At 67.9% G+C, this 114,480-nt stretch carries 99 protein-coding genes, 1 pseudogene and 1 riboswitch (1 of these 101 only partly in view); of the genes and pseudogenes, 55 read left to right on the top strand and 45 right to left on the bottom strand.

All coding sequences use genetic code 11. From position 1 onward, the window contains the following. From pyrF to plsB, 4 genes are all read left to right on the top strand, one after another. A protein-coding gene (gene pyrF / locus VG556_RS14450; protein ID WP_049442530.1) for an orotidine-5'-phosphate decarboxylase crosses the window boundary here: on the top strand, nt 1-48 show its 3' end. The gene continues 678 nt to the left of window position 1, outside the view; the window shows 48 of its 726 coding nt (coding positions 679-726); the start codon falls outside the window, past its left edge; its stop codon occupies nt 46-48. 218 nt (nt 49-266) lie between these two features. Further along, nucleotides 267-1,088: a S1 family peptidase gene (locus VG556_RS14445; protein WP_032962376.1), complete on the top strand. Its 822-nt coding sequence runs from the start codon at nt 267-269 to the stop codon at nt 1,086-1,088. A 316-nt stretch (nt 1,089-1,404) separates the two neighbouring features. Then, complete coding sequence (locus VG556_RS14440) at nt 1,405-2,358, top strand: hypothetical protein (RefSeq protein ID WP_014645453.1); 954 nt, start codon at nt 1,405-1,407, stop codon at nt 2,356-2,358. After that, entirely contained in the window at nt 2,358-4,994 is a 2,637-nt protein-coding gene (plsB, locus tag VG556_RS14435) for a glycerol-3-phosphate 1-O-acyltransferase PlsB (RefSeq protein ID WP_100450852.1), read from the top strand. The genes VG556_RS14440 and plsB overlap by 1 nt, the downstream gene beginning before the upstream one ends. Nucleotides 4,995-5,081: 87 nt before the next feature. Here plsB and VG556_RS14430 read toward each other — a convergent pair whose 3' ends face one another. After that, nucleotides 5,082-5,285: a YdcH family protein gene (locus VG556_RS14430; protein WP_032962381.1), complete on the bottom strand. Its 204-nt coding sequence runs from the start codon at nt 5,283-5,285 to the stop codon at nt 5,082-5,084. Between the two features lie 91 nt (nt 5,286-5,376). Between VG556_RS14430 and ttcA the strand changes: the two genes are divergently transcribed. From ttcA to VG556_RS14415, 3 genes are read left to right on the top strand one after another with little or no spacing between them, the layout of a single operon-like run. Further along, nucleotides 5,377-6,297 carry a tRNA 2-thiocytidine(32) synthetase TtcA gene (gene ttcA / locus VG556_RS14425; RefSeq protein ID WP_032962383.1) on the top strand — a complete coding sequence of 307 codons (921 nt, stop codon included), beginning with the start codon at nt 5,377-5,379 and terminating at the stop codon, nt 6,295-6,297. Nucleotides 6,298-6,333: 36 nt separating this feature from the next. Beyond that, nucleotides 6,334-7,239 carry a recombination-associated protein RdgC gene (locus VG556_RS14420; protein ID WP_005411825.1) on the top strand — a complete coding sequence of 302 codons (906 nt, stop codon included), beginning with the start codon at nt 6,334-6,336 and terminating at the stop codon, nt 7,237-7,239. Between the two features lie 59 nt (nt 7,240-7,298). Further along, nucleotides 7,299-8,078 carry a M48 family metallopeptidase gene (locus tag VG556_RS14415; protein ID WP_032962385.1) on the top strand — a complete coding sequence of 260 codons (780 nt, stop codon included), beginning with the start codon at nt 7,299-7,301 and terminating at the stop codon, nt 8,076-8,078. Nucleotides 8,079-8,403: 325 nt separating this feature from the next. Here the strand turns inward: VG556_RS14415 and VG556_RS14410 are convergent, their stop codons facing one another. Beyond that, a complete protein-coding gene (locus tag VG556_RS14410; RefSeq protein ID WP_032962387.1) occupies nt 8,404-9,270 on the bottom strand; it encodes a methylglyoxal synthase in 867 nt (288 codons plus the stop codon). Between the two features lie 166 nt (nt 9,271-9,436). Here VG556_RS14410 and VG556_RS14405 point away from each other — a divergent pair, with 166 nt between their 5' ends. Then, nucleotides 9,437-11,845, top strand: coding sequence for an ATP-binding protein (locus VG556_RS14405; protein WP_100450853.1), 2,409 nt, complete (start codon nt 9,437-9,439; stop codon nt 11,843-11,845). Here the strand turns inward: VG556_RS14405 and VG556_RS14400 are convergent. The 3 genes from VG556_RS14400 to VG556_RS14390 all read right to left on the bottom strand — a co-directional run bounded on the left by VG556_RS14400 (nt 11,831) and on the right by VG556_RS14390 (nt 18,356). Beyond that, a complete protein-coding gene (locus tag VG556_RS14400) occupies nt 11,831-13,276 on the bottom strand; it encodes an FAD-dependent oxidoreductase (RefSeq protein ID WP_032962391.1) in 1,446 nt (481 codons plus the stop codon). The two genes, VG556_RS14405 and VG556_RS14400, sit on opposite strands and share 15 nt — an antisense overlap. A 61-nt stretch (nt 13,277-13,337) precedes the next feature. After that, nucleotides 13,338-17,792, bottom strand: a complete 4,455-nt coding sequence (gene gltB / locus VG556_RS14395) for a glutamate synthase large subunit (RefSeq protein WP_100450854.1) — start codon at nt 17,790-17,792, stop codon at nt 13,338-13,340. Between the two features lie 174 nt (nt 17,793-17,966). After that, on the bottom strand, nt 17,967-18,356 hold the full coding sequence (locus tag VG556_RS14390) for an I78 family peptidase inhibitor (protein ID WP_014035471.1): 390 nt from the start codon (nt 18,354-18,356) through the stop codon (nt 17,967-17,969). 111 nt (nt 18,357-18,467) lie between these two features. Here VG556_RS14390 and VG556_RS14385 point away from each other — a divergent pair, with 111 nt between their 5' ends. After that, nucleotides 18,468-19,526 (top strand): DNA topoisomerase IB, encoded by a 1,059-nt coding sequence (locus VG556_RS14385; RefSeq protein ID WP_014645460.1) that lies wholly within the window; start codon nt 18,468-18,470, stop codon nt 19,524-19,526. Here VG556_RS14385 and VG556_RS14380 read toward each other — a convergent pair. Then, entirely contained in the window at nt 19,514-19,822 is a 309-nt protein-coding gene (locus tag VG556_RS14380) for a hypothetical protein (RefSeq protein ID WP_014645461.1), read from the bottom strand. The two genes, VG556_RS14385 and VG556_RS14380, sit on opposite strands and share 13 nt — an antisense overlap. Before the next feature lie 217 nt (nt 19,823-20,039). On the opposite strand from VG556_RS14380, the gene VG556_RS14375 reads away from it, so the two are divergent. From VG556_RS14375 to VG556_RS14365, 3 genes are all read left to right on the top strand, one after another. Next, complete coding sequence (locus VG556_RS14375) at nt 20,040-21,146, top strand: SDR family oxidoreductase (protein WP_100450855.1); 1,107 nt, start codon at nt 20,040-20,042, stop codon at nt 21,144-21,146. A gap of 114 nt (nt 21,147-21,260) precedes the next feature. Beyond that, nucleotides 21,261-22,676, top strand: a complete 1,416-nt coding sequence (locus VG556_RS14370) for an XVIPCD domain-containing protein (RefSeq protein ID WP_100450856.1) — start codon at nt 21,261-21,263, stop codon at nt 22,674-22,676. Between the two features lie 3 nt (nt 22,677-22,679). Beyond that, entirely contained in the window at nt 22,680-23,492 is an 813-nt protein-coding gene (locus VG556_RS14365; RefSeq protein WP_075075917.1) for a hypothetical protein, read from the top strand. Here VG556_RS14365 and VG556_RS14360 read toward each other — a convergent pair. Further along, on the bottom strand, nt 23,427-24,554 hold the full coding sequence (locus tag VG556_RS14360) for a serine hydrolase domain-containing protein (protein WP_100450930.1): 1,128 nt from the start codon (nt 24,552-24,554) through the stop codon (nt 23,427-23,429). The genes VG556_RS14365 and VG556_RS14360 overlap by 66 nt on opposite strands. Before the next feature lie 191 nt (nt 24,555-24,745). Here VG556_RS14360 and VG556_RS14355 point away from each other — a divergent pair, with 191 nt between their 5' ends. Continuing rightward, a complete protein-coding gene (locus tag VG556_RS14355; protein WP_014645465.1) occupies nt 24,746-25,132 on the top strand; it encodes a BlaI/MecI/CopY family transcriptional regulator in 387 nt (128 codons plus the stop codon). Between the two features lie 3 nt (nt 25,133-25,135). Then, nucleotides 25,136-27,136, top strand: coding sequence for a M56 family metallopeptidase (locus VG556_RS14350; RefSeq protein ID WP_100450857.1), 2,001 nt, complete (start codon nt 25,136-25,138; stop codon nt 27,134-27,136). A 66-nt stretch (nt 27,137-27,202) separates the two neighbouring features. On the opposite strand, the gene VG556_RS14345 is transcribed toward VG556_RS14350, so the two are convergent. From VG556_RS14345 to VG556_RS14335, 3 genes are all read right to left on the bottom strand, one after another. Beyond that, on the bottom strand, nt 27,203-27,517 hold the full coding sequence (locus tag VG556_RS14345) for an I78 family peptidase inhibitor (RefSeq protein WP_049404229.1): 315 nt from the start codon (nt 27,515-27,517) through the stop codon (nt 27,203-27,205). Between the two features lie 78 nt (nt 27,518-27,595). Next, the gene (locus VG556_RS14340; protein WP_100450858.1) at nt 27,596-28,618 is read right to left on the bottom strand and encodes a ribonuclease H-like domain-containing protein; all 1,023 of its coding nucleotides are present in this window, start codon (nt 28,616-28,618) and stop codon (nt 27,596-27,598) included. Beyond that, a complete protein-coding gene (locus tag VG556_RS14335; RefSeq protein ID WP_100450859.1) occupies nt 28,615-31,104 on the bottom strand; it encodes a DEAD/DEAH box helicase in 2,490 nt (829 codons plus the stop codon). The genes VG556_RS14340 and VG556_RS14335 overlap by 4 nt, the downstream gene beginning before the upstream one ends. 212 nt (nt 31,105-31,316) lie before the next feature. Here VG556_RS14335 and VG556_RS14330 point away from each other — a divergent pair, with 212 nt between their 5' ends. After that, entirely contained in the window at nt 31,317-31,835 is a 519-nt protein-coding gene (locus VG556_RS14330) for a hypothetical protein (protein ID WP_032957598.1), read from the top strand. A gap of 40 nt (nt 31,836-31,875) precedes the next feature. Beyond that, the gene (locus VG556_RS14325) at nt 31,876-32,550 is read left to right on the top strand and encodes a hypothetical protein (protein ID WP_049404222.1); all 675 of its coding nucleotides are present in this window, start codon (nt 31,876-31,878) and stop codon (nt 32,548-32,550) included. 59 nt (nt 32,551-32,609) lie between these two features. Here the strand turns inward: VG556_RS14325 and VG556_RS14320 are convergent, their stop codons facing one another. The 9 genes from VG556_RS14320 to VG556_RS14280 are packed head-to-tail and all read right to left on the bottom strand — an operon-like array spanning nt 32,610 to nt 44,961. Then, nucleotides 32,610-34,418: a hypothetical protein gene (locus VG556_RS14320; protein ID WP_100450860.1), complete on the bottom strand. Its 1,809-nt coding sequence runs from the start codon at nt 34,416-34,418 to the stop codon at nt 32,610-32,612. After that, the gene (locus VG556_RS14315) at nt 34,415-36,583 is read right to left on the bottom strand and encodes a hypothetical protein (RefSeq protein ID WP_100450861.1); all 2,169 of its coding nucleotides are present in this window, start codon (nt 36,581-36,583) and stop codon (nt 34,415-34,417) included. The genes VG556_RS14320 and VG556_RS14315 overlap by 4 nt, the downstream gene beginning before the upstream one ends. Further along, on the bottom strand, nt 36,580-37,701 hold the full coding sequence (locus VG556_RS14310; RefSeq protein ID WP_100450862.1) for a BatA domain-containing protein: 1,122 nt from the start codon (nt 37,699-37,701) through the stop codon (nt 36,580-36,582). Before VG556_RS14310 ends, VG556_RS14315 begins: the two co-directional genes overlap by 4 nt. Further along, a complete protein-coding gene (locus tag VG556_RS14305; RefSeq protein ID WP_100450863.1) occupies nt 37,698-38,594 on the bottom strand; it encodes a DUF58 domain-containing protein in 897 nt (298 codons plus the stop codon). Before VG556_RS14305 ends, VG556_RS14310 begins: the two co-directional genes overlap by 4 nt. A gap of 7 nt (nt 38,595-38,601) precedes the next feature. Next, on the bottom strand, nt 38,602-39,585 hold the full coding sequence (locus VG556_RS14300; RefSeq protein WP_014645475.1) for an AAA family ATPase: 984 nt from the start codon (nt 39,583-39,585) through the stop codon (nt 38,602-38,604). 16 nt (nt 39,586-39,601) lie between these two features. After that, nucleotides 39,602-40,309, bottom strand: coding sequence for a DUF4159 domain-containing protein (locus VG556_RS14295; protein ID WP_005411842.1), 708 nt, complete (start codon nt 40,307-40,309; stop codon nt 39,602-39,604). Beyond that, entirely contained in the window at nt 40,309-41,643 is a 1,335-nt protein-coding gene (locus VG556_RS14290) for a TldD/PmbA family protein (RefSeq protein ID WP_014035492.1), read from the bottom strand. The genes VG556_RS14295 and VG556_RS14290 overlap by 1 nt, the downstream gene beginning before the upstream one ends. A gap of 21 nt (nt 41,644-41,664) precedes the next feature. Beyond that, on the bottom strand, nt 41,665-43,299 hold the full coding sequence (locus VG556_RS14285; protein ID WP_100450864.1) for a TldD/PmbA family protein: 1,635 nt from the start codon (nt 43,297-43,299) through the stop codon (nt 41,665-41,667). A 30-nt stretch (nt 43,300-43,329) separates the two neighbouring features. Then, the gene (locus VG556_RS14280; protein ID WP_049419130.1) at nt 43,330-44,961 is read right to left on the bottom strand and encodes a TldD/PmbA family protein; all 1,632 of its coding nucleotides are present in this window, start codon (nt 44,959-44,961) and stop codon (nt 43,330-43,332) included. A gap of 781 nt (nt 44,962-45,742) precedes the next feature. On the opposite strand from VG556_RS14280, the gene VG556_RS14275 reads away from it, so the two are divergent. Further along, entirely contained in the window at nt 45,743-46,357 is a 615-nt protein-coding gene (locus VG556_RS14275) for a DUF938 domain-containing protein (RefSeq protein ID WP_053496470.1), read from the top strand. Between the two features lie 73 nt (nt 46,358-46,430). On the opposite strand, the gene VG556_RS14270 is transcribed toward VG556_RS14275, so the two are convergent. After that, nucleotides 46,431-50,117 carry an indolepyruvate ferredoxin oxidoreductase family protein gene (locus VG556_RS14270; RefSeq protein ID WP_100450865.1) on the bottom strand — a complete coding sequence of 1,229 codons (3,687 nt, stop codon included), beginning with the start codon at nt 50,115-50,117 and terminating at the stop codon, nt 46,431-46,433. Nucleotides 50,118-50,286: 169 nt separating this feature from the next. On the opposite strand from VG556_RS14270, the gene VG556_RS14265 reads away from it, so the two are divergent. Then, the gene (locus VG556_RS14265) at nt 50,287-50,922 is read left to right on the top strand and encodes a tetratricopeptide repeat protein (protein ID WP_080281912.1); all 636 of its coding nucleotides are present in this window, start codon (nt 50,287-50,289) and stop codon (nt 50,920-50,922) included. A 473-nt stretch (nt 50,923-51,395) separates the two neighbouring features. Here VG556_RS14265 and VG556_RS14260 read toward each other — a convergent pair whose 3' ends face one another. Beyond that, on the bottom strand, nt 51,396-52,880 hold the full coding sequence (locus VG556_RS14260; RefSeq protein WP_014645482.1) for an AAA family ATPase: 1,485 nt from the start codon (nt 52,878-52,880) through the stop codon (nt 51,396-51,398). Between the two features lie 123 nt (nt 52,881-53,003). Between VG556_RS14260 and VG556_RS14255 the strand changes: the two genes are divergently transcribed. The 9 genes from VG556_RS14255 (at nt 53,004) to VG556_RS14215 (ending at nt 61,980) form a co-directional block, all read left to right on the top strand. Continuing rightward, nucleotides 53,004-53,633: a ParA family protein gene (locus tag VG556_RS14255; protein WP_005420986.1), complete on the top strand. Its 630-nt coding sequence runs from the start codon at nt 53,004-53,006 to the stop codon at nt 53,631-53,633. A gap of 49 nt (nt 53,634-53,682) precedes the next feature. Beyond that, entirely contained in the window at nt 53,683-54,159 is a 477-nt protein-coding gene (locus VG556_RS14250) for a SixA phosphatase family protein (protein ID WP_014035499.1), read from the top strand. Nucleotides 54,160-54,163: 4 nt separating this feature from the next. Continuing rightward, nucleotides 54,164-54,781 (top strand): YceI family protein, encoded by a 618-nt coding sequence (locus VG556_RS14245; protein WP_014645483.1) that lies wholly within the window; start codon nt 54,164-54,166, stop codon nt 54,779-54,781. Further along, nucleotides 54,778-56,835 (top strand): phospholipase D family protein, encoded by a 2,058-nt coding sequence (locus VG556_RS14240; protein WP_049408351.1) that lies wholly within the window; start codon nt 54,778-54,780, stop codon nt 56,833-56,835. The genes VG556_RS14245 and VG556_RS14240 overlap by 4 nt, the downstream gene beginning before the upstream one ends. A gap of 10 nt (nt 56,836-56,845) precedes the next feature. Next, nucleotides 56,846-57,280, top strand: coding sequence for a hotdog fold thioesterase (locus VG556_RS14235; protein WP_014035502.1), 435 nt, complete (start codon nt 56,846-56,848; stop codon nt 57,278-57,280). 118 nt (nt 57,281-57,398) lie between these two features. After that, nucleotides 57,399-58,190, top strand: coding sequence for a lysophospholipid acyltransferase family protein (locus VG556_RS14230; protein ID WP_032961622.1), 792 nt, complete (start codon nt 57,399-57,401; stop codon nt 58,188-58,190). A gap of 52 nt (nt 58,191-58,242) precedes the next feature. Then, nucleotides 58,243-59,232, top strand: a complete 990-nt coding sequence (locus VG556_RS14225) for a YheT family hydrolase (RefSeq protein ID WP_049408361.1) — start codon at nt 58,243-58,245, stop codon at nt 59,230-59,232. 56 nt (nt 59,233-59,288) lie between these two features. Beyond that, nucleotides 59,289-61,358, top strand: coding sequence for a tetratricopeptide repeat protein (locus tag VG556_RS14220; RefSeq protein ID WP_053495707.1), 2,070 nt, complete (start codon nt 59,289-59,291; stop codon nt 61,356-61,358). Nucleotides 61,359-61,368: 10 nt separating this feature from the next. Continuing rightward, on the top strand, nt 61,369-61,980 hold the full coding sequence (locus tag VG556_RS14215) for a YbhB/YbcL family Raf kinase inhibitor-like protein (protein ID WP_100450866.1): 612 nt from the start codon (nt 61,369-61,371) through the stop codon (nt 61,978-61,980). A 126-nt stretch (nt 61,981-62,106) separates the two neighbouring features. On the opposite strand, the gene VG556_RS14210 is transcribed toward VG556_RS14215, so the two are convergent. The 3 genes from VG556_RS14210 to VG556_RS14200 form a co-directional block, all read right to left on the bottom strand. After that, a complete protein-coding gene (locus VG556_RS14210; protein ID WP_100450867.1) occupies nt 62,107-62,565 on the bottom strand; it encodes an META domain-containing protein in 459 nt (152 codons plus the stop codon). 169 nt (nt 62,566-62,734) lie between these two features. Then, complete coding sequence (locus VG556_RS14205; RefSeq protein WP_032961635.1) at nt 62,735-63,559, bottom strand: META and DUF4377 domain-containing protein; 825 nt, start codon at nt 63,557-63,559, stop codon at nt 62,735-62,737. A gap of 73 nt (nt 63,560-63,632) precedes the next feature. Next, the gene (locus VG556_RS14200; RefSeq protein WP_423180020.1) at nt 63,633-64,427 is read right to left on the bottom strand and encodes an undecaprenyl-diphosphate phosphatase; all 795 of its coding nucleotides are present in this window, start codon (nt 64,425-64,427) and stop codon (nt 63,633-63,635) included. A 222-nt stretch (nt 64,428-64,649) separates the two neighbouring features. On the opposite strand from VG556_RS14200, the gene glnA reads away from it, so the two are divergent. From glnA to VG556_RS14130, 14 genes are all read left to right on the top strand, one after another. After that, nucleotides 64,650-66,059: a type I glutamate--ammonia ligase gene (glnA, locus tag VG556_RS14195; protein ID WP_014645491.1), complete on the top strand. Its 1,410-nt coding sequence runs from the start codon at nt 64,650-64,652 to the stop codon at nt 66,057-66,059. Nucleotides 66,060-66,380: 321 nt separating this feature from the next. Then, nucleotides 66,381-66,719: a P-II family nitrogen regulator gene (locus VG556_RS14190; protein WP_004134334.1), complete on the top strand. Its 339-nt coding sequence runs from the start codon at nt 66,381-66,383 to the stop codon at nt 66,717-66,719. A 22-nt stretch (nt 66,720-66,741) separates the two neighbouring features. Next, on the top strand, nt 66,742-68,172 hold the full coding sequence (gene amt / locus VG556_RS14185; RefSeq protein ID WP_053495709.1) for an ammonium transporter: 1,431 nt from the start codon (nt 66,742-66,744) through the stop codon (nt 68,170-68,172). 274 nt (nt 68,173-68,446) lie between these two features. Further along, complete coding sequence (locus tag VG556_RS14180; protein WP_146257712.1) at nt 68,447-68,953, top strand: hypothetical protein; 507 nt, start codon at nt 68,447-68,449, stop codon at nt 68,951-68,953. A gap of 563 nt (nt 68,954-69,516) precedes the next feature. Then, nucleotides 69,517-69,894, top strand: coding sequence for a VENN motif pre-toxin domain-containing protein (locus VG556_RS14175; protein WP_032959340.1), 378 nt, complete (start codon nt 69,517-69,519; stop codon nt 69,892-69,894). After that, nucleotides 69,891-70,358, top strand: a complete 468-nt coding sequence (locus VG556_RS14170; RefSeq protein WP_134966507.1) for a hypothetical protein — start codon at nt 69,891-69,893, stop codon at nt 70,356-70,358. The genes VG556_RS14175 and VG556_RS14170 overlap by 4 nt, the downstream gene beginning before the upstream one ends. Nucleotides 70,359-70,820: 462 nt before the next feature. Beyond that, nucleotides 70,821-71,567 carry an N-acetylmuramoyl-L-alanine amidase gene (locus VG556_RS14165; protein WP_100450931.1) on the top strand — a complete coding sequence of 249 codons (747 nt, stop codon included), beginning with the start codon at nt 70,821-70,823 and terminating at the stop codon, nt 71,565-71,567. A 67-nt stretch (nt 71,568-71,634) separates the two neighbouring features. Then, nucleotides 71,635-72,801, top strand: a complete 1,167-nt coding sequence (locus tag VG556_RS14160) for a murein transglycosylase A (protein WP_100450868.1) — start codon at nt 71,635-71,637, stop codon at nt 72,799-72,801. A 108-nt stretch (nt 72,802-72,909) separates the two neighbouring features. Beyond that, nucleotides 72,910-73,224, top strand: coding sequence for a hypothetical protein (locus VG556_RS14155; RefSeq protein WP_005411860.1), 315 nt, complete (start codon nt 72,910-72,912; stop codon nt 73,222-73,224). A gap of 104 nt (nt 73,225-73,328) precedes the next feature. After that, the gene (locus tag VG556_RS14150) at nt 73,329-75,374 is read left to right on the top strand and encodes a TonB-dependent receptor (RefSeq protein ID WP_100450869.1); all 2,046 of its coding nucleotides are present in this window, start codon (nt 73,329-73,331) and stop codon (nt 75,372-75,374) included. A gap of 115 nt (nt 75,375-75,489) precedes the next feature. Then, nucleotides 75,490-76,551 (top strand): two-component system sensor histidine kinase NtrB, encoded by a 1,062-nt coding sequence (locus VG556_RS14145; RefSeq protein WP_100450932.1) that lies wholly within the window; start codon nt 75,490-75,492, stop codon nt 76,549-76,551. Next, entirely contained in the window at nt 76,544-77,992 is a 1,449-nt protein-coding gene (ntrC, locus tag VG556_RS14140) for a nitrogen regulation protein NR(I) (RefSeq protein ID WP_100450870.1), read from the top strand. The genes VG556_RS14145 and ntrC overlap by 8 nt, the downstream gene beginning before the upstream one ends. Before the next feature lie 93 nt (nt 77,993-78,085). Next, nucleotides 78,086-78,655, top strand: coding sequence for a superoxide dismutase family protein (locus VG556_RS14135; protein WP_032959349.1), 570 nt, complete (start codon nt 78,086-78,088; stop codon nt 78,653-78,655). A 32-nt stretch (nt 78,656-78,687) separates the two neighbouring features. Then, a complete protein-coding gene (locus tag VG556_RS14130) occupies nt 78,688-79,314 on the top strand; it encodes a superoxide dismutase family protein (protein ID WP_100450871.1) in 627 nt (208 codons plus the stop codon). Between the two features lie 47 nt (nt 79,315-79,361). Here the strand turns inward: VG556_RS14130 and VG556_RS14125 are convergent. Continuing rightward, nucleotides 79,362-80,219, bottom strand: a pseudogene (locus tag VG556_RS14125) (hypothetical protein); the annotation flags it as partial. A gap of 93 nt (nt 80,220-80,312) precedes the next feature. Between VG556_RS14125 and VG556_RS14120 the strand changes: the two are divergent. Beyond that, a complete protein-coding gene (locus VG556_RS14120; protein WP_087786464.1) occupies nt 80,313-81,608 on the top strand; it encodes an acetyl-CoA C-acetyltransferase in 1,296 nt (431 codons plus the stop codon). A gap of 225 nt (nt 81,609-81,833) precedes the next feature. Here VG556_RS14120 and VG556_RS14115 read toward each other — a convergent pair whose 3' ends face one another. The 3 genes from VG556_RS14115 to VG556_RS14105 form a co-directional block, all read right to left on the bottom strand. Beyond that, complete coding sequence (locus VG556_RS14115; protein WP_046427835.1) at nt 81,834-83,129, bottom strand: heme biosynthesis HemY N-terminal domain-containing protein; 1,296 nt, start codon at nt 83,127-83,129, stop codon at nt 81,834-81,836. Between the two features lie 6 nt (nt 83,130-83,135). Further along, on the bottom strand, nt 83,136-84,113 hold the full coding sequence (locus tag VG556_RS14110) for a uroporphyrinogen-III C-methyltransferase (protein ID WP_032959352.1): 978 nt from the start codon (nt 84,111-84,113) through the stop codon (nt 83,136-83,138). A gap of 104 nt (nt 84,114-84,217) precedes the next feature. Continuing rightward, entirely contained in the window at nt 84,218-85,030 is an 813-nt protein-coding gene (locus tag VG556_RS14105; RefSeq protein ID WP_100450872.1) for a uroporphyrinogen-III synthase, read from the bottom strand. A gap of 35 nt (nt 85,031-85,065) precedes the next feature. Here VG556_RS14105 and VG556_RS14100 point away from each other — a divergent pair, with 35 nt between their 5' ends. The 5 genes from VG556_RS14100 (at nt 85,066) to VG556_RS14080 (ending at nt 88,150) form a co-directional block, all read left to right on the top strand. Then, nucleotides 85,066-85,533, top strand: coding sequence for a YiiD C-terminal domain-containing protein (locus VG556_RS14100; protein ID WP_005407593.1), 468 nt, complete (start codon nt 85,066-85,068; stop codon nt 85,531-85,533). A gap of 32 nt (nt 85,534-85,565) precedes the next feature. Next, on the top strand, nt 85,566-85,991 hold the full coding sequence (locus VG556_RS14095; RefSeq protein ID WP_014035526.1) for a hypothetical protein: 426 nt from the start codon (nt 85,566-85,568) through the stop codon (nt 85,989-85,991). A gap of 57 nt (nt 85,992-86,048) precedes the next feature. Next, nucleotides 86,049-86,486, top strand: coding sequence for a rhodanese-like domain-containing protein (locus VG556_RS14090; protein WP_014645505.1), 438 nt, complete (start codon nt 86,049-86,051; stop codon nt 86,484-86,486). A 99-nt stretch (nt 86,487-86,585) separates the two neighbouring features. Further along, entirely contained in the window at nt 86,586-87,104 is a 519-nt protein-coding gene (secB, locus tag VG556_RS14085) for a protein-export chaperone SecB (RefSeq protein ID WP_005407596.1), read from the top strand. A 20-nt stretch (nt 87,105-87,124) separates the two neighbouring features. Continuing rightward, nucleotides 87,125-88,150, top strand: a complete 1,026-nt coding sequence (locus tag VG556_RS14080) for an NAD(P)H-dependent glycerol-3-phosphate dehydrogenase (RefSeq protein ID WP_005420929.1) — start codon at nt 87,125-87,127, stop codon at nt 88,148-88,150. A 124-nt stretch (nt 88,151-88,274) separates the two neighbouring features. On the opposite strand, the gene VG556_RS14075 is transcribed toward VG556_RS14080, so the two are convergent. After that, a complete protein-coding gene (locus VG556_RS14075; protein WP_069118171.1) occupies nt 88,275-88,730 on the bottom strand; it encodes a YybH family protein in 456 nt (151 codons plus the stop codon). A 135-nt stretch (nt 88,731-88,865) separates the two neighbouring features. On the opposite strand from VG556_RS14075, the gene VG556_RS14070 reads away from it, so the two are divergent. Beyond that, entirely contained in the window at nt 88,866-89,531 is a 666-nt protein-coding gene (locus VG556_RS14070; protein WP_100450873.1) for a hypothetical protein, read from the top strand. 60 nt (nt 89,532-89,591) lie between these two features. On the opposite strand, the gene VG556_RS14065 is transcribed toward VG556_RS14070, so the two are convergent. From VG556_RS14065 to VG556_RS14045, 5 genes are all read right to left on the bottom strand, one after another. Further along, the gene (locus tag VG556_RS14065; RefSeq protein WP_032959357.1) at nt 89,592-89,966 is read right to left on the bottom strand and encodes a hypothetical protein; all 375 of its coding nucleotides are present in this window, start codon (nt 89,964-89,966) and stop codon (nt 89,592-89,594) included. A gap of 480 nt (nt 89,967-90,446) precedes the next feature. Beyond that, nucleotides 90,447-90,737, bottom strand: coding sequence for a hypothetical protein (locus VG556_RS14060; RefSeq protein ID WP_100450874.1), 291 nt, complete (start codon nt 90,735-90,737; stop codon nt 90,447-90,449). A 210-nt stretch (nt 90,738-90,947) separates the two neighbouring features. Then, nucleotides 90,948-91,634: a L,D-transpeptidase gene (locus tag VG556_RS14055; RefSeq protein WP_032959359.1), complete on the bottom strand. Its 687-nt coding sequence runs from the start codon at nt 91,632-91,634 to the stop codon at nt 90,948-90,950. A gap of 167 nt (nt 91,635-91,801) precedes the next feature. Then, nucleotides 91,802-92,074 (bottom strand): hypothetical protein, encoded by a 273-nt coding sequence (locus tag VG556_RS14050; protein WP_010487149.1) that lies wholly within the window; start codon nt 92,072-92,074, stop codon nt 91,802-91,804. Between the two features lie 211 nt (nt 92,075-92,285). Then, on the bottom strand, nt 92,286-93,290 hold the full coding sequence (locus VG556_RS14045; protein WP_238381499.1) for a DUF2268 domain-containing putative Zn-dependent protease: 1,005 nt from the start codon (nt 93,288-93,290) through the stop codon (nt 92,286-92,288). 161 nt (nt 93,291-93,451) lie between these two features. Between VG556_RS14045 and VG556_RS14040 the strand changes: the two genes are divergently transcribed. The 5 genes from VG556_RS14040 to VG556_RS14020 all read left to right on the top strand — a co-directional run bounded on the left by VG556_RS14040 (nt 93,452) and on the right by VG556_RS14020 (nt 96,959). Continuing rightward, nucleotides 93,452-94,027, top strand: a complete 576-nt coding sequence (locus tag VG556_RS14040; RefSeq protein WP_005411880.1) for an Ax21 family protein — start codon at nt 93,452-93,454, stop codon at nt 94,025-94,027. Nucleotides 94,028-94,150: 123 nt separating this feature from the next. Beyond that, entirely contained in the window at nt 94,151-94,918 is a 768-nt protein-coding gene (locus tag VG556_RS14035; protein ID WP_100450875.1) for a helix-turn-helix transcriptional regulator, read from the top strand. A 68-nt stretch (nt 94,919-94,986) separates the two neighbouring features. Then, nucleotides 94,987-95,355, top strand: a complete 369-nt coding sequence (locus VG556_RS14030) for a VOC family protein (protein ID WP_100450876.1) — start codon at nt 94,987-94,989, stop codon at nt 95,353-95,355. 123 nt (nt 95,356-95,478) lie between these two features. Further along, nucleotides 95,479-96,453, top strand: coding sequence for a Dyp-type peroxidase (locus VG556_RS14025; RefSeq protein ID WP_049405218.1), 975 nt, complete (start codon nt 95,479-95,481; stop codon nt 96,451-96,453). An 86-nt stretch (nt 96,454-96,539) separates the two neighbouring features. Then, nucleotides 96,540-96,959, top strand: a complete 420-nt coding sequence (locus VG556_RS14020) for a hypothetical protein (protein ID WP_100450877.1) — start codon at nt 96,540-96,542, stop codon at nt 96,957-96,959. Nucleotides 96,960-97,065: 106 nt separating this feature from the next. On the opposite strand, the gene pnuC is transcribed toward VG556_RS14020, so the two are convergent. The 7 genes from pnuC to VG556_RS13985 form a co-directional block, all read right to left on the bottom strand. Continuing rightward, nucleotides 97,066-97,635: a nicotinamide riboside transporter PnuC gene (gene pnuC, locus VG556_RS14015; RefSeq protein WP_100450934.1), complete on the bottom strand. Its 570-nt coding sequence runs from the start codon at nt 97,633-97,635 to the stop codon at nt 97,066-97,068. Nucleotides 97,636-97,643: 8 nt separating this feature from the next. Beyond that, a complete protein-coding gene (locus VG556_RS14010) occupies nt 97,644-99,833 on the bottom strand; it encodes a TonB-dependent receptor (protein ID WP_100450878.1) in 2,190 nt (729 codons plus the stop codon). Between the two features lie 70 nt (nt 99,834-99,903). Further along, nucleotides 99,904-99,999: riboswitch (TPP riboswitch) on the bottom strand. Nucleotides 100,000-100,097: 98 nt separating this feature from the next. Continuing rightward, nucleotides 100,098-101,222 carry a phosphotransferase enzyme family protein gene (locus tag VG556_RS14005; RefSeq protein ID WP_100450879.1) on the bottom strand — a complete coding sequence of 375 codons (1,125 nt, stop codon included), beginning with the start codon at nt 101,220-101,222 and terminating at the stop codon, nt 100,098-100,100. Between the two features lie 121 nt (nt 101,223-101,343). Then, a complete protein-coding gene (locus tag VG556_RS14000) occupies nt 101,344-101,751 on the bottom strand; it encodes a glycine zipper 2TM domain-containing protein (protein ID WP_014645533.1) in 408 nt (135 codons plus the stop codon). A 246-nt stretch (nt 101,752-101,997) separates the two neighbouring features. Next, complete coding sequence (locus VG556_RS13995; RefSeq protein ID WP_100450935.1) at nt 101,998-103,986, bottom strand: peptidoglycan-binding domain-containing protein; 1,989 nt, start codon at nt 103,984-103,986, stop codon at nt 101,998-102,000. Nucleotides 103,987-104,098: 112 nt separating this feature from the next. Continuing rightward, nucleotides 104,099-104,869 (bottom strand): hypothetical protein, encoded by a 771-nt coding sequence (locus tag VG556_RS13990; protein WP_014645535.1) that lies wholly within the window; start codon nt 104,867-104,869, stop codon nt 104,099-104,101. A 376-nt stretch (nt 104,870-105,245) separates the two neighbouring features. Next, on the bottom strand, nt 105,246-105,884 hold the full coding sequence (locus VG556_RS13985) for a response regulator transcription factor (protein ID WP_014035550.1): 639 nt from the start codon (nt 105,882-105,884) through the stop codon (nt 105,246-105,248). A 75-nt stretch (nt 105,885-105,959) separates the two neighbouring features. Here VG556_RS13985 and VG556_RS13980 point away from each other — a divergent pair, with 75 nt between their 5' ends. Continuing rightward, nucleotides 105,960-109,559 (top strand): ATP-binding protein, encoded by a 3,600-nt coding sequence (locus tag VG556_RS13980; protein ID WP_100450880.1) that lies wholly within the window; start codon nt 105,960-105,962, stop codon nt 109,557-109,559. Here VG556_RS13980 and VG556_RS13975 read toward each other — a convergent pair. Both VG556_RS13975 and VG556_RS13970 read right to left on the bottom strand, forming a co-directional pair. Next, the gene (locus VG556_RS13975; protein ID WP_014645538.1) at nt 109,553-109,954 is read right to left on the bottom strand and encodes a c-type cytochrome; all 402 of its coding nucleotides are present in this window, start codon (nt 109,952-109,954) and stop codon (nt 109,553-109,555) included. The two genes, VG556_RS13980 and VG556_RS13975, sit on opposite strands and share 7 nt — an antisense overlap. A 65-nt stretch (nt 109,955-110,019) precedes the next feature. Next, nucleotides 110,020-111,696, bottom strand: coding sequence for an electron transfer flavoprotein-ubiquinone oxidoreductase (locus VG556_RS13970; RefSeq protein WP_041862952.1), 1,677 nt, complete (start codon nt 111,694-111,696; stop codon nt 110,020-110,022). 257 nt (nt 111,697-111,953) lie between these two features. Here VG556_RS13970 and VG556_RS13965 point away from each other — a divergent pair, with 257 nt between their 5' ends. Beyond that, nucleotides 111,954-113,117: an acyl-CoA dehydrogenase family protein gene (locus VG556_RS13965; RefSeq protein WP_100450881.1), complete on the top strand. Its 1,164-nt coding sequence runs from the start codon at nt 111,954-111,956 to the stop codon at nt 113,115-113,117. A 202-nt stretch (nt 113,118-113,319) separates the two neighbouring features. Here the strand turns inward: VG556_RS13965 and VG556_RS13960 are convergent, their stop codons facing one another. Both VG556_RS13960 and VG556_RS13955 read right to left on the bottom strand, forming a co-directional pair. Beyond that, nucleotides 113,320-113,799: a tRNA (cytidine(34)-2'-O)-methyltransferase gene (locus VG556_RS13960; protein ID WP_100450882.1), complete on the bottom strand. Its 480-nt coding sequence runs from the start codon at nt 113,797-113,799 to the stop codon at nt 113,320-113,322. A 69-nt stretch (nt 113,800-113,868) separates the two neighbouring features. After that, nucleotides 113,869-114,249, bottom strand: a complete 381-nt coding sequence (locus VG556_RS13955) for a hypothetical protein (RefSeq protein WP_100450883.1) — start codon at nt 114,247-114,249, stop codon at nt 113,869-113,871. Nucleotides 114,250-114,480: the final 231 nt, after the last annotated feature.

Below are 114,480 nucleotides of genomic sequence, written 5' to 3'. Positions count from 1 at the left end.
GCGCGGGCAATCCAGCAGGAAATCGCGTCGGCTCTGGCTGCACGCTGAGCCCACCGCTGACGCCGGTCACGCCGGCACCACGAACGCCATTCCGATCCATGCGGGATGGCGTTCGCAATTGTTGGCCTGCGACTGTCGCAGGCAGCGCATTGCACCGAAACTGTGCGCGCGTTCGCGCTGCAGGCTTCATTCCTGCTTCCCAATCGATGCACCGGCACGGACCGCGGCCGCGCCGGTTCCAACCATTGATAGAGGAGTACAGGGATATGTATCGCAGCACCTCTTTGTTCATCGGCCTGTTGTTGGCCGCGTCCGCCGTACCCGCCTTCGCTGCGCCACAGGTGCGCGAAGCACCGCGCATCATCGGCGGTGAAGCAGCGCCGGCTGGCGAGTACCCGTTCATGGTCAGCATCCAGGGCATCTTCGACGGCGATTCGGATCATGACCGCCACTTCTGCGGGGGCACCCTCATCTCGCCTTCGTGGGTGCTGACCGCCGCGCACTGCATGCAGGGGGAAGCGCCGGGCGGCATCGCCGTCGTCGGCAACGCCGCGGCCCTGTCCACCGAAGCCTCGCCCCGCGCCTCCAACGTCAAGGCGATCCACGTCCATCCGGCATTCAACAGCGGCAACTCGCTGGAGCACGACGTGGCCCTGATCCAGCTCAACGCCCCCCTGGACGGTGCACAGCCGGTGGCGCTGCGGCTGCGGCCCGACGCCAGTTATCTCAAGCCGGGCCGCGAATTCACCGTGATCGGCTGGGGCGACACCGACATCGGCGATGGCCGGGTCTACCCGACCCAGCTGCAGACCGTGCAGGTGCCGTTCGTGGCATTCGATGAATGCCAGCAGGCCTACGGCGGGGAACTGTCGCGCGGCAAGGTGATCTGCGCCGGCCGCGAGGGCATCGACAGCTGCCAGGGGGACTCCGGCGGGCCGCTGCTGCTGCGCCTGCGTGAGGGCTGGACCCAGTTCGGCATCGTCAGCTGGGGCGAGGGCTGCGCGCTGGCCGGCTATCCGGGGATTTATGCCCGAATCGCCGAAAAACACGCCGTAGATTTCATTGAATCCGTCTGGCAGCACGATTGATTCAATAAAATCAAATACATACATGGCATTACGTGAAGTGTTGCCTTAACTTGAAGGGCAGCGTAGGATCGCCGCCATCCGGTCCTCGGACCGGACATGTGCCACAACACTGTCCTCCGGCCCCGTGCCGGTTTGAAGAGCCTGTGATCCCCGTGATCCGGGCTCTTTTTTTATCCCGCTGGTGGTTCTGGGGTCAGATCCCTTCTGCCTGCCGGCAGAAGGGATCTGACCCCCTTGGTTGGAAACGTGACCGCACGGCTTGCCGCTGTCACGTCGCAGGCCGCAAGATGCGGGCCGGTCCGGGGAGTCCGAGTGCATGAGCGTGGCGGTGCGAGGAAGGTCTGCGCGTGGATGGGGGCTGGCGGCGATGCTGCTGCTGGCCGTTGCGGCATGCCGCGAGTCTGTGAACGATCCGGCCAGGCCGGCGGCCGAGCCGGTGGCTGCGGTGCAGGCGATGGCGTTGCGCCTGGCCGAAGATGATCTGGTCGGCTACGCAAAGCTGTCGGTACCGCCAGGCCAGTATCAGCGGCTGCAGCAGGCCTGGGCGGAGGGACACAGCCAGTGGCCGCTGACCGAGCTGCCGCTGGGGGACCAGCTGCTGCCGATGCTGGCCGCGCTGCGCAAGCCCGATGCCAGCACCGAACTGCAGCGCAGCTTCGACCGCCAGCTGGCCGGCCAGGCCAGCGCCGTGCGCCAGGCCGCGCAGTCGATGGGCAATTTCGGGGTGCAGTACCTGCGCCATCAGAAGGGCTACACGCCCGGCCAGCAGGCCCATTACATCGCCCTGGTCGAAACCCTTGCTGTCTGGGCGCAGGGCGCGCCGATCAGTGACCGCGCCCGTGCACGCAGCACCATCGCCGCGCTGGTCGGCGCGGCCGGCAAGGTCGGCTTCGATGACGAGGCTGGCCTGCAGGCGGCTGGCATGGAGGGCAGCCTGCAGCAGCTGGCGCCGTTCATCCACACCCTCAAGGCGGTGCTTGGCAGCTACGGGCTGGGCGTGGATGACGCGCTTCGCAGCGTACGGGGCGAGCTGCTCTCGGTGGAAGGCGACAATGCGCTGGTACGCCTGCACTACGACCTGGCCGGCCGCGAGATGAGCCTGCAGCTGCCACTGAGCCGGCGCGAGGGCCACTGGTACCTGACCCGTACCCTGGCCGACACCGACGCGCTGCTGCGCAAGGCCGACGCGGCCCGCGCGGCTGCGTCGCCGGCAGCCGCTGAAGCCCCCGCCGAAGGTGGGGAAGCGGCAACGCCGCCGCCTAAGCCATAATGGCGCCGATGTCGAAACAGAACCCGCTGCCGTTCCCCGGCGAAGAATCCCAGTCGACGCCCGCCGATACGGTGCCGGCGTCCCCCTCGACCGGTACCGGCCCGAACCCGGTACCGCCGCCCGCGCACGCGCGTTCGGCCGGCCGCCGCCCGCTGTGGGCTCGCCTGCTCGGCCGTCTGGTCGAGCCGTGGCTGTCGCTGAAGATCGAACCGGAAGACCCGGGCCAGTACAACGATGGCCGCCCGGTCATGTACGTGCTGGAAGACTACGGCCTGTCCAACGCGCTGATCCTGGACAAGGCCTGCCGCCAGGCCGGCCTGCCGTCGCCGCTGGTGCCGCTGGCCGGTGACCCGACCGGCCGCAAGCGCGCCTACCTGGCGCTGTCGCGGCGCAGCTCCAGCAACTCGCTGATTCCCGAGCAGCGCGGCGCCAAGACCCACTCCGACTCGCTGGCCAAGGTCCTGCAGGCGCACCGCGTGCGCGATGACCTGGACGTGCACCTGGTGCCGGTGTCGATCTTCGTCGGCCGCGCCCCGGACAAGCAGAGCGGTTGGTTCGCGGTGCTGTTCTCGGAAAACTGGGCACTGGTCGGCCGCTTCCGTCGCCTGCTGGCGGTGCTGCTCAACGGCCGCAGCACCATCGTCCGCTTCGCCCCGCCGATCTCCCTGCGCAACACCGTGGATGAAGGCCTGGAGCCGGAGCGCACGGTGCGCAAGCTGCAGCGCGTGCTGCGTACGCACTTCCGACGCATCCGTGAATCGGTGATCGGCCCCGACCTGTCGACCCGGCGCCTGCTGGTGGACCAGGTGCTGGCCGCCGAGCCGGTACGCGAAGCGATCGCCGCACAGGCCAAGCGCGACAACTCGAAGCCGGCCGATGCCTGGAAGAAGGCACACGCCTACGCCTGGGAAATCGCTGCGGACTATTCCAGCCCGGTAGTGCGCTCGGCCAGCTTCATGCTCAGCCACGTGTGGAACCGCATCTATGCGGGCGTGCTGGTGCACCACCTGGACAAGTTCAAGGCCGCCGCGCCGGGGCACGAAGTGGTCTACGTGCCCAGCCACCGCAGCCACATGGACTACCTGCTGCTGTCCTACCTGCTGTACGACCGTGGCATCGTGCCGCCGCACATCGTGGCCGGCATCAACCTGAACCTGCCGGTGGTCGGCACCCTGCTGCGCAAGGGCGGTGCATTCTTCATCCGCCGCTCGATCCGTGGCAACGCGCTGTACTCGGCGGTGCTCAGCGAATACGTCGCGCAGCTGGTGGCCGGCGGCTACTCGCTGGAGTACTTCGTCGAAGGCGGCCGCTCGCGTACCGGCCGGCTGCTGCAGCCCAAGGGCGGCATGATCTCGATGACGCTGCGCGCGTTCCTGCGCCAGCCGCGCAAGCCGGTGCTGTTCCAGCCCATCTACATCGGCTACGAGAAGCTGATGGAAGGCGGCAGCTACCTGGACGAACTGTCCGGCCGGCCGAAGGAGAAGGAATCGATCTGGTCGCTGCTGTGGGGCATCCCCAAGGTGCTCAAGCAGAACTATGGCCAGGTGGTGGTGAACTTCGGCGAGCCGATCGCGCTGAACGACGTGCTGGCCGAGAAGGCGCCGGAGTGGAAGGGCGAGGCGGTGTCCGAGGACGAAAAGCCGGCCTGGCTGTCGACCACGGTGGACACGCTGGCCGAACGCATCCAGGTGCGCATCAATGGCGCCGCCGACGTCAACCCGATCAACCTGCTGGCGCTGGCCCTGCTGTCCACGCCGAAGCACGCGATGGGCGAGGCCGACCTGATCGCGCAGATCGAACTGTGCAAGACCCTGCTGGTCGAGATGCCTTACTCGGACCGGGTGACGGTGACGCCGCACTCGCCGGAGCGGATCATCGCCCACGCCGAGGAAATCAACGTCCTCACCCGCATCAAGCACCCGCTGGGCGATGTGCTCAGCGTCAGCGGCGACACCGCAGTGCTGCTGAGCTACTTCCGCAACAACGTGGTGCACCTGTTCACCGCCTCGTCGTGGGTGGCCTGCTGCTTCCAGAACAACCGCCGCATGAGCCGCACCGGCCTGGTCCAGCTGGGCCGTACGGTGTACCCGTTCCTCCAGGCCGAGCTGTTCCTGCCGTGGAGCGAGGACGAGTTCGCCCAGCGCATCGACCGGACCATCGATGTGTTCGTGCGCGAGGGCCTGCTGCAGAACGTCAACGATGACGACGGCGGCATCCTGGCGCGCAACACCGGGCAGACCGACGAGGTGTTCCGCCTGCGCGCGATCGGCCATTCGCTGCAGCAGGCGTTCGAGCGCTATTACATTGCCATCTCGGTGCTGGTGAAGAACGGCCCCGGCGTGCTCGGCGCTGCCGAGCTGGAAAGCCTGTGCCAGCAGGCCGCGCAGCGGCTGAGCCTGCTCTATGCGCCGGCCGCGCCGGAGTTCTTCGACAAGTCCCTGTTCCGTGGCTTCATCCAGAAGCTGCGCGAACTGCGCCTGGTGTGGCCGGACGAGAACAGCAAGCTGCTGTTCGACGAGCGCCTGGATGCCTGGGCCAAGGATGCCAAGTTCATCCTGGGCCGTGAGCTGCGCCACACCATCGAACGGGTCAGCCCGGAAGCGGCCCGCCCGGACGAGCCTGCGCCGCAGGATTGAAGGCAGCGCCGGCCATGCGGTGGGTGTGGACCTTGGTCCACACCTCCCAGCCGTGCCAACCAAGGTTGGCACCCACCAGGACGGTCTTTAGGCCGGCTCGTCGGGAATCTGCAGGCTTTCCAGCCTGGCGATGCAGTCCTTCAGCTGCAGCTTGCGCCGCTTCAGGCGCTTGGACTCCAGCTCGTCCTCGCCGTTGGCGGCCATGCGGGTGATCTGTTCATCCAGCAGGCGGTGCTCGGCGCGCAGGGCGACGAGGCGCTCGACGATCTCGGCGGGGCTGTAGGTGTCCACAGCCTCCGAGCATACACAGCGATGATGACCGCCGGGAGAGGGGAATCCCGATCCCCGGCCGGGGCGGCTCCGAGCCGTTAGAATGGAACCCATGAGTGCCGTGATTTCCCTTCCCGATCCCCCACCGCGCGCCGCCCGCGATCCGCGCGTGGCCGAGCGCGAGCAGCACAAGCTGGCCAAGCGCCTGCGCCGCCAGGTCGGCGAGGCGATTGCCGACTTCGGCATGATCGAGGCCGGCGACAAGGTCATGGTGTGCCTGTCCGGCGGCAAGGACAGCTACACCCTGCTGGACGTGCTGCTGCAGCTGCAGAAGAAGGCGCCAGTGCCGTTCGAGCTGGTGGCGGTGAACCTGGACCAGAAGCAGCCGGACTTCCCCGAGCACGTGCTGCCGGAATACCTGGCAGGCCTGGGCGTGCCGTACCACATCATCGAGCAGGACACCTATTCGGTGGTCAGCCGGGTCATCCCGGAGGGCAAGACCATGTGTTCGCTGTGCTCGCGCCTGCGTCGTGGCGCGCTGTACAACTACGCCGAGACCCACGGCTTCACCAAGATCGCGCTGGGCCACCACCGCGACGACATGGTGGCCACGTTCTTCATGAACCTGTTCCACCACGCCAAGCTGTCGGGCATGCCGCCGAAGCTGCGCAGCGACGACGGCAGGCACGTGGTGATCCGGCCGCTGGCCTACGTGCGCGAGAGTGACATCGTCGAGTACGCGCAGGCACGCCGGTTCCCGATCATTCCCTGCAACCTGTGCGGCAGCCAGGAGAACCTGCAGCGCCGCCAGGTCGGCCTGATGCTGAAGCAATGGGAAAAGGACCACCCGGGCCGCATCGAGCAGATCGCGCGCGCCATGGGTGAAGTCCGGCCCTCGCAGCTGGCCGACACCACCCTGTTCGACTTCATGGCGCTGGGCCGTCGCGACGACGCGCCGCTGCCCGACGCCCATGCCTGGCTGGCCGGCTCCCCGGCCGACGCCGACGCAGATCCCGAGACGCCCACCGTTTAAGGTCGGGCGCCCTTCCTCTTCGCCATCCGGAATTCCATGTTCTTTCGCAACCTGACGTTCTTCCGTTTCCCGACCACCACCGATTTTTCCGAAGTCGACACCCTGCTGCCGCACGCCCTGCTGAAGCCGGTCGGCGCGCTGGAAATGAATTCGCGCGGCTTCATCTCGCCGTTCGGCCGCGAGGAAAAGGAACTGCTCTCCCACCGCATCGCCGAACACCTGTGGCTGACCGTGGGCGGCGAGGACAAGATCCTGCCGGCGGCGGTGGTCAACGACCTGCTCGAGCGCAAGCTGGAGGAGATCGAGGAGAAGGAAGGCCGCCGCCCGGGTGGCCGCGAGCGCAAGCGGATGAAGGACGACCTGCTGCATGAACTGCTGCCGCGCGCCTTCGTGAAGTCCTCGCGCAATGATGCCTTCATCGACCTGCAGCACGGCTACGTGGCGGTGGATACCTCCAGCCGCAAGACCGGCGAGTACTTCATGTCCGACATCCGCGGCCTGCTCGGCAGCTTCCCGGCGATGCCGCTGAACGCCGAAGTCGCACCGCGTTCGATCCTGACCGGCTGGATCGCCGGCGAGCCGCTGCCGACCGGGCTGAGCCTGGGCGAAGAGTGCGAGATGAAGGATCCGGTGGAAGGCGGCGCCGTGGTCAAGTGCCAGCACCAGGAACTGCGCTGCGACGAGATCGACAAGCATCTGGACGCCGGCAAGCAGGTGACCAAGCTGGCGCTGATCTTCGAGGACAACCTGTCCTTCGTGATCGGCGACGACCTGATCGTGCGCAAGCTGAAGTTCCTCGACGGCGCACTGGACCAGCTGGAGCATGCCGACGAAGACGGCCGCCGCGCCGAGTTCGACGCCCGCTTCGCCCTGCAGAGCGCCGAGATCCGCCGTCTGTTCCTGTTGCTGGAAGAAGCGTTCAAGCTCAGCAAGGCTGACTGAACAGGCACCCTGTGGGCCGCCGGTCATCCGGCGGCCCGAAGCAGCGCTATGCTGGGCGCATGAGCCGTCTGCTGCGCCGCCTGATCAGCCCGACCCCGCCCGCTACCGTGCAGCGCGACACCGTTCGCCTGCGCCTGGAGGATGCCGAGATCGAGGTGCTGCGCGTGCGCGATCCGCGCGCGCGCCGGATCAAGCTGAGCGTGGACGAGCGCGGCGCACGGTTGACGCTGCCGCCGCGGGCCAGCCTGGTGATGGGCGAGCGATTCCTGGAACAGCACCGCGACTGGTTGGCGCTGCAGCTGCGCCAGTACCAGAGCCAGGGCCTGCCCGCCCCGTTGCAGCCGGGCGAGGACGGCGTGCTGCCACTGCGCGGCGACCTGTTGCCGCTGCGCTGGCAGGAAGGCCGCTATGCGCGGCTGGAGATCGACGAACACGGCGCCTGCGTGCAGTGGCCGACCCGTGCCGGCGATGCCACCCTGCGCCGCCTGCTGCGCGAGTTCTACGAAGCACAGACCCGCGCCGATGTCGGCCGCTGGCTGCCGAAGTACCTGCCCACCCTGCCACGTGCACCCAGCCGCCTGCGGCTGAAGGTGATGTCTTCGCAGTGGGGCTCGCTGGCGCCGGACGGCAGCATGGCACTGGACCTGGCCCTGGTGCTCGGTCGTCCGGAAGCGTTCGAGTACGTGCTGGTGCATGAACTCTGCCACCTGATCCAGCCGAATCATTCGCCCGCGTTCTGGCACGAAGTGGAACAACGTTTCCCCGCGTGGCGCGAGCAGCGCGACTACTTCCAGCTGGAAGGGCGCAGGCTGAAGGCGATGCTTCGCCAGCTGCTGTAGAGCTGAGCCGATGCTCGGCTGACGCGCGTGGCGCGGATATCCAGCCCTCGCGATCGACAGCAGCCGAGCATGGCTCGGCTCTACAAAAGCGCGCGCAGCGCGCGACCCGCTCCTGCTCTTCCTTCTTTCTTCCGTGATGGGCACACAGGAAACTGTCCGTGGCCGGGCGGGGTGGGTTGCGCAGGGGCGTGAGCCGCATGGATGCGGCGACCGAGCTTACAAGGACGTACTTGCAGCGACCCCTGCGCAATCCACCCCGCCCGGCAGAGCACGGCTTCTGATTTGAACGACCCACCACGAGGGGCTCAGCCGTTGGCCGAAACCCTCACCCCGCCCGCAACGCCGCCGCTGCCGCCCAGCGTGCCGCCACCCGCGGCGCCGTGATGCACACCGCCTGGTCGGTCACCGTCGTCACCGCGCGCTCCAGCAGCTGGATATCGGCCTCGTGCTGGCGTGCCACATGCGGGTCCTCGAAGAAGATCGCGCGCTGGCAGCGCCCCTCCAGCACGCGGTCGGCAATCTGTGCATCGCCGCCCATCGGGCCACTCTGGTAACGCGTCACCCACGGCGTATCGCTGGGCCAACCCCGGCTCCAGGCCAGCTCGTTCAAGCGCTGCCCGGTGGTGCCCGTCGCAACGCGTTGGCCAAACCGGGCCAGCACATCGAAGTACTCGTCAGCGAAGGCCAGCATCGCCGGCTTCATCGCATCATGCGCGATCAGCGCCAGCGTCTGCCCCTGGAAAGCATGCAGGTCGTCGGCACCGGTGTCGGCAGCCAGCCCGGCGTGGATGCGCTCCACCTCGATCCAGTCGCGTGCAGTGGCCACGGTTGAAATGAACGGCTTGCCGTGGATCACGCACTGCCGCTTGAGCGCGGTTGCTTCCGGAAACACCGAGGACGGATCGACCGGGTCGATCAGGTAGATCGCACCGTCCAGTGTCCGCTCCGGCCCCATGCCGACCACCTCGGCCACCAGCTTCATCAGGCCTCCCTCGCGCCCGTAGGGATACCGGTGCAGGCCGCCGTAGCCGGCCAGGAATCCCTGCCGTTCGATCGCATCGTGGGTGCGCCCGACCGCATGCAGTGACACCCCCAGTTCGCGCAAGCCTGCCTCGCTGGCACGCAGCCAGCGGAACAGCGCCGCGCGCGCATCGTGGTGATGGAGACGGTTGGCGGCCAGGCCGATACGCATCGAGCGCTCCGTAGGACGGGTAGAAGCGGCAGTGTATGTCGGCATTCGCCGATGCGGATGCTTTTCCAATTTTTCTCATTGTGGCGGAAGCCTGCCTCGCTAGCGTGGCTGGCAGCGGTACCGCTGCGCGGCCGTGGTTCCTGCCCGCGAAATGAGGACGTCTACCGTGAATGTCGCCGGCCGCCGCGCCGTCGCCGCCGTCATGGCATCGCTGTTGCTGCCCGGTATCGCCGCTGCATCCGGTTGTACGGGCCCCCTGCAGGTGGCATGGCGCTCCGACCGGCCGCCCCTGTCATACAGCCAGCAGGGCGAGGTTGCGGGACTGGCCGCGGATTACCTGCCGCTGCTGGGCATGCAGGCGGCGCAGCATGCGAAGCCGTTGCCTGCGACGGTACTTACCGAGGGAGCACTGCCGGCCGGCACCCAGGTGCTGCTGGGCTGGCCGCGCGCACAGCTGCCGGCAGGCTGGGTGGCCAGCAGGGCCTACCTGGAGGTGCCGCAGGTGATCGTGCGGCGCGAGGGCGCCGCTGCGGTGCTGGGGCTGGAGGGCCTGCGTGGCCGCAGCGTGGCCAGCCCGGACCGGCTGCCGCTGGAGCCATTGCTGGCCGAGCAGGCCCCGGGGGCGCAGCTGCTGGCCCCTGCGCCGCTGGACCACGCGCTGTCACTGCTGCGTGCCGGGCTGGTCGACGCCGTGGTCGCCAATCTCGCTGAACTGGAGGCCGCGCTCCGCGCGGAGCCAGGTGATGCTGTGGTGATCGCGGCACCCGCAGGCTTCGGCGATGCACTGGTACTCGCGGCCGTGCCGGCCTGTGCCGAGGTGGTCGCTGCTTTCGACCAGCGGCTCCTGCAGGAGAGCGATGCACGTCGCGCGTCGAGCCGCAGCGCCTGGCTGCCGGACCGGCCACGCGCGCGGCTCACCGGTTCGGCGCTGCGCTGGCTGGTGCCGGCGTCGCTGATCCTGCTCGCGCTCGTGCTGCTGCATGCCTTCGGCTACTGGCGCGTGCATCGCGAGAGCGTGCGTCGCCGCGTGCTGGAGCAGCGGTTGCACGACGTCACCGCGAACCTGCCGGCGGTGGTCTACCAGGCCCGCCGTTCGGCAACCGGCCACTACAGCCTGGCGCAGATCGCCGGTGACGTGCAGGCGTTGTTCGGCGTAAGCGTGGAGACTGCGCGGATCGACCATCTGCAACTGCTGGCCGCGGTGCATGCCGACGACCGCAGCCGGGTGATGGCGTGCATCGAAGCGGCCGCGCTGGTGCGCGGTCCCATCGACGTTACGTTCCGCACCCGGTCGGCGCAGGGTTGGCGCTGGGTCCGCTCACAGGGACGACCGCTGCAGTGCGATGACAGCAGCGTGGAGTGGAGCGGCTACTGGTTGGATGTCAGTGAAGCACAGGCGCGTGCAGTAGCGCTGGCCGAGGCGCGCCGCGCGGCCGAGCAGGCGGCGCTGGCCAAGAGCCATTTCCTGGCGACCATGAGCCACCAGATCCGCACGCCGATGAGTACCCTGCTGGGCATGCTGGAGCGATTGGCTGCCAGTGACCTGGATGCGGGCCAGCGGCAGGTGCTGACCACCGTGGGTGATGCCGCGCAGATGCTGCGGCAGATCCTGGACGATGTGCTGCACAGCCAGCGCCTGCAGCCAGCGCCACTGCAGCTGCGGCCGACCGACCTTGCGGCGCTGGTGCGCGCGGTGCAGCAGCTGTTGATGCCCGTCGCGGCCAGCCGCGGCCTGCACCTGCACAGCGAGATCGACCCCATGCTGCAGCAGTGGTCGCTGGCCGATGGGCTGCGCCTGCGCCAGGTCCTGTTCAACCTGGCCGGTAATGCACTCAAGTTCACTCTGCAGGGAAGCGTGGTGCTGCAGGTCCATGTGCTGCAGCAGCGCGATGGCGGGCAGCGGTTGCGCCTGCAGGTGACCGATACGGGCGTGGGCATCAGCATGGAGCGGCAACAGGCGGTATTCGCTGCCTACGAGCAGGCCGAGACCTCGACCACGCGCCGCTTTGGTGGCAGTGGGCTGGGCCTGTCGATCTGCCGCGAGCTGGCGGCATCGATGGGGGGCCAGCTGCACCTGCGCAGCGCGCCGGGCAAGGGAACCACCGTATGGCTGGAACTGGTGCTGGCGGCCTGTGCGGCACCGACGGTGGTACCGGTGCTCACGACGGCCGTGCAACGGCCGCTGCCGCCGGCGCGGGCACTGGTTGTTGAAGACCATCCGACCAACCTGCAGTTGCTGGTACAGCGCCTGCGCGAGCTGGGGCTGCAGGTACACGCCTGCGACGACGGCCAGCAGGCATGGGAGGCCTGGCAGGCGCAGCCCTTTGATCTGGTCATCACCGACTGCCATATGCCGCACATGGACGGCTTCGCGCTGGCACGGGCGATCCGTGGCGATACCTGCACCATCCGTGCGCAGGTGCCGATCGTCGCGCTGACTGCCAGTGTGCTGGAACGCACGCGCGAGGCCTGCCGTGATGCGGGCATCGACCATTTCCTGGCCAAGCCGGTGGCGCCGTGCGAACTGCGCGCGCTGCTGGAGGAGCTGCTGTTGCCGGACTCAGTGCGCCAGTAGGCGGACGATGCTGGCAGCGGCGTCGCGGCCTTCGGCCACGGCGGTCACCACCAGGTCTGCACCGCGTACCGCGTCGCCACCGGCGAACAGGCGTGGATGCGCGGTCTGGAACGGCAGGCGGTCCTTGCCCCCGGCGACGATGCGGCCGTTGGGCTGGCCTTCCACCCCCAGGTCCGCCAGCCACGCCGGCACGCTCGGCGAGAAGCCGAAGGCGATGATCACCACGTCCGCTTCCAGCAGGGATTCACTGCCTTCGATCGGCACGGCGTTCTGGCGGCCATTGGCATCGGGTTCGCCCAGCCGGGTTTCGACCACGGTCACGCCGATCACTTCATCGTCGGCGCCGGCTTCGATCGACAGCGGCTGGCGGTTGAACAGGAAGCGCACGCCCTCTTCGCGCGCATTGGCCACTTCGCGAGCGCTGCCGGGCATGTTGGCTTCGTCGCGCCGGTAGGCGCAGGTGACCTTGGCCGCGCCGAGGCGCACCGCGCTGCGCACGCAGTCCATGCCGGTATCGCCACCACCGAGCACCACCACCCGCTTGCCGTTGAGGTCGGGCAGGGCGATGGTGTCTTCCCAGCCGGCAATCGGCCGGCCCTTCGGGTCATCGCCGCCGACGATGCGGCTGTTCTGCACCAGGAACGGCAGCGCCGGCAGCACGCCCTTCAGGTCCTGGCCGTCGAGGCCACCATCGGTGTAGCGGTAGGCGCCGGTACCGATGAACACCGCATCGTGGGTGTCCAGCAGCTGCTGCACGCTGAGGTCGCGGCCGATCTCCACGCCGAGGCGGAACTGCACGCCCATGCCCTCCAGCACGTCGCGGCGCCGGTGGATCACGTCCTTGTCCAGCTTGAAGCTGGGAATGCCGAACTGCAGCAGGCCGCCGATCTGCTCGTAGCGGTCGTAGACCACCGCGGCAATGCCGGCGCGGGCCAGGCGGTCGGCGCACGCCAGGCCGGCGGGACCGGCCCCGATCACCGCAACGCTGCGGCCGGTCGGCTGCACCGCGCCCAGGTCAGGGCGCCAGCCGCTGGCCAGCGCGGTATCGACGATGTACTTCTCCACCGCACCGATGGTGACCGCACCGAACTCTTCCAGCGTGCAGCTGCCCTCGCACAGGCGATCCTGCGGGCAGACCCGGCCGCACACCTCCGGCAGCGGGTTGGTGCTGTGGCACAGCGTGGCGGCTTCGTGGATGCGGTTCTCCTGCACCAGCTGCAGCCACTGCGGAATGGCGTTGTGCACCGGGCACTTCCAGCTGCAGTACGGGTTGCCGCAGTCCAGGCAGCGGCCCGCCTGGTACTGGGCGTCCTCCTTGCCGAATTTTCCGTACAGCTCGCCCCAGTCGCCGGACGTGCGCAGTTCCACCGGGATGCGCTGCGGCATGGTGCGGGGCAGGTCGAGGAACTGGAAGGCGTGCTTGCGGCTCATGGCGGGCTCTGGAATGCGAGGGGGAACGTTGCCGGCCAGCGGCCAGCACTACCGGAAAACATCACGCGGCGCGTCGCAGGGTTTCGGTCAGCGACTCGATGCTGGCGGCCTTGGGTTTGACCAGCCAGAACTTGCCGATGTAATCGCGGAACTCGTCCAGGATCTGCTGTGCCCAGATGCTGCCGGTCAGCTCGCGATGGCGGCCGATCAGGCGGTGCAGGTGCTGGCGGTAGTTCTCGAAGCCTTCGGCGGACACGCGATGGATGTCGATCAGCTCGTGGTTGTAGCGGTCGACGAAATCACGGTCCACGTCCAGTACGTAGGCCAGGCCGCCGGTGAAGCCGGCGCCGAAGTTCAGCCCGACCTTGCCCAGCACCAGCACCACGCCATCGGTCATGTACTCGCAGCAGTGGTCACCGGCACCTTCGACCACGGCCAGTGCGCCGGAATTGCGCACCGCGAAGCGCTCGCCGGCGCGGCCGGCAGCGAACAGCTCACCGCCGGTGGCACCGTACAGGCAGGTGTTGCCGATGATGGCGGTGCTGCGTGCCTCGAAGCGCGCGCCACGCGGCGGCCGCACCACCAGCCGGCCGCCAGCCATGCCCTTGCCGACGTAATCGTTGGCTTCGCCTTCCACTTCCAGGTGCAGGCCACCGACATTGAAGGCGCCGAAGCTCTGCCCGGCGCTGCCACGGAAGCGCAGTTCCAGCGGTGCCTCGGCCATGCCCTGGTTGCCGTGCGCGCGTGCCACCGCACCCGCCAGGCGGGCACCGATGCTGCGGTCGGTGTTGTGGATCAGGAAGCGATGCTCGCCGCCGCGCTTGTGCTCGATGGCCGGGGCCAGCAGGCCATCCATCTGCGTGGCCAGGCTGTCCGGCGATTCGTACAGGCGCTGCGCGGCGCAGTGGCTGCCCTCGTAGCGGCTGTCGGCCAGCAGGCGCGACAGGTCCACGCGCACGCCGTCGCGCGGCGCGGATTCGATCTGGCGCAGCAGGTCGGTACGGCCGACGATCTCTTCCAGCGAACGCGCGCCCAGGTAGGACAGCCAGCCACGCACTTCTTCGGCCAGCAGCCGGAAGAAGTTCTCCACGCGCTCGGGCTGCCCGGTGAAGTGGTTCTCGCGCAGGCGCTCGTCCTGGGTGGCCACGCCGGTGGCACAGTTGTTGAGGTGACAGATGCGCAGGTACTTGCAGCCCAGCACGATCATCGGCGCGGTGCCGAAGCCGAAGCTGTCGGCGCCCAGCAATGCGGCCTTGACCACGTCCAGCCCGGTCTTCAGGCCGCCATCGGTCTGCAGCAGGGTACGGCCGCGCAGGTCGTTGGCGAGCAGCGCTTGGTGCGCCTCGGCCACGCCCAGCTCCCACGGCACGCCGGCATAGCGGATCGAGCTGACCGGCGAGGCACCGGTGCCGCCATCATGGCCGGAGATGGTGATCAGGTCCGCACCGGCCTTGACCACGCCCGCCGCAATCGTTCCGACGCCGGCATGGCTGACCAGCTTCACCGACACCAGCGCGGTCGGGTTGACCTGCTTGAGGTCGTAGATCAGCTGCGCCAGGTCCTCGATCGAATAGATGTCGTGATGCGGCGGCGGCGAAATCAGACCGATGCCCGGGCGCGCATAGCGCAGCCGCGCGATCAGTTCGTTGACCTTGTGCCCGGGCAGCTGGCCACCCTCGCCGGGCTTGGCACCCTGCGCGACCTTGATCTGCAGCACCTCGGCATTGACCAGGTACTCGGCGGTCACGCCGAAGCGCCCGGAGGCCACCTGCTTGATCTTGCTGCGCCTGGCGGTGCCATAGCGTGCGGGGTCTTCACCGCCTTCGCCGGAATTGCTGCGGCCCCCCAGGCGATTCATCGCAATCGCCAGCGCTTCATGCGCTTCCGGTGACAGGGCGCCGAGGCTGATCGCCGCGGTATCGAAGCGCGGGAACAGTTCGCTGGCCGGGGCCACTTCATCGAGCGGTGCGGGCGTGGCGGCAGGGACCAGTTCCAGCAGGTCACGCAGTGCCGAGGGCGGGCGCGCATGCACCGCATCGCAGTACTGCTGCCAGGCACGCGGATCGCCGCTGCGCGCCGCGCGCTGCAGGGTGGTGACCACGTCCGGGTTGTACATGTGGTACTCGCCGCCGTGCACGTACTTCAGCAGGCCGCCGACATCCACGTCCTGCTGCGCGTCCCACGCCTGCGCGCACAGCTCGCGCGCGTCGGCATCCAGGCGCGCGAAACCCGCGCCACCGATGCGCGAGGCGGTATCCGGGAAGCACAGATCGACGACCTCCGGTTCCAGGCCGATGATCTCGAACAGCTGCGCGCCGCGGTAGCTGGCCACGGTACAGATGCCCATCTTCGAGATGATCTTCGACAGCCCCTTGTAGACGCCCTTGCGGTAGCGGCGGCCGATCTGCGACTGCTCACCGCCCTTGCTGAGCTTGAGGATGCCGCGGCGGCCCAGGTCGAACAGGGTCTGGTAGGCCAGGTACGGATACACCGCCGTGGCGCCGAAGCCGAGCAGGCAGGCCATGTGGTGCGGGTCGCGCGCGGTGCCGGTCTCGACGATGAGATTCACGTCGCAGCGCAGGCCCAGCCGCGAGAGGTGGTGGTGGATGGCGCTGGTGGCGAGCAGGGCATGCACCATCGGCCGCCCGGCCACCGGGTAGCGGTCGGACAGCAGCAGCATCACCATGCCTTCGCGCGCGGCCTGTTCGGCCTCGGCGCAGATGCGCTCGATGCCGGCACGCAGGCCCTCGTCTTCGCTGTAGGACAGGTCGAGCAGACGGTTGGCCTGCGCGTACTGGTCCATCTTCAGCAGCTGGCGCAGCTTGCGCTGGCTGAGCACCGGCGAATTGAGGATGACGTGGTTCACCGTCTCCGGACCGGCATGGAAGATGTTGGTCTCCTTGCCGAGCTGGGTGGACAGGGACATCGCGCAGTCTTCGCGCAGCGGATCGATCGGCGGGTTGGTGACCTGCGCGAAGGCCTGGCGGAAATAGTCGTACAGCGGGCGGCTGCGCTGGCTCAGCACCGCCATCGGCGTGTCGTCGCCCATCGAGCCGGTGGCTTCCTGCTCGGTCTCGGCCAGCGGCCGCAGCACCTGCTCCACTTCCTCGCTGCTGAGCTGGTACAGCTTGTGGTAGCTGCGCAGGGTGGCTTCGTCGAACGGCTCTTCCACCAGCGACGGGTCGATCAGTTCGGTCTGCAGGTAGGTCACGCCCTGCTGCAGCCACTGCTTGTAGGGCGCGCGGCCGCGGTTGATACGGTCGACCGCATCGGAGTCGAGCAGGTCGCCGCGCTTGAGGTCGATCGCGATCATTTCGCCGGGGCCGAGCTTGCCCTTGCGCACCACCCGCTCGGTGGGCACTTCCCACACGCCCGCTTCAGAGGCAACCAGGAAGTGGCGGTCGGCGGTCAGCATCCAGCGTGCCGGGCGCAGGCCGTTGCGGTCGAGGGTGCAGACGGCGTAGCGGCTGTCGCAGGCAACGATGCCGGCCGGGCCATCCCACGGCTCGCTGTTCAGGCCGTGGAACTCGTAGAACGCGGCCAGGTCCGGGTCCTTGAACTCCAGCGACTGGGTGGCCGGCGGCACCAGGATGCGCAGCGCCTGGATCAGCTCCATGCCACCGGCGACCATCAGTTCCAGCATGTTGTCCAGGCTCTGCGAGTCCGAGCCGTGCATGGAGATCACCGGGTCGAATTCGGCGATGTCGAAGCGCGGCGTCTTCCACACCTTGCTGCGCGCCTGGGCCCAGCGGCGGTTGCCTTCGATGGTGTTGATCTCGCCATTGTGGGCGAGCATCCGGAACGGGTGGGCAAGCGGCCAGCGCGGCAGCGTGTTGGTCGAGAAGCGCTGGTGGAACACGATCGCGCTGGAGGCCAGTTCGCGCCGCTGCAGGTCGGGATAGAAGCGGCTGAGCTTGTCCGGCAGCACCATGCCCTTGTAGCTGATCGCATCGGGGGCGAGGGTGGTGACGTAGAAATCAGCGTGATCGCGCAGCTGCTGCTCGCTGCGGCGACGGGCCAGGAACAGCGCCAGCGCGAAGCCGGCATCGTCCTGGCCGACACCGGCATCGACGAACACCTGTTCGATGCGCGGCAGGGTATCGCGCGCCAGCTGGCCGCAGACGCTGTCATCGGTGGGTACCTCGCGCCAGCCGGCGACCTTGCAGCCGACCGCTTCCACCTGCGCCTGCAGCTGGGAACGGCAGGCGTCGGCGGCCTCGGTGTCGTGCGGCAGGAACACCAGGCCGGCAGCGAAGCGCGCGGCGGTGGTGATGCCGGCTTCGCTGGCCAGCAGTTTCAGGAATGCATCGGGGCGGCGCAGCAGCAGGCCACAGCCATCGCCGGTCAGGCCATCGGCGGCGACGCCGCCACGGTGGGTCATGCGCGAAAGCGCGGCGATGGCGGTATCAACCAACAGGCGCGAAGGTTGATCGTCGAGCTGGGCGACCATGCCAAATCCACAGGCATCGCGCTCGGAGCGCGGGTCGTAAAGCCCTTGGCGGTTGCGGGGGGCCATCTCTACCTCGATGCGTATAGGGTTGGCGGCGACACTCGTCCCCGCTCATTCCCTGGAGCGCATCGTGAGGCCACCGGATGCCTCGACTAGATCACAGGTTGCTGCAGCGCCGCAATACACGGTTGCAGGTGCAACAGAACGCGCCGGCAACCCCGTGCCGGCGCGGGGTCGCCCTCAGCCGCAGCGCACGCCGCTGACCAGGCCCTTGTCGTCCACTTCGATGTTCAGGCGGTCGCCGAGGAATTCCATCGTGGCCACGTCGTTGGGCTTCATGACGCGCAGCTGGTGGGCACCGGCATCTTCCTGCGCCTGCTTGCCCAGCGCGTCGGCGTAGGCCTGGCCGACCAGGCTCTGCACCTGGCTGGCATCGCAGGTGCCGACCGGCGGTGCCTCGGTGGCCTTGCCGGCTTCGTCGGCCGGTGCCTTGGCGGCTTCGGCAGCCTGCTGGGCATGGGCCGTGGCCGAATCCTGTTCATCCAGCGCCGGTGCCTGGCAGGCGGTCAGGGCCAGCACGGCCGGCAGCAGCAGGGCGGAGAGCGAACGGGCGCGAATCGGGAACGACATCATGACTCCGGAAGGGATTGTGAAAGCCCGAGCATAGCGGCGAACCGATCCTCACGTGTTTGTCTTGTGTTATCGACAGGATCGCGGCAGCGCGGCAGCGACACTGCGCGCATGCCGACCCCCTCTACCCCCGAACGACAGGCCGCGCGCGCTGCGGGCCTGCGCTATGTCGATGACACCCAGCCGGGCATCAGCCGGCGCCGCGCCGGCAAGGGCTTCAGCTACCGCGATGCCGATGGCCATGCGGTGCGCGATGCCGCCACCCTGCAGCGCATCCGCGCGCTGGCGATTCCACCGGCCTATACCGCCGTATGGATCTGCGCCCACGCCAATGGCCATCTGCAGGCCACCGGCCGCGATGCCCGCGGGCGCAAGCAGTATCGCTACCACGCCGATTGGGCCGCAGTGCGCGACGCCGGCAAGTTCGACCGGGTGATCGCCTTTGGTGAAGCACTGCCCGCGCTGCGGCGCCGGCTCAGCCGCGATCTCAAGCACAGCGGCTTCCCCCGCGAAAAGGTGCTGGCGGTCGTGGTCGCGCTGCTGGCCGACACCCTGGTGCGGGTAGGCAATGAGTCCTATGCCAAGGAAAACAGATCCTTTGGCCTGACCACGCTGCGCAACCGGCACCTCGACCTGCTGCGCGGCGGGCGCGTACGGATGCGCTTCCGCGGCAAATCCGGGCAGCTGCACGAAGTGACGGTAGGTGACCGCCGGCTGGGCACGCTGGTGCGCGGCGTGCAGCAGTTGCCGGGCCAGGCGTTGTTCCAGTATCGCGACGACGACGGTGCCATCCAGCCGGTCGACTCCGGTGCGGTCAACGATTACCTGCGCGAGGTGATGGGCGAGGAATTCACCGCCAAGGATTTCCGCACCTGGGGCGGCACCCTGGCCGCGGTGCAAGCGTTCGCGGCCACCGAGTTGCCCGAACCGGCCAGCCAGCGTGCGCTGGCCAAGGTACAGCGTGAGGTGGTGTGCAAGGTGGCGACCCAGTTGGGTAATACCCCTGCGGTGTGCCGCAAGGCCTACATCGACCCCTGCGTGTTCGCCGGCTGGGAGCGCGGCGAACTGGCGGAACTGGCCGGCCTGCGTGGGCCGCGCCAGTGGGAACAGGCCACCCTGCGCGTGCTGCGCAGGGCGCGCCGGCTCAGCCGCAGACGTCAGCCGCAATAGATCGCGGTGATGTTGTTGGTGCGGCCCTTCTCGATGGTCAGGCGGTCACCGCCTTCGTGTGCCGGCGGCACGCGCGGGCCGTCATGGCGCAGCACCTGCACGTGCAGGCTGTCGCTGTCCACGCGCGCGCGCTCGACGGTTGCGGCGGAGGCGGCCAGGCCGAGCGCACCACGCACCCTGTCGCTGTGGCACTGGCCGGAAATCACGCCGTCGATCGGCTGCACCTGGGCTACCGGCGTGCTGCTGCAGGCGGCGAGGGCGAGACAGACGGCGGCGGTGGCGATGGCATGCTTCATGGAAGGGTTCCTTGGTGTGGTTGCGTGCAGCGTGCGACGGCGCACGTGGTGGCGGAATGAACACCGTGCACATCGTGGACACGGTGCGCTCACCCCCGCCAACAGCCTGGGTGGAGACACTGCAGTCGCGGCGGATGCCGCCCCCGGTACTGCGGCGCATGCGCCCGGTAGTGCCGGCCGCTGGCCGCCGATCCCATTCCCCCCCGAGGAGACCTGCATGGCCACCACCCGAAAGACCCCCGCCCGCCGCAAAGCCTCACCCAAGGTGCGCAAGGGCAGCACCGCGACCCAGACCGCTGCCGACCCCGCTCGCCCGCGGGTGGTGAAGACCGCAACCCGCAAGGCGGCGGCTGGTGATCCCCGCGCCGCCCGCGTTGCCGCCCGGCAGCGGCGCCTGCAGGATCAGGAAAAGGCCAAGGACGCCCGCGCGGCCAAGAAGGCCACGAAAAAGACCGCGACCCAGGCCGGCGCACGCCGCCAGCCGGAGGCCATGCCGGCCCAGCAGCTGGCAAAGCCGGGGCACGAACACGAACTGGAGCTGGCGCCGCGCTTCCTCGCGCCGGACTACACCGGCAGCGGCAAGCTGCAGGGCATGCGGGCGATCGTCACTGGCGGTGATTCCGGCATCGGCCGTGCTGTGGCCGTGCTGTTCGCACGCGAAGGCGCCGATGTGGCGGTCCTGCACCTGGACGAGGCCGAAGATGCCGACATCACCCGCCAGCACGTGGAGCGCGAAGGTGGCCGCTGTGTGGTGATCGCCGGTGACGTGCGCGACCCGCGCTTCTGCAACAAGGCGGTCAAGCAGGTGGCCAAGGCCTTCGGTGGCATCGACATCCTGGTCAACAACGCCGCGTTCCAGCTGCACTGCGAGCGGCTGGAGGATCTGGAAGACGCGCACCTGCAGGAGACGCTGCAGACCAACATCGGCGGCTACATCCAGATGGCGCGTGCGGTACTGCCGCATCTGGGCGAGGGCGCCAGCATCATCAACACCGGCTCGGAAACCGGACTCTTCGGCAGCAAGGCGCTGATCGACTACTCGTCCACCAAGGGCGCGATCCATGCGTTCACCAAGGCCCTGGCCAGCCAGCTGCTGCCGCGCGGCATCCGGGTCAACTGCGTGGCGCCGGGGCCGGTATGGACGCCGCTGAACCCGGCCGACAAGCAGGCCGGGGATGTCGCCGAGTTCGGAAAGGACAGCGACATGGGCCGGCCTGCACAGCCTGAAGAGCTGTCACCGGCGTATGTGTTCCTGGCCTCGCCGGTCTGTGCAAGCTACATCAGCGGGGCGATCCTGCCGGTGATGGGTGGGCCGCGCGGCTGAGTCGTGTCGGTTCCCGCCTGGATCCGGCGGCAGCGAAGGTGTGCGGCCTGTCAAAGGCCCCACACCGTGCGATTGGTAGGCTGATCCTTTACCGACCATGTTCAAGGACCGACCATGCCCGAAATGGATATCAATGCCGCAGCCAACGAGGTCGTCGCCCTGCTGCGGCGGAACGATGCGCGTGCTGCCGCCACCCGCCTCCAGGCCCTGCACGACGGCCAGAGCGCAGTGGTGCAGGAATCGCTGGATCGCTATATCTCGGCGCGTGCGGCCGCCGAGCTTGAGGGCTTGCGCCGGAACGGGGGCGTGGCCGCAGCGGATGCAGCTACGGTGAATCCGATGCTGGATCGCTTGGGCGAGGCGACGCGCCCGCCGCAGATGCCCGATGCTGCCGAGACAGCGGGATTGAGCCAGGCCCAGCAGTACGACGTTTATGGCAGCATCGTGGCCCAGCGCGGCAACATCGCAGCGAACGATGCAATGGCAACCCAGGACCGCGTGGTGCTGGGGTTGCGCGATGAGAACCGCACGACCGAGGCGCGCGGACGTGGGGTCTACGATGACCGCATCGTGGTGCTGTGGAAGGATGCGCAGGGCCGCGGCCACGTGCGCGAGTTCAACCAGGCCACGACCGAGCCGACCGCCCAGTACGACGGCCATGCCAAGACCGCGCCGCGCAGCCCGGGCTTTGGCAATGTGGCGCCGCGTACCAAGACCGAGGGTGAGGACGTCAACGGCGACCGGGTCAAGGATCTGGGGCGCCTGGGCGAGGGCACCATCGAGATGCGCGCCACCACCCATCCGCGCAATGGCCATCCCGATGAGTTCGCACTGCGTCCTTCGCAGGACGCGATCACTGCGGGCGCCGGACGGGTGGAGCGCGACAGCAATGGCGATGGCTGGTTCGATGCGCGTGATACCCAGGGCGTGCAGGACCTCAACGACACCTTCAAGATCCATCGTGGCAGCCATTCCAACACCGATTCGGCCGGTTGCCAGACCATCGGTGGCGGCGAGTATGACGACTTCGTGTCGACGGTGCGCGGCACGCCTGGGCAGAACCGCTGGCAGTACGTACTGACCTCGGTTGCACCCGGCCAGACGCGCGAATTGGGGCAGGACGTGCCGCTCGCGGCCAACGATGACCCCCGTCAACCGCAGCATCGCGATCATGCCCTGCAGCAGCAGATCAGTACGCGCCTGCAGGCCCTGGGCGGACGCTACGCCGAGCATGCCGAGGACTACAGCCTGGTGATGCTGCGCGAAGCGAAGGCCGCGGGCATCACCCGGGTCGACCAGATCGTGGCCAGCAATCCCAGCGCCGGCCGTGCGGCTGGCGAGACACTGTTCCTGGTGCAGGGCAGCCCGGGCGATCCTGCGGCGCTGCGCGCAGGGGTCAATGCGGCGGAGGTGCGCGAGACTGCGGTGGAAACCGGCCTGCGCCAGCTGCAGCAGCAATCGCGCGAACAGGCTGCACCTGCGCCCGCGCCGGCACAGCAGCAGGACGCGCCGGCGATGGGAGGGCGTTGATCGATGATCCGATCGCAGTTGACGCCGAGCGTTCCATTGATGCTGCTGCTGGCCTGCAGTGCCTGCGCGCCCGCTGGAGAGCGCGTCGCGCCGGTGGCGCCCACTGCCAGCTCGGCCGCGAAACCGGAGGCCCTGCCTGCGCAGACCCTTCCCACGGATCGCGGACTGCCCGCATTGCCGAAGGCTTCCGGCAGCGGCCATCCCGGCGGCCGCTACGCTACGCTGCCCGAACCTGCCAGGCAGGTGCTGGCGCAGTTGAAGTGCAACGTGGAGAGCGCCAGCAAGGTGCAGGTGCTCTCCATTCCCGCGCAGGATGGCCAGCAGGATTTGATGGTTACTGATCGCAGCGGGCCGCGTTTCCGCTATTGGATGCGGTCGTTCTCCGGCAGTGGCGGTACCACCGGCTATCTGGTGCAGCTGCAGGGCTGCCCGGCAACCACCACGGGCATGCGCGCCTACATCGCACAGGGAGCCGCACCGCTGCAGGATGTCACCGCATCCATCCTGGCGCAGGCCGGATTGCCCGATGCGGCGACCATGACGGCCTACCAGGAAAAGGGCGCGGGCGATCTGTTCGCCTTCATCGGCGTGCTGGACAAAGTGCCAGTGCTGCGCTGGGTGGCCGAAGCCGACCCCGAACAGCCACTGGCCGCCGATGCACGCAGCTTCGACCATGGCAATGCCATCCACGGCGGTTTCCTGCACTGGAACCAGGATCACTTCGAAGTGGCCAGGGCCGTTCCCGCCGCGCTATGGCCCTGCGATGACAGCCCGTTGCTGCCGTGCAAGGCCGACCCGTTCGTGACGGGGCGTTGAGGCATCGCGCACATAGAAGTCGGCAATGCGCGGAATGAACTGCTGCGGATTGGCACCGACAAGATTGGTCAGCACCACGACCGCCACGCCGCGCTCGGGATAGACCACGAAGGCCGAGCGCGCACCGCCGATACCGGCCACCTGAAGGTCGGGCGATGCGCGCAGTACCGCCCAGCCACCCGCCCACGGGCCGGCGCGGCCATCAGCGAGGCGCTCTGCGCTCCACATCCGCCGCAGTGCCGTCTCCGGCAGCAAACGGCCTTCGGTCAGTGCGACGAGCCAGCGCGCGGTGTCGTCGGCGGTGGTGAGGATGCCGCCACCGGCCCAGAGCGAAGGCGGTATGTCGTAGAACCAGTGCGACAGGCGGGACGGTGCATCCACAGCATCGGTGGCACGCGGGGCCAGGCTGTACATCGTCGCCGCATCCGGAATCAGGTCGTAGCTGTCGCCGAAGGTGGTGCGGGCCATGCGCGCGCTGCTGAACTGGCGTGTGGCCAGGAAACGTTCGTAGGACATACCGGATTGCTGCGCGATGATCCGTGCCAGCAGGACATAGTTGGTCTGGTTGTAGGCGAAGCGCTGCCCGGGCGCCGCTTCCAGCGGCCGCGCTGTCACCGCCGTCCACGCCTGTGCTTCGGAGCCACCGCCCAGCAGTCCGTTCGCATCAAGGATGTCCGGAAGGCCTGAGGCATGCGCCAGCAACTGGTGTACGCGCACGTCTCTCCACGCTGGCGGAAGATCATCCAGGTAACGCGAGGCCGGCGCGTCCAGATCCAGTCGTCCCTCCTGCGCCAGCTGCGCAGCCGCCACGCCGGTGAATGCCTTGGTGGCCGAGTTGAGCGGGAAGCGGGTGTCGCGCGAGGCACGCACACCGTTCTCGACATTGGCCAGACCGTAGGCCTCGGACAGCACGATCTGCCCGTCCTTGACCACCGCGACCTGCAATCCGGGGATGCGCTGCTCCAGCATGATCTGGCGGATCAGGCGGCGGGTCTGGTCGTTGGCCTGGTCCTGGTCCTGGCTGGCAGCAACGGCGGCGAAGGGCAGTGCACTGATGAGCATGAGCAGGGCACGGAGCATTGGGCGGGACATGTGGAATTCCAGCGGGGCGTTGCAGATCGGATGCAGCGGGCGGGTCAAAGGTTTAGGCGCTCGGTGGTGCCTACCGTTCGTCGGCCCATGACTTCCGGGGGGTTGACTACAGTTGTCGTCACGCAGACAGTGGCGACACGTGTAGTCAAGGGAGTGGTGTCATGCGTGGCAAGACGATCGGGGACCAGGAGCTGGCCCTGCTGCAGTACATCGATGAACATGCGCCGGCCACGGTCGGCGAGGTCGCCAGTGGCTACGGGGAGGCCCGTGGGCTGGCCCGCTCCACCGTGCTGACGATGATGGAGCGACTGCGGGCGAAGGGGTATCTTCAGCGCCAGCAGCAGGACGGTGTCTACCGCTACCAGGCCACGCGTGGCCCGCAGAGCGTGCTGCAGGGCGCGGTGGCGCAGTTCGTCGACAACACCCTGCAGGGCTCGGTGTCGCCGTTCGTGGCCTACCTGTCGCAGCGCCAGCAGGTCAGCGACAACGAGCTGGCCGAACTGGAAGCGCTGGTTGCCCAACTCCAATCGCGCCGCCACGAGGGCTGAGCCATGGACACCACGATGCTGATCCCGATGTTGGAACGGCTGGGCTGGACCAGCCTGCAGACCGTGCTGCTGGTGGCCCTGGTGTATGGCGTATGCCGCGCGCTGCCGTCGCTGTCGGCGGCGACCCGCTGCCGCCTGTGGTGGCTGGTCTCGCTGCAGGCTGTGCTCGGCCTGTTCTGGAGCCAGCCGTTGCAGCTGGCCTGGTTGCCGGCGCCGCAGGCGGTGGCGATGAGCGCGACCGATGTGGCCGCCGACATGGTCTACCCGCTGGCCCCGGAGGCCTCGGCACAGCTGTTGGCCGCAATGCCGATGCCCGCCGCGGATGTGCCGGCGGTGGCATGGTGGGCCGTCGCACTGGCCACGCTGTGGATGTCCGGCGTGCTGCTGATGGCCCTGCGTACCTTCGGTGAGTGGCGTCGCTGCCGCGCGCTGCTGGCAGCGGCCTATCCCTGCGAGGACGAGGCGCTGGTGCAGGCCCTGCAGCTGGCCTCCGATGCGCACGGCGTGCGTCCTGCGCCGCGGTTGTGGATGAGCACGCAGGTGGACGCACCGCAGCTGGTCGGGCCGTTCCGCCCGGTGCTGCTGCTGCCGGCGGGCGACAACGCCCTGCAGGGCGACGCGCTGGACCTGGCCCTGACCCACGAACTGCAGCACCTGCAGCGGCGTGACCTGCAATGGGGCCTGCTGCCTGCACTGGCCCAGCACCTGTTCTTCTTCCACCCGCTGCTGCGCCTGTCGGTGCGTGAATATGCACAGGCGCGCGAGGAAGCGGTGGATGCAGCGGTGGTTGGCCAGCACGGTGCCAGCCGCCAGGCCTATGGCCGTCTGCTGCTGCAGCTGGGCGTGGCACCGCAGCCGCATCTGGGCGTGGCCAGTGCCGCACCGGATACCACCAGCCTCAAGCGCCGCCTGCTCTCGCTGCAGTCGCGCCGGTCCTGCCCGCGCATCCTGGCGATGGCGTTGACTGCGGTGGTGCTGGTGGTGGGCGTGGCGCCGATGCGGCTGGTCGCAGCGCCGGTGCCGCCGGCACCGCCCGCGCCTCCTGCGGCGCCGAAGGTCGTGCCGCCGCCGCCGCCGAAGGCTCCGAAAGCGCCGCCCGCACCGCCTTCGTCCGCGCGCGTTCCGGCCGTGCCGGTGTCGCCCGCGCCGCCCGCCGAGCCGGCTGATGTCGAGGCGTTGTCAGGTCCGGACGATGCGGATGTGGCGGTCGACGTGGATGCGGATGTCGATGTCGATACCGGCATGCACAGTGAACACACGACCTCCCGCACCACTTCCATCACCACCTACGGCCGCCTGGACCTGGGCAAATCGCCGCCGGAGGCCTTCGTGCTGGTAGATGGCGATTCGACCTTCGCCAACGGCGGCATGGACGACGTGACGGTGGCCCGCAGACAGCTCGGCAAGGGCCCGGCGCTGTGGTTCCGCAAGGGCGACAAGCGCTACGTGGTGCGAGACCCGATGATGATCCAGAGCCTGCAGCGTGCCTACAGCGGCGCGGCGGATCTGGGCCGCCAGCAGAGCGAACTGGGCCGCCAACAGAGTGCGCTGGGTCGCAAGCAGGGCGAACTCGGCAGGCAGATGGGCGAGATGGGCCGCCTGCAGGGCGAGGAGGCGCGCCGCATGGCACTGGCCGCTGCCGAGGCTGCGCGCAGCGCGGTGGCCGCGCATGACATCAACCGCGAAGCGGCGGCAGAAGCGGCGAAGGCGGCGCGGGGCGCGACCAACGATGCGGCCATTGCACGTGAGGCTGCACGTGAGGCTGCTGCAGAGGCACGTCGTGCGATGCAGGAAGTGGACAACGAAACCGCGCGTGCCAGCCGCACCCGCGCCATGCAGCGTCTGGCCAGCCAGCAGTCTGAACTGGCCAGCCGCCAGGCGGCGCTGGGCAGCCAACAGGCCGCGTTGGGTGAGCGTCAGGCACGCGCGCATGAGCAGGCGTCGCGGCAGGCGCAGCAGGTGATCGCGCGCGCACTGGCCAGCGGCAAGGCCGAGCGACTCTGACTGGTAGTGCCGGCCGCTGGCCGGCAATGTGGGGTGCCGGCCAGTGGCCGGCACCCACTGGGTTGATCAACCGCAGCTGGCGCGCTCGATCCGGTTCTGACCGTCCACCTGCACCGTCACGCGGTCCTGGCGGAAGTCCATGGTTACCTCCATGCCCGGCTTGACCACGCGCGCGTTGCGGGCACCGCTGTCGGCCACCAGTTTCTTGATGGTGGCCTCGTCGGCGGTCTTGCCGGTGAAGGCTTCCAGCGCTTCCGGCCTGCATTCGTGGGCGGCATCGGCCACCGGTGCCGGTGCGGCATCGTGGGTGGTGCTGCTGCCGGCGTGGCTGCAGGCGGCCAGCGGCAGGATGGCGAGCAGGGCAAGCGGATTGAGGCGCATCGTCGGGCTCCAGGCGTGGATGGTGGCGGCAGTGTCACCGCTGCCACCGTCAGGGCATGTCAACGCGGCCCTTGGCCATTACTGCCCGACCAGCGCCAGTGTTTCGCGCTCGCGCTGCTCCTCGCGCACCAGTCGCTGCAGCAGCAGGGCCAGGGTGACCACGTCCTGATGGTTGTGGTCGGCCACCCGACGCAGGTTCACCGCATCGCCGCCGCGCAGGAAACGCAGCCATGCGCCCGGGGCTTCGGAGCCAGGCAGGTCATCCTCGCGCACCACGCGCAGCAGCTGGCGCTCAATGGTGGACAGCTTGCAGTTCTCCCACGTGCCGCGATAGCGGCGGCGGGTCGGGTAGAGCAGGTCGACGTGATCCAGCGCGCTGATCGGGCAACGCTGGCGCGCCAGCCGGTAGCGCGCCTTCAGCAGCGGCGCATCGTAGCTGCGGCCGTTGTAGCTGCAGAACACGGTGGAGGGCTGCAGCCAGCTGGCGAAGGTGGCCAGCATCGCGTCCTCGGCGGCCATCGTCGACATCAGCAACTGGCGGATGCGCAGGCCTTCGCCACGCTGCGGGCACACATGCCAGTCGGCGGCGCCGATCATGAAGGCGCGGGTGCCAGTGCCGCCGGCCAGGCCGGTGGTCTCGGTATCGAAGAACAGCAGGTCGCGCGCGGCGACGTGCTCGTGCTCGCGCCTGGCGAAAGCCAGGGAAAGCGGTTCTGCGGGAATCGGTTGCGGCTGCAGCGACTCGATCAGGAACAGTCCCGGCGCGATTTCCTCGCCGGGGAGCTGGCGATCCTGGGCACTGGCGCGTGCCGGTGCGGCTCCACCACGCGAGCGCAGGCCGAGCAGGCGGTGCAGGCTGCCCACTTCCGGTCGACGCAACGGTGCGGCGGCCGTCACAGGCGCGGCAGCGCCGGTCGGCTTGTGGCGGATTTCCTGTTCGACCCAGGCGAACACCGAGCGCTCCGCCAGTGGCTGCCGTGCATCGTTGGCGGCTACCGGGGCCGGCGCCGGGGGGGGCGGTTCGGGTGCCACCGGCGTGACTGCTTTCGGGTCGCCGGCCTGCTTCCGCAGCAGGCGCAGCTTGTCCAGGCTCAGGCTCACGGTGCCAGCAGCTCCATCGGCTCGCGCGTGATCACCACCACGTCGCGCACGTGCTGGCAGGCTTCTGCGTCGAACAGGTCGAGCACGCGCAGCGCCAGCGCGCGCGGCGAGGTTTCATCTTCCTCCTGTGCAGCCAGCACCGGGCCGACACAGGCCGGGCAACCGGCCTTGCAGTCGCAGCGCTGCACCAGTTCGCGCGCGCGCTGCACCAGCTCGGCCTGGCGCTGCCACAGCGGCTCGCTCAGGCCAACGCCGCCAGGAAAGTTGTCGTACAGATAAACGGTCGGCACGAACTCCTGCAGCAGCTCCACCGCGCCAGGGTCGCCTTCGCTGCCGCGCAGCTGGCCACGGCCGCTCTGGTCGGCGATCGCGAACCAGGCACCATCGCCGTTGCCGACTGACTTCTGCAGATCGCGCGCATCGGCCATCACCGCGACGGTGGCGACGATGTGCAGGGCATACGCGGCGCCGAGGAACCCATCCAGCGCATCCTGCTTGCTGGCGAACGCGCGCAGCAGCAGCGCCTGCGGCAGCTGCCACCACACCGCAGTGGTGTGCAGTTCCTGGTCGGGCAGGTTCACCGGCCCATAGCCGATGTTCTCGTGGGTGTAATAGCGGATCTTCTTGTAGCCGGCCACGCGACGCACCACGTGCACTTCGCCATGGTGCGAATCGCCACGGCCGGCCACGCCACCGTCGAAACGGTCCAGCACCTTGAGCTTGGTGAAGTCGATGCTGTCGGTGTAGTAATCCACATGCGTGCGGGTGACATAGGCCTTGCGGCCGTCCCAGTCCAGCGTCTCCACCTGGTAGGGGGTGGACTGCACCATGTGGATGGCGCCTTCGTACAGGGTGAGTGCGGCGGCGGAATAATCGACCTCGGCGATGATCTGCTGGCGGCCGTCGCTGCGGTCGACCACCACGAAGTTGCCGTCGGCCACCGCGCGCAGGCTCACCGCGTTGGCCGGATAGCTGTCGGCGATCCATTCCCAGCGCTCGCCTTCGCGGTGGATGACTTCGGTTTCGGCCAGCGCTTCCAGGAACACTTCCGGATCGATCGGGCCGAAGCCATCGCCAACCCGGAACGGCAGTTCGAAGGCTGCGCAGCGGATGTGGTCGAACAGGATCAGCGGCTGGTCAGGTGCAATGCGTGCATGTTCGGGCGAGGCCTCGGCGAAGAAGTCCGGATGCCGCACCACGTACTGGTCCAGCGGCTGCGAGCTGGCCACCATCACCCCCAGCGCGGGCTGCTGGCGGCGACCGGCGCGGCCGAAGCGCTGCCAGGTGGCGGCCACGCTGCCGGGATAGCCATTGAGAATGACCACGTCCAGGCTGCCGATATCCACGCCCAGTTCCAGCGCCGACGTGCTGACGATGCCGTCGATGTTGCCAGCGCGCATCGCACGCTCGGTCTCGCGACGCTCAGTGGGCAGGTAGCCGCCACGGTAGGCGCGGATGCGCGGCGGCTTGCGCGGGTCGTGGTCGAAGATGTCCTTCAGGTACTTGGTCAGCACTTCGACCATCAACCGGGTCTGCGCGAACACCAGGGTCTTCAGCCCGGACTTGATCGCGATGCGCGCGATGCGGTTGCTCTGCGAGCGTGCCGAGGCGCGCAGGCCCAGGTCCGGATTGATCACCGGCGGGTTCCACAGCAGTACCTGTTTCGGTCCGCTGGGCGCACCGGATTCGGTGATCGCGGCGACCGGTGCCTCGATCAACGCCTCGGCATGCGCCTGCGGATTGCCGATGGTGGCCGAGCACAGGATGAACTGCGGTTGCACGCCGTAGAACGCGCAGATGCGCTTGAGCCGGCGCAGCACGTTGGTGACGTGGCTGCCGAACACGCCGCGGTAGGTGTGTACTTCGTCGATGACGATGTAGCGCAGGTTCTCGAAGAACTGCGCCCACTTGGTGTGATGCGGCAGGATCGCCTGGTGCAGCATGTCCGGGTTGGACACCACGATGTCGCCATGCAGGCGGATCGCCTGGCGCGCATCACCCGGGGTATCGCCATCGAAGGTGAAGGCCTTGACGCCCAGATCGCCGGCACGGTTGAGTTCCAGCAGCTCGGCCACCTGGTCCTGTGCCAGCGCCTTGGTCGGGAACAGGTACAGCGCCTTGGCCTTGTCCTGCATCGCCGCGCTGACCACGGGCAGGGTGTAGCACAGCGACTTGCCGCTGGCGGTGGGGGTGACGATGGCCACGTGCTCACCACGCTGGCTGGCCTCCCAGGCCTCGGCCTGGTGGCTGTAGAGCTGCTCGATGCCGCGTGCCTTCAGGGCCGCGGCCAGGGCCGACGGTACCGCATCGGGAATGGGGGCATAGCGGCCCTCGCGGCCGGGAATGGCAAAGCTGCCGGTGATGCGGTCATGGTAGCGGCGCTGCAGGCGCGCGCTGAGCAGGGCGCCGTCACGGGCGGGCAGGCCATCGCGGGTGGCGAGCTTCTGCTCGGCATCGGCGGTGCGCTTGGCGAGTTCGTAAGCCATGGAAAGTGGAGCCGGGACGGATTGCGAGGGGTCACATGGCACCACATCCACGTCTCAGGATGTGAGACATCGCACACGGAGGGCGTGAACCGTTCAGTGCTCGCGTCCCGTGGCGCCGCCGCATCTCCCCTGGCTGAACAGCTGCCAGTGCAGCAACGAAATCTGAAGCCGGCATCCGTATCCTTGGGCGCTGGACGCAACCAACAGGGCGGATGGCTGTGGCACGACGTGGAACGCAGGGAGCACTCCTGGCCGGCATGCTGCTGGCCGGCATCGCGCAGGCGCAGCAGGCCGCGCCGGTATCGGTGCCCGATCCTGCACCCGTTCCCCCTGCTGATGCCCCGGCAGCAGCCACCGCGCCGATCTCCACCGCCCTGCCGCAGGACAACGTCACCACCCTCGGCGAGGTGCGTGCACTCAAGCCCGACGACGAGCCGCTGGACCTGTACCGCTTCAAGAACCCGGTGAAGTTCGGCGACAACCGCTTCAGCCGCGACTGGAGCGAGCCACCGTCACCGGAGCAGGTCAGCATGGGCGGCGGCTACATCATGATGGGCGTGGTCAAGGGCGTGCTGGCGGCGGGCCGGGGCCTGAACAAGCTCACCGGTGGCCCCGACCAGATCCAGTCCGCCATCGCCCGGCCACCGCCTGAGCTCAGTGCCGAACAGCGGCAGCGTGCGCTGCGGTTCTCCCAGCAGCAGGATGCCGGTGATGCACCGCCGGTGAAGTAGGCCGGTATATCCTGCCGGTTCCTCAACCGATAGCGCTGCCATGTTCCTGCGTTCGTTCTGCCTGCTGGCTGCATTGCTGCCCGCGTCCGCCTTTGCTGCCGGCATCGCCGGTGATGGCGCGTGCCGCAATGGCGCGTTCCCCTCCGAACAGAGCCGGTTCGCGCTGGCGCGGGTGGTCGACGCACCGCGCCTGTATCTGCTCGGCGACATGGACGGGTGCCCCGCCAAGGGCGAACCGGCCTGCCGCCAGCGCAGCTATGTGGTCAACGGCGATACGGTGGTGACCGGTCGCGACCTTGGCCGCTACCGCTGTGCGTTCTTCCCGAACAAGGTGGGTGGCAGCGCCGGCTGGGTGGACCGCAGCAAGCTGCAGCCGTTGCCGGTGGCCGTGCCAACGCTGCAGGACTGGGTGGGCCACTGGAAAGACGGCGACAACGGCCTGCGCATCACCGTGCAGGGTGGACAACTGCATGTGGATGGCGACGCCTACTGGCCTTCTGCCAACCCCACGCCGGAACAGCGCCCGTATGGCCCGAACATGGGCCAGGTGGAAGCGCGCGCGACGCCGCGTGGTGCTGATGTCGAGTTCGTCGAGGACACGTGCCGGGTGCGCGTGCACTCGCTGGGCGAGGTGCTGATCGTGGCCGACAACAGCGAATGCGGTGGCATGAACGTGCGCTTCAACGGCGTTTACCGGCGCGCGGGCACGCGTTGAAGGACGCATGACGGAGGGGGTCAGAGCCCTGTCGCGGGCGAAAGGGATCCGACCCCGGGTCAGCGCCGCCGCTCCAGCCACCACAGCAGCGAAGCGCACACCGTGAACGCCAGCCACCAGGGCCAGCGCGAGCCCGGCACGGGCTGCATCATCGCCGTGTTCGTCGGCCCGCTGACGGACAACGCCCGCGTGGTTGCATCGATCATCGCCTGCTGGTGCAGTGCAGGTGCGGCCTTCGGGTCGAACACATAGCGCCAGACCGTGGTGTCGCCGTGCTGCAGGCGCTGCCAACCCGCCTCGCGCGGCCACCAGCCGGCGCAGCGCAGGGTCGACGTTGCGCCGTCGACGATCAGGGGCACGCTGTCTCCGCGCGCGTTGAAGACCTGCAGTGGCGCCTGCACGCCGCACAGCGCCTGCCGTTCGCCCGCCCAGCCGAGCGTCTGCGGCGACCACAGCGCATCACCGCTGCCCTGCGCACGCGCCAGCGTGGCGACTACGCTGCTCCAGAGTTCACCGTGGCGATCATCGCGCCCGGCCAGCACCCAGCGCCAGCTGTCGGTGATCGGCAGCAGGCCGATGCGACCCTTGCCGGCAGCGCGCCAGCCGCCGACGGCCTTGCCCGTCCCATCCCGCAGCAGGGCGTTGCTGCCTGGCGCCTGCAGTGCGAGTGCTTCCAGCGCGGGCAGGGGCGCATTGTGCGAGCTGCGGTCAGCGTCCTCGCCGTAGCCGGTCGGCAGCGTTCCGGCGGCGAGCGGGCCGCGTCGTGCGGCGAGGACCGCGCTGTCGCCATCGCCGGGAAGTTCGAGGGCGTGGCTGCCGCCATCGCCCTGCACCGGCAGGCCCAGATCCTGCAGGCGCTGGCGCGCGCCGGCTGCAGGTGCGCCTGCACTGCGCAACAGAACGCCAAGGCCGTCGCGCAACGCCTGCCGCACGGCAGCCAGCTGGCCGGCACTCAATGCGGCCAGGCTGCGCTCGTCCAGCAGCAACAGATCGCTGCGCGCGAGTGACGCTGCATCCAGCGCGACCGCGCCATCCCCCACGCTGACACCTGCCCCGGTATCGGCCTGTACCTGCACGCGGATGCCGGTATCGGCGGCCCAGCGGCGCAGGTACTTCAGCTCCGGGCCCGGCGCACTGGCACGCACCAGCATGCGCAGCGGTGCCGCCGGCAGGGTCTGCTGCGGTACCGGCGCGCTGTCCACCACATGACCGCCGGCATCGAGCAGGCGCAGCTGGAACACGCTGCGGCCCTCGGCGCGGGCGATGCCGCTGAGCTGCACGTGACCGTCCTCGGCAACGTCCACGCGATCGACCACGCTGTCGGCGGGGTCAAGCAGTTCCGCCTTGGCCTTGGCGACGCCGCGCGCCTGTGCATGCACGTCGAAGCGTGCGCCGGGCGCGGTGTCGGCGGGTGGCTGCAGCGCGATCCACCCGCGCGTCGGAGCTACCGGCTGCCAGCGCACGTCGCGTGGCAGTACCGCGTCGCGGTCACGCGCGACCAGGCCGGCACCGACCAGCGTCAACGTGGAAGCCGGATGCTGGCGCAGCGCCGTGGCCAGGTCCGGCACGCGCTGGCCCCCAGGCACATCGGCAGCCTCAGGCAACAGCAGCCGCGGGCCTGCGCTGGCCGGCAGCGCGCCGGCCTTGTCGGCATCGATTCCCAGCACGACCAGGCCGACCGCGGGTTGCTGGCCGGTGGGCGGGACCAGGCAGAAGTACAGCAGCGTGGCAGCGATCAGCTGCAGCGCAATCACGATCCACTGGCGGCCGCGACGCGCGGCATTGCCACGCAGCTGGCGCACGCTGGCGATGACCACGATCAGGGCGAGTGCCAGCGCAATCCACAGGTTCACAGCGGAGGCGTTCATGGCTGTGCCTCCAGCGCATCAAGGTACCGCTGCCCCATCGCATCGGCGGCACTGCGCCGCATCGCCTGCGGCAATGGACGCTGCAGCGCCCGCCACAGCTGCGCGCGCAGGCGCTGGCGGCAGTCGCGGCAACCGGGTTCGATGCGCAGCTGCTCGATGGCCGCGGCCAGGTCCAGCGCATCGGGCAGGTAGGCGGCGTTGCGCTGCTGCCAGGTGGCGAGTGCGTCGAGGTCGGGCACGCTGGTGTCATCGCCGAGGCGCTGCCACGCTTCGATGATGGCCGGGTCGGGCGGCGTGCGTGCGGCCAGCGGCAGTTCGCGACTGGCCAGCCCGGCGCGATCGCCACCCAGCCGGCGCCCTTCATCGATCGGCGGCAGCTCCGGCCCGACCCGGGCCAGATAGATGCGTTCGGCCTGCTGCACCTGCTTGATGAAAGCCAGCGCCTTGTTGGCAAACGGCAACGCCTGCTCCGGACGGCCCTGGCGCAGCTCGCCTTCGGCCGACCACATCTGGTCCAGCGCGGCCTTCAGCGTGGCACGGGTCTGCGGGTCGAGCAGGGTCGCGGCCTCGGCATGGTCGTGGGTGTGGCCGTACTCCGACAGCACATCGGTGGCGCTGCCGAACACCGGTGGCGCGTCGGCATTGGACGCCTTGCCGCCGTGGTCGTGGCCATGCTCATCGTGCGCTCCGGCCTCGCCGCCATGGCCGTGATCGTGATCGTCGTCGTGGCTGTCTGCAGCCGGCGCATCGCTGGTGGGCAGGTCGCTGGTCGGCGGTGGCTTGGGTGCGCCCTCGCTCTCCTCGCCCAGGAACTGGCCGTAGCGCAGGCGCAGGATGCGCTGGTCGACACCGATCGCATCGCTGCGTTTCACGAAGTCCTCGGCGGCGAGGCTGCGTCGCTGCCGGATCAGCGCTTCGGCATCGATGATGATCTGCCGCTGGCTGCGGAAATAGGCCGGCAGGGTCTTCTTGATGCGGCCTTCCAGTTCGGCACCAAGTGCCACCTCGGCGCTGGGCAGGCGCAGGATCACGCTGCTGCTGCGCCCGGTCTGCGGTGTTGGCGCGTGGTTGTCGCGCACTTCCAGCTGGGCGATGACATCGTTGCCCGGTTGCGCGCCCAGCGCAGCCAGATCCAGCGTGTGGGCGAAACGCCGCGCGGTGGCTTCGCCGCTGCCGGCAAGCGTCACGCTGCGTTTCACGAAGGTGATGTTCTCACCGCTGCCCTGGGTGGTGGTGATCGACAGCGTTGCCTGCGCGGCTACGCCATAGTCGTCGGTGGCCTCGAAGCGCAACGACCACTGGCGTTGCCCGGGCGTGCCCAGCACCAGGCTGGCGGCCGGCTCCAGCACGCGTACGCCGGGCGCGCGGTCGGCGACCACGTCCAGACGATGCAGGTCGGTTCCGGCCAACGCCGGCTCGCTCACCACGCGGTACAGCACCGGCGTGCGCGCCACATCCTGTGCCTGCCACTGGCCATCGTGTTCGTTCAGCGGCAACCGGCGACCATCGTGGAACTGCAGCCATGCCTTGTCCGGTGCGCGATCGAAGCGCAACGACCACGACAGCCGGCTGTCGGCGGCGACCTTGGCATCCAGTGCGTTCTGGGTGAGCGTGGCCTGGCCGGTATAGGCCGGCGCGTCGATGCGCATGCGGGTGGACTGCAGGTGCAGTGGGCCCGCGGCAGCCGTGCTGCCAGGCGCCGCCGCACGGACCGGCGCGGAGCCGGGGCTGGAACGTGGCCAGCCGAATGCCAGCGCAACGATGGCCAGGCCTGCGATCCAGCACAGCGCCAATGCTCCACGCGGCCAGCGCGGACGCAGTTCCGGCATCGCGCGTTCCAGCGTGGCCAGCACATGCGCGCGCTGGCGCTGCTGCAGCGGATTGAGGGTAAGCGCATCGGCAAACAGCAGGTCGGCACTGTCCTCACTGGCGCCGCTGCCATCGAGCTGGCGCTGCAACCACTGCGGGTCCAGCTGGCGGGAGCGTGCCGTGGCGAGCGCTGCGCAGGCAAGCAGGCCGATGGTGCCGATCACGCAGGCGATATCGAAGCCCGCCAGGCGCAGCGCCAGCACCGTTGCGGCCAGCGCCCACGGCAGGCCCAGCAGCAGGGTGACGAGCGCACGGCGGCGGCGCGCGTGCTGCCAGGCGAGCTGCAGGGTGTTCATGCGGGCCCCCTGCGTCGATGACTGCTGGCCATCCAGCGTTCCAGCGCGAACAGCAGCACGATGGCCAGCAGCAACCACGGGGTGAGCTTGCGCAGCGGCGGCGTTGCCGCAGGCAGTGCTGCCTGGCGGGGGGCCTGGTCCCGGGCATCGCCGAGGCGTGGCAGCGGAGGCGGCTGCAGAGCCAGCAGCAGCGCGCGTGGCAACTGTGGATCGCGCAGCGCAGCGTTGCCTGAGGCATCCCAGTCGCCGGGCAGAGACAGCAGGACACCGTGGCCGATGCGTTGCTGCCACAGCAGCGGGGAGCCCTCGGTGTTGCGCAGCAGGATGCTGGCCTCGGCGGCAGGCTTGCCGGCAGTCACTACACGTCCGCCGTCCTGCAGCCACGCCTGCCAGTTCGCCGGCAGTGCGCCAGTGCGGCTCCACACGCCGATCTCGCCGCGTTCGGGCAGCGCATCCGCCACCAGAGGCGCGAGCGGCGCCTGCCTGCCCCACGCGCGCTGCAGTGCATTCAACCAGTGCTGGACGGCGGCCGAAGCATCGCTGTGCACGCGCAGGCGCGGCAACGTTGCGGCACTCGGTTGCTCACTCACCGGTATCGGCTGCGGACGCCACTGCACCTCGCGCGACAGCTGCAGGCGTGTGCCGTCCAGGCCGGGCAGGGGATCGGGAACGTGCACGGTCAATGCGGTGCCCGCAGGCAGCTGTGCGTCCAGTTCGCGCAGCAGGCTGGGCAGGGAAGCCGTGGACGCGGGTGGCACTTCATCAATGGCCGGGAAGCCGGGCGCCAGCCAATGCCAGTTGCCCGCTTCGGCGGTGCCGCGTAGTGCGGTCGCGTCCAGCCCTGGGGCTACGACCGTCCACGCAGTGGGGGCTGGCGCAGGCCCGGTCAATGCAGGTCGTGCCAGCAGCAAGGCCAACGCGGCAAGCAACAGCAGGCGCACCAGCAGCAACGGCCAGTCATCGAAGCGGATGCGCTGGCGCGGCCGGATCTGTGCACGCAGCCAGCGCAGCGCGGCGAAATCCAGCGGTGTGTACGGATGGCGGCGGGCGAGGTGGATCAGCAGCGGCAGCAACCCTGCAGCGAGCGCGGCCAGGCCCAACGGGAACAGCAGGGTCATGCGCCGCCCCTGCGGCCAAACAGTGACTGCAGTGGTTGGTCCAGCGGCTGGTCGAGCCAGCCAGCGGCACTGGCGATGCCGCTGGCCTGCAGGCGCGACTGCAATGCGTTGCGTGCGTCAGCGAAGCGTTGCAGGTAGTCGGTGCGGATCGCCGCGCCATCGCCCAGCAGTTCCTCGCCGGTCTCCGGATCGCGGAAGCGATGGCCTGCGTCGAAGGGAAAGTCACGCTCGTCGGCGGTGAGGATCTGCAGCAGTGCCACTTCGCGGCGTGCGCTGGCCAGTTGTTCCAGCAGCACAATGCCGGCCTCGTCAAAACCGTCGCCGATCGCCAGCAGCAGGTCGCCCGGGCGCACGCGCTCCCACAGCGGGCGCAGGCGATCGGCCACAGGCCAGCCGCCACGCGCCTGCAGTGCATGCAGTTGCAGGTGCACGCGATCACGCTGGCGTGCGCCGTTCGCTGCGGGCACCAACTGCAGTCCATCGCCATTGATCGCCAGCAGGCCGAAACGGTCGCCCTGCTGCAGGGCCAGTTCCACCACGCAGGCGGCCACACCGCGCATGTGGTCCAGGCGGGTGCGCTGCGGTGCCGCGCGATCGGCCTGGCCGGCCGAGGCGGTGGCATCAAGCAGCAGCCAGACCGTGATCGGGCTTTCGCGTTCGGATTCGCGCACGAAGAAGCGGTCCGAGCGTGCATACAGCTTCCAGTCGATCTGGCGCAGCTCATCGCCTGGTTCGTAGGCACGGTACTGGGCGAATTCGAGGCCGGCACCGCGGCTGCGGCTGGCGTGCTGGCCGATGCCACTGGCGCCACTGGCCAGGCGTGGCCGCACGCGGAGCGTGCGCAGGCGCGCACGCAGTTCCGGTGGCAAGGTCAGCGGGGTACCGGCGTTCACGCGTGGCTCAACCCGGGAACGGCACAGCCTGCAGCAGGGCGGCGACCACGTCGTCGGCACGCTTCTGCTCGGCCTCGGCGGCGAACGACAGCAGCAGGCGATGGCGCATCACCGGCGCGGCCAGCGCCTGCACGTCCTCGCGGGTGGCGGCAAAGCGGCCCTGCAGCAATGCGCGCGCTTTTGCCGCCAGCACCAGCGACTGCCCGGCGCGCGGACCCGCGCCCCACTTCACCCACTGGTTGATCGCGGCGGGTGCGCCTTCGCCTGGGCGGCTGGCGCGCACCAAGCGGGTGATCCAGGCCAGCACATCCGGGCTGACATGCACCTGGCGTACGGCGGCCTGCAGCGCGATCACCGCCTCTGCATCCATCACCTTCGGCACCGCGTCGGTGGCGCCGCCGGTGGTCTGTTCCAGGATCTGCCGCTCCTCGTCCTCGCTGGGGTAATCCACCAGCACGTGCAGCAGGAAGCGGTCCAGCTGCGCTTCCGGCAGCGGGTAAGTACCCGCCTGCTCGATCGGGTTCTGTGTGGCCAGCACGAAGAACGGCGCCGGCAGTGCGTAGGTGGTGCCGGCGTAGCTGACCGTGCGTTCCTGCATCGCTTCCAGCAGTGCGGCCTGGGTCTTGGGCGGGGTGCGGTTGAGTTCGTCTGCCAACAGCAGGTGGGTGAAGATCGGGCCCTGCTGGAAACGGAAATGGCGATGGCCGGTGCCGTGGTCTTCCTCCAGCAGTTCGGTGCCGAGGATGTCGCTGGGCATCAGGTCGGGGGTGAACTGCACGCGCCGGAACTGCAGTTCCAGCGCCTGCCCGAGCGAGCGCACCAGCAAGGTTTTGCCGAGCCCGGGCGCGCCTTCCAGCAGGCAGTGACCGCCGGCCAGCAGGCCGATCAGCAGCTGCTCGACCACGGTATGCTGGCCCACCACGGCGCGTGCAAGCGCGGCGCGCAGCGCATCCAGGCGTGGCAACAGGGAATCGAGGTCGGGGGAGGTCATGGGCGTGCAGGTCCTATCAATTGTTCAACGCGTACATCACGATGTTGACGCCGAAGCGGGTGTTGTCTTCGGCCAGGAAACGCTTGTTGCGCCAGTCGTAGTCCCACTCGCAGCCGTAGTCCTTGTTGCTGTAGAGCAGCCCCAGGCGGCCATCGACCTCGATGCCCTTCAGGTAGTCGTGCACCAGGTCGTCGCCCCAGCCGTTGAGTTCGAAGCTGGTGGCCGGCGGGCCATCGGGGAACCGGAAGAAGCTGCGGTACAGCGGGTGGCTGTTGGGCAGCTTCTGCAGTGCCCTGGGACCAAACAGGCGGCCCATCTGTGCCTCGAACGAGGTGGCGAACAGCCCGTCGATATCGTGGTTGCAGTCGTCGACGAAGACGAAGCCGCCATTGCGCACATAGCGCACGAAGTTCTGCCGCTCGGCGGCATTGAACTCCACCAGCGTGTGGCCGGCCAGGTAGCAGAACGGCGCTTCCAGCATGCGCGGGTCGGCCAGTGCCACCACGTGCTCCTGCGGGTCCACGCGCAGCGAGGTGTAGTCGATCAGCGAGGTGATCAGGTTGGACGGCATGCGCGCGTCCACGTCCCAGTCACCGGAGTCGTACTGCAGGCGGGTGAACCAGAAGTCGTAGCGCGAACTGCGCGGGCCTGCCTGTGCCCAGGCCGGCAGCGCCGCCGCCGAAGCGGCAGCGGCCAACCAGCGCAGGCAGGCCCGGCGATCCATCAGACAGCGTCGGACAGCGAGGTGAAGGTGAAATCGCGCAGCTTCATCGGCGGGATCATCATCACGTAGCTGGACTCATCACCGGCCACACGCACCGGCTTGCCCAGCTCTTCGATGTTGTTGAGCATGATCACCGGCGACTCGTTGAAGCGGAAGTTCTTCACCGGGTGCTTGATCTGGCCGTTCTCGATGTAGAAGGTGCCGTCGCGGGTGAGGCCGGTCAGCAGCACCGTCTGCGGATCGACCATGCGGATGTACCAGGTACGCGTGACCAGGATGCCCTTCTGGGTGCCACGCACCAGCTCGGCGGTGCTTTTGTCGCCACCGCTCATCAGCAGGTTGCCCGGCGAGGCCTTGGCGGTCTTGCCCTGCTTCTGCGCCCAGAAGCGCGAGTAGTCCAGGTTGGCGACCTTGCCGTTCTCGATGATGGCCATGCGCTCGCGCGGCAGGCCTTCGTTGTCCCACGGCAGCACCGGTGCGTCCGGATGCCACGGATCGGCGATCATGGTCACGCGCGGGTCGTAGACCTGCTCGCCCAGCTTGTTGCCACCACCCTTCTTCGACAGGAAGCTGCGGCCTTCATCGGCCGAGCGCGCACTGAAGAAGTTCATCATGAAGCTGATCAGGCCTGCCGCTGCGGCCGGCTCCAGGATCACCGTGTACTTGCCCGGTTCCAGCGCCTTGGCTTCGGCCGACTCGGTGGCCTTGCGCATGGCGATGCGGATGTCCTGGTCGGCCTTGAAGTCGGCCGCATCCTTCAGGTTGCGGCCGACCCAGCCCGAGCCGCGGCCATCTTCAGTGCGCACGGTGCAGGTGTAATCGAAGTTGGTGGTGCGCTGGTAGGCGAAGTTGCCGTTGCTGTTGGCGGTGGCCTGGAAGCCCTGGCCGTCCTCGAGGAAGCCGGCGGCGATCAGGCCGTGACCACGGCACGGGGCGATCGAATCGGCGGCGACCTTGGCACGGAACGCCGGATCGATGGCAGCAGTGGATTCGCTGAAGGTGGGGCTGGCGCGGTAGCTCTGCTTGCCGATGGCCGGCATGAACTCCGGGTTCTCCGGGGCCAGGCGGGCCAGGTCTTCGGCACGGCGCACCACGCGTTCCAGCGCGGCATCGTCGAACTCGTTGATCGAGGCGGTGCCGACGCGCTTGCCGAAGGCGACGGTGACCGCCAGTTCGGTGTTGTCGACGATGCCACTGGTGGAGACATTGTTCAGCGCGAAACGGATGTTGCCGCTGATCGCGCCGGCCAGCACGGCGGTGCACTCGTCGGCCTTGGACAGGGCGATGACCTTGTCGAGGATGGCCTTGGCCTGGGCTTCGGTGAAGATACTCATGGTGTAAGGGCTCCTGACCGGTCAGCCGAGGCTGCGTGCGGTGTTGATGACGTTGATGCCGTTGAAGCGCGCGGTGGACGAGCCGTGCGAGACCGCCGAGACCTGTCCCGGCTGGCCCTTGCCGTCGAAGAACGAACCGCCCAGGCGGTAGTCGCGTTCGTCGGCCACGGCGGTGCAGGCGTTCCAGAACTCCGGCGTGCGGATCTGGTAGGCCACGTCTTCCAGCATGCGGGTGATCTGGCCGTTCTTGATCTCGTAGAACAGCTGGCCGCCGAACTGCGCGTTGTAGCGCTGCTGGTCGATCGAGAACGAACCATCACCGATGATGTAGATGCCGTTCTCCACATCCTTGATCAGGTCCGGCACGCTCAGCGGCGTCTTGCCCGGTGCCATCGACACGTTGGCCATGCGCTGGAACTGCACGCTGGACCACGAGTCGGCATAGCAGCAGCCGTCGGACTCGGTCTTGCCGAGGATGTGGGCCTGGTCGCGGATGGTCTGGTAGTCCACCAGCTTGCCGTTGCTGATCAGCTCCCAGCGCTTGCACTTCACGCCTTCATCGTCGTATGCCACCGCGCCGAGGCTGCCGGGCTGGGTCTTGTCGGCGAAGATGTTGACCAGCTCGCTGCCGTACTGGAAATGCTGTTCGCGCTTGTCCAGGGTGGCGAAGCTGGTGCCGGCGTAGTTGGCTTCGTAGCCGAGCACGCGGTCCAGTTCCAGCGGGTGGCCGATCGACTCGTGGATGGTCAGCCAGGTATGCGACGGATCGAGCACCAGATCGTACTTGCCCGGCTTCACCGACGGGGCCTTCAGCTTTTCCTGCGCCTGCCGGGCGGCGGCGATGGCGTCTTCCTTCATGTCGTAGGAAGAACTGTAGTTGACCACGCCATTCGGGCTGACCACCTTGCCGGCGGCGGCGCCGTCCAGGTACTCGTAGCCCAGGCCCATCGGCGAGGACAGGCCCGAACGGGTGCGGAACTTGCCGCTGCTCTTGTCGATGGCGGTGACCGTCATCGGCGCCCAGATGCGGTGCACGTCCTGGTCGATATAGGAACCATCGGTGGAAGCAAAGTACTTCTGCTCGTTGACCAGGAACAGCATCGAGTTGACGAAGCTGGCACCAGCGCCCATTGCGGCAGCGTTGACGTCCAGCAGCAGGCCGACCTTGTCCTTGATCGGCACCTCCATCGCATTCTTGCGGATCGGCGTGCGCCAGCTCACTTCACCCACGCCCGGCGCCTTGGCCAGCTGCACCGGTGCGGTCTGCACGCCGGCATTGGCCTTGGCGATGGCCGCCGCCTGCTGCGCGGCCCTGGCCACGTCAGCGGTACCCAGTGCGTTGGTGGCGGCGAAGCCCCAGGCGCCGTTGACGATCACGCGGATGCCCACGCCGGTGGACTCGGTGTTCACCACGTTCTGCACCTTGTCCTCGCGGGTGATCACGAACTGCCGCAGGTAGCGGCCGATGCGCACGTCGCAGTAGGTGGCACCGGCGCTGCGCGCCGCCTGCAGCGCCGCGTCGGCCAGGCGCTTCTTCAATGCCGGGTCGAGGCTGGACTGCAGCTGCTCGGCGGCGATCACCTTGCCGAAGAAGGAGGGCACGATCAGCCCGCCCGCGGTAAGCCCGGTCAGGGCCAGGAAGTCACGTCTTTGCAAGGCTGCTCTCCATGTCGAAGGATGGGTGGCTCAAGCGCCGAGACTGCGCGCGGTGTTGATGATGTTGATGCCGTTGAAGCGGGTGGTGGACGAACCGTGCGAGACCGCCGAGACCTGGCCGGGCTGGCCCTTGCCGTCGAAGAACGAACCGCCCAGGCGGAAATCGCGTTCATCGCAGATGGCCGTGCAGGCATTCCAGAATTCCGGCGTGCGGATCTGGTAGGCCGCATCCTCGATCATGCCGGCGATCTTTCCGTCCTTGATCTGGTAGTACAGCTGGCCACCGAACTGCGCGTTGTAGCGCTGCTGGTCGATCGAGTACGACCCCCGGCCGTGGATGTAGATACCGTTCTCCACGTCCTTGATCATGTCCTCGACGCTGAGCGGCTGCTTGCCCGGCGCCAGCGAGACATTGGCCATGCGCTGGAACTGCACGCTGGACCAGGAATCGGCGTAGCTGCAGCCATGCGATGCATCGCGGCCGAGGATATGGGCTTCATCGCGGGTGGCCTGGTAATCGACCAGGATGCCGTCGCGCACCAGGTCCCAGCGCTGGGTCTTGACGCCCTCGTCGTCGTAGCCGACCGCACCGAGGCTGCCCGGCTGGGTCTTGTCGGCGAAGAAGGTGACGATGTCGCTGCCCCAGCGGAAACCCGCATCGCGCTTGTCCAGCGTGGCGAAGCTGGTGCCGGCGTAGTTGGCTTCGTAGCCGAGCACGCGGTCCAGCTCCAGCGGGTGGCCGACGTTCTCGTGGATGGTCAGGAACAGGTTGGACGGGTCCAGCACCAGGTCGTACTTGCCGGGCTTCACCGACGGCGCCTTCAGTTTCTCGCGCGCGTGGCGGGCGGCCGCAATGGCGTCCTCGACCGGGTCGTAGGAATCGCGGTAAGCGGTGATGCCACCGGGCAGGTGCACCTTGCCGCGCGCATCGCCATCGAGGAACTCATAGCCCATGCCCATCGGCGAGGACAGGCCGGCGCGGGTGCGGAACCTGCCGCTGGCCTTGTCGATGGCGGTGGCGGTGAACGGCAGCCAGATGCGATGGATGTCCTGGTCGATGAACGAGCCATCGCTGGAGGCGAAGTACTTCTGTTCGTTGACCAGGAACAGGGTGGAATTGATGTAGTCGGCGCCCGCATCCAGCGCGGCGGCATTGAGGGCCAGCAGCAGTTCGACCTTGTCCTGGATCGGCACCGCCATCGCGTTCCTGCGGACGGGGGTCTGCCAGCGCACCTCCCCGACCGGCGGCGTCGGCGCCAGCTGCACCGGCCGGGTCTGGATGCTGGCGTTGGCGCGGGCGATCGCGGCCGCCTGCTCGACCGCAGCGCGTACGGCGGCCTCGGTCTGCTGGTGGGTGGCAGCGAAGCCCCAGGCCCCGTTGACGATCACCCGCACGCCCACGCCGGACGATTCGCGGTTGGTCACGTTGCCGACCTGATGCTCGCGGGTGATGACCGACTGGTTGAGGTAGCGGCCGATGCGCACATCGCAGTAGCTGGCCTTGGCCGTGCGTGCGGTGGCCAGCGCCACGTCCGCCAGGCGCCTGCGCTGGAGGGTGTCGACCGGGGCGAGCAGTTGCTCGGCGGCGATGGCACGGGAATGCGGCAGCAGCAGGCCCGCCAGGCCCAGACCGGAAAAAGCCAGGAACTCACGTCGTTGCACAGCGTTTCTCTCTCTCGCTTGCGTGCGGCCGGCAACGGGCCGAGCCGATCACGTCAACCACTCGACTTTCGCCAGCGCGGGGCATCCGGGCAAGTGACTGCAGTCATGGTTGGGGGTGTTACGGCAGGGCTGCGCCCTGCACCGGCTCAATGCAACGGCAACAGCAACGGCCAAAGCCAGAGTCAGAGCGGCATTCCGTGGGATGGCGGGGCGGTGTGGGTGGGCAGGACACGCCGTAAACCCCCCTCCGGGGTCCGGCCCAGCCGCTGGCGGCTGGGCGTTCGGGCGCTTGCGAAGCAGTGCTTCGCAAGCAAAGCGCCCTCACCCATGGGGGCTCGATGGCGCCATCCATGGCGCCAACGGTCCTGCCCACCCACACCGCCCCGCCTCTGACAGATTCCGTGCGCTGCTGGTAGGTGTCGACCTTGGTCGACACATCTGTCAGATATCGAATGAAATTCGGGGTCAGATCCGTTTTCCTGCGGAAAACGGATCTGACCCCAAGAGTGTTTCCGACAGATCGCGGCCAACTGTCGAAGGCGGGGTGGGTCCGGTGGCAGGGGCGTGAGCGCCATGGATGGCGCGACCGAGCCTCCATGGACGGATTTACGGCGTCCCCTGCCACCGGATCCACCCCGCCATCCCTCAGAAAGCCCGCTGTTGCTGTTGCTGTTGCTTTGGCTGTTGCCGTTGCTGTGGCTTGAAGCAGGTGCAGGGCGCAGCCCTGCTCGGAACACTCCCTCGTGCACAATGGGGCCGACCCCGCCCGGACACCCTCCTGATGTCGAGCAAGCCGTATTCAGAAGCCTGCGAGCGCAACCGCGAACCGATCGCCGCCGCACTCGACCCGTGGATGGGCGACCGCCATCGGGTGCTGGAAATCGGCAGCGGCACCGGCCAGCACGCGGCCTTCTTCGCCGAGCGTTGGCCCTGGCTGCGCTGGCAGCCCAGCGACCATCCGGACCATCTGCCCGGCATCGAGGCCTGGCGCGCGGAAGCGGCGCTGCTGAACCTGCTGCCGCCGGTGGCGCTGCAGGTGGAACTGCCACCGGCGCCTGGGCTCAGCCTGCCACAGGGCAGCACGTTCGACGCCGCGTTCAGCGCCAACACGTTGCACATCATGAGTTGGGCGCACGTGCAGGCGTTGTTCGCCGCGCTGCCATCGGTGCTGCGTCGCGGCGCGCTGCTGGCGGCGTACGGCCCGTTCAACTACGGCGGCCGCTACAGCAGCGACAGCAACGCGCAGTTCGATGCCTGGCTGAAGGCGCGCGACCCGCGCAGCGGCATCCGCGATAGCGAAGCGGTGCAGGCGCTGGCCGCCGACCACGGATTCACCCGCCTGGGGGATGTGGCGATGCCGGCCAACAACCGCCTGCTGCTGTGGCGGTTGGGGTAAACCATCGGTAGTGCCGGCCGCTGGCCGGCAACCGATTGCCCGGATGAATGCCGGCCAGCGGCCGGCACTCCCTTCAGGCCACCTGCACGATATGCAGCGCCTTCGGATTGCGCCACTGCGCCAGCAGGGCCGCTTCGCGCGCCTTGGCCTGCTCGAAATGCGCTTCCTTGACGTGGCCGAAGCCGCGGATGTGCTCGGGGATGCTGGCAATCTCCACCGCCAGGGCCAGGCGGTCGTCATCCAGGCCGTCCAGCAGTACCTGCACGGTGGCCTCGTAATCGCCGATCAGCTTGCGCTCCATGCGGCGTTCCGCGGTGCGCCCGAATACGTCGAAGCGGCCGCCACGCAGGAACTTCAGCCTGGCCAGCAGGCCGAAGGCCTTGAACATCCACGGGCCGTATTCCTTCTTCAGCAACCGGCCCTGCTCATCCTTCCTGGCGAACAGCGGCGGCGCCAGGTGGAAGCGCAGCTGGTAGTCGCCCTCGAACTGCTGCTGCAGGCGGCGCTGGAAGTCGCCGCTGGTGTACAGGCGGGCCACTTCGTACTCGTCCTTGTAGGCCATCAGCTTGAACAGGTAGCGGGCCACGGTCTCGGTCAGCGCAGTGGAGCCGCCGATGCGGTCGGCTTCGGCGGTGCGCACGCGCTCGACCAGGCTGCGGTAGCGGTTGGCGTAGGCAGTGTCCTGGTACTCGACCAGGAACGCGGCGCGGCGCTCGATCATTTCATCCAGCGAGCGCGACAGGCGGGCGTCATCCAGCGGCAGGAACGCCACGTCGCCACCGTGCGAGGGCAGGCCGCGCAGTTCGCGTTCGTCGCCGGTGTTGCGCGGCGCCGCAGTGGCACCCCATTCATTGCCCTCCCACTCGCCTGGCGGCAGCGGATGCAGCGGGCCCGGGGTGGATTCGGCATCGGTGTGGCGGTTGCGCACCAGGCCGGCGGCCTGCTGCACGGCCTGCGGATCGACCACGGCCAGGCGGCCCCACGCAAAGGCCTGCTGGTTCATCGCCACGGCGGCGCCATTGAGCTCGATGGCGCGCATCAGTGAGTCGAACGACAGCGGCACCAGGCCCTGCTGCCAGGCGTAGCCGAGGATGAACAGGTTGGCGGCGATGGCATCGCCCAGCAGCGCGGTGGCCAGCTGGGTGGCATCGAGCAGCAGTGGTTCCTGGCCGCCCAGTGCCACGCGCACGCCGGCGATGATGTCGGCGGCGGGGAACTGCATGTCCGGGCGGGTGGTGAACGTGCCCGGCATCGCTTCGTAGGTGTTCAGCACCACCTGCGAACGGCCGGCGCGCACCTTCGACAGCGCCCAGTAATCGTTGACCACCACCATGTCGCAGCCCAGCACCAGGTCGGCTTCACCGGCGGCGATACGCACGGCGTGGATGTCTTCAGGGCGACGGGCAATGCGGATATGCGTGGTCACCGCGCCGCCCTTCTGCGCCAGGCCGGTCTGGTCGAGCACGGTCGCGCCCTTGCCTTCCAGGTGGCCGGCCATGCCCAGCAGCGCGCCGATGGTCACCACGCCGGTACCGCCGACGCCGGTGATCAGGATGTTCCAGGGCTGTTCCAGGCTGCCGCGAAGGGTCGGTGCCGGCAGGTTGTCCAGCAGCGTGGACGCATCGCGCTTGCTGCCCTTGCGCGGCTGGCCACCGTGCACGGTGACGAAGCTCGGGCAGAAGCCGTTCACGCAGGAATAGTCCTTGTTGCAGTTGGACTGGTCGATCTCGCGCTTGCGCCCGAACTCGGTTTCCTTCGGCAGCACCGACACGCAGAAGCTCTTCTTGCCGCAGTCGCCGCAGCCTTCGCAGACCAGCGAATTGATCAGCACCCGCTTCTGCGGGTCTTCCAGCTTGCCGCGCTTGCGGCGGCGGCGCTTCTCGGTGGCGCAGGTCTGTTCGTAGATCAGGATCGAAACACCCTTCACTTCGCGCAGGCGCTTCTGCACTTCGTCCAGCTCGCTGCGGTCATGGAACTCGACGTCGCTGGGGAAGTGCTCGCGCTGGCCGGTCCACTTGCCGATGTTGTCCGACAGCACCACGATGGTGTGGATGCCTTCGGCGCGCATCTGTTTTGCGATGTCCGGCACGCTCAGCGGACCGTCCACCGGCTGGCCGCCGGTCATCGCCACCGCATCGTTGTAGAGGATCTTGTAGGTGATGTTGACGCCGGCAGCGACCGCCTGGCGGATCGCCAGCGAACCGCTGTGGAAGTAGGTGCCGTCGCCGAGGTTCTGGAACACGTGCGGGGTATCGGTGAACGGCGCCTGCCCGGCCCAGGTCACGCCTTCGCCGCCCATGTGGGTGAAGGTGTCGGTGCTGCGGTCCATCCAGGTCACCATGTAATGGCAACCGATGCCGGCCAGCGCACGCGAGCCTTCCGGCACGTTGGTGGACGTGTTGTGCGGGCAGCCGGAGCAGTAGTGCGGCACGCGCGGAAAACTGGCGCGCGGCAACGCAAGTTCGGCTTCCTTCTCCTGCATCCACTGCAGGCGCTGCTCGATCGATGCGTTGTTGAAGAACTTCTGGATGCGGCGACCGATCACGCCGGCGATGGTGGCCGGGGTCAGTTCACCGGTGGACGGCAGGATCCACTCGCCGCTCTCGTCGTACTTGCCGACGATGGACGGGCGCTGGCCCCAGCTGGCCGGCCAGTTGAAGAACTGTTCCTTCATCTGGCGCTCGATGAAGGCACGCTTCTCCTCCACCACGATGATGTCTTCCAGGCCCTGCGCGAAGCGCGCGATGCCCTGCGGCTCCAGCGGCCAGGTCATGCCGACCTTGTACACGCGGATGCCGATGTCGGCGCACGCCGTTTCATCCAGGCCCAGGTATTCCAGCGCCTGCAGCACGTCCAGGTAGCTCTTGCCGGTGGTGACGATGCCCAGCCGCGCGCGCGGCGCGTCCATCACCACCTTGTCGATGCCGTTGGCGCGGGCGAAGGCCTGTGCGGCCTTCACCGCATAGCGGTGCAGGCGCATTTCCTGGTCCAGCGGCGGGTCCGGCCAGCGGATGTTGAGGCCGCCGGTCGGCATCTCGAAGTCTTCCGGCAGCACGATGCGGCGCGCCATCGGATCGACCTCGACCGAGGCCGACGATTCCACCGTCTCGGCGATCGTCTTGAAGCCGACCCAGCGGCCGGTATAGCGGCTCATCGCCCAGCCCAGCAGGCCCATGTCCAGGATGTCCTGCACGCCGGCCGGATTCAGCACCGGCATCATCGCGCTGACGAACTCGTCCTCGCTGCCATGCGGCAGGGTTGAACTGCGGCAGGCGTGATCATCGGCGGCCAGCGCCAGCACGCCGCCATGGCGCGAGGTGCCGGCGGCATTGGCGTGCTTGAACACGTCGCCGCAGCGGTCCACGCCCGGGCCCTTGCCGTACCACATGCCGAACACGCCCTGCACGTTGGCGCCGGGGAACAGGTTGGTCTGCTGGGTGCCCCACACCATGGTGGCGCCCAGGTCCTCGTTCAGGCCGGGGGTGAACTTCACCTTGGCCGCGTCGAGGTGCTTGCGCGCGCGCCACAGCTCCAGGTCAAAGCCGCCCAGCGGGCTGCCACGGTAGCCACTGACGAAACCGGCGCTGTCGATGCCTTCGTGCGCGTCGCGCAGCCGCTGCATCAACGGCAGTTTCACCAGCGCCTGCACGCCACTCAGGTAGATCCGCCCCTCGTTGCGGGTGTACTTGTGGTCGAGCGTGTAGTCACGGTCGATCAGGTCGGCGGAAGAGGGCGAAGTGAGTTGCGCGGTACTGGTCATGGCTGGCCCGGTCAGGATCGGCTGGCACCGGCCGCGTGCAGGCACGCGGCGGGAAAGGCGCGAATTGTAGCAGCGAGGCCCGACCGGCCCGGCACTCGCGCCGGCGGCCATGCTGGGGTTAGGATCGGGGAGAGAGAGGGAGGCTGCGGTTGCGGCCTGGGGAGAAGGGATGTCAGTTGCAGCAAAGATCCTGGGCAGCATGTTGCTGGTCTCGGGAACGGCCCCCGTGTGGGCCGCGCCGGCGGTGCCGGCACCACAGGAGTTCTACTTCGACAGCGATGCGGCCGCCGTGCCGATGGTCGTGGTCCAGTCCGACGGGGATGCGCTGGTGGCGCAGCTGCTCAAACAGCGCGAGCGCGGCCGGCGTACCGTGGAGGCCACCGTGCAGCTGGCGTCGGTGGCCATTGCGCAGGGCCGCACCGAGCTGGGTGAACAGCTGTATCGCGAAGCACTGAAGGATGCGCCGGTGCAGGGCAGCCTGGGCCGTAGCGTGCGCTGGAATTACGGCTGGGACCTGCTGCGTCAGGGCCAGCCCGAAGCCGCCCTGGAGCAATGGCAGGCTGCTGCCGGTGGTTCGCTGAGCAAGCCGGGCTGGCTGCCACCCACCTATGCGCTGGCGCTGTGGCGGGCCGGGCGGAAGCAGGAGGCGGTGCAGTGGTATGCCGCAGCGGTGCGTACCGAGCCGACGCAATGGAGCGACAGCAGCCGCTTTGCGCAGTTGTTGCCGTTGTGGCGTGACGACGAGCGCGCCTCGCTGGCGGAAGTGCAGCAGGCCTGGGCGGCCGCGCCGCCGGCCTGGCCCTGAGGGAAGGGGGGGGCCGGGTTGCACCCGGCACCCGCAGAGGCAACGGCTGGAGCAACTGCAGCAGCCGAAGCAACAGCGGGCTTCCTGCGGGATGGCGGGGCACTGTGGGTTTGCGGGGCCGCCGTAAACCCATCCATGGGGGCTTGGTCGCCGCATCCATGCGGCTCACACCCCGCAAACCCACAGTGCCCCGCCTTCGACAGGTTCCGGCGGCTGTTGGTAGGTGTCGACCTTGGTCGACACGGTAGGTCCACGCCATGCGTGGATGAGATCTGCCAGGGCTAGAAATCGAACTGGGGTCAGATCCGTTTTCCTCTGGAAAACGGATCTGACCCCAGGGCCTCAAGAGCAGCCAGCCAACCGCTTTTGCTTTTGCTTCTGCTCTTTTTCTTTCTTCCACGTGGCTGATCGCCAACCGCAGCTGTTGCTTTCAGCAACCAGCCACGAGGGGCTGCGCCGTTCGCCGGAACCCCTCAATCGTCCGCGGAAACCGTCCGCCCCGACGCCCATGCCCGCAATGCCTCTACCTGCTCGGCCATCAGCACCGACAGCGGCCGCGTCGCACGGATCTCGTTCATCAGCAGCTCGGTATCCAACGGCCGGCCTTCGGCGTGCGCCGCATACAGCCCGGCCACGATCGCCTGCTCGATCTCGGCGCCGGAGAAGCCATTGGCCGCGGCCGCCAGCGCCGGCAGCGCGAAGTCGTCGCCGTTGAGCTGGCGTCGCCCCAGGTGCAGCCGCAGCAGCTCCACACGCACCTCAGGCGTGGGCAGGTCGACGAAGAAGATCTCGTCAAAGCGGCCCTTGCGCAGCAGTTCGGCCGGCAACTCGTGTACCTGGTTGGCGGTGGCGACGATGAAGACCGGCGCCTTGCGTTCGGCCATCCAGGTCAGCAGGTAGCCGAGCACGCGGCGCGATACGCCACCGTCCTCGCCACCGCTGGCCAGGCCCTTCTCGATCTCGTCCATCCACAACACGCAGGGCGCCAGCTGCTCGGCCGAGGCCAGCGCCTGGCGCAGGTTGGCCTCGGTCTCGCCGTGGTACTTGTTGTACAGCGCGCCCACGTCCAGGCGCAGCAGCGGTACGCCGAAGCCGGCGGCGGTGGCCTTGGCCAGCATCGATTTGCCGCAGCCCTGCACGCCCAGCAGCAACATGCCGCGCGGCGGATCCAGTCCGGCCGGTGCCGAGCCGGCGATGAAGGCCACCCGGCGCTGGCTGATCCAGCGCTTGAGCCGGTTGGCACCGGCCACGTCGCCGAAGCGCGCGCTGTCATGCTCGAAGAACAGGTGGCCGCTGCGGTTGAGCAGCTCGAACTTCAGCCGTGCCAGCTGCGGCAGGTCGTCGTCGCGCAGCGCGCCATCGGCGTAGATCAGCTGGCGGGCGATGCGGCGGGCATCGACCAGGCTCAGGCCCTGCAGGTTCTTCAGGATCTTCTTCACCGCCTCGCTGTCGACCTCGACACGGCGGCCGCCGTGTTCGCGCGCATAGGCGTCGGCCTCCTCGCGCAGCATCTTCAGCAGGGCGTTGGCATCGGGCAGGCGCGGGTTGAAGCGCACCGCCAGGGCCTCCAGCTCGGCCGGCAGCTCGACCTTGGCGCCGATCAGCACCAGCACATGCGGCTCGCTATGGCGGCGCTGGATCAGGTCGCGCAGCGCGCGCTGGTGGCTGGCATACCCCAGGTAGGGGTGGAAATCGAGCAGCAGGTAGACACCCCGCTGATCGGCCTGGCGGATCATCTGCAGGGCGGCGCTGGCATCGGGCGGGCCGACTGGCGGGTCCTCGCGGTCCAGGTCGATGCGACGCAGGCCCTCGGTGATGGACCAGCGGTGCAGGGCCCGCCACACGTGCATCAGCGTCTGCCGGAACAGCTCGACGATGCGGGCCTCATCCTGGGTCTCGATCACGATCAGGGGGGTATTGGCGCGGATCAGTGCGCTCAGGTCCTGCAGTTCGCTCATGCCGGTTCGATCCTTCGGGGGCGCCACGATAGCAAAGGCGATGGCCACTGGTTCAGCACGGTGCTACCTCCCGTCACCACCGCCGGTGTACGCTCGGGGCACGTACCCGGAAGCGAGGCTGGCATGAAGACGATCCTGGTGGCCGGTTCCAAGGGCGGGGTGGGCAAGACCACCGTCGCCACCCACCTGGCCGCGTACGCGGCATTGCAGGGCAAGGCCACGGTGATCGCCGATGCCGACCCGCAGGGCTCCAGCACCCGCTGGGCACAACGGCGGGCAGGGCTGGAAAGCGCGGTGCTCCCCATCGATGTGTATCGGAAGAAGCAGTGGGCGCAGAAGCTGCCCGACGGTACCGATACCGTCATCATCGATGCACCGGCCGGTGCGCTGGCCGACGATATCCCCCATTTCCTGGACGCGGCCGACGCCGTGGTGGTGCCGGTGCTGCCCTCGGCGCTGGATATCGAAGCCATCGTCGGCTTCCTCAACAGCCTGGCCCAGAACCCGCGCGTGCACAGCCGCAAGCTGCCGGTGGGGCTGGTCCTCAACCGCACCAAACCCTGGACCCAGACTTCGCAGCAGGCGCTGCAGATGCTGGCCGAATGGCCATACCCGGTGGTCGCGCAGCTGCGTGACAGCCAGAGCTACGTGGTCATGACCGGCCTGGGCCGCAGCCTGTTCGACTATCGCTCCGCCCAGGTGCGCGAACACCAGGCCGACTGGGAGCCGCTGCTGTCCTGGCTCAAGCTTTGATGCCTGCCTCACTTCTCCTGCTGCATCCTCTTCTCCATGGAAACCCGCGATGCGTGAACTGATCCTGCTGCGCCATGCCCATGCCGAACCCGCCGTTTCCGGCCAGGCCGACCTCGACCGGCCGCTGTCGCCGGTGGGGCTCGCCGAGGCCGAAGCCGCCGGCAAGTGGTTGAAGGAAAACAACCTGCTGCCCGACTGCGTGCTGTGCTCGCCGTCGCGACGTACCCGCGAGACCCTGGAAGCGGTGATGACGGCCATCGGCTATGTCGAAAAGCGCCTGGAAGACCGGATCTACGAAGCCACCCCGGGCACCCTGGCGGCGCTGGTGGACGAGCGTCGTGACCTGGACCGGGTGCTGATCGTCGGCCACAACCCGGGCCTGGAGCAGCTGGTGGCCCTGATGACCGACGGCACCAGCAGTGACTATCGCGGCATGCCGCCGGGCGGTGTGGCCGTGCTTGGCTTCCCGCGCGAGGCCTCGATCGAACCCGGCGTGGCCAGCCTGAACGCGTTCTGGTGGCCGTGATCCGATGAGCCTGGCGCGGCGCAGCCGCTTCCTGCTGCCCGCGTTGCTGGCGCTCGGCCCGGCCTGGGCCGCGGCGCCCCCACCGACCCCGTTGCCGCCCGTGTCCGCCGAGGCGCCACGGGTATTGCGCCTGGATACCCAGCGCTCGCGGATCGGCTTCGAGGTGCGCACCCGATTCGGCCAGCGCATCGAAGGCGTGTTCCCGCACTTCGAGGGGCGTATCGAGATCCTGTCCGACGGCCGTCACCAGGTGCACCTGAAGATGTTCACCCGCTCGGTGGAGATCCCCGGCAAGGCGCGCTATACCGGCTGGATGCGCGGCGAGGAGTTCTTCGATGCCGGGCGCCATCCGGTGGTCGAGTTCGACTCGCTGCCCTACTGGCCGGAGACCGTGGAGCAGGGCGGCGCCATCAACGGCCGGCTGACCCTGCGCGGCATCAGCCACCCCGAGTCATTGCAGGTCGAGAAGGCGGAGTGCGCCCGACCCGGCTATGATTGCGACGTCGTCAGCCGCGGTACCGTGCAGCGAGGCCGGTATGGAATGGACAGCTGGCAGCTAGCCTTGAGTGACCGAGTGACCTTCGTATTGCGTGCGCGCCTGAGCGAGGCGCCGAAACCGTGAACCTCCTGCTGCGCGTCCTGGCGCTGGCAACCGTGTTGCTGGGCAGCGGTTGTGCATCGCTCTCGCATGCCGAGCGTGACCGTGCCGAAGCGATTGCCGTGCAGGCGCGCTCGACCGACGTCGACTGCCAGCGCGCCGACCGCTGCGCGCAGGACTCGCCGTTGCGTGCGCTGGCGGGCCGGGCGTTCACCGAATCCACCCCGGAACAGCCACGCCACTACGCCACCCTGCTCGACGAGGGCGAGGGCGCCCTGGTCGCGCGCCTGAACCTGCTGCGCAGCGCCACCCGCAGCATCGACCTGCAGACCTACATCTTCGACAAGGACGACAGTGCCCGGCTGGTCATCGACGAGCTGCTGGCCGCGTCGCGGCGCGGGGTGAAGGTGCGGGTGCTGATCGACCAGCTCTCGGCAATCTCCGACCTGCAGATCCTCGGCGCCCTGTCCGGCGCGCACCAGAACTTCCAGCTGCGGGTCTACAACCCTACCTTCGGCAAGGCCCGGCTGAACTACTTCGACTATGCCGGCAGCGTGCTGTGCTGCTTCCGCCGCTTCAACCAGCGCATGCACAACAAGCTGCTGGTGATCGACGATGCGATCGGCGTGGTTGGCGGCCGCAACTACCAGGACGACTATTACGACTGGGACCGCGAGTACAACTTCCGCGACCGCGACGTGCTGATCGCCGGCCCGGAGGCGCGGGCGATGGCGGCCAACTTCGATGCCTTCTGGCGCGCCAGGCGCAGCGTGCCGGCCGAGCGCCTGAACGATGTCGGCCGCACCCTGCTGCGCGAGGGCGTGCCGACCCTGCCGCCGGCCAGCTTCCGCCGCCCCGAGCGGGTGGAGCGGGTCAGTGCCGAAGCCAATGACATGGACTTCGTCAGCCGTTCCTTCGTCGATACCGCGTTGCCGGTGGCCTCGGTGCGCTATGTCGCCGACCTGCCGCGCAAGCACCGGCGCGAGAAGGCCGATGCGCCGCTGGCCGGACAGCACGTGACCGAGCCGCAGCTGGATGCGCTGATCGCCGGCGCGCAGAAGGAAGTGATCCTGCAGACGCCGTACCTGGTGCTGTCCAAACCGGCGCAGAAGCTGTTCCGCGAGCTGCGCAAGCGACCGCAGCCGCCGCGCGTGGTGGTGTCCAGCAACAGCCTGGCGGCGACCGACAACCCGATCGTCTATGCGCTGTCGTACAAGTACAAGCGGCGCAACATGCGCGAACTGGGCTTCAACATCTTCGAATACAAGCCGTTCCCGCTGGATGCACCGGTCGATTACCGCAACCTGCTGCCCGACCCGATCGCCGCGCCGGAAGGCGACGACGACGGCGGGCGCAACCCGCTGATCGGCGGCAGTGCTGCCGGCAGCAATGCCGGCGACCGTCGCGATCGCGATGAGCATCCGGCACCCACCGGCAAGCAGGGGCCGGTGAACCATCCGCGCACCGGCAGTGCCTACCAGAACGCGCGCGAGCGCCGCCGTGCGGCCGGCAGCGAGGTCGAGACCCGCCTGCTGCGCACCGAGACCCGGCCCTCGTTCCTGGGCAGCAAGGCGGTCAACAAGCCGTTGCCGGTCACCCGCAAGGGTGCGCGCATGGGCCTGCATGCCAAGTCACTGGTGGTCGATCGCCGCATCGGCGTGGTCGGTACCCACAACTTCGACCCGCGCAGCGAGAACTACAACACCGAAGGCGCGGTGATCATCGATGACCCGGCCTTCGCCGAGCAGCTGGCCGAGAGCATCCTGCGCGACACCCACCCGCAGAACTCGTGGACGGTGGCGCCGCGGGCCAAGCCGCCGGTGCTGTCCGGGCTCAACTACAGCGTCGGCAAGGCCTCCGAAGCACTGCCGATCCTCGACTTCTGGCCGTGGCGCTATGCCACCGACTACGAGTTCAAGCCCGGCCCGGACTGCCCGCAGCCGTTGCCCCGGCAGGACCCGGGCTTCCACCGCTGCTATGTCGCCGTGGGTGATTTCCCCGAGGTCAATGTCGGTCCGAAGTGGCTGCTGGTACGCATGCTGACCGCATTCGGCGCCGGCCTCGTTCCCATCCTCTGAAGGTGCCCGCATGACCCAGGTGTTCCGCGAAGCCGTTTCCCTCGAGCAGCTCAACACGCTCAGCCGCAACACCGCGATCGCGTCGCTGGGCATCGTCTTCAGCGCGGCCGGTGACGACTGGCTGCAGGCCACCATGCCGGTGGACGAGCGCACCCGCCAGCCCTACGGCATCCTGCATGGCGGCGCGTCGGTGGTGCTGGCCGAGACTCTGGGCAGCAGCGCCGGCAACCTGTGCGTGGATACGGCCAAGCAGATCTGCGTGGGGCTGGAAATCAACGCCAACCACGTGCGTGCGGTGCGTTCGGGCACGGTCACCGGCACCGCCCGCGCGCTGCACGTGGGCCGCAGCACCCAGCTGTGGGAGATCCGCATCGAGGACGAGCAGGGCCGGTTGGTGTGCATCTCGCGGCTGACCCTGGCGGTGGTGGCGGCCGGCCACGGCTGAGCCCCGGACGGGCGGTGACGGCAGCGGAACCCAGCGTTCCCTGCCGATTGCCCCGGTCGATGGGTGTTATGGCCTAAATCGGCTGGCAGCGATGACGGCCCTCCGGTATCGTGCGCGGATGACTTCCCCCACTCCGGCCCCCCGCGGCGGCGTGGCGCGTGTGTGCCGTTACCTGTACCGCGTACCGCTGCTGTTGGTCCACATCATCGTGTTCCTGCCGCTCATCCTGATCGGCATGCTTCGGCCGTGGGGCGAACTGCGCGTGGGCGAGGCGACCCTGGGGGCCAAAGTGGTCAACTGGTGGCAGGGGGGGCTGATGTGGATCTTCGGCTTCCGCCTGGTGCAGATCGGCAGGCCGCTGCCCGGCGCCGTGCTGTTCGTCGCCAACCACGTCAGCTGGGTCGACATCTGCATCCTGCACAGCCAGCGCATGATGGGCTTCGTCGCCAAGCGCGAGATCGCCAGCTGGCCGCTGGTCGGGTGGCTGGCCGCGCGCGGGCAGACCATCTTCCACCAGCGCGGCAACACCGAATCGCTCGGTGGCGTGATGCAGGTGATGGCCGATCGCCTGCGCGAAGGCAAGGCAGTGGGCGTGTTCCCCGAAGGGCGTACCCGCGGTGGCCACGAAGTGGGCCCGTTCCATGCCCGCATCTTCCAGGCGGCGGTTGAGACCGGCGTGCCGGTGCAGCCGGTGGCTCTGGTGTACGGGCTCAAGGGCGACGCGCAGACCATTGTCGCGTTCGGCCCCGGCGAGAGTTTCTTCGCCAATTTCCTGCGCCTGCTCGGTGAGCCGGCGCGGCGTGCGGAAGTGCATTTCCTGGCACCGATCGGTGCGCAGGACCTGGAAGGCCGTCGGCGCATCGCGGAGACGTCGCGCGCGCGCATCGTGGCGGCCATGAGCACGCAGTGAGGGTGCGGTGGCCCTGATCCCGCCACCCGTCCTGGACGCCGGCACGCCGACGCTGCACGCGGCTGACTACCAGCCACCGCGCTGGCTGCGCAATCCGCACCTGCAGTCGATGCTCAGCTCCAGCCGCATGCGCCTGCAGCGCGGCCTGCTGCTGCTGGCCGCGACCGGCGCGATCAGCGAAGAACTGATCCTCGACGGCGGCGACGGCGTGCGCCTGCAGGGCTGGCACAGCCATGTCGAAGGCCGCGAACCCAAGGGCATGGCCCTGCTGCTGCACGGCTGGGAAGGCAGTGCCGAATCCAGCTACATGCGCATGGCGGCCGCGCGCATGCTCGAACAGGGCTTCGACGTGGTGCGGCTGAATTTCCGCGACCACGGCAATACCCATCACCTCAACCCCGGCATCTTCCACTCCAACCTGATCGACGAAGTGGTGCATGCCGCAGGCGATATCGCCCAGCGCTGGCCGCAGCTGCCGCTGGTGGCCGCCGGCTACTCGCTGGGCGGCAACTTCGTGCTGCGCCTGGCCCTGCGTGCGCCGGCGGCCGGCGTGCCGCTGCTGCGCGTCGCCTCGGTATGCCCGGTGCTGGACCCGGCGCTGACCATGGAGAGCATCGAGAACGGCCCGGCAATGTACGACTGGTACTTCCGGCGCAAGTGGGCCGGTTCGTTGCGGCGCAAGCGCGACCTGTTCCCCGAACTGAGCGACTGCGACGACCGCGTGCTGAAGCTGGACATCCGTGCGTTGACCGCCTGGCTGGTCGAGCGCCACACCAGTTTCGGCTCGTTGCAGGCCTATTTCGACGGCTACTCGATTGCCGGCGACCGCCTGTCCTCGCTGCAGGTGCCGGCCGACATCCTGATGGCGCAGGATGACCCGGTGATCCCGTACGCGACCTTCAGCGACTGGCAGCTGCCGCGCCAGGCGCACCTGGAAACCGCCTGCTGGGGCGGCCACTGTGGCTTCCTGGAAAACTGGCGCGGTGACGGCTTCTCCGAGCGCTGGGTGGCGCAGCGCCTGCAGCGCGTGCTGCAAGGCTGAACCGGCACGGGCGCGCAGGCCGCTACAATACGGGTTTGCCCTTGAACCGGACCGCCATGCAAGACCAGATCATCCAAGCGTTGCGCCAGAACGAGGCCGACCAGGCCGTGCAGCTGGCCCAGGCGTGGACCCGTGATGAACCCGGCCAGGCCGAGGCCCACCGCTGGCTGGCGCTTGCGCTGCAGCAGCAGGGCAAGGCCGAGGACGCGATGGAGGCCCTGCAGCAGGCGCTGCAGCTGGCCCCGGACAATGCCCAGCTGCACCTGCAGCACGCCGGCCTGCTGCTGGCCCTGCGCCAGTTCGACGGCGCTGGCGAAGCACTGACGCGCACCACCGGGCTGGACCCGAACGCCTTCGCTGCCTACCTGATGCAGGCCCACCTGGCGATCGGCCGCAACGATTTCGATGAAGCGCAGCGCCTGTCCACCCTGGCCTCGCGTGTCGAACCGGACCACCCGGAACTGCTGACCATCGACGGCATGATCGCGCTGCGCCGCGATGATGCCGATCGCGCGCTGACGCTGCTGTCGGCCGCCAACCAGGCCCAGCCCAACGACATTCGCGTGCTCTACGCACTGGGCTTCGCCTACCTGGGCAAGAACATGCTGGCCTTCGCCGAGCAGGCGTTCCGCCGCGTGCTGGAACTGAACCCGACCATCGCCTCGCTGCATGGCCTGGTGGTGCAGCTGGCCATGCGCCAGGGCAACCTGGACGCTGCCGCCGAAGCGATGCAGATCGCGCTGCAGCAGCAGGGCCTGGATACGCCATCGATGCGCCGCCTGGCCGGCGAACTGGCACTGCGCGGCGGCCAGCCGCTGCAGGCGCTGGAGCACCTGCTGCCGTTGCTGGAATCGCTGCCTGACGACCGCGACGTACTGCAGTTGCTGCTGATGTCCTGGCAGCGCCTGGGCCGCGAAGACGAGGCCCGCGCACGCCTGGATGCCGCCCTGGAGCAGCACCCGCAGCTGCACGACCTGTGGCTGGCACGCCTGGCGGTGGAAGAGGTCGGCAGTGCCACCGCCGCCGCCACGGTCGAGCGCTGGATGGACGCGATGCCGGGCCACCTGCCGGCGCTGGAAGCGCGCCTGCGCCTGCACGACATGGTGGGCGAACACGCCCAGGCCGAAGCGATCGCCGAGCGCATCGTCAACCTCGAACCGGGCCGCGTCAGCGGCGAAACCCGCCTGGTCGAAGGCCTGCTGCAGCGCGATCCGGCCGCCGCGGTCGCCCGCGTGCAGGCGCTGATCGACATGGCACCGGAAGGCCACCGCGCCGACCTGCGCACCTGGCTGGGTGAGATCCAGGATCGCGCCGGGCAGCACGAAGACGCGCTGCAGACCTGGCTGGCACTGCAGGCCGACCAGGCACCGCAGCGCCTGCCGCTGCCGCCGCAGGCCAAGGCGCCGCCGAGCTGGCCGGACAAGGGCGAGATCGACGGTGATGCCACTTCCGCGCCGATCTTCCTGTGGGGCGCGCCGGGTTCGGGCGTGGAGCGCGTGGCGACCGGCCTGGCCGCCGCCAGCCCGGTGCTGCGCAGCGACCGCTATACCTCCAACGCACCCGACGACGCGTTCCAGAACTACCACACGCTGCAGGACCTTGCCTCGGGCGTGCTGACCCCGGAGCGGCTGGTGCAGCGCTGGCGCGAACAGCTGCCGTCGCGCGGCGTGCAGGACGACGCGATCATCGACTGGCTGCTGTGGTGGGACAACGCGCTGCTGTGGGCGCTGCGCCCGCAGCTGCCGCAGGGCCGCCTGCTGGTGGTGCTGCGCGATCCGCGCGACATGCTGCTGGACTGGGTGGCCTACGGTGCCGCCGCACCGCTGGCAATGACCTCGCTGGCCGAAGCCAGCGAATGGCTGGCGCGCGCGCTGGCCCAGGTCGCCGCCCTGCACGAGGACGATCTGTACCCGCAGGTGCTGCTGCGCATCGACCAGATCGGCAACGATCCGCAGGCGATGGCCGAACTGCTGGGCCGCCTGTTCGAGCGGCCGATGCCGCCAGCCGCGCAACTGGGTGCGCCGCGCTTCCCGCCGGGCCATTGGCGCAACTACCGCGACGTGATGAGCGCCGCCTTCGCCAAGCTCACCCCGATCGCGGTGCGCCTGGGTTATCCGGAAGAGTGAGGACACGCCGATGCAACTGAGCAGCCACAGCCTGACCAACGGTGCACCGATCGACCGCGAATTCGCCGCCGGCGATGCCGCGGGCTTCGCACCGGACCGCAATCCGCACCTGGCCTGGAGCGATGTGCCGGAGGGCACCCGTTCGTTCCTGCTGGTGTGTGTCGATCCGGACGTGCCGACCGTGCCGGAGACGGTCGGCCGCACCGACATGAGCGTGCCGCGCGACCAGCCGCGCTGTGATTTCGTGCATTGGGTCATGGCCGACATTCCGGCCTCGGTGCGCGAGATCGCCGCAGGCAGCTGCAGCGACGGCTTCGTGGTGAAGGGCAAGTCCAAACCGGCCGGCCCGGCCGGCAGCCGCCAGGGCCTGAACGACTTCACCGGCTGGTTCGCAGGCAATCCGGACATGGCCGGTGACTACCTGGGCTATGACGGCCCGTACCCGCCGTTCAACGACGAACGCCTGCACCACTACTTCTTCCGCGTGTTCGCGCTGGACGTGGCATTGCTGCAGCTGCCGGCACGCTTCACCGCCGCCGACGCCTACCGCGCCATGCACGGCCACGTGCTCGCCGAAGCGGCACTGCACGGCACCTACACGTTGAACCCGGCGCTGGGCTGAGGCGGCATGACGGGTCGTGCCGGCCGCTAGCCGGCAACGCCCGCGTGCTGCCGGATCCGCGCATGGCAGCCGGCCAGCGACCGGCGCCATCGCCAACGAAGACGGGCGGCCCTGCAGCCGCCCTTTTCATTCGTCCGTACCGGGTACCGGCGCGAACACCAGCACATCGCCGTGCGCATTGCGCAGCAGCAGGCGGCCACGTTCATCCAGCGCAAGCGTCAGCTCTGCGCGTGCATTCACCAGCGTGCCGGCGACACGTTCCTGTTCGGCCACCTCGGGCCGGATGCACGCGGCTGTGGTGATGATGCCGCCCTCCAGGACCAGCCGGTCACCTTGCAGGTGATAGGTGCTGCTTGACTGGTTGCACAGGTTCAACTGGCTCATGTAGCCGGGCTGGAAGCGCAGCGTGTAGGGCGGTCGACCACGCACGAACAACGCGTCAATGCGCCGGCCCTGCGCGTCGGTGGCGCGCGCCAGTTGCCACGGATGTGCCTCGAGCTGCCCGGTGGTGGGCGTGCTGGCAGCAGCCGCAGCCGTAGACATGGCCAGCAGCGCGACAATGGTGAAGGCGGGGACGTGCTCCATGCCGATCTCCCTGATGCATGCGGGTAGTGCCGGCCGCTGGCCGGCAATATCCGTGTGTTGGCGGTGCTCCGCAGGGCAGCCGGCCAGCGGCCGGCGCTACAACGTCAACGAAGAAGGGCGGCCTTGCGGCCGCCCTTCAAGATGCAGCCGACCAACAGTCGGCGCTACATCACTTCTCGATGGCCGACTCGACCACCATGTCCAGCACGTACGCCTGCGACGGCGCATCGGCCGGCGGGTTCTTCACTTCGTAGCGCTTCACGCGCACCACGTTGCGCACGCCGTCTTCGTGGGTGTAGCCCTCGATGGTGCCGTAGAAGTTCTCGAACTTGCCCGGCTCACCCTGCTTCAGGCCCTTGTCGTCGAACTTCACTTCGCGCACCTGCAGGCACTGGTAGTCCGGGATCAGCGGGTGCGAGCACTTCTGCGTCTTGGCGGCCACTTCCAGGAACACGGTTTCGCCGGCGCCGCCGTAGCGGGTTTCAGCGGTCGGCTCCGGGTTGAACACCAGCACGTCGCCCTTGGCGTTGGTCAGCGTCAGCTTGCCATCGGCATCCTGCTCGGCCTTCAGCTCGCCCTGCAGGCGGCTCGACACGGCTTCGTCCAGCGCCATCAGCGCCTTGTCGGTGCAGGCCATCATGGTCGAGGCCATCGCGCTGACCGTCAGCTTGCCGTCGGCCAGGGTGTAGCCGCCGCCCATGCGGTTGCAGGTGTTGCTGACCGACAGTCGGCCATCTGCGAAGTCCAGGGTGACCGGCTTGTCTTCGCGGGCGAACAGCGCGTCGATGCGCTTGCCGTCGGCGCCGGTGGCCTGCTGCAGCAGCCAGTGCTGGCTCTGCAGGCGCTGCGCATCCAGGTGCGCCAGCGTCTGCTGGTCTGCTGCCTTGGCCGCGGCCGGGGCCACGTCGTCGCCGCCGGTGCCGGCCGGGGCCGGGGTCTGGCTGCAGGCGGCCATCAGGGCCAGCGGGAGGAGCAGGGTGAGCTTGCGGTTCATGGTGATTCTCCTTGGGGAACCGTGGGGGAAACGGGGTGGGGCCGGCAACGGGGTTACCGTACCCCGGCGCTGTTCAGCTGCCGGAGGGCAACCACAGCAGCAGCGCCGCGCCCAGTGCGATGCGGTAGATCGCGAAGGCGGTGAACCTGTGCGACTTGATGTAGCCCATCAGCCACTTCACTACGACGAAGCCGGTGATGGCCGCGGCAAGGAAGGCCACGCCCACGTCGGCCCAGTCCTCGCGGCCCAGCTGCCCGGCCTTGGCCATTTCCAGGAAGGTGTAGGCGCTGGCGGCGAACATGGTGGGAATGCCGACCAGGAACACGAACTCGGCGGCGGCGGCGCGGCGGCTCAGGCCCAGCAGCATGGCCAGGAAGATCGCCGAGGCCGAGCGCGAGGTGCCGGGGAACACGCCGGCCACGACCTGTGCCAGGCCCACGCCGATCGCCACCGTCCAGGTCACCTGGTCGCGGTCGGGCAGGCGCGCGGTGTAGGCCTCCACCAGCAGCATCCAGACACCACCGATGATCAATGCCCAGGCCACCGGGCTGACCGTCTCCGGCAGCGACCAGCCGGCCTTGCGCACCACCAGGCCGACCACGGCGGTGACCAGGAAGGCGGCGCCCAGCTTGAACACGTACTCACGGTTCTCGCGCTGGTTGAAGCCGGTGGCCAGCTGCAGCAGGCGCTGGCGGAACACCAGCACCACGGCCACGATCGCGCCGGCCTGGATGACGATGTTGAAGAAGTCCGAGCGGGCACCCAGCCAGTGCTGGGCGATGAGCAGGTGGCCGGTGCTGGAGATCGGCAGGAATTCGGTCAAGCCTTCGAGGATGCCCAGCAGCAGGGCGGAGAGCAGGTCGGACATGGACGGTGCGTGACGCGCGGCGGAAGGAAGAAGGTCGAGAGGATAGACGATCCCTGCCGCACCAAACGGGTGCGTCTGGTGGCGGGTGCACCCGTTTGGTGCGCACCGTTCTGCACCGCCACGGAGCGCCCTTTTTGAAATCAATGACTTGCGGCCAGCGAAAAGTTGGCACGGTCGTTGCTGTACCTCAGCAGGCATTCATCCCCATCCGAGGTCGTACCGATGTCCGTGGAAAACGTTGAGAAGCTGATCAAGGACAACCAGATCGAGTTCGTCGATCTGCGTTTCGTGGATATGCGTGGCGTCGAGCAGCACGTCACCTTCCCGGTCAGCATTGTCGAACCGTCGCTGTTCGAAGAAGGCAAGATGTTCGACGGCAGCTCGATCGCCGGCTGGAAGGGCATCAACGAATCGGACATGGTCCTGCTGCCCGACACCACCAGCGCCTACGTCGACCCGTTCTACGCAGATCCGACCATCGTGATCAGCTGCGACATCCTCGATCCGGCCACCATGCAGCCGTACGGCCGCTGCCCGCGCGGCATCGCCAAGCGCGCCGAGGCCTACCTGAAGTCCTCCGGCATCGCCGAAACCGCGTTCTTCGGCCCGGAGCCGGAGTTCTTCATCTTCGACTCGGTCCGTTTCGCCAATGAAATGGGCAACACCTTCTTCAAGGTCGATTCCGAAGAAGCCGCCTGGAACAGCGGCGCCAAGTACGACGGCGCCAACAGCGGCTACCGCCCGGGCGTGAAGGGCGGCTACTTCCCCGTGCCGCCGACCGACACCCTGCACGACCTGCGCGCCGAGATGTGCAAGACCCTGGAACAGGTCGGCATCGAAGTGGAAGTGCAGCACCACGAAGTGGCCACCGCCGGACAGTGCGAGATCGGCACCAAGTTCAGCACCCTGGTGCAGAAGGCCGATGAACTGCTGCGCATGAAGTACGTGATCAAGAACGTCGCGCACCGCAACGGCAAGACCGTCACCTTCATGCCCAAGCCGATCGTGGGCGACAACGGCAGCGGCATGCACGTGCACCAGTCGCTGTCCAAGGGCGGCACCAACCTGTTCTCCGGTGACGGCTACGGTGGCCTGAGCCAGCTGGCGCTGTGGTATATCGGCGGCATCTTCAAGCACGCCAAGGCCATCAATGCCTTCGCCAACTCGGGCACCAACAGCTACAAGCGCCTGGTGCCGGGCTTCGAGGCGCCGGTGATGCTGGCCTACTCGGCCCGCAACCGTTCGGCGTCGTGCCGCATTCCGTGGGTGTCCAACCCGAAGGCGCGCCGCATCGAAATGCGCTTCCCGGACCCGATCCAGTCCGGCTACCTGACCTTCACCGCACTGATGATGGCCGGCCTGGACGGCATCAAGAACCAGATCGACCCGGGTGCACCGAGCGACAAGGACCTGTACGACCTGCCGCCGGAGGAAGAGAAGCTGATCCCGCAGGTCTGCTCCTCGCTGGACCAGGCGCTGGAAGCGCTGGACAAGGACCGCGAGTTCCTGAAGGCCGGCGGCGTGATGAGCGATGACTTCATTGACGGCTACATCGCGCTGAAGATGCAGGAAGTGACCAAGTTCCGCGCGGCCACCCACCCGCTGGAATACCAGCTGTACTACGCCAGCTGACCGGATGCGATGGCGGTGGGTTCCCCCTCCCACCCGCCGCCATCGCTTCCGTTTTCGCGGCTGGGGAGCCGCGGTCAGATCGGGGTCGGATCCCGTTCGTTTACGAATGGGCGCTGATCCCTATCCAGGGGCAAGAGAGAGACCGGATACGCGACCAGGGCCGCCCTCCCTCCCGCGTCGGTCGTGCAAGGAGAGAGGCACGGCCGTCCCGGCCCTGTACGTGTCCGGTGCAACAGCCACGGTCATCATCCTGATGACCCGTGGTTGCCTGATGCCAACGCGCGCTGGCGCGCTGGCCCCATCCACCCTCGGGACATGCGCATGAAACTGATCTCCGCCATCATCCGACCGTTCAAGCTCGACGAGGTCCGCGAGGCCCTGTCCGATGCAGGCGTGTCGGGCATCACCGTGACCGAAGTGAAAGGTTTCGGTCGCCAGAAGGGCCACACCGAGCTGTATCGCGGCGCCGAGTACGTCGTCGATTTCCTGCCCAAGATCAAGATCGAAACGGTGGTCACCGACGAGCGTGCCGACGCGGTGATCGAAGCGATCCAGTCGTCGGCAGGCACCGGCAAGATCGGTGACGGCAAGATTTTCGTCACCGCCGTCGAACAGGTCATCCGCATCCGCACCGGCGAAATCGGTGCCGACGCGCTGTAACCCCCTTCCGGAGATTCCCCCCATGAAGATGCGCCTTCTCACCGGGTGGCAAGCCCGGTTCCATCTGGTGTGCCTGTTGATGCTGCTCAGCGCACTGGCCGCCGGTGCCTGGCCGGGCAGCGCCCATGCCCAGGCCCAGGTATCGCCGTTGCCGAGCGAAAGCGTGGCGGTCGAGCCGCTGCACGATGCGGCCGCCACCGCCGCGGCGCCGGCCGTGGCCGAAGCGGCCGCCGCCTATGATCGTGGCGACGTCGCCTGGATGCTCACCTCGACCCTGCTGGTGCTGTTGATGGTGGTACCGGGCCTGGCCCTGTTCTACGGCGGCCTGGTGCGTTCGAAGAATGTGCTGTCGGTGCTCAGCCAGATCCTGGTGGTGTTCTCGCTGGTGCTGCTGCTGTGGGTGGCCTATGGCTACAGCGCGGTGTTCAGCGCCGGCAATCCGTTCTTCGGCTCGTTCACCGAATTCGCCTTCCTCAAGGGCTTCACCCCGGAGTCGGTGGGCAACACGCCGATCAAGGGCCTGCCGGACTATCTGTTCGTCGCGTTCCAGTCGACCTTTGCCGGCATCACCACCGCGCTGATCGTCGGTGCCTTCGCCGAGCGCATCAAGTTCCGCGCGGTGCTGCTGTTCTCGGCGCTGTGGTTCACCCTCAGCTACATCCCGATGGCACATATCGTCTGGGGTGGCGGCTACCTGGGTGAGCTGGGTGCCATCGACTTCGCCGGCGGTACCGTGGTCCACATCAACGCGGGCGTCGCCGGCCTGGTCGGCGCGTGGTTCGTCGGTAAGCGCCTGGGCTATGGCCAGACCGCGCTGAAGCCGCACAATGTGCCGTTTACCTACATCGGCGCGATGCTGCTGTGGGTGGGCTGGTTCGGCTTCAACGCCGGCTCGGCAGCAGCGGCCGACACCGTGGCCTCGCTGGCCTTCCTCAACACCGTGCTGGCCACCGCCGCTGCCGTGCTTGGCTGGACCCTGGTGGAGGCGATCGGCAAGGGCAAGCCGTCGGCGCTGGGCGCTGCTTCGGGTGCGGTGGCCGGTCTGGTCGGCATCACCCCGGCCTGTGGCACCGTCGGGCCGCTTGGCGCGATCGTGATCGGTTTTGTCGCCGGCGTGGTCTGCGTGTGGGGCGTGACCGGCCTGAAGCGCCTGTTGAAGGTGGACGACACCGCCGACGTGTTCGGTGTGCATGGTGTCGGCGGCATCGTCGGCGCGATCCTCACCGGCGTGTTCAGTGCGCAGTCGCTGGGCGGCACAAAGGCCGATCTGGATATCGCCCATCAGGTCTGGGTGCAGGTGGTCAGCGTCGGCCTGACCGTGGTGTGGTCGGCGGTGGTGACCGCGGTCATCCTGCTGGTGGTCAAGGTCGTGGTCGGCCTGCGCGTGACCGAAGAAGCAGAGCGCACCGGCCTGGATGTGACTTCGCACGGCGAGTCCGCCTACGAGGCCTGACGTGGCGGCGCACTGACGTGGTGGGTGCCGACCGTTGGTCGGCACTTCCACTGTCCTCGTTCTGGTAGGTGCCGAGCTTGCTTGGCACGGGGTCTGGGTCTGCTCTGGTGGGTGCCGACCGTTGGTCGGCACAGCGGGTAGCCCATCCACGCATGGCGTGGCTCTACCGTTCCTGCTCCAATGGCTGTCTGCAGGTGGGCGTGTACACGCCTCCAACGACCTCGATGGACTACAGAACGGAGTAGGCGTGATCCAGGCGACTTCCGCAGCAGTGATGGAAGACATCGAATGGTATGTCTACCTGCTGACCCTGGACGACTACAGTCCGCATGCGCTGGTGCGTAGTGTGGCCGGCGCAGGAGATCGAGAACACTGGAGCTTCGCTGTGGAGCTCACCTGTCGCTGCCTTTCCTCCGGTCTGTGGCGACTCTCCTACGGCCTGCCTCCGGAGCTGGGGCTTTCCAGCATCGATCGTCGATCCGAGCACCAGCAGTCTGATCAACATCACGGTGCCTGGAGCACATGCATTGGATCCGGGCTTTGTGATCCGACAGGTGCTTCCGGATGGATTCGGTGGATTCTCAGTCTCAACCAGAGGCTGGGGTACGGGTTCGCGTCCAATGTTCAACTCGAATTGGTGGGCCAAGTGTGGAGTTCCAATACGCGCGATACTGGTGGCGAAGTTGGCAAGTTGCGGTGGCCTTGGAGTACTTTTCCCTCAAGGCAGAAATGCATGAGCTACCGGGGCTCTGATGGAAAGATGGTGGAGATCTGCCAGTGAGTGAGCGTGAGTTGGGGGCAAAGATTGTGTCTGTGATTGCCAGCTCCGTGCTTGGAGCGGCTCTATTCATAGGCATTCCGCTGAGTTCTCGGATAGGCAGCTTTTCGCAGGCTGCAATTTTCACATCGCTGGTTTGCGCCATAGCCGCTGTGTCGGGCCTCATCTTCGGTGTGCCCGGGGTTATGCTTGTGGACAAGTTTCTTCCGCGGTTCAAAGCTCGTTATGTTGTAGCTGCACCAATCTGTGCCTTGTTGGCGTGGCTCGCGTTCGAGGGTGCCTTCTCTCCTGGCGCTTGGATAAAGGTCTGGACCAGTCCTTCCTTTTGGTTTGGGTGGGCTCCCAGGCGCGCTGGCATCATGCTTTTCATCGGGTTGGCCGTGGGTGCCTTCTACATGTTGATCTGGCCGCGGATTGGACGAATGATGAAGGTCAACACGGCCTTGTGACTGAGGGCGATGGAATCGGGTGCCTGTGCGCAGCAAGGTGGCGGCGGCAAATAGCCAGGCATACAGCGGCGCGGGGAAGTAGGGGGCATCGATGAGTACAACCGTGCACTGAACGCAGTGACGACGGCGCTGGTGGGCGGTGTGGCGGGACAGGGCGCTGGCCAGGCCGCGTCCAATGCACTGGCGCCCTATGCCGCTCACTTCATCGGCAGCACGCTTGACCCGAACCACGGCAGCGACCCCAATGCGACTCTGCAACTGCTGTCGCATGCGGTGTTGGGTGCGCTGCTGGCGGAAGCCGATGGTGGCAGTGCGGGAACCGGAGCGGTGTCCGCGGCCGGCGGCGAGTTGGCCGCGAAGGTACTGACTAATACATTGACCGGCGGAGACCCCTCCAAGCTGAGCCCGGAGCAGAAAGAGATGGTGCTGGCGTTGTCGCAGGCAGTTGGCGCACTGGCGGGCGGGCTGTCGGAGCAAAAGAAGGTCACGAAATGAGTGCTAGTGATGTGAAAGATGCTGGAAGAATTTCCGTTCAGGCTGCATATGTATTGATGTGCGTGTTCCTTCAGAAGTATATGGAGAGGGGGGAGGGGCAGGACACTCTTGTTGATCTGTTATCTTCGGGAGGGTCATTTCTATGGGCGAATGGCTTGCCCAACGATCCGGCAATGTGGGATGACTGGTGTGATGCATTTGCAGAGGTTGTCACCGTGGGGAGTGCTCTTAATTCTGAATTTTGTAGCGCACAAATTAATTCGTCGGGCGAGTACTTGGCGTTGCTGGATGCGTTCTCGGTAATGATGGTATTCCTTGAGTCGATTTTTGATCGATCTGGTGAGGATCTTCCGCTGTTCGAAGTTGTTGTTCGCCTTATGTCGCCTCTAGGTGATTCCGGTTGTCTTGATGATTCCTCTGTCTGGGCTGAGTGGGTGGAGTCGGTTAGGAAGGTGAGGGCATAGGGTTCTGGGCGGTTGCTTGTTCAATGGAAGTTGGGGTTAAACGGCCGCCTCGATGAAGTTGCTCGGCTTGACGGTGTTGCCAGTCTGTATGTCACCGGTCGAAGCAGTGGTGACGCGCCAAGGTAGATTTCTTCGCAATGCGGGCGCGGAGGGATTGACCAAATCGGCCACTGGCGGGATCTGAGGGGCCGTTGATGAATCATTTTGTTTAAGTTGTTATGACGGTTGTTCCTGGGTTCACGTGTCCACGGTGTTGGAATCGATTCGGCGGCATGGCTGGGTCCGTTTCGAGGATTGAAGGTAGGTGATGAGGAACTTGGGCGTTTGGCTATTCGAATTGGAGTTTGAGATTTGGGCATGAGGTGGGGGCGTTATTGAGTTTTTTGCATGACAGCTCCCCAGTTCTCCAGCGATCCGGACGAAGCGAAGAACCACGGCTGCAGTCATGGTTACAATCCGTCCATGATCAGCCCCCGCCTTCTGGCTTCCACACTGCTGGCCCTGGCCCTTTCGGCCTGCACCGCCACCGCGCCTGTGCAGCACAACCCGCTCGCCACCTGGGTCCCATCACCCAACCAGAACGCGCGCACCCCGGTCATCATCGTCATCCACCACACCGAGCAGAAATCGGTGCAGCAGAGCCTGCATACGTTGCGCACGGCCAACAGCGGTGGGCCGGTCAGTGCGCACTACCTGATCGGCGCCGATGGCCATCGTTACCAGCTGGTGGCTGATGAGCGCCGTGCCTGGCACGCCGGCGCCGGGCGCTGGGGCACCATCACCGATCTCAATTCGGCTTCGATCGGTATCGAGCTCGACAACGATGGCCGCAGCCCGTTCAGTGCGGCACAGATCGAATCGCTGATCGTGCTGCTGCGCGATCTCACCACGCGCCTGAACATCCCGCCGCGCCAGGTGATCGGCCATGCCGACCTGGCGCCGACGCGCAAGCAGGATCCGAGCCGCTTCTTCCCATGGCAGCAGTTGGCCGAGGCCGGCTTCGGCGTGTGGCCGCGCGCCGCCGACGGCGCGGCACCGGAAGGATTCGACGCGTGGAATGCGCTGGCCCGCTTCGGTTATCCGCTCGACAACCGCGAAGCCACCGTCGCCGCCTTCCACCGCCGTTTCCGTGGCCGCGACGACCTGCCGAAGACGCTGGATGCCGAGGACGCGCGCATCCTGCACTCGCTGCTGCTGCAGACGCCGTGACCCCGCGCATGAACGCTCGGCCTCGCGCTGGGTTGCCGCCCAGCAGCCGGCCCGCCACCATGGCGGCATGATCGATTCCGCTACCTTCTTCAAGCGCAAGCACTGGACCCTGTTGGCAGCGGCGGTGCTCGCCGGTTGCGCCACCACCGCTCCCCGCACGGGTTCCGAAGCGCCCACGCCGACCTCACCGCCGGCGGCCACCTACGCCAAGGTCGACTGGAAAGCGCTGCCAGCGGTCTCGGACAGCGATCTGCAGGCCGGCTTCGTTGCCTGGCGCAGCAGCTGCGCCCGCCTGAAAAACGACGCTGTCTGGGCCAAGCCCTGCGCCACCGCCGCAGCGGTGTCAGACAAGAACCCGGCCGCGATCCGCCAGTTCCTGCAGCGCGACCTCGATGCCTATGCGCTGCGTGCCGGTGGCCATCAGGCCGACGGATTGATCACCGGCTACTACGAGCCGATCTACCCCGGCAGCCTTACCCGCACCGACAAGGCGACGGTGCCGGTGTACGGCACGCCGGATGATCTGGTGGTGGTGCAGCTGGACAGCCTCTACCCGGAACTGAAGGGCAAGCGCCTGCGCGGGCGCGTCGAAGGCAAGGTGCTCAAGCCCTATGACGACGCCGGTACCATCGCGGCCAAGGGCGCCAAGGCGCCGGTGCTGGCCTGGCTGACCGATCCGATGGACCTGCAGCTGCTGCAGATCCAGGGGTCCGGCCGCGTGCGCCTGGCCGATGGCAAGCAGGTACGGCTGGCCTATGCGGAACAGAACGGCCACCCCTACCGTGCCATCGGTCGTTGGCTGGTGGACCAGGGCCAGCTGAAGAAGGAAGACGTCACCATGGATGCGATCCGCGCCTGGGCCCGGGCCAATCCCGCGCGCGTGCCGGAACTGCTGTGCAGCAACCCCAGCTATGTGTTCTTCGTGCGCAATCCGGACAGCCCGGAAGGCCCGCGTGGTTCACTGAACGTGCCGCTCACCGCGGGCTACAGCGTGGCGGTGGACCGTACCGTGGTGCCGCTGGGCAGCCTGCTGTGGCTGTCGACCACGCGCCCCGATGGCACGCCCGTGGTACGCCCGGTGGCTGCGCAGGACACCGGCGGCGCCATCGCCGGCGAGGTGCGCGCCGACCTGTACTGGGGCAGTGGCGATGCCGCCGGCAAGCTGGCCGGCGACATGAAGCAGAAGGGCAACATCTGGATGCTGTGGCCGAAGGGCGTGCCCCTGCCGAACTGAACCAGCAGGGGGCGGATCCCTTTCCAAAGGAAAGGGCTCTGGCCCCGGATGCCTGATAATGGCGCCATTCCGAACTTTCCGGCCGCGCCTGCGGCCAGGACCCCTGCAATGACCTACGCAAAGCACAACGCAAAACCCGGCGCGAAATCCGCCGCAAAGAAGTACTACAAGCACTGGGCCGAATCGGGCCTGGGCAAGGGCAACGTGCTGATGGAAGCGCGCGGCGACAAGATCGTGCGGCAGGTGGAAATCTACGGCACCAAGATGGTCTGGGCCGACGAGCACGCCCACAGCGATGACCGTTTCCTGCTGGCCGACCAGCCGGTGTCGTTCCTGGATTTCGACGAGGACGACGAAATCTCCGCGCGTGAATTCGAAGCCGCCTGGAAGAAGGCACGGGAAGCCACCGGCTACCCGGTGTAATCCCCCCGGCTCCCGCCCTTGTAGCGCCGAGCCTTGCTCGACGCTGCAAAAGCGGGCATGTGAAATGTTATATGATTACATTTCGCCGCAACTGCCTCCTTCCCATGAAGACCTCCACGCTGGTCGCCGCCCTGGCGGCCGCACCGTTCGCCCCTGAAGCCTTCGCGCAGTCGGCCGACGCCGCGCTCACCCTCGGCAAGGTGCAGGTGCACCAGCACGGCGAAGGCCAGCTCAGTGCGCACCAGGTGCTGACTTCGGTGGACGTGCTGGGTGCAGACCAGATCGAAAACCGCAACGTCTCGCACAGCTGGGAACTGCTCGGGCAGATGCCCGGCATCCAGCTCACCGAAACCCGGCAGGGCGCCGAATCGGGCAAGGTCAGCTTCCGCGCCTTCAACGGCGAGGGTTACCTCAATGCCATCAAGACGCTGATCGATGGCATCCCCAGCAACGTCAACAGCGGCAACCAGCGCTTCATCGACATGCTGTTCCCGCTGGACATCAGCTACATCGAAGTAGTGCGTGGTACCAACGATCCGCGCTATGGCCTGCACAACATCGGCGGCAACGTGAACTTCGGTACGCGCCAGGGCGGCAGCTACACCGATGTGCGCCTGGCCTACGGCAGCTACAACACCCGTGATGCGCAGCTGGCGATTGGCCGCGAAGCCAATGGCTTCGCGCAGAACTACTTTGTCGGCACCCAGGTCAGCGATGGTTATCGCGACCACGACACCTCCAGGAAGTACTCGCTGGGCGGCAAGTGGTTCTTCGGCACGCTGGACGAAGGGCTGCGCGTGGGCCTGACCGCGCGCGCCTATCACCATGAAGCCGACGAACCCGGCTTCATGACCGCCGAGGAACTGCGCACGCGCCGCCGTGGCAGCGAGCTGCGCAACGGCAACGATGGCGATGACCGCGACATGCGGCAGATCGCCGCGCACGTCGACCTGAAGCTGTCCGACGCACTCAGCTTCGGCACGCGGCTCTACTACAACCGCTATGAAGACGACCGCCGCGTGACCTTCAGCGACCTGCCCACCGGCAACCTGCCGCGTCAGCGCCGCGTGTGGGATGAACGCCAGACTGGCCTGCTCAGCACGCTGACCTGGCAGGCCAGCCCCACGCTTACCGTCGAAGGCGGCCTGAACTACGAGCAGCAGGACAACGGCTATATCCGCGAGCGCTACGCCTACGCTGAACCGACCGATTACAGCCAGCCGCCGGCGCGCGTGCAGAACGACGACCGCCACAGCTTCGACAACTGGGGCGCCTACGTGCAGGCCATCTACCAGCCCGTCGAGGCCTGGAAGATCGTGCCGGCCTACCGCGTCGACCGCTTCGGTGGCCGCACGCACCTGATGAACGGCATCACCGCTCGGCTGCAGGATTACGGCAGCATCGGCCAGCCCAAGCTGAGCGTCATCCACAGCCTGGGCCAGACCACCCACGTCTATGCCAACTGGGGCCGCACTTTCCAGGTGCTGACCGGCTCCACCGCACCGGCCTATCTCATCCCGGGGCAGGCACCGATGCAGCCGTCCACCAATACGGGCATGGAGCTGGGCCTGAAGTTCCAGCCGTTCCAGGGCGCCCAGGCGCGCCTGGCGGTGTGGCAGCAGGACGCGGAAAACGAGGTATCCAACATGCCGGCCACCGGCACGACGGTCACCCTGGGCAAGACCCGCCGGCGCGGCGTGGATGCGCAGTTGAGCCTGCAACTGGGCGACGACTGGACGATATGGGCCTCGCACGCCTACCAGGAAGCGAAGATCACCCGCGACGACCGCGATGCCGGCATTTCCCTGCACGGCCGCGAAGTGGCCGCCACCCCGCGCCACATCAGCAATCTGGGTGTGGACTACCGCGCCAGCGACGCGCTGCGCCTCGGCCTGCAGGCACGCGCGCAGGGCGACTATTACCTTGAGGAGCGCAACGTGGCCGGCAAGTTCGGTGGCTTCGCCGTGCTCGACCTCAGTGCTGCCTATCAGCTCACCCCGCGTTTCAGCGTGGACCTGCAACTGAAGAACGTCACCGGCCGCGAGTACGCCTACGCCTGGTACGACAGCTTCTTCTGGGACAGCGCCCGCCCTATGTTCTCGCCGGCGCCGGGCCGCAGCGTATTCGTCGGCCTCAACATGAAGCTGTAGCCGGCCACGCATCTGGCAATGGTCGAGCTTGCTCGACCTGCAGCAGGGGTCAGATCCCTTTCCGTCAGGAAAGGGCTCTGACCCCGAACCCCGCGTTTTGCACTACATTGGTGCAATGTCCGACCCCGCACCCTCGCCGTCCCTCGATGCCCTGGGCACGCCGCTGGCCTGGGCCGGGCCCGATGGCTGCATTGCCGGCTGCAACCCGGCCTTCGCCCGCTGGCTGGGCGTCAGCGCGCGGCGCCTGCTGGGTCGGCCGTTGGCCGCACTGGAAGTGCAGGGCGAGGCGCTGGCCCATTTCCTGGCCCGCGATGAGCGCGACAGCCTGCGCCTGAACCGGCTGGCGCTGGCGGTGCCCGGCGAGGCGCCGCGCTTCGCCGAGGGCTGGATGAGCCGCCGCGACGATGGTGGCTGGCTGCTGGAGGCGCATCCAGTCGATGAATTCCCCGGGCTGGACCCAACCCAGGCGCTGCCCAGCGCGCTCAGCGCGGCGCTGAAGGGCCTGGCCCACGAGCTGCGCAACCCGCTGGCCGGGCTGAAGGGCGCGGCCCAGCTGCTGGCCCGCCGCGCGGCGCAGCGCGATGCCAGCGAACGTGAGCTGATCGAACTGATCGGCTCGGAGATCGAGCGCCTCAACGGCCTTCTCGACCAGCTGCTGTCGCCGGCCCCGGCTGCGCCGCATGCGGAACTGAACATCCATGCCGCGCTCGAGCGCGTGCTGCGCCTGGCCGAGAACGAGGCCGGCTGGGCGGTGCGCCTGCAGCGCGACTACGACCCCAGCATTCCCGAATTCCACGGCGACGCCGACCGCCTCACGCAGGCGGTGTGGAACCTGGTGCGCAACGCGATCCAGGCCGGCGCCGGCAGCATCACCCTGCGTACCCGCGTGGAGCATGGCGTGCGCATCGCCGAGCAGTTGCACACGTTGGCCTTGCGCCTGGAAATCGCCGACGACGGCCGTGGCGTGCCCGAGGAGCTGGCCGAACACCTGTTCCTGCCGCTGGTCAGTGGCCGTGCCGAAGGCACCGGGCTGGGCCTGGCACTGGCCCAGCAGGTCGCGCGCGAGCATCGCGGCACGCTCACCTACCGCTCGCGTCCGGGCCATACCGTGTTCACCCTGCTGTTGCCGATCGGCAACGGCGCCGCTCCTGCCGAGGAGGCCCCGCGCGATGTCTGAGTCCCCCACCACCGCACAGCGCATCTGGGTGGTCGACGATGATCGTGCGGTGCGCTTCGTACTGTGCACCGCGCTGCGCGAGGCGGGGTACCAGGTCGTTGATTTCGACAGTGCCGCTCCCGCCCTGCAGGCGTTGAGCGCGGGCCCGCCACCGGCGCTGCTGTTCACCGATGTGCGCATGCCCGGCGACGATGGCCTGGTACTGCTGGACAAGCTCAAGGCCGCGTTGCCGCAGCTGCCGGTGGTGGTGATGTCGGCCTATACCGATGTCGCCAGCACCGCCGGTGCGTTCCGCGGGGGCGCGCATGAATTCCTGTCCAAGCCGTTCGACCTGGACGATGCCGTGGCGCTGGCGCAGCGGGTGCTGCCAGCGGTGGCGCCCGCGCTGGCCGCTCCCAGCCCCGCCGCCGAAACGCCCAGCGACCAGCCGCCGCAACTGGTGGGTGATACGCCGCCGATGCGCGCGCTGTTCCGCGCCATCGGTCGCCTGGCGCAGGCACCGCTGGCGGTGCTGATCACCGGCGAGACCGGCACCGGCAAGGAGCTGGTGGCCAATGCGCTGCACCGCGAATCGCCGCGTGCGCAGCGCCCGTTCGTCGCGCTCAATACCGCCGCGATCCCTGCCGAACTGCTGGAGAGCGAGTTGTTCGGCCACGAAGCTGGCGCCTTCACCGGTGCGCAACGCCGCCATGTCGGCCGCTTCGAGCAGGCCAACGGCGGCACGCTGTTCCTGGATGAGATCGGCGACATGCCGTTGCCGCTGCAGACCCGCCTGCTGCGTGTGCTGGCGCAGGGTGAGTTCTTCCGCGTCGGTGGCCGCGAGCTGATCCGCGTCGATGTGCGCGTGGTGGCCGCCACCCACCAGGATCTGGAAGGCCTGGTCGCGCAGGGCAAATTCCGCGCCGATCTGCTGCATCGCCTGGATGTGGTGCGCCTGCAGTTGCCGCCGCTGCGCGAGCGCCGCGAGGACATCGCGCAACTGGCCAGCACGTTCCTGGCCGCCGCCGCACGCAGGCTGGATACGCCGCCGAAGCGCCTCACCGCCGCGGCCCTGCAGGCGCTGCGCGAACACGACTGGCCGGGCAACGTGCGCGAACTGGAGAACGTGTGCTGGCGGATGGCCGCGCTGGCCGCCGCCGACACCATCGGCGTGGCCGATGTCGATACCGCGCTGAACCGCGCGCGCGGCCGCCGCAACAGTGCCAGCGCAGCCGATCCAGGCCAATGGGAAGCGCTGCTGGCCGAATGGGCGCGCCGTCAGCTGGCCGAAGGCGTGGAAGGGCTGCACGCGCAGGTGCGCGAGCGGGTCGACCATGCCCTGCTGGAGGCAGCGCTGCAGATCACCCACGGTCGCCGCGCCGAAGCCGCTGCCCGCCTCGGCCTCGGCCGCAATACCCTTACCCGCAAGCTGGGCGCCGGGCGCCGTCGCGGGGGCCATTGAACGGTCCCTGCACGCGATCCTCGCGCCCGCTTGCCGAACCGTTGATCGTTCATGGACGATGCAATGCTTAGTGTCATCTGCAAGGAGTCTTCGATGCGTCTGTCCTTTGCCATCCTGCCGTTGTCCGCCGCCGTGCTGCTGTCTGCCTGTGGCAGCGCGCCGAAGAAGGCCGAGCCCACCCCGCCGCCGCCCACCGTGGTCAGCGCAGCGAAGCAGGGCGAGGCCAATCTGTCGCCGGCCTCGGCCAGCATCGTCAGTGGCCGCATCGCACTGATGGTGGAGCCCGGCGGTATCCACATCACCGGCCTGATCGGTGGCCTGCAGCCGTTGCAGCAAGCCGGTTTCCACATCCACGAGCGTGGCGACTGCAGCGCGGTGGATGCCAGCAGCGCCGGCAACCACTTCAACCCCGGTGGCGCCGCGCATGGCCGCGCCGGCACCGGCAAGCACCACCTGGGCGACATGGACAACCTGCGTGCCGATGCCCAGGGCCGCGCCAACGTCGATATCCACCTCAAGGGCGTTACCCTTGGCGGAGGCGCCGCCACCGATATCGCCGGACGTGCACTGGTCGTGCATGCCAACGCCGACGACTATCGCAGCCAGCCCGCCGGCAATGCCGGCGTCCGCATCGCCTGTGGCGTGATCCGGGTCGTCCGCTGATCACTGCAGGCAACATCCAGGGAGAGATTCCAATGCGTCTGATCCACACTTCGCTGTTTGCGGCCATCGCCGCGCTGGGCCTGGCGGCCTGTAACCAGCAGCCCGCCGCGCCGCAGACTGAGACTCCGCCGGCCGCGCCGGCTGACGGCGCCACCACCGAGCCGGCTGCAACTCCTGAACCGGCTGCGGCACCGGCGGCCGATGCTTCGGCAACGGCCGAGCTGGCACCGACCCAGGGCAACGAGACCAAGGGCAGCGTCACCTTCAAGGTGGTCGACGGCAAGATCCACGTGACCGGCCAGATCACTGGCCTGAAGCCGGGCAGCGAGCACGGCTTCCACATCCACGAGAAGGGCGACTGCAGCGCCCCGGACGGCATGAGCGCCGGCGGCCACTTCAACCCGGGCAAGCAGGATCACGGCAACGTCGCCACCGATCCGCACCACGGCGGCGACATGCCCAACATCAAGGCCGACGACAAGGGCGTGGCCACCATCGACGGCTCGGTGTCGAGCAATGTCAACATCGGCAAGGGTGATGACTTCGACATCATCGGCCGCGGCCTGATCGTCCACGCCGATGCGGACGACTACAAGACCCAGCCGACCGGCAACGCCGGCGCACGCCTGGCGTGTGCGGTGATCCAGAAGGCCCCGTAAGAATCAAGGAACGCCGGCGCAAGCCGGCGTTCTTCATTATCGGTAGTGCCGGCCTCGCAGTGCACGAAGAGCACCGGCACGCCGTGCGCTTCCAGCACCGCGGCCATCTGCCGCTGGCGCATCAGGAACTGCTCGTAGATGCCCTGCAGGCGGTCGCAATCGTTCTTGCTGTGGTTGTAGTACGCGCACCAACCGGCCGGATCGAACAGCGCCATGCGTGCCTCGCCATGGGTATAGCGCAGCAGCGGCTCGGGCGCGGCATTGAGCCACTCGTCTTCGCCCGGCGCCATGATCGCGGTCTCGATCAGCGGCCACAGCGCCGCCAAGCCCTGGTTGTCGTACTGCATCGACATCATCGCGGCCAGGTCGTTCACGGTGAAATAGCGCGCGTGTTCGATGCGGGCACCGAAGCTGTTCTGTGCCATCAACGCGGTATCGGCATGCGCCATGCCGTTGGCCAGCAGTGTTTCTTCCAGCGCATTGGCCACCGCGTTGGTGGTGGCCACGTCGCTGCCGGTCAGCAGGAACGGCACCACGCGCAGGCCGCCCCCCACCAGGGTCGCATCGGCCTGGAACGGCAGCGGCACATCGCCTGCGGCATCGGTGCCGAAGGCCAGCAGGCGCGGGCCCTGGTTGCGGCCCGGGGCACGCATCTGCAGTTCTTCCAGGCGGCGATGGATCGGCCAGCCCGGGCGCAGTACTTCGGCCGGGTCGAAATGGGCGGCCGCGAACACCAGGTCCAGCTCGGCCACCTGCGGCACCAGCTTGGAAAGGTCACGGCCGACGCGTTCGGCCAGTTCACCGGCCTGTTCAGCGCTGAGCACCGCCTGGCGGGGGATTTCGCCGCCGGCCAGTTCCAGGGCCAGCACGCCAAGGGCATTCATCGCGGGGTCGGGTTTGCTCATGGTTCCACGGTTGGCCCATCACAGGGCGGCAGCTACACTTGGCTCCATTATGCCTGCTCCGCCGTGCAGGCCATGTTGCAGACACCCTCATCCATGCCAGGTATCTCCATGCCCAACGCTCGTCCCGTCGCCATCCTCGGTGGCGTCCGCATTCCGTTCTGCCGCCAGAACACCGCGTATTCGGATGTCGGCAACCTCGGCATGTCGGTCCGTACGCTGGGCGCGCTGGTCGAACGTTTCGGCCTGCACGGCCAGCAGCTGGGCGAAGTGGCGATGGGTGCGGTGATCAAGCACTCCAGCGACTGGAACCTGGGCCGTGAGGCCACGCTGTCCTCCGGCCTGTCGCCGCTGACCCCGGGCATCACCCTGCAGCGCGCCTGCGGCACTTCGCTGGACAGCATCATCACCGTGGCCAACAAGATCGCGCTGGGCCAGATCGAATCGGGCATCGGTGGCGGTTCTGACACCACCTCCGACGTGCCGATCGTCTACGGCAAGAAGCTGCGTGCACGCCTGCTGGCCGCCAACCGCGCCAAGAGCACCGGCGACAAGATCCGCGCCCTCACCGCCGGCTTCAAGTTCTCCGAGCTCAAGCCCGAGTTCCCGGGCGTGGCCGAGCCGCGCACCGGCAAGAGCATGGGCGACCACTGCGAGGACATGGCCAAGGAATGGAACATCTCGCGCGACTCGCAGGATGAGTGGGCGGTGTCCTCGCACAAGAAGCTGGCCGCTGCCTATGAGCGCGGTTTCTTCAACGACCTGATCGCACCGTTCCGCGGCGTCGAGCGCGACAACATCCTGCGTCCGGATACCTCGCTGGAAAAGCTGGCCACGCTGAAGCCGGCGTTCGACAAGGTCTCCGGCCGCGGCACGCTGACCGCCGCCAATTCCACCCCGCTGACCGACGGTGCCGCTGCGGTACTGCTGGCCAGCGAAGAGTGGGCGCGCGCGCACGGCCATGAGCCGCAGGCCTACCTGCGCGACGCGCATGTCTCTGCGGTGGACTTCGTGCATGGCGAAGGCCTGCTTATGGCGCCGACCATCGCAGTGCCGGAGATGCTCAAGCGCAATGGCCTGACCCTGCAGGACTTCGACATCTACGAGATCCACGAAGCCTTCGCCGCGCAGGTGCTGTGCACCCTGCGTGCGTGGGAGAGCGAGGATTACTGCCGCAACCGCCTGGGGCTGGACGCACCGCTGGGCCGCATCGACCCGGACAAGATCAACCTGCTGGGTTCGTCGCTGGCCACCGGTCATCCGTTCGCCGCCACCGGCGCCCGCGTCATCGCCACCGCCGCCAAGCAGCTGGCCGAACGCGGCGGTGGTCGCGCGCTGGTGTCGATCTGCACCGCCGGCGGCATGGGCGTGGTGGCGATCGTCGAACGCTGATCGCTGCGACCGCGCGCCAACCAAGGTTGGCGACTACCAGAAATGCGTGCTGGATCTGCTGTGGTAGATGCCGACCTTGGTCGGCCGTGAAACGGCATCGCTCGGAAAGGCCACGCGCCAACCAGGGTTGGCGACTACCGGGTCCCGCACATGAAAACGCCGCCCATTGGGCGGCATTTTTTGTCCGGTGGGTGCCGACCGTTGGTCGGCACACTTCAGCAGCGGTCACGGCAACCGCGGATTACCGAATTCGTCGCGCTCTTCGTTGGCGTCATACACCGGCGGCTGCACCGCGAGCGGCTGTTCTTCCACCGTGGCACGCAGTGGCGTCTCGCCGCCGCGCACCAGCGCCACGCTGTCCTCGCCGCGCTGCAGGCGCAGCGCATTGGCCAGGCACTGCGCGGCCAGCGCGTGTTCGCCACGCTGGGCGAACAGTTCACCCAGCGCTTCCCACGCCGGTGCACCGGCGCCCGCGGCGATGGCCTCGTGCAGGAACGCATCGGCGGCCTCCCACTGCTGCTGGGCCAGGGCCACGCGGCCCTGCGCCAGGCGCAACGCGGCCGAGCCGTCATGCACGTTGCGCCAACGTGCGAGGTTGGCCTGGCGGGTAGCCAGGCGCTCGGCCGGCAGACGGCCATACAGCGCCACCAGTTCGTCATCCCAGCGCTGGTCCAGCGCCTGTTCCAGCGCCAGCAGCGCCGGCTCGTCCCAGTCCAGCGCCACCGCGCGGCTGGCATAGGCGCCAACCACGTCCGGAGTCGGTCGCAGTGCCTTCGGCGTGGCTTCCCACTGCGCGGCCAGCGCGTTGACGTCGGCCGCTTCCAGCAGCGCCTGCGCAGCCAGGCGTGCTTCCAGTTCACTATTGGCCTCGGCCGGCAGCACCTTGCTCTGGCGCAGTGCACCCAGCTGGCCATACGCCTCGTGGGCGCGGCCGGCCTGTGCCAGTGCCTCGGTGCGCAGCCACAGGCCGCGTGGCGGCAGCGGCTGGATCGCCGCTACGTCCAATGCGTTGATCGCATCCACCGGCAGATCGCGCGCCAGCAGCTGTTCGGCGCGCAGCAGCGCCTGCAGGGTGGCATCACTTTCGCCCAGGCGCTGCAGCAGCGCCTCGCCAGCCGGGCCGTCGGCACGTGCCTGCGCGCTGCGCACGGCGTTGGCCAGCGCCACCGCGCTCACTTCCGGATCCTTGGCGGCACCGTCCAGCAGTTTCTCGGCACGCTGCCACTGGCCGTGCTCATAGGCCTGCAGGCCGTCGATCAGGCGCACCCGGCCCTGTTTGCGGCGGTAGCGGCCCCAGGCGCGGAACGGTGCGGCGATCAGGCTCCACAGCAGCCATAGCACCAGCACCGCGATCACTGCCAGCAGCGCCACCTTCGGCAGGTTGCTGTGGTAGTCGTAGCCGCCGTAGCGCAGGGTCACTTCGCCGAAGCGGTTCAGGTCATCGGCGCCGAGCCATTGCGCAGCGACCACGCCGATGGCCACGGCCAGCAACAGCACGACCAGGGATTGCAGGGGTTTCATGCGGGCTTACCTCCGGTCGGTCTGGGTGCGCAGTTGTTGCAGGGTGCTGCCAAGGACAGCGTCGTTGGCCTGCAGCGGCAGTTCGCGCAAGGCCTTCAGTTCAGCACGTTGCGCGCGCAGGGCTGGTGAATCCGGCCAGCGCCGCTGTGCCCAGTGCTCCACGCGGTCCAATGCGGTATTGCGCCCCGCGCGGTCGCCGCGCTCGATTGCCGCACGTGCCAATGTCAGTTCCAGCTGCAGCGCGTCGTCGGCATTGCGCTGTTCGGCGGCGGTCAGCGGGCCGTTCTGGCGGCTCGGGGTGATGTCCACGAACGGCGCCAGAGCTGCCTGCCACCAGGGTTTGGCGGTGCTGCTGCCGGTCGTGCCGGTGATCTGCGAAGGCAGGCCCTGCAGTGCCCTGCCCACAGCATCCAGGCGCTGCAGCGACTGCACGCGGGGGCCGCTGCCGAGCGCATCCAGTGCCTCGCGCTCCTGCACCAGCGCCTGGCGCAGGTTCAGGCCATCACTGTCGGGCAGTTCGGCCAGTGCCGTCGCGGCCTGGGCGTACAACCGGCGTGCGCCTTCCACATCGTCGGCGTAGTTCAGGCGCTGCGCGGCCTGGGTCAGCAGCAGTTCGGCCTCATCGCGCTGTACCGCCTGGCGGCCCTGGTTGGCGCTGTCGGCCAGCTTGGCCAGGTTCTCTTCCAGCAATGCGCTGCGCTGGGAAAGGCCCAGCATCTCGTCGCGCAGCACGCGGTTGGTGGCGGCCGCGTCCTGCAGGCGCTGGCTGGTCGCGCGCTGGTCACGACGCAGCGCATCCAGCGTGGCCTCCAGGCCCTTCAGCTGGACAGCCGTGGTCTGTGCCTGCGCTGCCTGTTCGTTCTGTTGCTGTTGCCAGACATACCAGCCGGCATAGCCGCCCACGCCTAGCACGACCACACCGGCCAGCGGCAGCAGCCAGCGCACGGGTCGACGGGGCGGGGAAACGGGCGGAGTGTCGTTCATCGGGCTTCCTTGTCGGCAACGTCGCCGGTCGGGGGCCGGCAGGCCGCGTTGTGCACAGCATCACTGTTGCCGACGACAGCGGCAAGCGTGACCCACGTCCCTGTTCAGGTCGCTGCCGGGACGGTGAGCGTGGCGTGTGCGGCGGCCGCCACCAGCTGCGCGCTGGTGGGGCCTGCCGCGCGCACGACATGCTGCAGGCCCAGTGCCCGGGCCTGTTCGCCGAGGCGATCACTGGCCACCACGGCAGTCGCGTGCGCCTGCAGGCGCTGCTGCAAGGGCGGCGGAAGCTGCTGCCAGAAATGCTGCAGCGCTTCGCCACTGCTCACCGCCAGCATCCACGGCTGCGCTGAATGCGCCAATCGGGCCAGCGCACGGGGCGGCAGGTGCAGCAGGCGACGCTGGTAGATGTCGGCACGTTCGATTGTGGCGCCGGCCGCCTGCAGCTGCGCGGCAATCAGGCCACGCCCGCCGGGCGCGGTCACCAGGCCGATGCGCAGGCCCTGTACGTCAGCCAGCACCGGCAGCGCCAGCAGGCCTTCACTGTCCATCCGCTGCGGCGCATGCACCTCGGTGATGCCGTGTGCCCGCAATGCGCGCGCGGTGCCTTCGCCGACGGTCAGCCACGGGCTGCGCTGCGCCTCGGCCAGCGGCAGCAGGGTGGCGGCCGCGGTCACGGCGGCCGGGCTGGTGAACACCACCCGATCACAGTTCAGCGCGCGTTGCAGCTGGCGCACCACGGGCGTGCCATGCAGGCGCTGCAGGCGCCAGGGCGCCAGGGCCAGGACATCCCCGCCCAGCCCAGCAACGGCGCGGCGCAGCGCCACATTCTGGCCCTGCGGGCGCAGCGAGATCAGGGTCCAGCGCGCGCCGGAACGGGTGGCGCCAGTGGGTATCGTATGGTCGGCCATTGCCTGCATTATGCGGGCCCTTCGTTGTCGTGGTCGCTGCTCCGATGTCCGTTGATGCCCTGACTTCCTCGTTGGCCGCCCTGCAGGACGTGCTGGACTGCATGCCGGCGGTGCGCGCCATGCAGATCCAGCTCGACGGCTATGCCGATGGCGTGCTGCGCATCACCGCGCCGCTGGCCGCCAACGTCAACGACAAGGGCAACGCCTTCGGCGGCAGCCTGGCCTCGGTGCTGACCCTGTCCGGCTGGGCGCTGGTCAGCCTGCGCCTGCGCCTGGCCGGCCACGATGCCGAGGTCTACGTGGCCGACAGCAACCTGCGCTACCTGGCCCCGGTCTACGAAGACCTGCACGCCCACGCCGAAGCGGCCGAGGCCACCGGCTGGGACGCATTCCTGAACACCTTCCGGCAACGCCGCAAGGCCCGCATCAGCATCATCGCCACCCAGCCCGGCGCCGATGGCAAGCCCGCCGCCGAATTCAGCGGTCGCTTCGTTGCCTTCGCCAAAGGGTAGGATGGCAGGCTGACGTTCTGGGGAAACCACCGATGCGCCGCCTGATCCAGTTCCTGATCTGTTCCCTGCTGCTGGCCAGTGCCGTGGCCTCGGCCGACGACCTCAGCCGCAAGCAGCGCAAGCTGCTGGAAGAGACCCAGATCGCCTACGGGGCGACCATCCGCTGGGGCAGCATGGACGATGCCATCGGCTACCTCGACCCCAAGCTGCGCAAGGAAAAGCCGCCCACCGAGTTCGAGCTCAACCGTTACGCGCAGCTGCGCGTGTCGTCCTACCGCGAGCGCAGCAGTGCCTCACTGGACGGGGGACTGGTCGAGCGCCGGGTCGAAATCGGGGTGATCAACCAGAACACCCAGGCCGAGCGCACGGTGGTCGTGGTCGAGCGCTGGCGCTGGGACCCGGAAGCCAAGCGCTGGTGGCAGACCGCCGGCCTGCCGGACCTGTGGAAGGGGCAGTGACGGGCCGCGTCCGGCTTGTGCGACAATCGGCGCCCGCTTAATCGACCCGTGACCTGAGTGAATTACGAAGAGTTGCTGGCCTTTGCAGGCCGAAACCCGATGCTGTCCGCGGCCCTGGTCGGCCTGACCGTGGCCATCATCGTCACCGAGATCCGCCGCCTGTTCCGGGGCTTCAAGGGCATCAAGCCCGCCGAACTGACCCAGCTGATCAACGCGGGCGGCACGGTGGTAGTCGACCTCTCGGCCAGCGGTGACTTCGAGAAGGGCCACATTGCCGGCAGCCGCAACGCCCAGGCCAGTGCCTTCGGCCCGGACCACAAGCTGGTGGCCAACGCCAAGCAGTCGCCGGTGGTGCTGGTGTGCCGCAGCGGCAACGCCTCGGAAACCGCCGCCAAGGCGCTGAAGAAGGCCGGCTTCGAGAAGGTCTACGTGCTCGACGGCGGCATTCCCGCCTGGCAGCAGGCCGAGCTGCCGCTGGTCAAGGGCCGCAACTGATTGCCGCAGGTGGCGGATCCGGCCTTGTATGGGCCTGATCCCGCCCCCATCGCAGTAATTCGACCATCGTTTTCATTGCATTCATTGGAGTTACTGGAAATGTCCGAAGAGATCACCAACGGCGCTGCTGCGCCGGTCGATGCCGCCACCGGCCCCGCTTTCACCGTCGAGAAGATCTACGTCAAGGACGTCTCCTTCGAGTCGCCGAACGCCCCGACCATCTTCAATGACCAGGTGCAGCCGGAGCTGCAGCTGAACCTGAACCAGCAGGTGCAGCGCCTGGGTGAGAACGCCTTCGAAGTCGTGCTGGCCGTGACCCTGACCTGCCAGGCCGGTGAGCGCACCGCCTACGTGGCCGAAGTGAAGCAGGCCGGCGTGTTCGGCCTGGTCGGCCTGGACCCGCAGTCGATCGACGTGCTGCTCGGCACCCAGTGCCCGAACATCCTGTTCCCGTACGTGCGCCAGCTGATCAGCGACCTGATCCAGGCCGGCGGCTTCCCGCCGTTCTTCCTGCAGCCGATCAACTTCGAAGGCCTGTACGCAGAAACCCTGCGCCAGCGCCAGGAGCAGGGCGACGCACCGTCGCTGGCTGACTCCGAGCCGGCTGGCAACGCCTGATTCCTGCCGCGACGTCACGGATGAGCACTCCCGCTGACAAGATCGCCGTGCTGGGCGCCGGTTCCTGGGGAACCGCGCTGGCCAGCCTGCTCGCACGGCACGGTCATCCGACCGTGCTGTGGGGGCGCGACGCTGCCGTGGTCGAGGCCATCGACCAGCGCCACGAGAACCCGCGCTACCTGCCGGGCATCCCGCTGCCGGACAGCCTGCGTGCCACCACCGACCTGGCGTCGGCGGTGGAAGGCGCGGCCTGGATCCTGGTGGTGACCCCGTCGCATGCCTTCGGTGAAACCGTGCGTGCGCTGGCGCCGCTGCGTCCGGCCGGTGCCGGCGTGGCCTGGGCCACCAAGGGCTTCGAACCCGGTTCGGGCCGTTTCCTGCATGAAGTGGCGCGCGAAGTGCTGGGCGAGGACGTGCCTCTGGCCGTCGTCACCGGGCCGTCGTTCGCCAAGGAAGTAACCCAGGGCCTGCCCACCGCGATCACCGTGCACGGCGACGTGCCCGAGTTCGCGCAGACGGTGGCCGAGGCGATGCATGGCCCGGCGTTCCGCGCCTACACCGGCGACGACATGGTCGGTGCCGAGCTGGGCGGTGCGATGAAGAACGTGCTGGCGGTGGCCACCGGCGTGGCCGATGGCATGCAGCTGGGCCTCAACGCCCGTGCCGGCCTGATCACCCGCGGTCTCAATGAAATGCTGCGCCTGGCTGCGGCGATCGGCGCCAAGCCGGAAACGCTGATGGGCCTGGCCGGCCTGGGCGATCTGGTGCTGACCTGCACCGGCGATCTGTCGCGCAACCGTCGCCTGGGCCTGGCCCTGGGCCGTGGCCAGACGCTGCAGGATGCCGTGCGCGAAATCGGCCAGGTGGTCGAGTCGGTGCAGACCGCCGACGAAGTGATGCGACAGGCACGCCGCCATGGCATCGACCTGCCGATCTCCGACGGCGTGCGTGCCGTGCTGCACGGCGAGCAGACCCCGGAAGAAGGCCTGCGCGCACTGCTGGCGCGGGAACAGAAACCGGAATACCCGGACACGCTGTTCAAGTGAATCGAAAAACCCCGGCCACGTGCCGGGGTTTTTTATGTGCGCGAGCCATCCACGCATGGCGTGGATCTACTGCCGAACCCGCTTCTGGTAGCTGCCAACCTTGGTTGGCGCCCGACGGCGGCAATCACCGCGCCCGTGGCGGCGCGCTGGTGTTGTCCATGTCCGAGAAGATCAACCACGGCCCGTCGCCCACGCGCTTCAGGGTCAGCGTGAACTTGCCGGTGTCCCCCTCGTTGCTGCCGTAGCGATACGCACCAATGATGTAGCCCGTGTTGCCCTCCACCGAGTGAGCCAACGCCCGCAGCCGCAACGGACTGCCGCCCTGGCCGGCATACGCGGCCTCGATCGCAGTACGCCCGCGCACCGGCGGCTGGTTGCTCTGCAGTACAAAACCATCCTCGGCAAACAGCGCAGCCAATGCCCTGGCATCAGCCGAGCGCCACGCCCGCTCGTAATCGCGTAGTACGCGCTCCAGCGGTGCGGGCAGGGCTGCGCCCGGGAGAGGCTGTGCAGGCTTCGCGCCTTCTGCATCGTGGGCAGTTGCCGGCGATGCCAGCAGCAGGGCACTGCAGAAGATCATGGCGAGTCGTGTACGGCGCATGCGTCCGGCTCCAGGCGATGACGGGACGCTACGAACGCATCCTGGCACGGTGCTGGTTAGAATCACGCGGCTGCCGATTTGCTGGATGCAGCGCAGATCAGACAAGGACAGGGAATGAAGATTCGAATCACAGGGATGGCACTGACGGTCGCATTACTGGCCGCCTGCGGGCAGGCACCGGCACCCGATGCAGCACCAGCCGCACCAGCACCGGCCACAGAAGCACCTGCGGCCACGGCAACGGTGGGCGAGAAGGCGCCATCCATCGAAGATGGCGTGGATCCCTCGGTGTGGGACAACGAAGGCGAACCGGAAGACCCGAGTGCCGGCGGCGAACTCACCTGCACGGACAACCCGCTGGCGACGCATTTCTTCACCCTGGTGGGCGGCAATACCGTGGACGACTGCGGCCGCAAGGACCCGAAGGTGCTGGCGGCCTTCAACACCCTTATGAAGGACACCTCGGCAGCCGAATCCAGCGACAAGGAGATTCCCTCGCTGCGCCAGCGGCTGTTGAGCGGCCCCAGCGGGCCCGGTGAGCTGCTGGTGCTGCAGGGCGAGCCGTGGTGGTTCTATACCGCCTGCCAGGCCCACGACTGCCCGGGCACCGCATTGGCGATGCTGTATTCGCCGACGGAGGCGAAGATGGTCGGCCGTCTTACCGCGCGCTGTCGTGTGTGGTGGCTGGGTGAGCCGACGGCGGAACAACGTGCGCAGATCGAACAGCGCCAGCCACTGCAGGATGCCGCGTTGAAGGAAGACAGCGCACTCTGCGAGTGATGTGGCGCGCGCCGCAGCGCCGGGCCGTGCCCGGCGTTGCAGTGAGCGATGTTCCCCGTGTCACCCTTCCGGGCGCATGCGTGCGCTGACCTGTGCGGTCAGCGACAGACTGACCATCATCAGGCCCTCCATCACCCGGTCGCCCACGTACTCCTCGTCGGGTCCGTTCTGGCGCACGCGCTCGGCAGCCAGCAGCATTTCCAGCGCCACGCGCAGGCCGGTCAATGCGCAGTCCGCGTCGGCCAAGGCCATGCGGCGGCCGGGCATCTGATGACGTTCCGGCCAGGGCTGACCGTCGGCGGCGGCGCCCTTGCCAATGCGGTCGAGCGTGGCGATGAAACCGAGAGGATCGTGCGCGTGCGCCGCTTCCGAAGGCGCGTCCGCGTTGGCGGGTACGTACTGCGTGCGTAGTCGGGAGGATTCGGGTGTGCTCATGGCAGAGGCTCCGTGCAGGACAGACGGCATCCGCCACGCAAAGGTGGCGGGCGGAGACGTGGCTCGAAAACCGGGACAGTGCGTACAAGGCCGGCAGGCACAAGGCCTCCACGCTCCGCCCGCCATAGTCGGCAGACGAATTGCCCGCCGGCGCCACACTGGGTGACGCCGACGGGCAGGCGCATACAACGTACGCATTGCCACGGGTTTTCGAGGCCCGGCCACCTTTTTCCGGTGGCACGCCATCTGTACCGCCGTCGCTGCGAAACGCCAATCAGACAAGTTGCAAACAGCGTTCGATCAAAGACGCTTTCAGCATTCTTGCATGCTGTTAAGCCGTCGCAGACGCAGGCGCCGCAACGGCCGTAGCAGCAAGGGGAATATGCGACATGGGTCGAAGTTGATGACGTGGCGTACGGGTGCCGCACCAAGCCGATGACGACAGAGCGGGGCAGAGAACGCAGTCGGACATCGATAGTGTCAGACCGCCGACCAGTCGATGATGAGCGGCGAAGAGACCTTCCCCGCGTCAACATCAAAACACTCGGTGTAGTCACCAAAGAACAGGAATCGATTGCCGCCAGTCACGTCAAAAAGTCTGGTTCCGGCCTCGGCATACTGGGCGGGTGGCAGGGTGGTGGAAACCTGCATGGAACTGAGCCCAGCGGACTTCATCAGCTTGGCAGCATCCTCCGGCGAGATCAGCTGGGGATTGCTTGGCGTACCGTAGGACCAGCCACTGTAGCCATTGTGTACATAGTAGCGCGACATGTTTCACCGCCAGCCGGATGCCGGAACGGGGCCGAGTCGCCCGGCGATATCGGCGTGATTGAAGAAGGGACTGCCAGCCTGGTGTCTGCAATCGACCAGAGGCCGGCATCAGCCAATGATGGCAACCAGCGAAGACGTGTGCCGTTGGTTCTGATCGCGCTTGGACAGGCTTGTTCGCGGAGAAACCGCGAGGCAGCATGTGAGCGTGTTCTATCTGCTCGCGCGCCGCGCGCCCTTCTCGCCTTCGTCCTTTGCATCCCCACGGCTCTGCGCGAACTCCGGGAACGTCTTCGCGATCGAATCCTTGTCCGGCAGGATGTAGAACACGCCGCCCTTCTCGAACGTGGATTGCACGATCTGCTCGTAGAACGCGGGCGAGACATTGATGCAGCCGTGGGTGACGCGGTTGTCGTCCGGCGAGGGCGATGCCAACCGCTCGGCGCGCTTTTCCTTCGGGCTGCCCGGCGGCAGCGGGTGCATCGAGACTGCGGAATCGTAGTCCACCCACAGCACGCGTCCGGCATCGTCGGACGGGCCGTAACCGCCAATGAAGCGGCCGGCAGGCGTGGTGCGGTCGTGGCCGGGAATCGCGCTCAGTGCGAGCTTGGCGACGCCCGGTGCGGAGTGATCGCCGATCGCCGAACCGAACAACGCCGGTGCTGCGCCGCGCAGCTTGCCGTCGCCGCCGAAGACCAGAACCTGCGCCGCCGCCTTGTCCATGACCGCAAACGGATAGCCCTGGTTGTCCTTGCTGGCGACCACCCAGCCGGCCAGCTCGATCACTGTCTCGGACACGCTCTGGTCGGGCGGAAGTTCATCAACGGCGGCGACCGATGGTGCAGGTGCGTCCTTGTCCCTGGCGTTGGCTACGCCGCTGCACGCAACGGCCAGTGCCATGGCCAGGGAGGCATGGAGGGCGCGGCGTGCAGGGGAGGGGGAAGTACGAATGGGACGGCTCCTTGCAATGCAATCGTGGGTGGAAGGATGCCAGTGGCCGGTGAAGGCCACTGGGTCCCGATGCACCCGATACAGAGGTGGATCAATTCAAAACGGTGAGGGAGCGATTACCCGCGCGGCTTGCGGCCGGCAGGTGCCCTTTCAAGCTGCTGCACGCGACCTTCGATCTGGTCCAGGCGCTGATTGGCCTGCTGTGCGGACTGGTTGGCGGACTCCGCGCTCTGCGCAGCGCCCTGCACCTTGACGTCGAGCTGATCGAGACGCGAGTTGATGGTTGCAAACTCGTTCTTGTATGACGCGCAGGCGCCAAGGCTTACGGTGGCGATGAGAGCCACAGCAAGTGCGCGGGCCGTCTTCATGTGTTGCGGGTTCAGGTTCATTGCACTCCCTCCTTCGTCTGGGGAAGCTGGAATATAGCGGCGTTTGTTCCCGCCGCTACCAAGCGCTTTCAGCTGGAATTTGAATACGTGGAAGCACTGTGAAGCCGGCCCCTGACCCAACATTAACAAGCGGAATCAGGCGAGCTGATCTACGTCGGCGGCGTGCCTTGTGCCTGTTCAAGGTCGCCAATTCATCAGTATGAAGCGGCTCTCACAGCACGTGCGTTTCCACGCCTTTGGCAGCAGTGCAGGCAGGCGTCCATCCACTCGCCTCGAACACGGTCGCGGCGGTGTCGGGCCGCACATCCAGCAGCGTGGCGATGGCCCTGGTCCTGTCTGGCGCGCGGGAAACATAGCTGCGCGCGATGCGGTAGCCGACCCAGTATCCGAGATCTCCACGTCGTGCTTCATCGCCGGGGCCGTCGTACAGCCACTTCGAAAGATCGGTGCCCCCGCTGTCCTGTACGAACGCGCGCTCCAGCGCACATTCGCGGCCCTGGGCCCAGCGACGCAGATGCGCGCTGGCCGGTTGCCCCGAGATCAGTTCACCCACGTACTCGGCGCCGCCTTCAAGCAACGTCTGATAGAGCAGGGTGGGCTGCGCGACATCGACGCTCGCACCGGGCTGTTGCACGTGCACGTACTCATGGGCGATCAGGTGCACGAAACGATCGCCGACGTCAGGCTGCATCCAGTCGGCGTTGCACAGTGCTTCCAGACCGATCACCACACCATCTTCGGTGGTGACGCCGCCGCTGTTGCCCCGCCCGACCAGCACGGTGACCGGAGGAAAACGTGCAGTGGGGAGCAGCGTGCCCAACCGATCGAGTGCGTCGGCAACCCGCGCGCGGATCGCCGGCAATGCCGCTGCACAGGCCCGCGCCCTGGCGAACAACGCCGGCTTGTCCTGGATGGCCCTGGCCAAACGCTCCATTGAACCGATGCGGCTGCCGGTGAAGCTGCGCAACGCCTCCGTGCCGATGTCCAGATAGCCGCGCTGCAGGTCTTCGGCACTTGGTTTTCCGCCAGTGGCATCCAGCACGCTGAAGAAACGCGTGACATCGTCTGTCTGTACCACGATGCGTGCAGAAGGTTGGGCGCGCTCGGCCGCGTTGGCTGGCAGCTGCATCATCGGCAGGGCGACGAGCAGCAGCACCCGCACCGCGCGGCGCGCATGGGGCGGAAACAGCAGTGATGCGACGGACGCGTGCGGCATGTGGAGTTCCCTGAACGCCAGCCTTATTTATACACCAGTCAGTTCAATATTCAGGGTTGATTAGACCCCCTAACGGATAATTCACACCTGTCGACCGCCTCCTCTCTCTCCCCCTCCCGGGAGGCGGCCGACGAAACCAAAATAATTAAAGGTGTGTCCCGATGAACAAGAATTCGCTGCTCGCCCTGGGTCTTCTGGCTGCCCTGCCGTTCGCCGCATCGGCAACCGACGGCCTGTCGTACAACTACGTTGAAGGCGGCTACGTGAACACCGATGCCAAGGGCGGCGACGCCGATGGCTGGAAGGTGAAGGGTTCCGTGGCGGTGCACCCGAACTTCCACATCTTCGGCGACTACAGCGCGCAGGAGACCGACAAGTTCAAGAATGACGTCGACCAGTGGCGCATCGGCGCCGGCTACAACTACGGCATCGCACCGAACACCGACCTGGTGGCCCGCGTTGCGTACCAGAAGTTCGACATGAAGCATGGCCTGGACTTCAACGGCTACTCGACCGAAGTCGGCGTGCGCACCGCGTTCAACCCGTACGTGGAAGGCTACGTGATGGCCGGCTACGAGGACTACACCAAGAAGCACGGCATCAACCCGGACGGCGAGTTCTACGGCCGCGTCGGCGCCACCGCCAAGTTCAACCAGAACTGGGGCCTGAGTGGCGAAGTGAAGCTGGCCAAGGCCGGCGACCGCGAGTGGTTCGTGGGCCCGCGCTTCACCTGGTAACAAACGCCTGTCGTTAGTGCGTGTTGTGCTGGCGTGTGACTCTCTCTCTCTCCCACACGCCAACCGAAGCCCGGCCTCGCGCCGGGCTTCACTTTTATGGGCCCCGTGGCGCCACAATGCGGCATGGGCGACCCTTTCTCTCTTGCAGGCACCGGCACGACCTACCAGGAACATCTGACGCCTGCGCCGCTGCGTGGCCGCTTCGGCCAGCTGTGGCAGAGCCAGCTCCCTGCCGATGCCGATGGGCACATCACCGTATTGCCCGATGGCTGCGTGGATATCCTCTGGCGCGACGGTGCGCTGTTCGTCGTCGGCCCGGACCGTGTGGCCGCGCACCCGGCGCTGGCACCCGGTGCGCAGGTGCTGGGCGCACGCTTCCGCCCCGGCCAGGCATTGGCCGCGCTGGGCCTGCCGCTGGCCGGGATCATCGGCCAGGCCGTGCCACTGGCTGATCTGAAGGGCGCGTGGGCGAACAAGGCGGCGGCCTCCATCGGCGACACCGCGCCTGCACAGCGCCTGCAGCGAATGGCGCACTGCCTGCAACAGCACATGGGTGCGGCCGCGCTCGATACGCCGGCGCAGCGCGCCCATGTCCTGTTCCAAGCGCTCGCCGCGGGTAATGCCACGCTGGATACGCTGGCGGCGCAGTTGGGCCTGAGCCCGCGCAGCCTGCGGCGTTTCAGCCAGTCGCAGTTCGGCTACGGCGCCAAGACGCTGGAGCGGATCCTGCGGCTGCAACGTTTCCTGCGCCAGAGTCGCGCGCTGCCACAGCATTCGTTGGCGATGCTGGCCGCTGATGCCGGCTATGCCGACCAGGCCCATCTCAGCCGCGAGGCGCGCGAGCTGACTGGCATGACCGCCAGCGAGCTGCGCCTGGAGTGGGGACAATGATGGCCGTTTTGTTCAAGACCGCCGTGCCGCGCTGACCGAAGCTGGGGTTCCAATCACGGAGCAACCTCATGAGCCACGAAGTTACCCACGAAGCCGAACGCCGCATCGACAACATCGAATTCAACGTCGCCGACATCGCCCGCAGCAAACGCTTCTACGGCGAGGTGTTCGGCTGGCAGTTCACCGACTATGGTCCGTCCTACACCGAGTTCGACGATGGCCGGCTGAAGGGCGGCTTCGTGTCTGACGCGCCGTTGCGTGCTCACGGAGGACCGCTGGTGATCCTGTACTGCGCGGACCTGGCCGACGCACAGCAGCGCGTGGTCGCCGCCGGTGGCGAAGTGGTGCAGGCGGTGTTCGCCTTCCCCGGGGGCCGCCGCTTCCACTTCCGCGATCTGGATGGCTACGAACTGGCGGTCTGGAGTGATGTGGACTGAGGTCTTCGTACCTTCGCCGGTGGACGGAACGAGAACCGCTCCGTCCCCGGTCAGGCGGTTCCGCTATGATCGCCCGCACATCGCCACACGCGATGCGTCCGCCTCAAGCCAGCAGGAACCGCCGTGAACTCCCAGCCCGCACCGATCACCGCCGTCAACCACACGCTCGACAACGAGCCGCAGCAGATCACTGCGCCGCTCACCCATTCGGCGGCGTTCCTGGTGCTGAAGGTGAAGGATGACGAGGCGTCGATCGCCAAGGCGCGCGAGGTGCTGGCCAGCACCGATGACCTGATCAAGAACACCGCCATCCGCGAGATCGAGCGCACCTTCACCTGCAACGTGGCCATCGGCCATCGCGTGTGGCAGCCGCTGGTAGGCTCCACGCCGCCACGCGAGCTGAAGCCGTTCCGCGAGATCAAGGGCGCGACCCACACCGCCGTGTCCACGCCCGGTGATCTGCTGTACCACATCCGCGCACGCACCATGGACCTGATCGTGGCGTTCGAGCGCAACCTGCTGATGGCCTTCGGTGATGCGGTCGAAGCGGTCGATGACGTGGCCGGCTTCCGCTATTTCGATGGCCGCGACCTGCTCGACTTCGTCGATGGCACCGCCAACCCAGAAGGGCTGTCGTTGCCGGAAGCCACGATCGTGGGTGACGAGGACCCGGAGCATGCCGGCGGCAGTTACGTGGTGGTGCAGAAGTACCTGCACAACCTCGATGCGTGGCGCGCGCAGAAGACCGAGGCGCAGGAGGCGATCATCGGCCGCACCAAGCACGACAACATCGAGCTGGACGACGCGCCGGCCGATGCGCAGAAATCGCACAAGACCCTGTGCACCATCGAGGATGCCGACGGCGAGCACGAGATCCTGCGCGACAACATGCCGTTCGCCAACCCGGGGCGTGGCGAGTACGGTACCTACTTCATCGGCTACACCCGCCGCCTGTGGGTGATCGAGAAGATGCTCGAGCGCATGTTCATCGGCAATCCTGCGCCGCTGCATGACCGCATCCTCGACTTCTCCACCGCCACCACCGGCGTGACCTTCTTCGCGCCCTCGCGCAAGGTGCTGGCCGACCTGGGCGAGTGATCGCGCCGGGCCATCACCGGCCGCCATCTGCCTGTCATCTAGGGCGCCGACCATGGCGCGCTGGATGGGAGCGCAGGAGGCAGGTGATGGCCATGGCAGGGAACAGGACCGGCCTACGCCGCTGGTGGCGGCGTCTGGCCGCGGTGTTCGGCGCGTTGGCACTGGGGAGTGCCAGCGTTTCCGCGCAGGAAGCCCCTGCGCACTGGATGGCCTACGCCGCCGTCGTGGGTGGCCAGCTGCAGCAGCGCCTGCAGCAGGAGCAGGACCCGCAGGCGCAGCGTGTGCTGGCGTGGTTGCAGGCGCACCCTGACACACCGGCACCGCTGCCGGTGAGCGTGTGGATCGCGGCGGACGGCCGTATTTCGAAACTGGAATTTGACAGCCTGGGCGATGCCCAGGTCGACGCCGACCTGCGCGCGACGCTGCAGGCCGCGCCGTTGCAGGCGGCACCGCCGGCCGACATGCGCCAGCCGCTGCGCCTGGGCCTGCTGCTGGAGCCGAAGTAGATCCACGCCATGCGTGGATGTGGTGGGTAGATGCCGACCTTGGTCGGCAGGCGCGCGCCAACCCAGGTTGGCGACTACCGGTAGCCCGGCCGCGCATGGCGTGGCGCTACCGTGTTGCCACCTGCGGTTCACGCGCGGCGGCGCTCCATGCGCGCAGGCCGAACACGGCCAGGCCGAGAAAGAACACGTACAGCGCGGCGGTCACGTGCAGCGACTTGAACAGGTACGCACCCACATAGACCACGTCCACTGCGATCCACACCCACCAGCAGGCCACGTGGCGGCGGGCCTGCCACCATTGCCCGACCAGGCTCAGACCGGTCAGCAGCGCATCCAACCACGGCAGGGCAGCGTCGGTGAAGCTGTGCATGGCTGCACCCAGCACCACGCCACCGCACAGGCCGATGGCCAGGTCGCGCAGCAGCGTGCCGCGTGCCAGCGGCACGATGCGGATGCTGCCTTCATCGGCGGCATGCTGCCGCCAGTTGAGCCAGCCATAGACCAGGAAACCACCGAAGGCGATCTGCAGCAGGGTGTCCGAGTACAGCTTGGCCTCGGCGAACACCAGGCCATACAGCGCCACCGATAGCAGGCCCACCGGCCACGCCGCCAGCCGGCGCCGGGCCATCAGCCAGACGCCGAGGATGCTGCACAGTGCGGCGGTCCACTCGAGCATCACGCCGCTCACAGCGCGAACGTCACCGACAGGCGGGCCTGTCGCGGTGCGCCGGGGAACAGGTAGTAGTCACCGCCGCTGCTGCCGGTATCGCGCCAGTAGAAGCGGTTGAATACGTTGTCCACCGACAGGTTCCAGGTCACCGCGCGTTCGTGCAGGCGATGCTGGAAGCGCAGGCCGGCATCGAACACCGAGTAGTCCGGTGCGCGCACGCCGCCGTCGGCGCGCGCCACGTTGGCACCGGCATAGCGCCAGCCGCCGGTCACGTCCAGGCCCTGCACGAACGGCAGCGCGTAGGCCACGTGCACGCTGGCGCGTACCTTCGGCACGTTCACCAGCTGATGGCCTTCATAGGCCGGCGTGCCGGTGTCGCGCGCGCGCGCCTGCAGCACGCTGGCGCTGGCCACGATCTGCAGTGCGTCGGTCAGCTGGCCGTTGGCGGTCAGCTCCAGGCCGGTGTGGGTCTGCGTGCCTTCCTCGACGAAGGTGTAGCCGACGTCGCTGCTGTCGGGCCTGGCGTACTGGTAGGGCTGCGAGATGCGGAACACCGCCGCGCCCAAGGTCAGTGCTTCGACCGGCACGTACTTCACGCCCACTTCCAGCTGCCGCGACTGCACCGACGGCAGGAAAGTGTCGGCATTGCTGGTCCAGAACGGCGCTTCCTGGCCCAGCGAAATGCCGCGCACGTAGCTGGCATAGGCATTGAGCTGGTCGGTGGCCTTCCACACCACCGCGGTCTGCGGCAGGAAGCGCGACAAGCGGCTGTGCCGCTGCGGGGTGCCACGCTTGTCGTAGGCGCGCTCATCGAGGCGCACGAAGCGGCCACCGGCCAGCCACTGCCAGTCATCGCCGAAGCTCATCCGGTCCAGCGCGAAGAACGCGGTCTGGCGGCTGTCCAGGCGACGTGCGGACGGTCCCGGCATCTTCGGCGACGGCGCGAATACCGGCACCGGTGCTTCGTGGATGTTGCTGGTGCCGACGTACTCGTTGACGCTCGGGCGCTTGTCCACGGTGCGGCGGAAGTAGTCGGCACCGACGGTCAGTTCATGGCCGACGCTGCCGGTCTCGAAGCGGCCACGCAGCTCGGCACGGGCCTGCTGGTTGCGACGGGTGTCGTCCGGGCTGCGGTAGTCGTAGACGTCATAGTCGCCGTTGGGCGCGAAGTAGTTGCCCGGCACGCTGCCATCGGCGCACAGCACGGCGTAGTAGCAACCGTAGGCGAAGGCGACGTTGTCATCGATCACCGAGCGGCTGTGGCCGACCGAGACGCGCGACTGCCAGGCATCGTTGAAGTCGTAGGTATGCAGCGCGGTGATGTTGGTGCTGGCGATATCCACCGGGCGCTGCCACGGCTGGTAGCCGAGCAGGTGCTCGCGGTCGACACCGCGCGGCAGGTCACGCGCGCCCAGCAGCTGGTAGCCGGACACCGAGCGCTGCGAGCTGGTCTGGTAGTTGGCATCTACTTCCAGCTTGCCGCGCTCGCCGATCAGCCAGTCGGCGGCCAGCGAGTAGAAGTTGCGGCGGCCATCGGCGTGCGCGACGTAGGAATTGCTGGAGTCCCATGCGGCATTCAGGCGCAGGCCGAAACGCGGGGTGATCCAGTGGCCGACATCGACGGCGACGTAGCGCGAGCCTTCCGAATCGGTACCGAGCGTGGCGGTGCGCACTTCGGCCGGGCGCTTGCCGATGTAGTTGATGATCCCGCCCGGCGCCATCACCCCTGCCGCCAGGCCGGCTTCACCCTTGAGGATCTCCACCGACTGCACGTTCTCCAGCGCCAGGCGTTGTTCGCCGGCGATGGACAGGCCGTTGAAGCGGTAGCCGGTGGCGGCGTCCAGGGCGAAGCCACGGATGGCGATGTTCTGGTAGTAGCCCACAGGTGCATACGCATCACCCAGCGAGGCATCGTTGCTGGCCAGCTCGGACAGCGAACGTACCTGGCGACGGTCGAGATAGTCGCGCTCGAGCACGTTCACCGAAGCCGGCGTGTCCTTCCACGAACCGCCGCCGAAGGCATTCACGCGCGAGGTATCGGCCTTCGGCTTGCCGGCCTCCACGCGCACCGCCGCCAGTTCGGTCGGCGAGCGTTCGGCACCAGTGGCAGCCGCATCGGTGGTGGCCTCGGCCTCGCTGGCATGCAGCGGCAGCGCGGCGCAGAGGGCGAGTGAGAGCAGGGTGGGGCGCAGGCAGCGGTTCATTCGGTTCGTCTTCGGACAACAAGGGAGACGAAGCGACGGCGCGCAGGTGCACCGGCCCATGATGGGGGTGTGGCTGCGGCTCAAAGCTCCCTACGCCGGTGCAAACCGGATCAGGTTCCAAGGGACTCTCTCAGCCTGGCAGATCCAGGCACCCCCGCTTCAGGTGACCATTTCACTACAAATGGTACGGATTTGCGAGCGCCAGCCGGGGTCAGATCCCTTTCCTGCGGAAAGGGATCTGACCCCAACGCTGCGTCAACCGGATCACGCGACGGCGTGCAGGGCCTGCAGCAGTGCCCGTCCCGGCGCGCTGTGGAACCACGCCGGATGGCCCAGCATGAAGGGCTGCCAGGCCACGTCGGCATTCGCGGCTGAGCGGGTGACACCTTCGAAGTACTCCACTTCGGACAGTGCGAAGTCGAAATGGACCATTGGCAGCAGGTCGGCCAGCAGGTGCACGCGTGCCGCCGACAACGGCAGCACCTCGCGGTAGCCGTCGAGCAGGGCCAGCGCGATATCGATGCGCACTGCCTCCATGCCGCGCTCCAGTTCCAGCCACGCCACTGCGTTGCGCTCGATCGCGGTGGCGAGGTCGAACAGCGCGCTGGTGGGCGACGCCAGGCCGAAATCCAGCACGGTGCTGACCTCGCCGTTGCGCCACAGCAGGTTGGAGACATGCCAGTCGTTGTGCGCCCACAGCCGGGGCTCGGCGCGCAGGCGCTCGGCCAGGCCGGCGTGCCACGGCAGCACGTCGCGCTGCAGCTGTGCTTCCCATGGAATGCGCGCGAGATAGCGTGCCAGCCCGGGACGTTCATCCAGTCCTGCCTTGATGGCGGCGATCGGATCGTCGGCACGGATCAGGTCGTCGCGCGCCACCAGCAGATGGGTGCTGCGCTGGGGCGCGTGGTAGCTGGCGGCGGCACGGTGCAGCTGTGCGAGCGTGCGCCCTGCCTCGCGGGCCTGCGCGACATCGGTCAACAGCGACCACGACACCGCGTCGCGATACAGGTCGTCGCCCACGCCGACATCGTGCAGTTCAAACGTCCATTCGCCGTGTTCGACCGCAGTGTGGCCATCGGTGGCCGGCAGCACCTGCACCACTGGCACGCCGGCGGCGGCGAGATGGGCGATGAAGTGGTGTTCTTCTTCCAGACAGGCCGCGCTGCGCACGCTGTGGTGGTGGCGCTTGATGAACACCGCGCCGCGCGTGTCGTCGACGATGGCGGCGGCAGACAGCGGCCGCGGGCTGTGCCAGCGCGGTTGGCTGTGCCCGCCCAGCTGCGGGTAACGCGTACTCAGCCACGCGATGTCCGCCGCGCTGATCGGTGGCCAGTCGGCAGCGACCTCGTCGTTGTTGAGGCCCTGCACGCGGTGGGAGGAAGATGTCATGCCACAGTCCGATCGGGAAAGTCACATCCAAGGCTGCGCATTCAACGCCATGCGCGTGGCCAACGCAAACGGGCGGGTCATCGACCCGCCCGTCTCCGCGTCATCGGTATGTCGGCGCTGCTTACCAGCCGCGATGGCGGCCGCGGTCGTGGTAGTAGCGGTTGTCGTAGTAGCGCTCACGCTGCCAGCGGCGGTCATCGCCACGGTCGTAGTAGCCACTGCGGTAGTAGCCACGGTCGTAACGGCGATCGTAGCGGTCGTCGTAACGGCGATTGTCGTAGTAACGGCGGTCGCGGCGATCGGAGGTGGTCAGGTTGCCGATCGCGCCGCCGGCCACGGCACCGCCGACGGTGGCCGCAGGATCACCGTTCGAGAGCAGGTTGCCGGCCACGCCACCGACCACGGCGCCGACCAGGGTGCGCTTGTCCTTCCTCGACATCGCGCTGGCATCGCTGACCACGGCGACACCGGCAACCAGTGCCAGCGCCATCGCCAGACCACGGAAGCTGAGTGTGGAAGTACTGAGCATGTTCGGTTCTCCTGTGAGGTGCATGCCACGCTGGGCAGGGAGGGCGCGGGGCGCCCGGCTGCCGTGGAGACCACGCTGGCGTTCCGACATTGCCGGAACATTGCCTGGCCTACCGGGCGGCTTGCGCATTCATCTAGCGGCAGGCGGCATGAAGCAAGGCTGAAAGTGGCTTTTACCGCTCAGCTGGCAGAAAGGGAAAGGGCCGCGCATGGCGCGGCCCCTCCCGGTCTGCAAGGCGCTGCGGGCTCAGACGCCCATGGCCTTCTGCACCTGGCGGGTCTGTTCCTGCTGCGCGTCCTGCTGCTGGTGCAGCACGTTCGGCGCGCCCTGCACCGCGCCGCTGCTGAGCGCCATGCTCTGCTCGCTGGCGGTGCGGGTTTCCACCGCAACGCGGCTGGCCGCCGGGTCACCGACCGTGCCCTGCACGGCGAACAGGCGCTCACCGTTCGGGCTGGGCACCACTGCGTCGATGCGCTGCAGGCCGGCGGCATGCGCCTCCCTGGTCAGGGCCGCTGCGGCGCTTTCCAGCGCGTGGCGGTCCTTGAAGGTGCCCGCCGGCATCCGTTCCAGGCCTTCGGTGGCCTGCAGGTACATCGGATGGCGCGGGTGCCGCTCGTCGTTCAGCAGCGGGCGCTCGCGGGCCTCCTTGATCGCATCCAGCGTCTTCGCACCGACGATGCCGTCGGCAACCAGCCCGTTGTCCTTCTGCAGCTGGCGTACCGCCGCTTCGGTATTGCGGCCGAAGCGGCCGTCCTCGACCAGCGGCTTGCCGTCGGCCCCGGCATAGCCGAGGTGGCCCAGCTGCTCCTGTACCTTGCGCACGCCCTCGCTGTGCGCGCCCGGCTTGTACAGCTCGGCGTGCGGGGCGGCAGCGGCCTTGTGTTCGGCCGCAGGCTTGCCCTGGGTCTGCTCATGCGATTGGGTGCGGCTTTCCAGCAGGTCGCGCGCCTTGGACAACGGGTCCGACGCGAACAGCTTCCAGTGCGGGTGGTCCTTCACCTGCTTGAGGTAATCCTCCACCGGCATGGTGTGCACGCCCTTGCTGCCGGTGGACTGGCTGATCAGCAGCTTGTCGGTGTTCGGGTCGCGCACCACCATCACGATGTGGTCGATGCCATTCCAGTGCTCGTGGCGGGTCCTGGCCGTATCCAGGCCGATGACCATGCCTTCCTTCAGCGCACCGGGCTTGAGGATGGCGTCGCGCTCGAGCAGCACGCCGGACTGTTCGACGGCCTTGTGCACGATGCCGCCGGAACCGAGGTTGCCCAGGTCGATGCGGTCGGCCTTGCTGAAGACAGCGTGCCCGGCCTTCTGGTTGATCTCGTCCATGGTCCGGTTCTGCAGGGTGCCGACCCAGCCGGAGCAATCGATGTAGCCCTGGTCCACGTTCTTGCCGGTCTTGCCCGGCACGTACAGCGCGTGGCCCGGGATGTTGATGGCGTACTTCACATCGTCGTACTTCACGCCAGCGTCGTACGCGGCGTGCAGTTCGATGCCCGGCTTCGGCGCAGCAGGAGCCGTTGCGGTCGCCGCCAGCGTGGCCGCAGCGGCGCCCACTGCGGCGGTCTGCGCAGGTGTGCCTGGAGCCTGGGCCTGGCCCGGTGCCACGGTCTGCGGCGTGATGTGCTTTTCCGGGATGCTGATCGCTGCGTACTTGTGGATGTAGTAGCTGGAGAAGGTCCGCGCCAGGTCGCCGTCGTTCATGCCACGCATTTCGGCCAGGGTGTGGCCGGTCAGCGCCTTGGCATCGGACCCGATCTGGTTGAGCACGTTGCGGCGCATGTTGATCTCTTCGCCATGGCCGTTGCGGACCACGCCGAAGGTGCCGGTGGCGATCGCGGTCTGCACCGAGCCATAGCCGGCGCTGCCCTGCTGGTGGGCCAGGTACAGGTCCAGGCCGGTCGGCGTGTCGCCGCCGGACAGGTACGGGTGGCCGGTGCGCTCATTGCGGCGCGCCATCGAGCCCAGGTTGTCCTGGTACATCTGCGCGGCGGCTTCGGTGTTGCGGGTCGGGTCGAATTCGTGGCCGGTCAGGTGGTATTGGCGGGCCGAGCCGGGCACGAACTGGAACAGGCCTTTGGCGCCGGTCGAGGTGTTGTGGGCGCGCTCGTTGAAGGTGCCGCCGGTCTCGATGTGCGCGAAGCGCATGAAGTCATCGACCGGGATGCCCTTCTGCCGGGCGACCTGCTCGACGATGTCCAGGACTTCCTTTTTGCTGTAGTCATGCTGTGCCATGACGTTTTCCTCGGGGTTGATGGAGCGGCCGATGCCGCGAATCGCCAACCGGACTCATCCGTGAGTCAAGAACATGTCGGTCAACAGGTAACCCGCCTGCGGCGGATGGAAATCAGGGCGCGATGTACTGCTGGGCCTTGCTGTCGAAGCGGTAGTGCACGGTGTCGCCGGCACCCAGCGCGCGGGTCTTGCCTGGGGCTTCGATGGTGGTGCCCTTGAAGGTCACGGTCAGCTGCGGCAGGCCGTTGCCATCGGCCACGAAGGCCAGTTCGCCATCGCTGTCGGTGCACGGCATCACGTTGCCGTCGTCGCAGGCCGCGCTGTTGTCTTCGCCGGTGCGCACCGAGCCGACGTAGCGCCAGACCTTGCTGTCCAGGTCGTCCTCGCTGCGCTTGGGGTTGAACAGCAGCAGGGCGTAGCCGCTGCTGCTGATGCCGCGGTCGAAGCTGCTGGTCGGCACCGCCAGCAGCAGGCGGCCGTCGGCGGTGCGGTGTTCGATCGGCTTGCGCCGGGTATCGACGTCGTCGGCCTTGTCGTAGGCGCCGAGCGCACCGATGGTCCATTCCTGGCCGCGGAACTTCCACGGCTTCTTCGCGTCGCCGCCGGCCAGCACGAAGGTGGCCTCGGCCAGATTGGCGCGGTCGTCGGGGCCGGCCGGCTGCTGTTCGCCCGGCTTGCCGTAATGCTCGCGGGTATCCCAGGAAAAGCCGGTGTAGTAGGTGGTGCCGTCCAAGGTGAAGCGGTGGCCGAACCAGAAGGTCGCCACGCTGCCGTTCTGGACCTCATAGGACGTCGCACCGTCGCCATCGACCTGGTAGATGAAATACATCACGGTCGGCGCGTCGGGCGGGGTGACGGCGGCATCGGGAGAGGGGTTCTGCATCGGGGCAACATCCTGTCGGGGCGCTTTGGCAGCCTGCGCAGGCGCAGGCCGGGAGGACGAGGGGGCCGGATCGGCGGCGCTGCAGGCGGCAGCGGAAAGAGAGACGAGCAGGCATGCCGCGAATGCGCGCAGGGGCCGCAACGGCAGGGTCCAACGTAGCTCGGGGGGGGACTGCATGCGCCTCTCCATGGTCAGCGTTGCCGGGCCAGACGGCCGGCAGGAAGCCGCACCCCATCCACCACGGACGGGAGCGAGGACATGAGCCGGTCGATTCCTTCGACCTCGCATTGAGAACTCATGCCCGTCCATCTTGGCACAGATCCGCAGACCGTCAAAGAGGGGGTGCGGCAGCCGGGTCTGTGATGTGAAGTGCGTCTCAGATCTTGCCGTCACGCAGGTAGTCGAACAATTCGGCGTCGCCCTTCAACCCCAGCTTGAGCATGGCGTCGCCCTTCTGCCGGCTGATGGTGCTGACGCTCTTGTGCAGCTGCAGCGAAATCTCCTTCACCGTCATGCCGGTGCCGAGCAGCCGCAGCACCTCCACTTCGCGTGGTGACAACGGCTTGCCGTCGCCCTCGCGCATGCGCCAGCTGCCGGCCGCGTCCACCCGCTCGCGCAGGCTGCGGCTGATGTAGGGCTGGCCGCGGTACACCGACTGGATGGCCTGCGGCAGCTCGTCCATTGACGAACTCTTGTCGACCAGACCGAGCACGCCACTGTCGAGCACCATGCGCAGGATCGCCAGGTTGCTGGAGACGCTGAGCATCAGCACCGGCAGGTCCGGATGCCGGCGGCGGATCATGCCGATCATGGCGAAGCCATCGGCCTGCGGGCTGCCCGGCATGGAGTAGTCGGTGACCAGCAGGTCACAGGGCTGGTTGGCGAGCAGGGTCATCAGCGCCTGCGCGCTGTCGGCCTCGCCGACCACGCGGCCCACGCCGCTCGACTCGATGACGGCGCGGGTACCGATGCGGACCACCGGGTGATCGTCTGCGATGATGATGCGCAAGCTCATGCTCTAGTATGGCCATCGGGCACGCCGGACCGCGACCATCGCGGTCCCTGGCAGGATTCTAGGAGATCGACGCAGATGCGTAGGTGGGCTGTTCGCGGGCTGCTCCTGCTGCTGGCGGTGCTGGCCCTGCCCGTGGCCCAGGCACAGCCGGCCCCTGGGCTGCTGCCGCTCAGCCCGTTGCAGCGCGAATACCTGGTGGCGCATCCGACCATCGTTGTCGGGCAGTATGACAGCGGTTGGCCGCCGTTCGAGTCCCTCCGTGACGGCCAGCAGGTCGGTCTGGGACCGGACTACCTGTCGCATCTTGCACGCCAGCTCGGCATGAAGGTCGAGGCGCGCCGCTATCCGGACTGGACATCCGTGCTGGATGCGGCATGTCGTGGCGAGATCGACGTGGTGATGAATGTCGGCCTCAGTGCCGACCGCACCCGCTGCATGGTCTATACCGCGGCCTACAGCGAAGCGCCGCTGGCCCTGGTGGGCCGGCCGGACGACCTGCGTGCCTCCGACATGCCCGACCTGGAGGGTCTGCGGGTGGTGATCGAGCAGGATTTCCTGACCGGTCCGCAGGTGCGCGCCCGATTCCCGCGTGCCCGCCAGCTTGTCGTAAACGACACGTTGAGCGCATTGCAGATGGTCAGAGACGACAAGGCCGACGTCTACATCGGCAATGCCTTTGTCGCCACCGAGCTGATTGCCAGCCGGCGCCTGCAGGGCGTGGCGCTGTTGCGGCCCAGCGACCTGCCCCCTGAACGGCTGCACTTCGGCATTCCCAACAGCAAGCAACCCCTGGCTGAAGCCCTGGACCTGGCGCTGGCGGCCACCAGCCAGGCCCAGCGTGATGCCCTCGCACAACGATGGCTGCCACCGCCGCACTGGTCGGCATCGGCGCAGCTGGCGCTGAGCCAGGCCGAGAAGCGCGTGCTGGAGCAGCCGTTGAAGATCGGTTTCGCCCCGAATGCCGCGCCACTGTCGTTCACCGGCGAGGATGGCCGGCCCAGCGGGCTGGCCAGCGAATACCTGCAGCGCCTGATGCAGGCCGGTGCCAACCTGCAGGTCGAGGACAGCCACGACTGGTACGAGGTGCGCGAGAAGGCCCGCCGCGGTGAGCTGCAGGCGGTGATGGGCATTCCTGTCGATTCACGTTACCTGGGCCCGGACTGGGTGTTCAGCCAGCCCTTCATCAGCGTGCCGAACGTGATTGTGGTCAGGAGCGATGGCGAGTCGCTGCTGGGCCTGGCTGACCTGCAGGGCAAGCGCGTGCTGCTGTCCGACCCGGAGCGTGTGCGCGGCTACGTGCTGCAGCAGGCACCGCAGGCGCGGATCATCGCTGCACGCAGTGCCGAACAGTCGCTGCAGCGCCTGCTCGCTGGCGACGCCGATGCGTACATCGGCAACCTTGCCGTGGTCGATCACCTGCTGCGCAGCCGTTTCCCGGGGCGGCTGCAGGTGGCGGCACCGGCCGGCTTCAACGACCAGCTGGTGCTGGCCGTGGATCGTCGCCACGCGGCACTGGCTACCACCTTCGATCGCCTGCTGCTGCAGATGACCCCACGCAAGCGCGAGGCCCTGCGCAATGCCTGGCTGGGGGTGGAGTACCGCAACGGTGTCGACTGGAACAAGGTGCTGCGGTGGGGCGTGCCGGTGCTGCTGGTGCTGCTGACCGCGCTGCTGGTGCATGGCGTCGGCCATTGGCGGCTGCGCCGCGAGGTGGCAGGACGTCGCCAGCTGGAGCAGCGTCTGGCCGAGGTGACCGACAACCTGCCTGCAGTGGTCTATCAGGCGCGTCGCGACGCCGATGGCGCGCTCAGCTTCCCGTTCATCGCCGGTGACCTGCCTGCGTTGTTCGGCATTACACGGCAGCAGGCCGAACAGGATGCGAGGGTGTTGCTGGAACGCATCGAGGAAGAGGACCGCGCGCACATCCTGCACTCCATCGAGCAGGCCGCGCGCCAGTTCGCCCCATTGATCCTGGAGTTCCGCCTGCGCAGCGATGGGGAGGGCGTGCGCTGGGTGCGCAGCCAGGCCCACCCCTATGCCGCCGAAGAGGGCGCGGTGATCTGGAGCGGTTACTGGGTGGACGTGAGCGAAGCGCGGATGCAGGCCGATGCCCTGGCGGCGGCGAAGGCGGACGCCGAGCAGGCCGCCGAGGCCAAATCGCGCTTCCTGGCCACGATGAGCCATGAGATCCGCACGCCGATGAGTGGCGTGCTGGGGATGCTGGAGGTGCTGGCGCACTCACCGCTGGACAGCGAACAGCAGCGCATCCTCGGCGTTATCGAGGATTCGGCCCAGATGCTGCGGCAGATCCTCGATGACATCCTCGATTACTCGCGGCTGGAAGCAGGGGCGTTGCGCCTGGAGCCGGTGCCGCAACCGCTGCGGCCCCTGCTGGAGAGCGTGTGCCGCCTGCTGTCGGCCCAGGCCAGCGCGCGTGGCCTGGCGCTGCACGTGCAGATCGATCCCGAGCTGGCGCCGGCCCACGAAGTGGACGGCGTGCGGCTGCGCCAGATCGTGTTCAACCTGCTCAGCAATGCCATCAAGTTCACCGCACAGGGCGAGGTGCGCCTGCAACTGGAGGTGCTGGGGCCGACCAGCGAAGACGGCGTGCAACCGCTGTGCCTGAGCGTTACCGACACCGGCATCGGCATCGCACCGGAACAACTGCAGCACCTGTTCGCGCCCTTTACGCAGGCCGGCGCCTACATCCAGCGTGACCACGGCGGCACTGGCCTGGGCTTGAGCATCTGCCAGCGACTGGTGCAGATGATGCAGGGCGAATTGACCCTGCACAGCACGCTGGGCGAAGGAACCCGCGCCGAAGTGCGGGTATCGCTGGTGGAGGCCGGCAGCGAGGACGCGGCGGCACTGCTGGCCGAGCAGGACCAGACCGCGCTGCTGCCCGCCGCGCTGCGTCAGGCACGGGTGCTGGTGATCGAGGACCACCCGACCAACCAGGCGATGATGGCGTGGCGGCTGCAGCAGCTGGGCGTGCCCCATGTGCTGCTGGGCGATGGCCAGCAGGCGCTGGATCGCCTGTCGTCGGAGAGCTTCGACCTGGTGATCACCGACTGCCGCATGCCGGTACTCGATGGATTTGGCTTCACCCGCCTGCTGCGCGAACGCGAGGGCCGTACCGGCCAGCCGCGGCTGACGGTGCTGGCGCTGACCGCCAGCGTGCTGGACGACGATGCGCGCCGCTGCCGCGAGGCCGGCATGGACGAGGTACTGGCCAAGCCGCTGTCGCTGGCCACGCTGCGTGCGGCGCTGCTGCGCTGGCTGACGCAGGCCCAGGGCCAGTCGTTCGAGGTGCCGGTGCCGGAGGTTGCCGCCGACGACGGTGAAGCATTGCCTGATCTGGCCACCCTGCAGCAGCGCTTCGGCTCGCGCGTGGTGGCCGAGCAGCTGCGCGACAGCCTGTTGCAGGCCAGCGAGGGTGACCTGGCCGCCGTGCAGCGCGCCTTGCAGGCTGGCGACCGCCAGGCTGCGGCGCTGCACCTGCATCGCCAGGCCGGCGGGCTCGGGGCGATCGGGGCCACGGCACTGGCCCAGCAGGCCAATGCCCTGGTCGAGCGCCTGCAGGATGCGGCAGAGGCCGATACGGCGCCGTTGTTCGCCACCGTAACGACGTTCGTGGCGCGGCTGCAGCAACAGCTGCAGCGCCTGGCTCACTGAGCCGACTGCTGCTGCAGGTAGGCGATCACCAGGGCGCGGCGTTCTGCGCTGGGGAAGGCGTTGTACATGCGGGTGCCCGGCACCAGGTGCGTGGGTGACTGCAGGAAGGTATCCAGCGTCTGTGCGGTCCAGGTGATGTCGGCGCGGCGCATGCCGTCGGAATACCCATAGTCGGGCAGGCTGCCGGCGCGGCGGCCGATCACGCCGTGAAGGTTGGGCCCGAAGCGGTGGATGCCACCGGGCTGCACGGTGTGGCAGCCGGCACACAGTTCGAACGCGCGCTGCATGGCCTGCTGCCGGGCCTGTTCGGGCGTGGCCGGCACCGCGGGCGGGCGCTGGCAGGCCGTGGCAAGCAGGGCCACGGCAACGGCGGTGAGCAGGCGGCAGGCACGCATGGGTGGGCAGGATAGCGGTGCGGTGGAGCGGTCGGGCTGCGACACACGGTCGCAGCCCGGGGCGATCACATGCCCGAGTAGTTCGGGCCGCCGCCGCCCTGCGGGGTCACCCAGACGATGTTCTGGGTCGGATCCTTGATGTCGCAGGTCTTGCAGTGCACGCAGTTCTGCGCGTTGATCTGCAGGCGCGCGTTGTCGGCTTCGCCAACGAACTCGTACACACCGGCCGGGCAATAGCGGGCTTCCGGGCCTGCGTACTCGGCCAGGTTCACCTTCACCGGAATGCTGGGGTCCTTCAGCGTCAGGTGGCTGGGCTGGTTCTCGTCGTGGTTGGTGCTGCTCAGGAACACCGAGCTGAGGCGGTCGAAGGTCAGCACCCCATCCGGCTTCGGGTAGGCGATGCGGGTGTGCTTGGCGGCCGGCTCCAGGCAGGCATGATCCGGCTGCGTGCGGTGCAGGGTCCACGGCGGGTTGCGCACGCCCAGCTTCGGCAGCAGCCACTGCTCGACGCCGGTCATCAGCGTGGCCACGGTCTGGCCCTTCTTGAACCACTGCTTGAAGTTCTTGGCCTGCTGCAGTTCGGTGAACAGCCAGCTGGCTTCGAACGCCTTCGGGTAGGCGCTCAGTTCATCGTGCTGGCGGTCGGCGGCCAGCGCGTCGAACGCGGCGTCGGCGCACAGCATGCCGGTCTTGATCGCGGCATGGCTGCCCTTGATGCGGCTGGCGTTGAGGTAGCCGGCCTCGCAGCCGACCAGTGCACCGCCCGGGAACACCGTCTTCGGCAGCGACAGCAGGCCACCGGCGGTGATCGCACGCGCGCCGTAACCGATGCGGGTACCGCCTTCCAGATGCTTGCGGATGGACGGATGGGTCTTGAAGCGCTGGAACTCTTCGAATGGGCTCAGCCACGGGTTCCTGTAGTCCAGGCCTACCACGTAGCCGATGGCGACCTTGCCGCCGTCGGCGTGGTACAGGAACGCGCCGCCGTAGGTGTCGCTGTCCAGCGGCCAGCCGGCGGCGTGAACCACCAGACCCGGCTCATGCCGGGACGGGTCGATCTGCCACAGCTCCTTGATGCCGATGCCGTAGGCCTGCGGGTCCTTGCCTTCGTCCAGCGTGTAACGCGCGATCAACTGGCGGCCGAGATGGCCGCGCGCGCCTTCGGCGAAGATCGTGTATTTCGCCTGCAGCGCCATGCCGCGCTCGAACGCCGGGCCGATGCTGCCATCCTTCTCGATACCCATGTCGCCGGTGGCCACGCCGATCACTTCACCGTTGTCGCCGTACAGCACCTCGGCTGCGGCGAAGCCGGGGAAGATCGCCACTTCCAGCGCCTCGGCCTGCTGCGCCAGCCAGCGGGTCACTTCGCCCAGGCTGATGATGTAGTTGCCTTCGTTGTGGAAGCACTCCGGCAGCAGCGCGTTGGGCGTGCTGCGCGCGCCGGTTTCGCTGAGGAACAGGAATTCGTCACGGGTGACCTTCTGCTTCAGCGGTGCGCCGCGCTCGGCCCAGTCCGGGAACAGCTCGGTCAGCGCGCGCGGATCCATCACCGCACCAGACAGCACGTGCGCGCCTGGTTCGGACCCCTTCTCCAGCACGCACACCGACAACTCGCGGCCGGCTTCGATCGCGCGCTGGCGCAGGCGGATCGCGGTGGCCAGGCCGGCGGGGCCGGCGCCGACGATCACCACGTCGAATTCCATTACTTCACGCGGGGGCAGGGCGTTGGCTTCAGCGCTCATCGATTGCATGACTCGTGGGTAGGGCCGGCATCGGGGCCACCGGCGGTGCCTGGGAATCGCGCGTGCAGCCACGAGCGAAACGGTTGTTTGAATGTGTCAGGGTACCGGGCCGCGCGTGATCGAGCTAGATCGCCGATGTTCACGTCACGATTGCTGCGGTGCAGCGTAAGGCTGCGGCCCGGGTGGGTGCCGACCCTGGTCGGCACGCTCTGCCCGGATGACCGACAATGGCCGGGTCCTGACTGCGCGTGAGTGCCATGGCTTTGCATCCGTACGATCTGTTCGATGTCCGTTCCCTGCTCAATGAGGAAGAGCGCGCGGTGCAGGAGAGCGTCGCCCGCTTCACCAACGAGCGCGTGCTGCCGATCATCGGCGATGCCTTCGACCAGGCCCGTTTCCCCGATGAACTGGTGCCGGAGATCGCCTCGCTGGGCCTGCTGGGCGCCACCCTGCCGGCCGAATACGGCGGCGGTGATCTGGGTGCGGTCAGCTATGGCCTGATCTGCCAGGAGCTGGAGCGCGGCGATTCGGGCCTGCGCAGCTTCGTCTCGGTGCAGAGCTCGCTGTGCATGTACCCGATCTATGCCTACGGCAGCGAGGAACAGCGCCAGCAGTGGCTGCCGGCGATGGCACGCGGCGAACTGATCGGCTGTTTCGGCCTGACCGAGGCGCACGGCGGTTCCGATCCGGCCAGCATGAAGACCCGCGCGGTGCGCGACGGCAGCGACTGGCGCATCAGCGGCGGCAAGATGTGGATCACCAGCGGCCCGGTGGCCGACCTGGCCATCGTCTGGGCGCAGACCGAGGACGGCATCCAGGGCTTCGTGCTGGAGAAGGGCATGGCCGGCTTCACCACGCAGGAGATCAAGCACAAGATGAGCCTGCGGGCATCGCTGACCGGTGCGCTGTTCTTCGATGACGTGCGCGTGCCCGACAGCCACCGCCTGCCGAACGTGAAGGGCCTGAAGGGGCCGCTGGGCTGCCTGACCCAGGCCCGCTACGGCATCAGCTGGGGCCCGATCGGCGCGGCCATCGCCTGCCTGGATGAAGCGCTGGGCTACGCCAAGGAGCGCGTGCTGTTCGGCCGCCCGCTGGCGGCCACCCAGAGCGCGCAGATCAAGCTGGCGGAAATGGCCCGCCGCATCACCACCGCGCAGCTGCTGGCCCTGCAGCTGGGCCGCCTGAAGGAAGCCGGGCAGCTGCAGCCGCAGCAGGTCAGCCTGGCCAAATGGAACAACTGCCGCATGGCGATCGACATCGCCCGCGAATGTCGCGATCTGCTGGGTGGGGCCGGCATCACCACCGAACACGTGGCGATCCGGCATGCACTGAACCTGGAATCGGTGATCACCTATGAAGGCACCGAGACCGTGCACCAGCTGGTGATCGGCCGCGAACTGACCGGCATCAACGCGTTCTGAAACCTGGTTCCGGTGGGTGCCAACCTTGGTTGGCACATCTTTCCAGAAGTTTCTGCAGCCGCCTTGACCTGTCTTTGGTAGGTGCCAACCTTGGTTGGCACACTCCTTCGGCACGCGACCGGGGAACAGTGCGGACCAAGGTCCGCACCCACCAGAAGCAGGTCACACCCATCAGCAGCGCTTCGCACCCACCTGAGGCGGTTTACGCGCCGCCGGCAAACCCATGCTGCCGCCACGCCTCGTACATCACCACGGCAACGGTGTTGGAAAGATTGAGGCTGCGGTTGTCCGGCCGCATCGGCAGGCGCAGGCGGCGTCCATCCGGCAATGCATCGAGCACGTCCTGCGGCAGGCCGCGGCTTTCCGGACCGAACAGGAAGGCATCACCATCTTCGAACGCCACGCTGTCATAGCGGACGCTGGCACGCGTACTCAGGGCGAACAACCGCTTCGGTGCGATCCGCGCCAGCGCGGTGTCCAGGTCGGGGTGCACCTGCAGGCGCGAGTACTCGTGGTAGTCCAGGCCGGCGCGCTTGAGCTGCTTGTCTTCCAGTGCGAAGCCGAGCGGCTCGACCAGGTGCAGCTGCGCGCCGGTGTTGGCGCAGAGCCGGATCACATTGCCCGTGTTGGGCGGGATTTCCGGTTGGAACAGGATTACGTGGAACGGGGGCGCGGCATTCATCGGCGCAGTGTACCTGCGACGGCGGCCGCCTCTACGGCGCACGCCCTGCGCTGGGCAGGGCGGCACCGCTTACGGGCGCAGCAGGACCTGGGCGGTTTCGGTGGCCAGGGCCTGCAGGTCTGCAGCGCTCGGACGCACCTGCAGGGCCGGCAGGTTGACGATCACCTGGTTGGCGACGCTGGTGGCAGCGGCAGCCAGGGTGACGGCGTAGCGCTGGGCTTCCAGTTCGGCGGCCAGGGCGACGCGCTGTTCCAGGCTCGGGCGCACTTCCACGGTGGCCAGGGTCGGGATGCCGCTGGCCTGTTCCCAGGCCTGCTGGGCCAGCTGGTCGGCGGCCGGGCGAACCTGCACGGTGGCCAGGGTCTTGATGGATTCGGAGGCCTGCACCGACGAAACAACCGCGGTGCCGGCGATCAGGGCGATGGCGATGGCAATGGTCTTGGCGTTCATGACGGGGCCTGTTTAGTGTTGGTGATCAGTGGTGTGGTAGTAAGGTAGTACACTAATTCTGGGGATGCAAGAAGAATTTTCGATTTCCTGCATTTGTTCAGTCTTCAGTCAGCTTGCGTCTGAAGCCCTTCCTGGCGCAGGGAGGGCCAAGCAATCCCCGTGCCAACTTTTATTCATTGATTTACAAGGGTTTTTTATCAATCGAAAAGTGTCCGGTGGGCGGACACCTGT

This window comes from Stenotrophomonas sp. CASM106 (genome assembly GCF_049384825.1).
Lineage (GTDB): Bacteria > Pseudomonadota > Gammaproteobacteria > Xanthomonadales > Xanthomonadaceae > Stenotrophomonas > Stenotrophomonas muris.
This window is presented reverse-complemented; position numbering and strand designations above follow the sequence as displayed.

Excerpts from the sequence above, each read along its gene's own strand:
- VG556_RS14445 (WP_032962376.1), top strand. The coding sequence starts at position 267 with ATGTATCGCAGCACCTCTTTGTTCATCGGCCTGTTGTTGGCCGCGTCC.
- VG556_RS14440 (WP_014645453.1), top strand. The coding sequence starts at position 1,405 with ATGAGCGTGGCGGTGCGAGGAAGGTCTGCGCGTGGATGGGGGCTGGCG.
- plsB (WP_100450852.1), top strand. The coding sequence starts at position 2,358 with ATGGCGCCGATGTCGAAACAGAACCCGCTGCCGTTCCCCGGCGAAGAA.
- ttcA (WP_032962383.1), top strand. The coding sequence starts at position 5,377 with ATGAGTGCCGTGATTTCCCTTCCCGATCCCCCACCGCGCGCCGCCCGC.
- VG556_RS14420 (WP_005411825.1), top strand. The coding sequence starts at position 6,334 with ATGTTCTTTCGCAACCTGACGTTCTTCCGTTTCCCGACCACCACCGAT.
- VG556_RS14415 (WP_032962385.1), top strand. The coding sequence starts at position 7,299 with ATGAGCCGTCTGCTGCGCCGCCTGATCAGCCCGACCCCGCCCGCTACC.
- VG556_RS14410 (WP_032962387.1), bottom strand. The coding sequence starts at position 9,270 with ATGCGTATCGGCCTGGCCGCCAACCGTCTCCATCACCACGATGCGCGC.
- VG556_RS14400 (WP_032962391.1), bottom strand. The coding sequence starts at position 13,276 with ATGAGCCGCAAGCACGCCTTCCAGTTCCTCGACCTGCCCCGCACCATG.
- gltB (WP_100450854.1), bottom strand. The coding sequence starts at position 17,792 with ATGGCCCCCCGCAACCGCCAAGGGCTTTACGACCCGCGCTCCGAGCGC.
- VG556_RS14390 (WP_014035471.1), bottom strand. The coding sequence starts at position 18,356 with ATGTCGTTCCCGATTCGCGCCCGTTCGCTCTCCGCCCTGCTGCTGCCG.
- VG556_RS14385 (WP_014645460.1), top strand. The coding sequence starts at position 18,468 with ATGCCGACCCCCTCTACCCCCGAACGACAGGCCGCGCGCGCTGCGGGC.
- VG556_RS14380 (WP_014645461.1), bottom strand. The coding sequence starts at position 19,822 with ATGAAGCATGCCATCGCCACCGCCGCCGTCTGTCTCGCCCTCGCCGCC.
- VG556_RS14375 (WP_100450855.1), top strand. The coding sequence starts at position 20,040 with ATGGCCACCACCCGAAAGACCCCCGCCCGCCGCAAAGCCTCACCCAAG.
- VG556_RS14370 (WP_100450856.1), top strand. The coding sequence starts at position 21,261 with ATGCCCGAAATGGATATCAATGCCGCAGCCAACGAGGTCGTCGCCCTG.
- VG556_RS14365 (WP_075075917.1), top strand. The coding sequence starts at position 22,680 with ATGATCCGATCGCAGTTGACGCCGAGCGTTCCATTGATGCTGCTGCTG.
- VG556_RS14360 (WP_100450930.1), bottom strand. The coding sequence starts at position 24,554 with ATGCTCATCAGTGCACTGCCCTTCGCCGCCGTTGCTGCCAGCCAGGAC.
- VG556_RS14355 (WP_014645465.1), top strand. The coding sequence starts at position 24,746 with ATGCGTGGCAAGACGATCGGGGACCAGGAGCTGGCCCTGCTGCAGTAC.
- VG556_RS14350 (WP_100450857.1), top strand. The coding sequence starts at position 25,136 with ATGGACACCACGATGCTGATCCCGATGTTGGAACGGCTGGGCTGGACC.
- VG556_RS14345 (WP_049404229.1), bottom strand. The coding sequence starts at position 27,517 with ATGCGCCTCAATCCGCTTGCCCTGCTCGCCATCCTGCCGCTGGCCGCC.
- VG556_RS14335 (WP_100450859.1), bottom strand. The coding sequence starts at position 31,104 with ATGGCTTACGAACTCGCCAAGCGCACCGCCGATGCCGAGCAGAAGCTC.
- VG556_RS14330 (WP_032957598.1), top strand. The coding sequence starts at position 31,317 with ATGGCTGTGGCACGACGTGGAACGCAGGGAGCACTCCTGGCCGGCATG.
- VG556_RS14325 (WP_049404222.1), top strand. The coding sequence starts at position 31,876 with ATGTTCCTGCGTTCGTTCTGCCTGCTGGCTGCATTGCTGCCCGCGTCC.
- VG556_RS14320 (WP_100450860.1), bottom strand. The coding sequence starts at position 34,418 with ATGAACGCCTCCGCTGTGAACCTGTGGATTGCGCTGGCACTCGCCCTG.
- VG556_RS14315 (WP_100450861.1), bottom strand. The coding sequence starts at position 36,583 with ATGAACACCCTGCAGCTCGCCTGGCAGCACGCGCGCCGCCGCCGTGCG.
- VG556_RS14310 (WP_100450862.1), bottom strand. The coding sequence starts at position 37,701 with ATGACCCTGCTGTTCCCGTTGGGCCTGGCCGCGCTCGCTGCAGGGTTG.
- VG556_RS14300 (WP_014645475.1), bottom strand. The coding sequence starts at position 39,585 with ATGACCTCCCCCGACCTCGATTCCCTGTTGCCACGCCTGGATGCGCTG.
- VG556_RS14295 (WP_005411842.1), bottom strand. The coding sequence starts at position 40,309 with ATGGATCGCCGGGCCTGCCTGCGCTGGTTGGCCGCTGCCGCTTCGGCG.
- VG556_RS14290 (WP_014035492.1), bottom strand. The coding sequence starts at position 41,643 with ATGAGTATCTTCACCGAAGCCCAGGCCAAGGCCATCCTCGACAAGGTC.
- VG556_RS14275 (WP_053496470.1), top strand. The coding sequence starts at position 45,743 with ATGTCGAGCAAGCCGTATTCAGAAGCCTGCGAGCGCAACCGCGAACCG.
- VG556_RS14270 (WP_100450865.1), bottom strand. The coding sequence starts at position 50,117 with ATGACCAGTACCGCGCAACTCACTTCGCCCTCTTCCGCCGACCTGATC.
- VG556_RS14265 (WP_080281912.1), top strand. The coding sequence starts at position 50,287 with ATGTCAGTTGCAGCAAAGATCCTGGGCAGCATGTTGCTGGTCTCGGGA.
- VG556_RS14260 (WP_014645482.1), bottom strand. The coding sequence starts at position 52,880 with ATGAGCGAACTGCAGGACCTGAGCGCACTGATCCGCGCCAATACCCCC.
- VG556_RS14255 (WP_005420986.1), top strand. The coding sequence starts at position 53,004 with ATGAAGACGATCCTGGTGGCCGGTTCCAAGGGCGGGGTGGGCAAGACC.
- VG556_RS14250 (WP_014035499.1), top strand. The coding sequence starts at position 53,683 with ATGCGTGAACTGATCCTGCTGCGCCATGCCCATGCCGAACCCGCCGTT.
- VG556_RS14245 (WP_014645483.1), top strand. The coding sequence starts at position 54,164 with ATGAGCCTGGCGCGGCGCAGCCGCTTCCTGCTGCCCGCGTTGCTGGCG.
- VG556_RS14235 (WP_014035502.1), top strand. The coding sequence starts at position 56,846 with ATGACCCAGGTGTTCCGCGAAGCCGTTTCCCTCGAGCAGCTCAACACG.
- VG556_RS14230 (WP_032961622.1), top strand. The coding sequence starts at position 57,399 with ATGACTTCCCCCACTCCGGCCCCCCGCGGCGGCGTGGCGCGTGTGTGC.
- VG556_RS14220 (WP_053495707.1), top strand. The coding sequence starts at position 59,289 with ATGCAAGACCAGATCATCCAAGCGTTGCGCCAGAACGAGGCCGACCAG.
- VG556_RS14215 (WP_100450866.1), top strand. The coding sequence starts at position 61,369 with ATGCAACTGAGCAGCCACAGCCTGACCAACGGTGCACCGATCGACCGC.
- VG556_RS14210 (WP_100450867.1), bottom strand. The coding sequence starts at position 62,565 with ATGGAGCACGTCCCCGCCTTCACCATTGTCGCGCTGCTGGCCATGTCT.
- VG556_RS14205 (WP_032961635.1), bottom strand. The coding sequence starts at position 63,559 with ATGAACCGCAAGCTCACCCTGCTCCTCCCGCTGGCCCTGATGGCCGCC.
- VG556_RS14200 (WP_423180020.1), bottom strand. The coding sequence starts at position 64,427 with ATGTCCGACCTGCTCTCCGCCCTGCTGCTGGGCATCCTCGAAGGCTTG.
- glnA (WP_014645491.1), top strand. The coding sequence starts at position 64,650 with ATGTCCGTGGAAAACGTTGAGAAGCTGATCAAGGACAACCAGATCGAG.
- VG556_RS14190 (WP_004134334.1), top strand. The coding sequence starts at position 66,381 with ATGAAACTGATCTCCGCCATCATCCGACCGTTCAAGCTCGACGAGGTC.
- amt (WP_053495709.1), top strand. The coding sequence starts at position 66,742 with ATGAAGATGCGCCTTCTCACCGGGTGGCAAGCCCGGTTCCATCTGGTG.
- VG556_RS14180 (WP_146257712.1), top strand. The coding sequence starts at position 68,447 with ATGGAAGACATCGAATGGTATGTCTACCTGCTGACCCTGGACGACTAC.
- VG556_RS14170 (WP_134966507.1), top strand. The coding sequence starts at position 69,891 with ATGAGTGCTAGTGATGTGAAAGATGCTGGAAGAATTTCCGTTCAGGCT.
- VG556_RS14165 (WP_100450931.1), top strand. The coding sequence starts at position 70,821 with ATGATCAGCCCCCGCCTTCTGGCTTCCACACTGCTGGCCCTGGCCCTT.
- VG556_RS14160 (WP_100450868.1), top strand. The coding sequence starts at position 71,635 with ATGATCGATTCCGCTACCTTCTTCAAGCGCAAGCACTGGACCCTGTTG.
- VG556_RS14155 (WP_005411860.1), top strand. The coding sequence starts at position 72,910 with ATGACCTACGCAAAGCACAACGCAAAACCCGGCGCGAAATCCGCCGCA.
- VG556_RS14150 (WP_100450869.1), top strand. The coding sequence starts at position 73,329 with ATGAAGACCTCCACGCTGGTCGCCGCCCTGGCGGCCGCACCGTTCGCC.
- VG556_RS14145 (WP_100450932.1), top strand. The coding sequence starts at position 75,490 with ATGTCCGACCCCGCACCCTCGCCGTCCCTCGATGCCCTGGGCACGCCG.
- ntrC (WP_100450870.1), top strand. The coding sequence starts at position 76,544 with ATGTCTGAGTCCCCCACCACCGCACAGCGCATCTGGGTGGTCGACGAT.
- VG556_RS14135 (WP_032959349.1), top strand. The coding sequence starts at position 78,086 with ATGCGTCTGTCCTTTGCCATCCTGCCGTTGTCCGCCGCCGTGCTGCTG.
- VG556_RS14130 (WP_100450871.1), top strand. The coding sequence starts at position 78,688 with ATGCGTCTGATCCACACTTCGCTGTTTGCGGCCATCGCCGCGCTGGGC.
- VG556_RS14120 (WP_087786464.1), top strand. The coding sequence starts at position 80,313 with ATGCCAGGTATCTCCATGCCCAACGCTCGTCCCGTCGCCATCCTCGGT.
- VG556_RS14115 (WP_046427835.1), bottom strand. The coding sequence starts at position 83,129 with ATGAAACCCCTGCAATCCCTGGTCGTGCTGTTGCTGGCCGTGGCCATC.
- VG556_RS14110 (WP_032959352.1), bottom strand. The coding sequence starts at position 84,113 with ATGAACGACACTCCGCCCGTTTCCCCGCCCCGTCGACCCGTGCGCTGG.
- VG556_RS14105 (WP_100450872.1), bottom strand. The coding sequence starts at position 85,030 with ATGCAGGCAATGGCCGACCATACGATACCCACTGGCGCCACCCGTTCC.
- VG556_RS14100 (WP_005407593.1), top strand. The coding sequence starts at position 85,066 with ATGTCCGTTGATGCCCTGACTTCCTCGTTGGCCGCCCTGCAGGACGTG.
- VG556_RS14095 (WP_014035526.1), top strand. The coding sequence starts at position 85,566 with ATGCGCCGCCTGATCCAGTTCCTGATCTGTTCCCTGCTGCTGGCCAGT.
- secB (WP_005407596.1), top strand. The coding sequence starts at position 86,586 with ATGTCCGAAGAGATCACCAACGGCGCTGCTGCGCCGGTCGATGCCGCC.
- VG556_RS14080 (WP_005420929.1), top strand. The coding sequence starts at position 87,125 with ATGAGCACTCCCGCTGACAAGATCGCCGTGCTGGGCGCCGGTTCCTGG.
- VG556_RS14075 (WP_069118171.1), bottom strand. The coding sequence starts at position 88,730 with ATGATCTTCTGCAGTGCCCTGCTGCTGGCATCGCCGGCAACTGCCCAC.
- VG556_RS14070 (WP_100450873.1), top strand. The coding sequence starts at position 88,866 with ATGAAGATTCGAATCACAGGGATGGCACTGACGGTCGCATTACTGGCC.
- VG556_RS14065 (WP_032959357.1), bottom strand. The coding sequence starts at position 89,966 with ATGAGCACACCCGAATCCTCCCGACTACGCACGCAGTACGTACCCGCC.
- VG556_RS14060 (WP_100450874.1), bottom strand. The coding sequence starts at position 90,737 with ATGTCGCGCTACTATGTACACAATGGCTACAGTGGCTGGTCCTACGGT.
- VG556_RS14055 (WP_032959359.1), bottom strand. The coding sequence starts at position 91,634 with ATGGCACTGGCCGTTGCGTGCAGCGGCGTAGCCAACGCCAGGGACAAG.
- VG556_RS14050 (WP_010487149.1), bottom strand. The coding sequence starts at position 92,074 with ATGAACCTGAACCCGCAACACATGAAGACGGCCCGCGCACTTGCTGTG.
- VG556_RS14045 (WP_238381499.1), bottom strand. The coding sequence starts at position 93,290 with ATGCCGCACGCGTCCGTCGCATCACTGCTGTTTCCGCCCCATGCGCGC.
- VG556_RS14040 (WP_005411880.1), top strand. The coding sequence starts at position 93,452 with ATGAACAAGAATTCGCTGCTCGCCCTGGGTCTTCTGGCTGCCCTGCCG.
- VG556_RS14035 (WP_100450875.1), top strand. The coding sequence starts at position 94,151 with ATGGGCGACCCTTTCTCTCTTGCAGGCACCGGCACGACCTACCAGGAA.
- VG556_RS14030 (WP_100450876.1), top strand. The coding sequence starts at position 94,987 with ATGAGCCACGAAGTTACCCACGAAGCCGAACGCCGCATCGACAACATC.
- VG556_RS14020 (WP_100450877.1), top strand. The coding sequence starts at position 96,540 with ATGGCCATGGCAGGGAACAGGACCGGCCTACGCCGCTGGTGGCGGCGT.
- pnuC (WP_100450934.1), bottom strand. The coding sequence starts at position 97,635 with ATGCTCGAGTGGACCGCCGCACTGTGCAGCATCCTCGGCGTCTGGCTG.
- VG556_RS14010 (WP_100450878.1), bottom strand. The coding sequence starts at position 99,833 with ATGAACCGCTGCCTGCGCCCCACCCTGCTCTCACTCGCCCTCTGCGCC.
- VG556_RS14005 (WP_100450879.1), bottom strand. The coding sequence starts at position 101,222 with ATGACATCTTCCTCCCACCGCGTGCAGGGCCTCAACAACGACGAGGTC.
- VG556_RS14000 (WP_014645533.1), bottom strand. The coding sequence starts at position 101,751 with ATGCTCAGTACTTCCACACTCAGCTTCCGTGGTCTGGCGATGGCGCTG.
- VG556_RS13995 (WP_100450935.1), bottom strand. The coding sequence starts at position 103,986 with ATGGCACAGCATGACTACAGCAAAAAGGAAGTCCTGGACATCGTCGAG.
- VG556_RS13990 (WP_014645535.1), bottom strand. The coding sequence starts at position 104,869 with ATGCAGAACCCCTCTCCCGATGCCGCCGTCACCCCGCCCGACGCGCCG.
- VG556_RS13985 (WP_014035550.1), bottom strand. The coding sequence starts at position 105,884 with ATGAGCTTGCGCATCATCATCGCAGACGATCACCCGGTGGTCCGCATC.
- VG556_RS13980 (WP_100450880.1), top strand. The coding sequence starts at position 105,960 with ATGCGTAGGTGGGCTGTTCGCGGGCTGCTCCTGCTGCTGGCGGTGCTG.
- VG556_RS13975 (WP_014645538.1), bottom strand. The coding sequence starts at position 109,954 with ATGCGTGCCTGCCGCCTGCTCACCGCCGTTGCCGTGGCCCTGCTTGCC.
- VG556_RS13970 (WP_041862952.1), bottom strand. The coding sequence starts at position 111,696 with ATGAGCGCTGAAGCCAACGCCCTGCCCCCGCGTGAAGTAATGGAATTC.
- VG556_RS13965 (WP_100450881.1), top strand. The coding sequence starts at position 111,954 with ATGGCTTTGCATCCGTACGATCTGTTCGATGTCCGTTCCCTGCTCAAT.
- VG556_RS13960 (WP_100450882.1), bottom strand. The coding sequence starts at position 113,799 with ATGAATGCCGCGCCCCCGTTCCACGTAATCCTGTTCCAACCGGAAATC.
- VG556_RS13955 (WP_100450883.1), bottom strand. The coding sequence starts at position 114,249 with ATGAACGCCAAGACCATTGCCATCGCCATCGCCCTGATCGCCGGCACC.